Origin of the sequence: Hydrogenophaga sp. (assembly GCF_031426985.1) — a bacterium.
GTDB lineage: Bacteria > Pseudomonadota > Gammaproteobacteria > Burkholderiales > Burkholderiaceae_C > Hydrogenophaga.
Window position 1 is genome coordinate 57672 of the sequence record NZ_JASJOY010000004.1, and the last position, 110463, is coordinate 168134.

At 68.1% G+C, this 110463-nt stretch carries 112 protein-coding genes and 1 pseudogene (2 of these 113 running past the window's edge); 60 read left to right on the forward strand and 53 right to left on the reverse strand.

Features of this window, described 5'->3' with window-relative positions; all coding sequences use genetic code 11:
* Positions 1-171 carry the 3' portion of an adenine phosphoribosyltransferase gene (locus RMP09_RS00390; protein WP_310564024.1) on the forward strand. It extends 375 nt beyond the left edge of the window, so only the last 171 of its 546 coding nucleotides appear in the window; its start codon lies off the left edge, out of view; the stop codon is at positions 169-171.
* A 152-nt stretch (positions 172-323) separates the two neighbouring features.
* Here RMP09_RS00390 and RMP09_RS00395 read toward each other — a convergent pair whose 3' ends face one another.
* The 7 genes from RMP09_RS00395 to rpmH all read right to left on the reverse strand — a co-directional run bounded on the left by RMP09_RS00395 (position 324) and on the right by rpmH (position 5915).
* Positions 324-1013, reverse strand: coding sequence for a hypothetical protein (locus RMP09_RS00395; protein ID WP_310564025.1), 690 nt, complete (start codon positions 1011-1013; stop codon positions 324-326).
* Positions 1014-1124: 111 nt separating this feature from the next.
* Positions 1125-1616 (reverse strand): cyclic nucleotide-binding domain-containing protein, encoded by a 492-nt coding sequence (locus RMP09_RS00400; protein ID WP_310564026.1) that lies wholly within the window; start codon positions 1614-1616, stop codon positions 1125-1127.
* Between the two features lie 107 nt (positions 1617-1723).
* Positions 1724-3145 carry a tRNA uridine-5-carboxymethylaminomethyl(34) synthesis GTPase MnmE gene (mnmE, locus tag RMP09_RS00405; protein ID WP_310564027.1) on the reverse strand — a complete coding sequence of 474 codons (1422 nt, stop codon included), beginning with the start codon at positions 3143-3145 and terminating at the stop codon, positions 1724-1726.
* A gap of 171 nt (positions 3146-3316) precedes the next feature.
* A complete protein-coding gene (gene yidC / locus RMP09_RS00410; RefSeq protein ID WP_310564028.1) occupies positions 3317-5017 on the reverse strand; it encodes a membrane protein insertase YidC in 1701 nt (566 codons plus the stop codon).
* The gene (gene yidD, locus RMP09_RS00415; RefSeq protein WP_310564029.1) at positions 5014-5304 is read right to left on the reverse strand and encodes a membrane protein insertion efficiency factor YidD; all 291 of its coding nucleotides are present in this window, start codon (positions 5302-5304) and stop codon (positions 5014-5016) included. The genes yidC and yidD overlap by 4 nt, the downstream gene beginning before the upstream one ends.
* Positions 5294-5710, reverse strand: coding sequence for a ribonuclease P protein component (locus RMP09_RS00420; RefSeq protein WP_310564030.1), 417 nt, complete (start codon positions 5708-5710; stop codon positions 5294-5296). The genes yidD and RMP09_RS00420 overlap by 11 nt, the downstream gene beginning before the upstream one ends.
* A gap of 70 nt (positions 5711-5780) precedes the next feature.
* Positions 5781-5915: a 50S ribosomal protein L34 gene (gene rpmH / locus RMP09_RS00425; RefSeq protein WP_066096666.1), complete on the reverse strand. Its 135-nt coding sequence runs from the start codon at positions 5913-5915 to the stop codon at positions 5781-5783.
* A gap of 259 nt (positions 5916-6174) precedes the next feature.
* On the opposite strand from rpmH, the gene dnaA reads away from it, so the two are divergent.
* The 3 genes from dnaA (at position 6175) to gyrB (ending at position 11534) form a co-directional block, all read left to right on the forward strand.
* Entirely contained in the window at positions 6175-7581 is a 1407-nt protein-coding gene (gene dnaA / locus RMP09_RS00430; protein ID WP_310564031.1) for a chromosomal replication initiator protein DnaA, read from the forward strand.
* A 136-nt stretch (positions 7582-7717) separates the two neighbouring features.
* A complete protein-coding gene (gene dnaN, locus RMP09_RS00435) occupies positions 7718-8824 on the forward strand; it encodes a DNA polymerase III subunit beta (RefSeq protein WP_310564032.1) in 1107 nt (368 codons plus the stop codon).
* An 82-nt stretch (positions 8825-8906) separates the two neighbouring features.
* Complete coding sequence (gyrB, locus tag RMP09_RS00440) at positions 8907-11534, forward strand: DNA topoisomerase (ATP-hydrolyzing) subunit B (RefSeq protein WP_310564033.1); 2628 nt, start codon at positions 8907-8909, stop codon at positions 11532-11534.
* A 42-nt stretch (positions 11535-11576) separates the two neighbouring features.
* Here gyrB and RMP09_RS00445 read toward each other — a convergent pair whose 3' ends face one another.
* Positions 11577-12380: a PilZ domain-containing protein gene (locus RMP09_RS00445; RefSeq protein WP_310564034.1), complete on the reverse strand. Its 804-nt coding sequence runs from the start codon at positions 12378-12380 to the stop codon at positions 11577-11579.
* A gap of 439 nt (positions 12381-12819) precedes the next feature.
* On the opposite strand from RMP09_RS00445, the gene RMP09_RS00450 reads away from it, so the two are divergent.
* The 5 genes from RMP09_RS00450 to RMP09_RS00470 all read left to right on the forward strand — a co-directional run bounded on the left by RMP09_RS00450 (position 12820) and on the right by RMP09_RS00470 (position 17703).
* Positions 12820-13851: an endonuclease/exonuclease/phosphatase family protein gene (locus RMP09_RS00450; RefSeq protein WP_310564035.1), complete on the forward strand. Its 1032-nt coding sequence runs from the start codon at positions 12820-12822 to the stop codon at positions 13849-13851.
* Positions 13852-14739: 888 nt separating this feature from the next.
* Positions 14740-15096, forward strand: a complete 357-nt coding sequence (locus tag RMP09_RS00455) for an HdeA family protein (protein WP_310564036.1) — start codon at positions 14740-14742, stop codon at positions 15094-15096.
* Positions 15097-15123: 27 nt separating this feature from the next.
* Positions 15124-15711 (forward strand): rhomboid family intramembrane serine protease, encoded by a 588-nt coding sequence (locus RMP09_RS00460; protein ID WP_310564037.1) that lies wholly within the window; start codon positions 15124-15126, stop codon positions 15709-15711.
* A 29-nt stretch (positions 15712-15740) separates the two neighbouring features.
* Positions 15741-16886: a patatin-like phospholipase family protein gene (locus tag RMP09_RS00465; protein ID WP_310564038.1), complete on the forward strand. Its 1146-nt coding sequence runs from the start codon at positions 15741-15743 to the stop codon at positions 16884-16886.
* Positions 16887-16920: 34 nt separating this feature from the next.
* Positions 16921-17703 (forward strand): 3-hydroxybutyrate dehydrogenase, encoded by a 783-nt coding sequence (locus RMP09_RS00470; RefSeq protein ID WP_310564039.1) that lies wholly within the window; start codon positions 16921-16923, stop codon positions 17701-17703.
* Between the two features lie 153 nt (positions 17704-17856).
* On the opposite strand, the gene RMP09_RS00475 is transcribed toward RMP09_RS00470, so the two are convergent.
* The 3 genes from RMP09_RS00475 to RMP09_RS00485 are packed head-to-tail and all read right to left on the reverse strand — an operon-like array spanning position 17857 to position 19394.
* A complete protein-coding gene (locus RMP09_RS00475; protein WP_310564040.1) occupies positions 17857-18153 on the reverse strand; it encodes an acylphosphatase in 297 nt (98 codons plus the stop codon).
* Positions 18150-18935 (reverse strand): hypothetical protein, encoded by a 786-nt coding sequence (locus tag RMP09_RS00480; RefSeq protein WP_310564041.1) that lies wholly within the window; start codon positions 18933-18935, stop codon positions 18150-18152. The genes RMP09_RS00475 and RMP09_RS00480 overlap by 4 nt, the downstream gene beginning before the upstream one ends.
* 39 nt (positions 18936-18974) lie before the next feature.
* On the reverse strand, positions 18975-19394 hold the full coding sequence (locus RMP09_RS00485; protein WP_310564042.1) for a PACE efflux transporter: 420 nt from the start codon (positions 19392-19394) through the stop codon (positions 18975-18977).
* An 88-nt stretch (positions 19395-19482) separates the two neighbouring features.
* Here RMP09_RS00485 and RMP09_RS00490 point away from each other — a divergent pair, with 88 nt between their 5' ends.
* A complete protein-coding gene (locus RMP09_RS00490) occupies positions 19483-19827 on the forward strand; it encodes a thioredoxin family protein (protein ID WP_310564043.1) in 345 nt (114 codons plus the stop codon).
* Between the two features lie 19 nt (positions 19828-19846).
* On the opposite strand, the gene RMP09_RS00495 is transcribed toward RMP09_RS00490, so the two are convergent.
* Positions 19847-20056, reverse strand: a complete 210-nt coding sequence (locus tag RMP09_RS00495) for a heavy metal-associated domain-containing protein (RefSeq protein ID WP_310564044.1) — start codon at positions 20054-20056, stop codon at positions 19847-19849.
* Between the two features lie 18 nt (positions 20057-20074).
* Here RMP09_RS00495 and RMP09_RS00500 point away from each other — a divergent pair, with 18 nt between their 5' ends.
* The 5 genes from RMP09_RS00500 to RMP09_RS00520 all read left to right on the forward strand — a co-directional run bounded on the left by RMP09_RS00500 (position 20075) and on the right by RMP09_RS00520 (position 24862).
* Positions 20075-20299, forward strand: a complete 225-nt coding sequence (locus tag RMP09_RS00500) for an ATP-binding protein (protein ID WP_310564045.1) — start codon at positions 20075-20077, stop codon at positions 20297-20299.
* A gap of 205 nt (positions 20300-20504) precedes the next feature.
* A complete protein-coding gene (locus RMP09_RS00505; RefSeq protein ID WP_310564046.1) occupies positions 20505-21947 on the forward strand; it encodes a cytosine permease in 1443 nt (480 codons plus the stop codon).
* A 62-nt stretch (positions 21948-22009) separates the two neighbouring features.
* Complete coding sequence (locus RMP09_RS00510; RefSeq protein WP_310564047.1) at positions 22010-22750, forward strand: GntR family transcriptional regulator; 741 nt, start codon at positions 22010-22012, stop codon at positions 22748-22750.
* A gap of 182 nt (positions 22751-22932) precedes the next feature.
* On the forward strand, positions 22933-23595 hold the full coding sequence (locus RMP09_RS00515) for an NAD(P)H-dependent oxidoreductase (RefSeq protein ID WP_310564048.1): 663 nt from the start codon (positions 22933-22935) through the stop codon (positions 23593-23595).
* 1 nt (position 23596) lies between these two features.
* Positions 23597-24862 carry an MFS transporter gene (locus RMP09_RS00520; RefSeq protein ID WP_310564049.1) on the forward strand — a complete coding sequence of 422 codons (1266 nt, stop codon included), beginning with the start codon at positions 23597-23599 and terminating at the stop codon, positions 24860-24862.
* On the opposite strand, the gene RMP09_RS00525 is transcribed toward RMP09_RS00520, so the two are convergent.
* Positions 24831-25250, reverse strand: coding sequence for a MarR family transcriptional regulator (locus tag RMP09_RS00525; protein WP_310564050.1), 420 nt, complete (start codon positions 25248-25250; stop codon positions 24831-24833). The genes RMP09_RS00520 and RMP09_RS00525 overlap by 32 nt on opposite strands.
* 156 nt (positions 25251-25406) lie before the next feature.
* On the opposite strand from RMP09_RS00525, the gene RMP09_RS00530 reads away from it, so the two are divergent.
* Positions 25407-27317 (forward strand): FAD-dependent monooxygenase, encoded by a 1911-nt coding sequence (locus tag RMP09_RS00530; protein ID WP_310564051.1) that lies wholly within the window; start codon positions 25407-25409, stop codon positions 27315-27317.
* A 16-nt stretch (positions 27318-27333) separates the two neighbouring features.
* On the opposite strand, the gene pstS is transcribed toward RMP09_RS00530, so the two are convergent.
* A complete protein-coding gene (gene pstS, locus RMP09_RS00535) occupies positions 27334-28365 on the reverse strand; it encodes a phosphate ABC transporter substrate-binding protein PstS (RefSeq protein ID WP_310564052.1) in 1032 nt (343 codons plus the stop codon).
* A gap of 273 nt (positions 28366-28638) precedes the next feature.
* Between pstS and RMP09_RS00540 the strand changes: the two genes are divergently transcribed.
* The 3 genes from RMP09_RS00540 (at position 28639) to add (ending at position 30832) form a co-directional block, all read left to right on the forward strand.
* Entirely contained in the window at positions 28639-28977 is a 339-nt protein-coding gene (locus RMP09_RS00540; RefSeq protein ID WP_310564053.1) for an NIPSNAP family protein, read from the forward strand.
* Between the two features lie 34 nt (positions 28978-29011).
* On the forward strand, positions 29012-29704 hold the full coding sequence (locus tag RMP09_RS00545) for a metalloregulator ArsR/SmtB family transcription factor (protein ID WP_310564054.1): 693 nt from the start codon (positions 29012-29014) through the stop codon (positions 29702-29704).
* Between the two features lie 114 nt (positions 29705-29818).
* Entirely contained in the window at positions 29819-30832 is a 1014-nt protein-coding gene (gene add / locus RMP09_RS00550; protein WP_310564055.1) for an adenosine deaminase, read from the forward strand.
* Positions 30833-31344: 512 nt separating this feature from the next.
* On the opposite strand, the gene RMP09_RS00555 is transcribed toward add, so the two are convergent.
* The 4 genes and pseudogenes from RMP09_RS00555 to RMP09_RS00570 all read right to left on the reverse strand — a co-directional run.
* Positions 31345-31890 carry an ATP-binding protein gene (locus RMP09_RS00555; protein WP_310564056.1) on the reverse strand — a complete coding sequence of 182 codons (546 nt, stop codon included), beginning with the start codon at positions 31888-31890 and terminating at the stop codon, positions 31345-31347.
* Entirely contained in the window at positions 31887-32402 is a 516-nt protein-coding gene (locus RMP09_RS00560) for an ASCH domain-containing protein (RefSeq protein WP_310564057.1), read from the reverse strand. Before RMP09_RS00560 ends, RMP09_RS00555 begins: the two co-directional genes overlap by 4 nt.
* Positions 32314-33786, reverse strand: coding sequence for a GNAT family N-acetyltransferase (locus tag RMP09_RS00565; RefSeq protein WP_310564058.1), 1473 nt, complete (start codon positions 33784-33786; stop codon positions 32314-32316). The genes RMP09_RS00560 and RMP09_RS00565 overlap by 89 nt, the downstream gene beginning before the upstream one ends.
* Positions 33787-33875: 89 nt before the next feature.
* Positions 33876-34212: pseudogene (locus tag RMP09_RS00570) on the reverse strand (transposase); the annotation flags it as partial.
* A gap of 376 nt (positions 34213-34588) precedes the next feature.
* Between RMP09_RS00570 and RMP09_RS00575 the strand changes: the two are divergent.
* The 5 genes from RMP09_RS00575 to RMP09_RS00595 all read left to right on the forward strand — a co-directional run bounded on the left by RMP09_RS00575 (position 34589) and on the right by RMP09_RS00595 (position 38494).
* Positions 34589-35341, forward strand: a complete 753-nt coding sequence (locus tag RMP09_RS00575) for a reverse transcriptase domain-containing protein (protein ID WP_409559663.1) — start codon at positions 34589-34591, stop codon at positions 35339-35341.
* A gap of 305 nt (positions 35342-35646) precedes the next feature.
* The gene (locus tag RMP09_RS00580) at positions 35647-36081 is read left to right on the forward strand and encodes an ankyrin repeat domain-containing protein (RefSeq protein WP_310564060.1); all 435 of its coding nucleotides are present in this window, start codon (positions 35647-35649) and stop codon (positions 36079-36081) included.
* Positions 36082-36136: 55 nt separating this feature from the next.
* Positions 36137-36571 (forward strand): XRE family transcriptional regulator, encoded by a 435-nt coding sequence (locus tag RMP09_RS00585; protein WP_310564061.1) that lies wholly within the window; start codon positions 36137-36139, stop codon positions 36569-36571.
* Positions 36568-37830: a type II toxin-antitoxin system HipA family toxin gene (locus RMP09_RS00590; protein ID WP_310564062.1), complete on the forward strand. Its 1263-nt coding sequence runs from the start codon at positions 36568-36570 to the stop codon at positions 37828-37830. The genes RMP09_RS00585 and RMP09_RS00590 overlap by 4 nt, the downstream gene beginning before the upstream one ends.
* Before the next feature lie 112 nt (positions 37831-37942).
* The gene (locus tag RMP09_RS00595; RefSeq protein ID WP_310564063.1) at positions 37943-38494 is read left to right on the forward strand and encodes a glycine zipper 2TM domain-containing protein; all 552 of its coding nucleotides are present in this window, start codon (positions 37943-37945) and stop codon (positions 38492-38494) included.
* A gap of 4 nt (positions 38495-38498) precedes the next feature.
* On the opposite strand, the gene RMP09_RS00600 is transcribed toward RMP09_RS00595, so the two are convergent.
* On the reverse strand, positions 38499-39206 hold the full coding sequence (locus tag RMP09_RS00600) for an enoyl-CoA hydratase-related protein (protein WP_310564064.1): 708 nt from the start codon (positions 39204-39206) through the stop codon (positions 38499-38501).
* A gap of 59 nt (positions 39207-39265) precedes the next feature.
* Complete coding sequence (locus RMP09_RS00605; protein ID WP_310564065.1) at positions 39266-40219, reverse strand: helix-turn-helix domain-containing protein; 954 nt, start codon at positions 40217-40219, stop codon at positions 39266-39268.
* Between the two features lie 129 nt (positions 40220-40348).
* Between RMP09_RS00605 and tynA the strand changes: the two genes are divergently transcribed.
* From tynA to RMP09_RS00625, 4 genes are all read left to right on the forward strand, one after another.
* Positions 40349-42625 (forward strand): primary-amine oxidase, encoded by a 2277-nt coding sequence (gene tynA, locus RMP09_RS00610; RefSeq protein WP_310564066.1) that lies wholly within the window; start codon positions 40349-40351, stop codon positions 42623-42625.
* 153 nt (positions 42626-42778) lie between these two features.
* Complete coding sequence (locus tag RMP09_RS00615) at positions 42779-43399, forward strand: 3'-5' exonuclease (RefSeq protein WP_310564067.1); 621 nt, start codon at positions 42779-42781, stop codon at positions 43397-43399.
* Positions 43400-43409: 10 nt separating this feature from the next.
* Entirely contained in the window at positions 43410-43883 is a 474-nt protein-coding gene (locus tag RMP09_RS00620) for a C40 family peptidase (RefSeq protein ID WP_310564068.1), read from the forward strand.
* A 157-nt stretch (positions 43884-44040) separates the two neighbouring features.
* Complete coding sequence (locus RMP09_RS00625; RefSeq protein WP_310564069.1) at positions 44041-45150, forward strand: 3-deoxy-7-phosphoheptulonate synthase; 1110 nt, start codon at positions 44041-44043, stop codon at positions 45148-45150.
* Between the two features lie 85 nt (positions 45151-45235).
* Here the strand turns inward: RMP09_RS00625 and infA are convergent, their stop codons facing one another.
* From infA to minC, 8 genes are all read right to left on the reverse strand, one after another.
* Positions 45236-45490, reverse strand: a complete 255-nt coding sequence (gene infA / locus RMP09_RS00630) for a translation initiation factor IF-1 (protein ID WP_204735405.1) — start codon at positions 45488-45490, stop codon at positions 45236-45238.
* A gap of 30 nt (positions 45491-45520) precedes the next feature.
* Positions 45521-45844, reverse strand: coding sequence for a hypothetical protein (locus RMP09_RS00635; protein ID WP_310564070.1), 324 nt, complete (start codon positions 45842-45844; stop codon positions 45521-45523).
* Positions 45845-46207: 363 nt separating this feature from the next.
* Positions 46208-47908, reverse strand: coding sequence for an AarF/UbiB family protein (locus RMP09_RS00640; protein WP_310564071.1), 1701 nt, complete (start codon positions 47906-47908; stop codon positions 46208-46210).
* A 52-nt stretch (positions 47909-47960) separates the two neighbouring features.
* On the reverse strand, positions 47961-49457 hold the full coding sequence (locus tag RMP09_RS00645) for a M48 family metalloprotease (RefSeq protein ID WP_310564072.1): 1497 nt from the start codon (positions 49455-49457) through the stop codon (positions 47961-47963).
* 114 nt (positions 49458-49571) lie between these two features.
* The gene (locus tag RMP09_RS00650) at positions 49572-50012 is read right to left on the reverse strand and encodes a thioesterase family protein (protein ID WP_310564073.1); all 441 of its coding nucleotides are present in this window, start codon (positions 50010-50012) and stop codon (positions 49572-49574) included.
* Positions 50013-50031: 19 nt separating this feature from the next.
* Complete coding sequence (minE, locus tag RMP09_RS00655; RefSeq protein WP_310564074.1) at positions 50032-50292, reverse strand: cell division topological specificity factor MinE; 261 nt, start codon at positions 50290-50292, stop codon at positions 50032-50034.
* A gap of 2 nt (positions 50293-50294) precedes the next feature.
* Entirely contained in the window at positions 50295-51110 is an 816-nt protein-coding gene (gene minD / locus RMP09_RS00660) for a septum site-determining protein MinD (protein ID WP_310564075.1), read from the reverse strand.
* Positions 51111-51130: 20 nt separating this feature from the next.
* A complete protein-coding gene (minC, locus tag RMP09_RS00665; RefSeq protein ID WP_310564076.1) occupies positions 51131-51919 on the reverse strand; it encodes a septum site-determining protein MinC in 789 nt (262 codons plus the stop codon).
* 258 nt (positions 51920-52177) lie between these two features.
* Here minC and RMP09_RS00670 point away from each other — a divergent pair, with 258 nt between their 5' ends.
* Positions 52178-53110, forward strand: a complete 933-nt coding sequence (locus tag RMP09_RS00670) for a prenyltransferase (RefSeq protein ID WP_310564077.1) — start codon at positions 52178-52180, stop codon at positions 53108-53110.
* A 581-nt stretch (positions 53111-53691) separates the two neighbouring features.
* Here RMP09_RS00670 and RMP09_RS00675 read toward each other — a convergent pair.
* The 6 genes from RMP09_RS00675 to RMP09_RS00700 all read right to left on the reverse strand — a co-directional run bounded on the left by RMP09_RS00675 (position 53692) and on the right by RMP09_RS00700 (position 60418).
* Positions 53692-56367 carry a bifunctional acetate--CoA ligase family protein/GNAT family N-acetyltransferase gene (locus RMP09_RS00675; protein WP_310564078.1) on the reverse strand — a complete coding sequence of 892 codons (2676 nt, stop codon included), beginning with the start codon at positions 56365-56367 and terminating at the stop codon, positions 53692-53694.
* A 96-nt stretch (positions 56368-56463) separates the two neighbouring features.
* A complete protein-coding gene (locus RMP09_RS00680; protein ID WP_310564079.1) occupies positions 56464-57390 on the reverse strand; it encodes a histone deacetylase family protein in 927 nt (308 codons plus the stop codon).
* 220 nt (positions 57391-57610) lie between these two features.
* Positions 57611-58813, reverse strand: coding sequence for a 5-demethoxyubiquinol-8 5-hydroxylase UbiM (gene ubiM / locus RMP09_RS00685; protein WP_310564080.1), 1203 nt, complete (start codon positions 58811-58813; stop codon positions 57611-57613).
* A 155-nt stretch (positions 58814-58968) separates the two neighbouring features.
* Positions 58969-59601, reverse strand: a complete 633-nt coding sequence (locus RMP09_RS00690) for a Spy/CpxP family protein refolding chaperone (RefSeq protein WP_310564081.1) — start codon at positions 59599-59601, stop codon at positions 58969-58971.
* Positions 59602-59783: 182 nt separating this feature from the next.
* The gene (gene cueR / locus RMP09_RS00695) at positions 59784-60221 is read right to left on the reverse strand and encodes a Cu(I)-responsive transcriptional regulator (RefSeq protein WP_310564082.1); all 438 of its coding nucleotides are present in this window, start codon (positions 60219-60221) and stop codon (positions 59784-59786) included.
* On the reverse strand, positions 60218-60418 hold the full coding sequence (locus RMP09_RS00700; RefSeq protein WP_310564083.1) for a heavy-metal-associated domain-containing protein: 201 nt from the start codon (positions 60416-60418) through the stop codon (positions 60218-60220). The genes cueR and RMP09_RS00700 overlap by 4 nt, the downstream gene beginning before the upstream one ends.
* Positions 60419-60633: 215 nt before the next feature.
* Between RMP09_RS00700 and RMP09_RS00705 the strand changes: the two genes are divergently transcribed.
* From RMP09_RS00705 to RMP09_RS00715, 3 genes are all read left to right on the forward strand, one after another.
* Positions 60634-62904, forward strand: a complete 2271-nt coding sequence (locus tag RMP09_RS00705; protein WP_310564084.1) for a heavy metal translocating P-type ATPase — start codon at positions 60634-60636, stop codon at positions 62902-62904.
* 124 nt (positions 62905-63028) lie between these two features.
* Positions 63029-63622 (forward strand): hemerythrin domain-containing protein, encoded by a 594-nt coding sequence (locus tag RMP09_RS00710; protein WP_310564085.1) that lies wholly within the window; start codon positions 63029-63031, stop codon positions 63620-63622.
* 309 nt (positions 63623-63931) lie between these two features.
* A complete protein-coding gene (locus RMP09_RS00715) occupies positions 63932-65179 on the forward strand; it encodes a YbfB/YjiJ family MFS transporter (RefSeq protein WP_310564086.1) in 1248 nt (415 codons plus the stop codon).
* Positions 65180-65247: 68 nt separating this feature from the next.
* Here RMP09_RS00715 and RMP09_RS00720 read toward each other — a convergent pair whose 3' ends face one another.
* Positions 65248-66303, reverse strand: a complete 1056-nt coding sequence (locus RMP09_RS00720; protein WP_310564087.1) for a competence protein CoiA family protein — start codon at positions 66301-66303, stop codon at positions 65248-65250.
* A 310-nt stretch (positions 66304-66613) separates the two neighbouring features.
* Positions 66614-67225 (reverse strand): glutathione transferase GstA, encoded by a 612-nt coding sequence (gene gstA / locus RMP09_RS00725; RefSeq protein ID WP_310564088.1) that lies wholly within the window; start codon positions 67223-67225, stop codon positions 66614-66616.
* A gap of 167 nt (positions 67226-67392) precedes the next feature.
* On the opposite strand from gstA, the gene speB reads away from it, so the two are divergent.
* The 5 genes from speB to RMP09_RS00750 all read left to right on the forward strand — a co-directional run bounded on the left by speB (position 67393) and on the right by RMP09_RS00750 (position 73353).
* Positions 67393-68313 carry an agmatinase gene (gene speB / locus RMP09_RS00730; RefSeq protein WP_310564089.1) on the forward strand — a complete coding sequence of 307 codons (921 nt, stop codon included), beginning with the start codon at positions 67393-67395 and terminating at the stop codon, positions 68311-68313.
* Positions 68314-68433: 120 nt separating this feature from the next.
* Positions 68434-69744, forward strand: a complete 1311-nt coding sequence (locus RMP09_RS00735) for an FAD-binding oxidoreductase (protein WP_310564090.1) — start codon at positions 68434-68436, stop codon at positions 69742-69744.
* Positions 69745-69860: 116 nt separating this feature from the next.
* Positions 69861-71225 carry an ATP-binding protein gene (locus tag RMP09_RS00740; RefSeq protein ID WP_310564091.1) on the forward strand — a complete coding sequence of 455 codons (1365 nt, stop codon included), beginning with the start codon at positions 69861-69863 and terminating at the stop codon, positions 71223-71225.
* On the forward strand, positions 71222-72619 hold the full coding sequence (locus RMP09_RS00745) for a sigma-54 dependent transcriptional regulator (RefSeq protein ID WP_310564092.1): 1398 nt from the start codon (positions 71222-71224) through the stop codon (positions 72617-72619). The genes RMP09_RS00740 and RMP09_RS00745 overlap by 4 nt, the downstream gene beginning before the upstream one ends.
* A 224-nt stretch (positions 72620-72843) precedes the next feature.
* Complete coding sequence (locus RMP09_RS00750; RefSeq protein ID WP_310564093.1) at positions 72844-73353, forward strand: hypothetical protein; 510 nt, start codon at positions 72844-72846, stop codon at positions 73351-73353.
* A 28-nt stretch (positions 73354-73381) separates the two neighbouring features.
* Here the strand turns inward: RMP09_RS00750 and RMP09_RS00755 are convergent, their stop codons facing one another.
* A complete protein-coding gene (locus tag RMP09_RS00755) occupies positions 73382-73990 on the reverse strand; it encodes a DJ-1/PfpI family protein (protein ID WP_310564094.1) in 609 nt (202 codons plus the stop codon).
* Positions 73991-74025: 35 nt separating this feature from the next.
* A complete protein-coding gene (locus RMP09_RS00760; RefSeq protein ID WP_310564095.1) occupies positions 74026-75510 on the reverse strand; it encodes a PLP-dependent aminotransferase family protein in 1485 nt (494 codons plus the stop codon).
* A gap of 243 nt (positions 75511-75753) precedes the next feature.
* On the opposite strand from RMP09_RS00760, the gene RMP09_RS00765 reads away from it, so the two are divergent.
* The 10 genes from RMP09_RS00765 (at position 75754) to RMP09_RS00810 (ending at position 88391) form a co-directional block, all read left to right on the forward strand.
* Complete coding sequence (locus tag RMP09_RS00765) at positions 75754-76554, forward strand: gamma-glutamyl-gamma-aminobutyrate hydrolase family protein (protein ID WP_310564096.1); 801 nt, start codon at positions 75754-75756, stop codon at positions 76552-76554.
* Between the two features lie 47 nt (positions 76555-76601).
* Positions 76602-77975 carry a glutamine synthetase family protein gene (locus tag RMP09_RS00770; RefSeq protein WP_310564097.1) on the forward strand — a complete coding sequence of 458 codons (1374 nt, stop codon included), beginning with the start codon at positions 76602-76604 and terminating at the stop codon, positions 77973-77975.
* 142 nt (positions 77976-78117) lie between these two features.
* The gene (locus RMP09_RS00775) at positions 78118-79557 is read left to right on the forward strand and encodes an aspartate aminotransferase family protein (RefSeq protein WP_310564098.1); all 1440 of its coding nucleotides are present in this window, start codon (positions 78118-78120) and stop codon (positions 79555-79557) included.
* Positions 79558-79741: 184 nt separating this feature from the next.
* Positions 79742-80929: an extracellular solute-binding protein gene (locus RMP09_RS00780; RefSeq protein ID WP_310564099.1), complete on the forward strand. Its 1188-nt coding sequence runs from the start codon at positions 79742-79744 to the stop codon at positions 80927-80929.
* Positions 80930-81028: 99 nt separating this feature from the next.
* The gene (locus RMP09_RS00785) at positions 81029-82132 is read left to right on the forward strand and encodes an ABC transporter ATP-binding protein (RefSeq protein WP_310564100.1); all 1104 of its coding nucleotides are present in this window, start codon (positions 81029-81031) and stop codon (positions 82130-82132) included.
* A gap of 18 nt (positions 82133-82150) precedes the next feature.
* Positions 82151-83062 carry an ABC transporter permease gene (locus RMP09_RS00790; RefSeq protein ID WP_310564101.1) on the forward strand — a complete coding sequence of 304 codons (912 nt, stop codon included), beginning with the start codon at positions 82151-82153 and terminating at the stop codon, positions 83060-83062.
* A gap of 12 nt (positions 83063-83074) precedes the next feature.
* Positions 83075-83935: an ABC transporter permease subunit gene (locus RMP09_RS00795; RefSeq protein ID WP_310564102.1), complete on the forward strand. Its 861-nt coding sequence runs from the start codon at positions 83075-83077 to the stop codon at positions 83933-83935.
* Positions 83936-84089: 154 nt separating this feature from the next.
* Positions 84090-85568, forward strand: a complete 1479-nt coding sequence (locus RMP09_RS00800; RefSeq protein WP_310564103.1) for an aldehyde dehydrogenase — start codon at positions 84090-84092, stop codon at positions 85566-85568.
* Between the two features lie 135 nt (positions 85569-85703).
* Positions 85704-86999 carry a 4-aminobutyrate--2-oxoglutarate transaminase gene (gabT, locus tag RMP09_RS00805; RefSeq protein ID WP_310564104.1) on the forward strand — a complete coding sequence of 432 codons (1296 nt, stop codon included), beginning with the start codon at positions 85704-85706 and terminating at the stop codon, positions 86997-86999.
* Between the two features lie 54 nt (positions 87000-87053).
* Positions 87054-88391 carry a type III glutamate--ammonia ligase gene (locus RMP09_RS00810; protein WP_310564105.1) on the forward strand — a complete coding sequence of 446 codons (1338 nt, stop codon included), beginning with the start codon at positions 87054-87056 and terminating at the stop codon, positions 88389-88391.
* 72 nt (positions 88392-88463) lie between these two features.
* On the opposite strand, the gene RMP09_RS00815 is transcribed toward RMP09_RS00810, so the two are convergent.
* Positions 88464-89675: a porin gene (locus RMP09_RS00815; protein WP_310564106.1), complete on the reverse strand. Its 1212-nt coding sequence runs from the start codon at positions 89673-89675 to the stop codon at positions 88464-88466.
* Here RMP09_RS00815 and RMP09_RS00820 point away from each other — a divergent pair.
* Positions 89596-90348: a hypothetical protein gene (locus tag RMP09_RS00820; protein ID WP_310564107.1), complete on the forward strand. Its 753-nt coding sequence runs from the start codon at positions 89596-89598 to the stop codon at positions 90346-90348. The two genes, RMP09_RS00815 and RMP09_RS00820, sit on opposite strands and share 80 nt — an antisense overlap.
* Before the next feature lie 22 nt (positions 90349-90370).
* Here RMP09_RS00820 and RMP09_RS00825 read toward each other — a convergent pair whose 3' ends face one another.
* From RMP09_RS00825 to RMP09_RS00835, 3 genes are all read right to left on the reverse strand, one after another.
* Entirely contained in the window at positions 90371-91144 is a 774-nt protein-coding gene (locus RMP09_RS00825) for a class II aldolase/adducin family protein (protein WP_310564108.1), read from the reverse strand.
* Positions 91145-91346: 202 nt separating this feature from the next.
* Positions 91347-91538, reverse strand: a complete 192-nt coding sequence (locus tag RMP09_RS00830) for a DUF2892 domain-containing protein (protein WP_310564109.1) — start codon at positions 91536-91538, stop codon at positions 91347-91349.
* A 117-nt stretch (positions 91539-91655) separates the two neighbouring features.
* Positions 91656-92303, reverse strand: coding sequence for a Crp/Fnr family transcriptional regulator (locus RMP09_RS00835; RefSeq protein ID WP_310564110.1), 648 nt, complete (start codon positions 92301-92303; stop codon positions 91656-91658).
* 129 nt (positions 92304-92432) lie between these two features.
* On the opposite strand from RMP09_RS00835, the gene RMP09_RS00840 reads away from it, so the two are divergent.
* Genes RMP09_RS00840 through RMP09_RS00850 form a run of 3 tightly spaced genes read left to right on the forward strand, consistent with a single transcriptional unit; the run spans position 92433 to position 94191 of the window.
* Positions 92433-92987 (forward strand): cytochrome b, encoded by a 555-nt coding sequence (locus RMP09_RS00840; protein ID WP_310564111.1) that lies wholly within the window; start codon positions 92433-92435, stop codon positions 92985-92987.
* Positions 92988-93007: 20 nt separating this feature from the next.
* Positions 93008-93571, forward strand: coding sequence for a YceI family protein (locus RMP09_RS00845; RefSeq protein ID WP_310564112.1), 564 nt, complete (start codon positions 93008-93010; stop codon positions 93569-93571).
* Between the two features lie 47 nt (positions 93572-93618).
* Positions 93619-94191: a YceI family protein gene (locus RMP09_RS00850; protein ID WP_310564113.1), complete on the forward strand. Its 573-nt coding sequence runs from the start codon at positions 93619-93621 to the stop codon at positions 94189-94191.
* 184 nt (positions 94192-94375) lie between these two features.
* Here the strand turns inward: RMP09_RS00850 and RMP09_RS00855 are convergent, their stop codons facing one another.
* From RMP09_RS00855 to RMP09_RS00865, 3 genes are read right to left on the reverse strand one after another with little or no spacing between them, the layout of a single operon-like run.
* Entirely contained in the window at positions 94376-94630 is a 255-nt protein-coding gene (locus tag RMP09_RS00855; RefSeq protein ID WP_310564114.1) for a YkgJ family cysteine cluster protein, read from the reverse strand.
* A 5-nt stretch (positions 94631-94635) separates the two neighbouring features.
* On the reverse strand, positions 94636-95226 hold the full coding sequence (locus tag RMP09_RS00860; protein WP_310564115.1) for an NAD(P)H-dependent oxidoreductase: 591 nt from the start codon (positions 95224-95226) through the stop codon (positions 94636-94638).
* Between the two features lie 45 nt (positions 95227-95271).
* Complete coding sequence (locus RMP09_RS00865) at positions 95272-95547, reverse strand: TfoX/Sxy family protein (RefSeq protein WP_310564116.1); 276 nt, start codon at positions 95545-95547, stop codon at positions 95272-95274.
* Positions 95548-95697: 150 nt separating this feature from the next.
* Here RMP09_RS00865 and mnmG point away from each other — a divergent pair, with 150 nt between their 5' ends.
* From mnmG to RMP09_RS00895, 6 genes are all read left to right on the forward strand, one after another.
* Positions 95698-97695, forward strand: coding sequence for a tRNA uridine-5-carboxymethylaminomethyl(34) synthesis enzyme MnmG (mnmG, locus tag RMP09_RS00870; RefSeq protein WP_310564117.1), 1998 nt, complete (start codon positions 95698-95700; stop codon positions 97693-97695).
* The gene (gene rsmG / locus RMP09_RS00875; RefSeq protein ID WP_310564118.1) at positions 97692-98360 is read left to right on the forward strand and encodes a 16S rRNA (guanine(527)-N(7))-methyltransferase RsmG; all 669 of its coding nucleotides are present in this window, start codon (positions 97692-97694) and stop codon (positions 98358-98360) included. Before mnmG ends, rsmG begins: the two co-directional genes overlap by 4 nt.
* Before the next feature lie 250 nt (positions 98361-98610).
* Entirely contained in the window at positions 98611-99225 is a 615-nt protein-coding gene (locus tag RMP09_RS00880) for a LysE family transporter (protein ID WP_310564119.1), read from the forward strand.
* A gap of 18 nt (positions 99226-99243) precedes the next feature.
* Positions 99244-100014: an AAA family ATPase gene (locus RMP09_RS00885; protein WP_310564120.1), complete on the forward strand. Its 771-nt coding sequence runs from the start codon at positions 99244-99246 to the stop codon at positions 100012-100014.
* Positions 100015-100043: 29 nt separating this feature from the next.
* Entirely contained in the window at positions 100044-100592 is a 549-nt protein-coding gene (locus tag RMP09_RS00890) for an alpha/beta hydrolase (protein WP_310564121.1), read from the forward strand.
* A 1-nt stretch (position 100593) separates the two neighbouring features.
* The gene (locus RMP09_RS00895) at positions 100594-101526 is read left to right on the forward strand and encodes a ParB/RepB/Spo0J family partition protein (protein ID WP_310564122.1); all 933 of its coding nucleotides are present in this window, start codon (positions 100594-100596) and stop codon (positions 101524-101526) included.
* Positions 101527-101709: 183 nt separating this feature from the next.
* Here RMP09_RS00895 and RMP09_RS00900 read toward each other — a convergent pair whose 3' ends face one another.
* From RMP09_RS00900 to RMP09_RS00915, 4 genes are all read right to left on the reverse strand, one after another.
* Entirely contained in the window at positions 101710-102537 is an 828-nt protein-coding gene (locus RMP09_RS00900; protein ID WP_310564123.1) for a hypothetical protein, read from the reverse strand.
* A gap of 84 nt (positions 102538-102621) precedes the next feature.
* Positions 102622-103203 (reverse strand): sel1 repeat family protein, encoded by a 582-nt coding sequence (locus RMP09_RS00905; protein ID WP_310564124.1) that lies wholly within the window; start codon positions 103201-103203, stop codon positions 102622-102624.
* 423 nt (positions 103204-103626) lie between these two features.
* The gene (locus RMP09_RS00910) at positions 103627-105051 is read right to left on the reverse strand and encodes an FAD-binding oxidoreductase (RefSeq protein WP_310564125.1); all 1425 of its coding nucleotides are present in this window, start codon (positions 105049-105051) and stop codon (positions 103627-103629) included.
* A gap of 109 nt (positions 105052-105160) precedes the next feature.
* Positions 105161-105457 (reverse strand): EF-hand domain-containing protein, encoded by a 297-nt coding sequence (locus tag RMP09_RS00915; protein WP_310564126.1) that lies wholly within the window; start codon positions 105455-105457, stop codon positions 105161-105163.
* A gap of 182 nt (positions 105458-105639) precedes the next feature.
* Here RMP09_RS00915 and RMP09_RS00920 point away from each other — a divergent pair, with 182 nt between their 5' ends.
* Positions 105640-106206, forward strand: a complete 567-nt coding sequence (locus tag RMP09_RS00920; protein ID WP_310564127.1) for a cob(I)yrinic acid a,c-diamide adenosyltransferase — start codon at positions 105640-105642, stop codon at positions 106204-106206.
* A 2-nt stretch (positions 106207-106208) separates the two neighbouring features.
* The gene (locus RMP09_RS00925; protein ID WP_310564128.1) at positions 106209-106553 is read left to right on the forward strand and encodes a hypothetical protein; all 345 of its coding nucleotides are present in this window, start codon (positions 106209-106211) and stop codon (positions 106551-106553) included.
* Here RMP09_RS00925 and RMP09_RS00930 read toward each other — a convergent pair whose 3' ends face one another.
* Positions 106554-107678 (reverse strand): PilT/PilU family type 4a pilus ATPase, encoded by a 1125-nt coding sequence (locus RMP09_RS00930; protein WP_310564129.1) that lies wholly within the window; start codon positions 107676-107678, stop codon positions 106554-106556.
* 258 nt (positions 107679-107936) lie between these two features.
* Between RMP09_RS00930 and RMP09_RS00935 the strand changes: the two genes are divergently transcribed.
* Positions 107937-108344 (forward strand): DUF6228 family protein, encoded by a 408-nt coding sequence (locus RMP09_RS00935; protein WP_310564130.1) that lies wholly within the window; start codon positions 107937-107939, stop codon positions 108342-108344.
* Between the two features lie 51 nt (positions 108345-108395).
* Here RMP09_RS00935 and RMP09_RS00940 read toward each other — a convergent pair whose 3' ends face one another.
* The 3 genes from RMP09_RS00940 to RMP09_RS00950 all read right to left on the reverse strand — a co-directional run.
* Entirely contained in the window at positions 108396-108821 is a 426-nt protein-coding gene (locus RMP09_RS00940; protein WP_310564131.1) for a hotdog fold thioesterase, read from the reverse strand.
* A 5-nt stretch (positions 108822-108826) separates the two neighbouring features.
* A complete protein-coding gene (locus tag RMP09_RS00945) occupies positions 108827-110116 on the reverse strand; it encodes a solute carrier family 23 protein (protein ID WP_310564132.1) in 1290 nt (429 codons plus the stop codon).
* Positions 110117-110275: 159 nt separating this feature from the next.
* Positions 110276-110463, reverse strand: partial view of a DUF3237 domain-containing protein gene (locus RMP09_RS00950; protein WP_310564133.1) — the 3' portion only. Its footprint extends 301 nt past the window's final position; only the last 188 of its 489 coding nucleotides appear in the window; its start codon lies beyond the right edge, outside the window; its stop codon occupies positions 110276-110278.

The following is a 110463-nucleotide window of genomic DNA, read 5'->3' on the forward strand; positions in this document are numbered from 1 at the left end:
CTGATCGCCACCGGCGGCACCATGATGGCCGGACGCCGCCTGCTGGAAAAGCTGGGGGCCGAGGTGATCGAGGGCGCCGCCATCGTCGACCTGCCCGAACTGGGCGGTTCACAGAAGCTGCGCGAGTCGGGCCTGGCGCTGTTCACCCTGCTCGACTTCGCCGGCCACTGAAGAACGGGGCCCCCACGCTCCGCCGCTGACGCGGGTCGCTGCCCCCCAAGGGGGCGCAAATCCGTCTTGGGGCGGCCCGGCGCCGGATTCCTTGCCCCCACACGCTCCACCGCTGCGCGGGGCGCTGCCCCGCCTGCCGGCCGCCGACGGGGTCAGAGTTTCCCGTACTGCGTGGCGCTCAGCGCGCCGAAGTCGCTGTGCGATTCGGGCTGGGGCAGGTGGCCGAACACGTCGGCTTCGTGCGGGCCCCCGCGCAACGGCGCCTGCACGGACGCCAGCGCGAGACGGAAGGCTTCCAGCTCGTCGCGCCCCACGGGCTGCGCGCGGCCGCTGGAATGCGGCATCTCCGGGCGCGGGATGGCGGTGTCGCTGTTCAGCGGGGCCGGGGCCGATGCGGGCGCTTCGCGCCGGTGCTGCGCCGCCACGGCGGCCTTGAGGGCGATGCCGCGCTGGTCGTGCACCGCCTTGCGGCGCCAGTAGACCGAGCCGACCGTCATGTCGTGGCGCGACTGGGCGCTGGCCTGCACCCAGCGTTCGATTTCCAGCAGGTACTCGTCGGGCATCACCTCGGCCGGCAACGCCAGGTCGATCAGCACCAGAAAACTGTCGCCATTGGCGTCCAGCGTGAGCACCTTGAATTCGTAGCTCGACGAGAGCACGCCGCCGCGGATCATGGATTCGCGCACCACCGAGAACAGCTGTTCGCGGCGCAGGATGCGGCGCCCCCGGCGCGGCGAAATCAGCGGCAGCGTGGTCTGGCCAAAGGACTTGCGCGGGCGCAGCGCAGCGCGTTTGCGCGCGTTGGCGGGGTATTTGGCGTTCAGCCAGTTCAGCAGCAGCATGGTTCGAGCCTCGAAGGCGCCACAGGAGCGTGTCCAGACTATCGGCGCCGCGGCGCGGGAATTGAATGTTCGGGCGCACCCACGGGTGGCCGATGGGTCGCCGATGGCCGATCAGGTGACGGCCACCCGCTTGGGTTTGTTGTACATGCGGCGCGCCAGCACGGCCGACATCGCCACCGTCATGTCCAGCGCCAGCTCGGGGAACCGGGTGCAGAGTTCGCGAAAACGCAGCGGCGTGAGGCACCACAGCCGGCAGGCGCTGCCGGCGTTCACGGTGGCGCTGCGCGGCAGGTGGCTGAAAAAGGCGCCTTCGCCCAGCAGCGAGCCGGCCCCCACCATGGCGATGCGGATGCGGTCCTTGTCGTCCTCGTAATGCACCGTGAGGCTGCCGCTTTCCACGAAGTAGACCGTTCGGTCCTTCACGCCCTGCTCGATCAGCACCTGGCCCTGCTGCAGGCTCACCGGCTGCAGGTAGTCGGCCAGGCTGCGCCACTGGGCGTCCTGCAGGTTCAGGGGCACCGCGTCCAGCGCATTGCTGTGCTTCATCGCCTGGGCCAGGTCCAGGATGTCAAAGCGCACGGAAGAGGGCGACACAGCGTTCATGCGGCGACCATAACCGCCCGTCGCCCCGGCGCGCAAGGCGCTGCTTACGCGTGCTTACACCTGCGTTCCCAGCGGTTCGCTGCAGCGCACCAACGGCGCCGAGCGCCTCATTTACCGATGCAAAAACGCGAAAAAATCTCGCCCAGCAGGTCATCGGCGCTGAATTCGCCGGTGATTTCGCCCAGCGCCTGCTGCGCCAGGCGCAGCTCTTCGGCCAGCAGATCCAGGTGTTCGGCCTGAGCGGCCAGGCATTCGTGCGCCAGGTCCAGGTGCTCGCCCACGCGGCGCAGCGCCTGCAGGTGGCGCTCGCGCGCCATGAACAGGCCGTCGCCCGCGTGCTGCCAGCCAGCGAGTTGCAGCAGGCGCTGGCGCAGCGCCTGCAACCCGTCGCCGTGCTTGGCCGAAATGGCCAGGTCGCCCGCGGCCTGCGCCTGCGCCAGCAGCGGCTGCGCCCCGGGGCTGCACTGGTCCAGCTTGTTCCAGACCGGCAACAGGGTCACGCCCGCCGGCAGGTCGGCGGCGATGGCCGCATCGGCCGCCTGGTAGTCGGCCTGGTCGCAGCGACTGAGGTCGTGCAGGAACAGCACCGCGTCGGCCTTGTGGATCTGCCCCCAGGCGCGTTCGATGCCGATCTGCTCGACCTCGTCCACGTCCGCCCCTTCGCGCAGACCGGCGGTGTCGATCACGTGCAGCGGCACGCCTTCGATCTGGATAGTCTGCTGCACCACGTCGCGCGTGGTGCCGGCAATGGGGGTGACGATGGCCAGCTCGGCACCCGCCAGCGCGTTGAGCAGCGAGCTCTTGCCCGCGTTGGGCTGTCCGGCAATCACCACCTTCAGGCCGTCGCGCAGCAGCGCGCCCTGGCGCGCCTCGTTCAGCACCGCGGCCAGGCCCTGGCGCAGGCGGTCCAGCTGGCCGGTGGCGTCGGCCTTCTGCAGGAAGTCGATCTCTTCTTCGGGGAAGTCCAGCGTCGCCTCGACCAGCATGCGCAGGTTCACCAGCGCGTCGCGCAGCGCGTGGATGCGCTCGGAGAACACCCCCGCCAGCGAGCGGCTGGCGCTGCGCGCCGCGGCCTCGGTGCTGGCGTCGATCAGGTCGGCCACGGCCTCGGCCTGGGCCAGGTCCAGTTTGTCGTTGAGGAAAGCGCGTTCGGTGAACTCACCGGCCCGCGCCGGCCGCAGCCCGCGCAGCAGCGGTTGGCCTTGGGCATCGGCGGCCTGGGCCACCTGCAGGCAGCGCGCCAGCAGCAGCTGCAGCACCACCGGCCCGCCGTGGCCCTGCAGTTCCAGCACGTCTTCGCCGGTGTAGGAATGCGGCCCCGGAAACCACAGCGCCAGGCCGTGGTCGATGGGCTGGCCCGCCGCGTCCGGGAACGGCAGGTAGGTGGCCTCGCGGGCCCTGGGCAGCCGCCCCAGCAAGGCCGTCACGAACGGCGCCAGCCCCTGGCCCGAGACCCGCACGATGCCCACCGCCCCACGACCGGGCGCGGTGGCGATGGCGGCGATGGGGTCACGGGCGGCGGCAAGCATGGTGAGATTCTGCGACAGGGAGTTTCAGAAACAGCGAGGGCCTGCAAAAGCAGGCCCAGCTGGAAGAGAGGCCTCCACCAAGAATGCGGCGGAACCGGCTTTGGCCGGGCCGCTCGCATTGTCCCCCTGGGGGAAGCCGCGCAGCGGCGCAGGGGGTGGCTATCTCTGGGGTTACTTCTTGAACAATTCGAACGGGTTCGTGATCTTCAGCGGCACGCCCATCTTGTGGTTGATGAAGGCCTGCTGCGCGATGGTCAGCACGTTGTTCGTGATCCAGTACAGCACCAGGCCGGCCGGGAAGAAGAAGAACATCACCGAGAACATCAGCGGCATCATCCACATCATCTTGGCCTGCAGCGGGTCCGGCGGCAGCGGGTTCAGGGCCGTCTGCACGATGGTGGTGAGCGTCATGAACGCCGGCAGCACAAAGAACGGGTCCTTGGTGGACAGGTCGGTGATCCAGGCCATCCACGGCGCGTTGCGCATCTCCACGCTGGACAGCAGCACCCAGTACAGCGCGATGAACACGGGGATCTGGATCATGATGGGGAAGCAGCCGCCCAGCGGGTTGACCTTCTCTTCCCGGTAGATCTTCATCATCTCCTGCTGCATGGCCTGCGGATTGCTCTTGAGGCGCTCGCGCATTTCGGTGATGCGGGGGTTGATCGCCTTCATCTTGGCCATGGAGCGGTAGGCGCTGGCGTTGAGCCAGTAGAAGGCCGCCTTGAGCAGCACCACCAGCAGCACGATGGACCAGCCCCAGTTGGCCACGAAACCGTGGATGGTGGACAGCAGCATGTACAGCGGCTTGGCGAGGATGGTCAGCCAGCCGTAATCCTTGACCAGCTCCAGGCCCGGGGCCGTGGCTTCGAGCACGTGCTCGTCCTGCGGGCCGACGAACAGGCGGGCGTCCACCTTCTGGCTCTGGCCCGGGGCCACCGCCGGCAGCGTGGTGATGGAACCCACGGCGTACAGGTTGTTGTCCACCTTGCGCACGAAGTTGTCGCGCGCCGTGCCCTCGGCCAGCAACCAGGCCGAGGCGAAGTAGTGCTGGACCATGGCCACGTAGCCGTCGCTGGTGGTCTTGACGATGTCGACCTTGTTCTCGTCGATCTTCTTGAACTCGACCTTCTGGTACTTCTGCTCGTTGGTGTAGACCGCCGGGCCGGTGAAGGTGGAATAGAACGGGGTTTCGCTGGCGCCGGTGGCGCCGTCGCGCACCAGCTGCACGTACAGCTGAGGGCTGACCGCGGCCGCGCCGGTGTTGGCCACTTCGTGGCTCACGCCGATGACGTAGCTGCCGCGCTTGAGCGTGTAGGTCTTGACCAGCTTGACGCCGCCCACATCGGCCGACTCGAACCGGATCTGCAGTTCGTTCTGGCCGTCGACCAGCGCGGTGGCGCCGGGCACCAGCGTCATGGGCGTCTTGTGGGTGGGGAAAGCCCCGCCGATCAGGCCCGTCTGCGCGATGTAGGTGTGCTCGGGCGTCTGCGTCAGCAGTTCGATCGGGGCGGTGCCCAGCTGCTTGCTGGCGTGCTGGAGCAGCGTGGCGCCGATGAGCGAACCGCCTTCGGTGTTGAAGGTCAGCTTGAACAGGTCGGTGCTGACGTCCACGCGCTGGCCGGCCGGGGCGGGCGCGGGGGCACCCGCTGGCGCGATCCCTGCGGCGGCACCGGCCGGCACGGCGCTGCTGGCCGCGGGCACGGAGCCATCGGTCGCGGGCGCGGCCGGCTTGCCGTCGGCCGGGGCGGTGACCGCCGCGGTCGGGAAGAAGGTCGGCTTCTGCCCGTTGTGGATTTGCCACTTGTCCCAGATCAGGACCATCGAAAAACCAAAAACCACCCACAGGATGGACCGACGGATGTCATTCATGACAGGTTCTGCTTTTCAGGGGAAGAAGAAGGGATCAGCCGCGTGAACAGCCGGGGAGGCGTTGCGGGCACCGGGTCGCAACCGCCCGCGCACCACGGGCCGCAACGGCCGATGCGGTGCAGCATGAGATAAGCCCCCGCCAGCGCGCCGTGGCGCTGCAGGGCGCCGATGGCGTAGACCGAGCAGGTGGGTTCGAAGCGGCAGCTGTTGCCCAGCCAGGGGCTGAGCAGCAGGCGGTAGCCCTTGACCAGACCGATCAGGGCGCGGCGCGGCCATTCAGCCCACATGACCGGTCTCCACAGGGCCGGCCGGCGGCGCCTTGGCCACCTTGCCCAGCAGCTGCTGCAGCTCCGCGCGCACGGCGTGCTTGAGCGGCTCCGACGTGGCGCTGATGAACTGCTTGCGACTGAATTCGCTGCGCAGACGCACCACCCAGGCAGCCTGCGGCAGACCCACCGGCACCGCGCGAGCGGTTTCGTAGATCTGGCGGCGGATGGTGTTGCGCGTGACCGCACGGCGCGCCCAGCGTTTGGGCAGCAGAACACCCAGCCAGGCGTCGGCTACAGCAAAAAGAGGGCGGCCTTCGTGCGCGCCATCCAGGGCGGCACGGTGCAAGGCGAAATGGGCGGTCTTGGCCACAGGCGGGCCCGCCAGGACGGCCTGAAACTGGGCCCGGTTGCGGATGCGCTGCATCAGCCGGCCCCGCAGGAGCGGGAGGTTGAGGGCATCCGACCGGCCAGCATCGGCCAGCGCGTCAATGGCCTCAGACGGCCAGACGCTTGCGGCCCTTGGCGCGGCGCGCGTTGATGACGGCGCGACCACCGCGGGTCTTCATGCGCACGAGGAAACCGTGCGTACGGGCGCGCTTGATTTTGGAAGGCTGGTAGGTGCGTTTCATTGCCATGGCAGTGCGGCCCAGGCAAGGCCAGGGCTTTTCAAGTTAGAGGAAAACCCGCGATTATCGCGCCAAAATCCAAAACAGGGCAAGCACTTAACCGGCAAACCCGGTTTTCTGCGTAAACTCCGCGCCCCTGACCCGCGGCCGGCCCGGGGCCGCGCCCGTGCGCGCCCGCCTTGTGGATAAGTGCCCACGCGCACTACAATGCCGCCTCAGCCCTCTGTCATTTGTCCACAACACTTTTCCCGTTTTTCCCAGCATGATCGAGGGCATTCCCGAAGACCTGACGCCACCCGCGGCCACCGACCTGTGGCAGACCTGCGTGGACCGGCTGGCCCAGGACATCCCCGAGCAGCAGTTCAACACCTGGATCCGGCCGCTGGCCGCCACGGTATCGCCCGACGCCGGCAAGGTCACGCTGCTCGTGGCCAACCGCTTCAAGATGGACTGGATCCGGGCGCAGTACGCGGCCCGCATCACCGCCCTGCTGGAAAGCATCCAGGGCACGCCGGTCTTTCTTGAGTTAGCGCTCGCTCCGCGCGAAGGCCCCATCCGATCGACCCCCGCCACCCGCACGGTGCAGGAACAGGTGCTGTCGGAAATGCCCGATGTCGCCCCGGTCGAGGCCGCGGTGGTGACCGGCCCCCGCAGCCGGCTGAACCCGGCGCTGACCTTTGGCACGCTGGTGGAAGGCTCGGCCAACCGCATGGCGCGCGCCGCAGCCATGCACGTGGCCGGCAGCCTGGGCCAGCTCTACAACCCGCTGTTCATCTACGGCGGCGTCGGCCTGGGCAAGACCCACCTGGTGCACGCCATCGGCAACCACCTGCTGGCGGACCGCCCGCAGGCCAAGGTTTTGTACATCCACGCCGAGCAGTTCGTCTCGGATGTGGTCAAGTCCTACCAGCGCAAGACGTTTGACGAGTTCAAGGAGCGTTACCACTCGCTCGATCTGCTGCTGATCGACGACGTGCAGTTCTTCGCCAACAAGGAACGCACGCAGGAAGAATTTTTCAACGCCTTCGAGGCGCTGCTGGCCCGCAAGAGCCACATCGTGCTGACCAGCGACACCTACCCCAAGGGCCTGGCCGACATCCACGAGCGCCTGGTCTCGCGTTTCGACTCCGGCCTGACGGTGGCCATCGAGCCGCCCGAGCTGGAAATGCGGGTGGCCATCCTGATCAACAAGGCGGCGGTGGAAAACGCCGTCATGCCCGAAGAAGTGGCCTTCTTCGTGGCCAAGAACGTGCGCTCCAACGTGCGCGAGCTCGAAGGCGCGCTGCGCAAGATCCTGGCCTACAGCCGTTTCAACCAGAAGGAAATCTCCATCCAGCTGGCACGCGATGCGCTCAAAGACCTGCTGTCGATCCAGAACCGGCAGATCAGCGTGGAGAACATCCAGAAGACCGTGGCCGACTATTACAAGATCAAGGTCGCGGACATGTACAGCAAGAAGCGCCCGGCCAGCATCGCCCGCCCGCGCCAGATTGCGATGTTCATCGCCAAGGAATTGACCCAGAAGAGCCTGCCCGAGATCGGCGAACTGTTCGGCGGCCGCGACCACACCACGGTGCTGCACGCGGTGCGCAAGATCGCGGCCGAGCGCCAGACCAACACCGAGCTGAACCAGCAGCTGCACGTGCTGGAGCAGACGCTCAAGGGGTGAGGCCCCTGGCCGGACCGGGCTTGGTGAAAACACCCGGTGCCGCCGGCAAAAGTGCCTTGCAAACAGGTGAAAATAGCAAAGTTTTGGCTTAACCAGCGTGCCGGCCGCCAGGCCCCCCGAGACGAAAGACCCTGACATGATCGTTTTGAAATCCACCCAGGACAAAGTGTTGGCTGCGTTGCAGTCGGTGGCGGGCATCGTGGAGCGCCGGCACACCCTGCCGATCCTGGCCAACGTGCTGCTGCGCAAGACCGGCAGCCAGGTGCAGCTGACCACCAGCGACCTGGAAATCCAGATCCGCACCACGGCCGAACTCGGCGGCGACGACGGCTCGTTCGCCACCACCCTGGGCGCGCGCAAGCTGATTGACATCCTGCGCACCATGCCGGGCGACCAGGCGGTGAGCCTGGAACACACCGGCGGCAAGACCATCCTCAAGGGCGGCAAGAGCCGCTTCACGCTGCAAAGCCTGCCGGCCGAGGACTTCCCGCTGGTGCAGGAATCGGCCAGCTTCGGCCCGGTGTTCAGCGTGCCGCAGAAGACGCTCAAGAGCCTGCTGGGCCAGGTTTCGTTTGCCATGGCGGTGCACGACATCCGCTACTACCTCAACGGCATCCTGTTCGTGGCCGAAGGCCAGAAGCTGTCGCTGGTGGCCACCGACGGTCACCGCCTGGCCTTCGCCAGCGCCGAGCTGGACGTGGAAGTGCCCAAGCAGGAAGTGATCCTGCCGCGCAAGACCGTGCTGGAACTGCAGCGCCTGCTGTCCGACAAGGAAGGCGCGATCGAGATGCAGTTCGCATCCAACCAGGCCAAGTTCAGCTTCGACGGCATGGAATTCGTCACCAAGCTGGTCGAGGGCAAGTTCCCCGACTACAACCGCGTCATCCCCAAGAACCACAAGAACATCGTCACGCTGGGCCGCCAGCCGCTGCTGGCCAGCCTGCAGCGTACGGCCATCATGACGAGCGAGAAGTTCAAGGGCGTGCGCCTGAACGTCGAAGCCGGCACGCTGCGCGTCGCGTCGAGCAACGCCGAGCAGGAAGAGGCCGTGGACGAACTCGACATCGACTACGGCGGCGACGCCATCGAGATCGGCTTCAACGTCACCTACCTGATCGACGCGCTGCAGAACATGACGCAGGAGATGGTGCGCATCGAGCTGGCCGACGGCAACAGCTCGGCGCTGATCACCAACCCCGACGACAACGCGTTCAAGTACGTGGTGATGCCGATGCGGATCTGATCCGCAACCACCCCGCAGTCCCCTTGCAGACCAACCCGCTGACCAGCGGGTTTGGCGTTTCTAGAAGTCAGAGAAATCCACCATGTCCGAAGCCAACAAGCCCGCCGAATCCGGAACCGACGCCGTTCACACCGGTGAAGCGGGCGCCGACAGCTCCAACTTCCAGCCCAAGATCGACGCCAACCAGGCCGGCGCGAGCGAGGGGTATGGCGAGGGTGCCATCCAGATCCTGGAGGGCCTGGAAGCCGTGCGCAAGCGCCCCGGCATGTACATCGGCGACACGTCCGACGGCACCGGCCTGCACCACCTGGTGTTCGAGGTGGTCGACAACTCGATCGACGAGGCCCTGGCCGGCCACTGCGACGACATCGTCGTCACCATCCACAGCGACAACTCGATCAGCGTCACCGACAACGGCCGCGGCATCCCCACCGGCGTGAAGATGGACGACAAGCACGAGCCCAAGCGCTCGGCCGCCGAGATCGCGCTGACCGAGCTGCACGCCGGCGGCAAGTTCAACCAGAACAGCTACAAGGTCTCGGGCGGCCTGCACGGCGTGGGCGTGTCCTGCGTGAACGCGCTGTCGATCTGGCTGCGCCTGACGGTGCGCCGCGAAGGCCAGATGCACCAGATCGAGTTCGCGCGCGGCTTCGTGCAGAACCGCATCGTCGAGACGCGCGACGGCGTCGAGATCTCGCCGATGAAGGTGGCCGGCGCGACCGAGAAGCGCGGCACCGAGGTGCACTTCCTGCCCGACACCGAGATCTTCAAAGAGAACAACGACTTCCACTACGAGATCCTGGCCAAGCGCCTGCGTGAGCTCTCGTTCCTGAACAACGGTGTGCGCATCCGCCTCAAGGACGAACGCAGCGGCAAGGAAGACGACTTCTCCGGCGCCGGCGGCGTCAAGGGCTTCGTCGAGTTCATCAACAAGGGCAAGACCGTCCTGCACCCCAACGTGTTCCACGCGCTGGGCGACCGTGCGAGCGACCAGGGCACCAACATCGGCGTTGAAGTCGCCATGCAGTGGAACAGCGGCTACAACGAGCAGGTGCTCTGCTTCACCAACAACATCCCGCAGCGCGACGGCGGCACCCACCTGACCGGCCTGCGCGCCGCGATGACCCGCGTCATCAACAAGTACATCGAAGAAAACGACTTCGCCAAGAAGGCCAAGGTCGAGGTCACCGGTGACGACATGCGCGAAGGCCTGTGCTGCGTGCTGTCGGTCAAGGTGCCCGAACCCAAGTTCAGCAGCCAGACCAAGGACAAGCTGGTGAGCAGCGAAGTGCGCGGCCCGGTGGAAGACGTGGTGGCCCGCCTGCTGACCGACTACCTGCAGGAAAAGCCCAACGACGCCAAGATCATCTGCGGCAAGATCGTCGAAGCCGCCCGCGCCCGCGAAGCCGCCCGCAAGGCGCGCGAAATGACGCGCCGCAAGGGCGTGCTCGACGGCATGGGCCTGCCCGGCAAGCTGGCCGACTGCCAGGAAAAAGACCCCGCCCTGTGCGAGATCTACATCGTCGAGGGCGACTCCGCCGGTGGCTCCGCCAAGCAAGGCCGTGACCGCAAGTTCCAGGCGATCCTGCCGCTGCGCGGCAAGATCCTGAACGTGGAGAAAGCGCGCTACGAGAAGCTGCTGACCTCCAACGAAATCCTGACCCTCATCACCGCCCTGGGCACCGGCATCGGCAAGGCCGGCGGCGAGAGCGCCAACGGTGACGGCAAGGACGACTTCAACGTCGCCAAGCTGCGCTACCACCGCATCATCATCATGACCGACGCCGACGTCGACGGCGCCCACATCCGCACCCTGCTGCTGACCTTCTTCTATCGCCAGATGCCCGAGCTGGTCGAGCGCGGCCACATCTACATCGCGCAGCCGCCGCTCTACAAAGTCAAGAACGGCAAGGAAGAGCTGTACCTCAAGGACGCGCCCGCGCTGGACCAGTTCCTGCTGCGCATCGCCCTGCGCGATGCCAAGGTGCAGACCGGCGGCGCCACCAGCACCACGCTCGAAGGCGACACCCTGGCCGAACTGGCGCGCAAGCACCAGGTGGCCGAGAACGTGATCAAGCGCCTGTCCAACTTCATGGACGCCGAAGCCCTGCGCGCCATGGCCGACGGCGTCAGCGTCAAGCTCGACACCGTGGAAGAAGCCGAAGCCAGCGCTGTGGCCATGCAGGCCAAGCTGGCCGAGCTGTCCACCACCGGCGTGCCGCCCGAAGTGGCCGGCGAATTCGACGTGCGCACCGACAAGCCGGTGCTGCGCATCAGCCGCCGCCACCACGGCAACGTCAAGAGCAGCATCCTCACGCAGGACTTCGTGCACGGCGCCGACTACGCCGCCCTGTCCACCGCGGCCGACACCTTCCGCGGCCTGCTGGGCGACGGCGCCAAGGTGCAGCGCGGCGAAGGCGACAAACAGAAGGAAGAAAAGGTCGGCGACTTCCGCCAGGCCATGCAGTGGCTCATCAGCGAAGCCGAACGCACCACCGCCCGCCAGCGCTACAAAGGCCTGGGCGAAATGAACCCCGAGCAGCTGTGGGAAACCACCATGGACCCGACCGTGCGCCGCCTGCTGCGCGTGCAGATCGACGACGCCATCGAAGCCGACCGCGTGTTCACCATGCTCATGGGCGACGAGGTGGAACCGCGCCGCGACTTCATCGAGACCAACGCCCTGCGCGCCGGCAACATCGACGTCTGACAGAAAGCGCTGCCGCCGGGCTCGGACCGGCGCGCCGGCCCGCTACGACCGTGCGCGAAAGGTCTGCAGCTGCATCAGCAGGCGCCGCAGGCGCTGCATCTCGGGGCCGCTGATGCGGGTGATGCGCAGTCCCAGCTGCCGCTGCCCGTTCTCGTTGCGGACGTTGCACACCACCAGTTCCAACGGTCCGATCGACTCGGAAGGTGTTTCCAGCCGCGCCACCGCCCAGTGATCGCCCGGCCCCACCGGGAGGGTGGTGCCTTCAGGCAGTGCGATGCCGAGGCCCCCTTCGCTGAGGTCGATCACGCGGCACACCAGGGACTTTCCGCCGGTCAGCGGCCGGACCAGCGAGATCCGCCGCGAACCCGGCAGGCAGACCCGGCGCCAGGCGCGTGCCTGTGCCGAGATGGCGATGTCGCTCAGCCATGCGGCGTAGCAAGCCTGGTGACCGCTGCCTGTCGAGCGATCCATTTCCAGACTCAGGAGCAGCGGTTGCCCCTGGCTGCGCAGCATCATGTTGAAGCGCGCCCCTTTTGTCATGGCCGCATCCAGTGTGGCGTCGGCAGGCAGGCGGATGTAGAGCTGCCGACCATCACCTGACATGCCCACGAGCGTGGTGGGCACCCATCGTTCAAGCTCTGGCAGATTCAGACTGACGGGCGCGCGCTCCTGCGCCGCCAGCCGCAGCAGGTCCAGCAGGACCTGACCTGCAACCCGCTCACCGGGCTCACCAGCAACGTTCGCCGTCGCCGTTCCGTCTGCGCTGTCGGCCTGGGTCGCCGGTGATGCGTCCGTCGCCGGCGCTGGCGTGAACCAGCGCGCAAACCAGGGCATGCGGGGGGACAAGGGCGCAGACTTCAATGTGCGGACTCCAGACAGCTGACGTGTGTCCCGCCCTCCGGCGGCCCCGTCACCCAGCGGGCGGACTCCAGGGCCAGGCGCCGTCTCTGCGGCACAAGGACAACGCAGGACAGCGTATCACGCCCCTCCGCACATTGGACAGGACGCCCACGCGCCGCCCGGCGGCGCGGCGCAGGGCGGTGAGGGCGATGAAAGTCGGAGACTTCCACCGGGCATGCAGTGGCCGATCGGCGAAGCCGACCGCGTGTTCACCATGCTCATGGGCGATGAGGTGGAAGCGCGTCGGGATTTCATCGAGACCAACGCCCTGCGCGCCGGCAACATCGACGTCTGATCCGGCCGCCAGCCGGTCATTCCCCTGGCGGCCGCTGCTCCCCATAATGGCCCGATCCCCGCTCCATGCGGGGGATCGAAGGGGGCCGGCATGATCTACTACAGCGGCATCAAGGCCATCAAAGACGCGGCCGAGCGCGCCCGCACCATCGCCGGGCTCAAGGCCCTGCGGCCCGCGCTGGCGGCGCAGATCCCGGCCAAGTCCACCAACGACACCCTGTTGCTGGCCACCTGGAACATCCGCGAACTCGACGCCGGGCGTTACGGCCCGCGCCTGGACGAAAGCTACTTCTACCTCGCCGAAATCCTCAGCCGCTTTGATCTGGTGGCCGTGCAGGAACTGCGCCAGAGCCTGTACCCGCTGCAGCGGCTGCAGCGCATCCTGGGCAGCTGGTGGGACTTCATCGTCACCGACGTCACGCTGGGCACCTCGGGCAACGCCGAGCGCATGGCCTACCTGTACGACCGGCGCAAAGTCTCGTTCACCGGCCTCGCGGCCGAACTGGTGCTGCCCAAGAAGCCCGGCACCACCACCGAACCGCTGCAGTTCGCGCGCTCGCCCTATGTGGCCGGCTTCCGGGCCGGCTGGGCCTACCTCACTCTGTTGACCGCGCACATCTACTACGGCAAAAGCGTGGCGGTGGACCCGCGCCGCCTGCAGGAGATCACCGACTTCGCGCAGACCGTGGCCAAGAACGCCGAGAAGTACAGCACCGCCCCGCAATACGAGCCCGGCCAGGTCAGCGACCCTGGCAACCTCATCATGCTCGGCGACTTCAACATCTTCAGCCGCGAAGACGTCACCCTCCAGGCCATCACCAACGCCGGCTTCGTGGTGCCGGCCGAACTGCAGCAGCTGCCCGGCAGCAACGTGGCGCGCAACAAGCACTACGACCAGATCGCGTACCACCGCCAGCTCTCGAAAATGCGCACCACCGGCCACGCCGGCATCTTCGATTTCTACGAACACGTCTACCGCGACGAAACCGCCTACGCCAGCGCGCGCAACGGGCGCGGCAGCAGCTTCAACGAATGGCGCACCTACCAGATGAGCGACCACCTGCCGATGTGGATCGAGTTCTCGGTGGACGACAGTGCGGCGTATCTCGACGGGTTGGGGTGAGCAACAGTCAGGTATTGATGCGCACTGTTCGACCACGGTGACGGACCATGCGCGCAGCTGAACCGCCGAAGCGCGGTCTCGAACGGAGGCCTTGGAGTCGGTCGGGGTGAGGCACCTCTCATCAGTCCCTGAGCACCAAGTTCCCGCCACAAACGGAATGCCGACTGCGCGCCGAAATGGTTCTGCTCGGGATCAACGCCTGACAAAAATGCCTTGGGGTGTTCCAGCCATGGGAGTGGCGCAATGCGATCGTGACTGGCGTGCCGATCATCCAAAGCGGTGGCGCCGACCAGGTCACCCGCCATCACCTTCTGGGTCAACACGGCGTCGGGCATTCGACGGGCTCTCCACATCGCGTTGCACTGGTCGGCGGCGGCCACAGACGACGCCAGGTCACCACGGCAACGCCAGCAGGCCGGTGGCCCGGCAATGAGCCCGTACAGCGCGGTCTGGTCAGCGTCACGCGGTCTTCCGGCTGGCGTGGTTGATATCTCTTCGGGGCTGTGCTTTGCATCTGCGGACCTTGTCCGGTGCCAGGTGTTGCACTTCAGACTGGCATCTGCCGGGGATGGACGTCGCCTCTGTCTCCATGCACCGTGTCCCGCTGCACTGTGACGCAGCGGCAGCCCGCGCCCTGCACGGGGCCGGCAATGTGCAGAGGGCAGTCACTGGATCGGACGTGGGCAAGTGCATGCGCTCCCTGGCTCTGCATCCGGCTCCAGAAGCGCCGCAGCGGACGCCAGCGGTCTAAGCCCCGCCTAAGTCCTCGCTCGAACAATCAAATCGCCAAGACCGGTCACCCGACCGATTCGCGGCAAGGACCGGCATGAGACGGCCTGACAGGCCGGCACTTCTGTCCGGGTGATTGGATTGAACTGGAGTTGAACCATGAACGCACTGACCCGCATCTGCTCGCTTGCACTCGTCGCCGCCGCCTCCACCGCCGCCATGGCGGAGACGCCGCCCCCTTCCACCGCCCCCGCCAAGCCCATTGTCAAAACCACCTGCGCCGACTACGTGGCCATGAACGAAACGTTCAAACCCAAGTTCATCTACTTCGCCACCGGTCATGGCAAGCACGGCGCCAAAGAAGCCGTGATCGACGAGGTCGGCATTGAGACGATCCAGCCCGAGCTGGACGAGTTCTGCAAGGTCAACCTGAGCAAGTCGGCCTACGACCAGGTCATCGCCAGCAGCATCAAGTCCGAACAGGCCGCCCACAAGGCGCACGCCAAGAAGAAGTGACGCCACGCGGAACAGACCAGGCATCCCATGAACCTCACCGCCTGCCTCATCGCCATCAACGTGCTGGGCTTTGTGCTGCAACAGGCACTGGGTCCGACGGTCAGCGGCTGGTTCGCGCTCTGGCCCATGGACTCCGGTCTGTTCCAGCCGTGGCAGCTGTTCAGCTACGCCTTCCTGCACGGCGGCGTCACGCACCTGGCGTTCAACATGTTCGGTCTCTGGATGTTCGGCAACGAGCTCGAACGCATCTGGGGCCCGAGGCGCCTGGCCGCGTTCTATGGCAGCAGCGTGCTCACCGCGGCGCTCGCGCAACTGGTCGTGACCGGTGCCATCGGCAGCACGGTGCCCACCATCGGCGCATCGGGCGGTCTGTTCGGCTTGCTGATCGGCTTCGCGATGGTGTTCCCCAACCGAACCATCACGCCGCTGTTGCCTCCGATTCCGATGCCGGCCTGGCTGTTCGTCATGCTCTACGGCCTGATCGAGCTGACCCTGGGTGTCACCGACAGCGCCAGCGGCATCGCGCACTTTGCCCACCTCGGTGGCCTGCTGGGCGGCTGGCTGGTCATGCGCTACTGGCGCGGCCAGGCTCCCTTCTTCCGCCTGCGCCGCTGAGCGCAGCCGCACCGCCCCAGGAGCCGATCATGAAACCCACACCCAGCGCCGCCACCCAAGCCCGCGCCAGCACCGTCGCGCTGGTGCTGCAAGGCGGCGGCGCGCTCGGCGCCTACCAGGGCGGCGCCTACGAAGCACTCGCCGACGCGGGCCAGACGCCGAACTGGCTCGCCGGCATCTCCATCGGCGCCATCAACGCCGCGCTGATCGCCGGCAACCCACCCGAACGGCGCGTCGAGCGCCTGCGCAGCTTCTGGCAACGCATCACCCAATACGTGCCGTCCCTGGCCTGGACCGGCGTGCAGGGCCCGATGCGGGCCTGGGCCAACAACGGGTCGGCCGCCTGGGGCGCGGCCTTTGGTCTGCCGGACTTCTTCCTGCCGCGCCAGGTCTTCGCGCCCTGGTTGTGCGACCAGACCCAGCCCAGCCTGTACGACACCGCACCCCTGCACAACACGCTGCTGGAGCTGGTCGATTTCGACCGCATCAACCACGGCGACACCCGCCTCTCGGTGGGCGCGGTCGATGTCGCCAGCGGCAACTTCATCTACTTCGACAGCGCGCACCAGCGCATCGGCCCCGAGCATGTGATGGCCAGCGGCGCGCTGCCGCCCGGCTTTCCGGCGGTGATGATCGACGGCCTCGCCTACTGGGACGGTGGGCTGGTGTCGAACACGCCGCTGCGCCACGTGGTCGAACACCTCGGCGACTGCGACGCCACCATCTTCCAGGTCGATCTGTTCAGCGCCCGCGGCAAGCTGCCGCACACGCTGGCCGAGGTGGCGGACCGCGAAAAGGACATTCGTTACTCCAGCCGCACGCGCGCGCTGACCGACATGCTGCGCGAGCGCCACGCCATGCGGGGCGCCCTGCGCGAGCTCGCCGCCCTGCTGCCGCTCGCACGGCGCACCGACCCGCGCGTGGCCGAACTGCTGACCACCCTGGGCGCCGATGCGCCGGACCCGTCGGTCACGCTGGTGCACCTGATCCACCGCCACCGCAGCACTGAGACGCAAACCCGCGACTTCGAGTTCTCCGCCGCGTCGATGCGCGAACACTGGGCCAACGGCCGGGCCGACATGGCGCACTCGCTGCGCGCCCTCGCCCGCGCCGTCCCCGCCGAGCAGACCGGCGCGTTCCGGGTCTTCGACTACACCGCTCCGGCCAAGGCCTGAGCACGGCCTTCATCCACCCAAACAGGAGACTGTCATGAGACTCGACAAGAAAGTGGCCTTCATCACGGGCGCCGCCAGCGGCATCGGCAAGCGCATCGCCGAGGTCTTCGCCCAGGCGGGCGCCACCGTGGCGGTGGCCGACCTCAATGCGGACGGCGCAGAGGCCACGGCGGCCCGCCTGCGGGCGCTCGGCCACCGTGCGGTGGGCATTGGCGTGGACATCACCCAGGAGGCCGAGGTCGACGCGGCCGTCGCGCGCGCGGTGGCGGAACTCGGCGGTCTCGACATCCTCGTCAGCAACGCCGGCATCCAGACCGTGGCGCCGCTGGTGGAGTTCCGCTTCGAGGACTGGAAGAAAGTGCTCGCCGTGCACCTGGACGGCGCCTTCCTCACCGCCCGTGCCGCGATGCGGCAGATGGTGGCCTCCGGTCACGGGGGCAGCATCCTCTTCATGGGCTCGGTGCACTCCAAGGAGGCTTCGGTCCTCAAGGCGCCCTATGTCACCGCGAAACACGGCCTCGAAGGCCTGGCCAAGGTCATCGCCAAGGAGGGCGCCAGCCACCTCATCCGCGCCAACGTCATCTGCCCCGGCTTCGTGCGCACACCGCTGGTGGACAAGCAGATCCCGGAACAGGCGCGGGCGCTGGGCATCTCGGAAGACGAGGTGGTGCGCAAGGTCATGCTCAAGGACACGGTGGACGGCGAGTTCACCACCGTCGACGACGTGGCCCGGGTGGCGCTGATGTTCGCCGCCTTCCCGACCCAGGCCCTGACCGGGCAATCGCTGGTGGTCAGCCACGGCTGGTTCATGCAATGACGCAGGTGGGCATCTCCCGCGTCGGATGCTCGCGGGTGCCGGCACTGTGAGCGGGTACAGATTGCTGTTCCTGGCCCCGTCCAGGCCGGCGCGGGGTGCTGGCCCGCCCGGGTTGGCGCTCACAACCCGGGCACGGTGTGAGATGCCTGCGGTCTACACCGTCTCCCGCTGCTCAAACGCGGTCAGCTCCTTCGCGGACCCCAGCGCCTCCCGGACCTCGACCGCGTCCACCCGCGCCGTCACCGGTCCGCGCTGTGCCCAGTCGATCAGCGTCTGCACCGCATCGGCCGCTCCGCAAACCAGCGCTTCGACGCTGCCGTCGATCCGGTTGCGCACCCAGCCGCGCAGGCCCAGCGCTTGCGCCTGCTGCGCCATGCTCCAGCGGTAGCCCACGCCTTGCACGCGGCCGGTGATGCGCAGCTGGCGGGTGATGGTGGTGGTGTCGCTCATGGTGCGGTGGCGGGGTTGAGCGCCAGCTGCGCGATGGGCGCGGGCGAGACGAAGGACGGGCTCTGGAACGGGTTGCCCTGCATCAGCACGATGGCGGCGGTGGGCGCGGCGGCCACGGAGAACAGCACGATGGCGGTGGCCGCGGCGCGCAGGTGTTCCACGTGCACGACGGCGATGGAGATGAGCGTGAGCAGGCCGAGGAAGGCCATGCCCATCCACTTGAGCGGGTTGACGTGCATCTGGCTCAGGGCGATGCGCAGGTCGCGGTCGTCGCGCAGGTCGGCCACGGTGCCGAGCATGAGGCTGTGCACGCTGCTGCCGGCGGCCTGCGCCATGGCGGGGCTGGCCACCAGGCTGAGCAGCTGGTCGGCGCTGTGCTGTGCGGCCGGGCTGCTGCTGCGCTGGGCCAGTTGCTGCCATTCGGCGGCGGTGGCGGCGGCGTGTGTGCGCACTGCGGCGCGCAGATCGGCCCGGGGAGCATCGGGCAGGCCGCGGGCCAGGGCGTCGAGGGTGCGCAGGCCGTCGGCTTCGCGGTAGACGGCGTTCATGGCGCGGTCGTGCGCGCTCCAGGTGTCGTTGGCGATGAAGGCGAGCGTGAGGCCGAACAGCACGCCCAGGATGTTGAGGAAGGGCGGCACCACGCCGGCCAGCGAGAGCACCTGCGCACGCCAGCGCGGCGCGGCGATGAGGCGCCAGATGGCGACGGCGGCGAGCGCGGTGCCCAGCAGGGCGACGGCGGCGTAGACGTAGTGGTCGTAGACGGCGAGGCGGGTGGTTTCCATGCGGCCATTGTCGCCCGGCGGTCGGCTCGGCCGGCCGCTTCACTGCGCCGACAGGGGCAGGCCGAACAGCTTGTCGAACGCGAGGTTGAAGGCGAAGGTGTAGACGAGGAAGAAGACGGAAAGGCCCAGGTCCAGCACCAGGGCGTGCCACCAGCCGATGTCGAGCCACCAGGCGAACAGCGGCACCAGCATGAAGATGAAACCGATCTCGAAGCCGATGGCGTGGGCCGCGCGGCGCAGGAAGCCGCGGCCGCGCACGGTCTGGCGCGCTTCCCAGCGTTCGAACAGGGCGTTGTAGACCAGGTTCCAGACCACGGCGATGGCGGACGAGGCGACGGCGGCGACGCTGGCGTGTTGCAGGCCGCTGTCGGAGCCGGCCGAGAGGCCGGTGCTGGTGATGGCGACGGCGATCAGCTCGTAGAGGCCGACGTAGACGACTTTGCGGCGGATGCCTTGCATGGGTGGGATCGGTGACGGAGGAGAAAACATCGGCGCAGGGGGCCGCGGCTATGCTCTGCGGATTGTGCGTGTGTCGGGAGCCGGTGGGATGTTGCGAGTGATCTGTCTGTGTGCCGAGTGGTGCAGTGCCTGCCGGGCCTGGCGCCCGGACTGGGACGCGCTGGCCGCGCGCCACCCGCAACACCACTGGCAGTGGCTGGACATCGAAGACGAGGCGGACCTGATGGACGCGGCGGGGCTGGACATCGAGACCTTTCCCACGGTGCTGGTGGCGCGCGAGGGGCAGGCGCTCTTTCTGGGTGCCGTGCCCCCGCAGCCGGCCTTGGTGGAGCACCTGGTCGAGCGGCTGGGCGACGCGGACGCGGCGCCGGCCGGCGTGACGCCACAGGCCCAGGCGCTGGCCCGCGCGCTGTGGCAACGCACCACGGCCTGAGCGGCGACCGCGGGCCCCCTCAGACCACCGACGCTTCGTAACCGGCTTCGGCCAGCGCGGCGGCGATGTCGTCGGGCGAGATCATGCCGGTGTGGCTGACCCAGGCGGTCTGAGCGCCCAGGTCCACGTCGGCCTGGCCGACGCAGGGCAGGTCCTGCAGTTCGAACATGACGGCGTCGGCATCGGCCTGGGTGCGCAGGGCGGGGATGTGGAAGGTGGTCTCGGGCATGGCCGCGACAATACCGCCATGGCGACCGAGCGCAAGGCACTGCCCGTCATCAACCCCACGCGCTGCACCGGCTGCGGCTGGTGCGTGGGCGTGTGCCCGCCGCATGTGCTGTCGCTGCAGGCCGCGCCGAACTGGCAGAAGAAAAGTACGCTGCACGACGAAGACGGCTGCACCGGCTGCGCGCTGTGCGCGGTGAAGTGCCCGTTCGATGCGATCACGATGCTGCGCACAGCCGGGCGCTGAACCGCCCGCTGCCAACGCCCCCCGGCCGCGCTGGCCTGCGCGCCCCACCCCCGCCCGGCCGGGGCACCGCACCCCAAGGGAAAACCCGCAACCTCTCGCGACCTATCTTGTATACATTGTTGAATACCAACTTGTGTTCCAAGCCGCCGCCAGCCATCCCAAGACCCAGGCCGCGCCCCGACGCCGCCGCACCGGAGACCTCCCCATGGACATACGCAACCCCTCCCCCGCGCTCTACAACGAGGACCTGGCCCCGGCCAGGGAACGCAACTGGGGGCCCTTCAGCATCTTCAACGTCTGGACCTCGGACGTGCACAGCCTCTGGGGCTACTACCTGGCGGCCAGCCTGTTCCTGCTGTGCGGCAGCTTCACCAACTTCCTGATCGCCATCGGCCTGAGCTCGCTGGTCATCTACGCGCTGATGAACCTGATCGGCTACGCCGGTGAAAAAACCGGCGTGCCCTACCCGGTGCTGGCGCGGGCCTCGTTCGGCATCTGGGGCGCCAACCTGGCGGCCCTGGTGCGCGCGGTGGTGGCCTGCTTCTGGTACGGCGCGCAGACCGCCGCCGCCTCGGGCGCGATGGTGGCGCTGCTGATCCGCAACCCGGGCATGCTCGAGTACCACCAGAACGTGCATTTCCTCGGCCATTCGGGGCTGGAGGTGATCTGCTACGTGGTGATCTGGGCGCTGCAGCTGCTGATCATCCAGCGCGGCATGGAGACGGTGCGCAAGTTCCAGGACTGGGCCGGCCCGGCTGTGTGGATCGCGATGCTGATCCTGGCCATCGGCCTGACGGTCAAGGCCGGCGGCTTCTCGTTCGAGCACGGCATCCCGATGGAGGTGCTGCTGGACAAGACCAAGGATGCCGGCGTCAGCGGCGAGCCGGGCTCGTTCTGGGCCCTGATGGCGGTGGGCGCGACCTGGATCACCTACTTCGCGGCGCTGTACCTGAACTTCTGCGACTTCTCGCGCTATGCCAAGAACAAGGACGCTGTGCGCAAGGGCAACCTCTGGGGCCTGCCGGTGAACCTGATCGCCTTCTCGCTGGTCGCCGGCGTCACCACCATCGCGGCCTTCAAGGTCTATGGCGAGGTGCTGCTGCACCCCGAGCAGATTTCCGCCAAGTTCGACAGCTGGGTGCTGGCGCTGATCGCCGCGCTGACCTTTGCCGTCGCCACGCTGGGCATCAACGTGGTGGCCAACTTCGTCTCGGCCGCGTTCGACATCTCCAACGTCTTCCCCAAGTCGATCAGCTTCAAGAAGGGCGGTTTCATCGCCGCCGCCATCGCCCTGGTGCTCTACCCGTTTGCCCCCTGGGAAGGCAACGCCGCCCAGTTCGTCAACGCCATCGGCTCGGTCATGGGGCCACTGCTGGGCATCATCCTGGTCGACTACTACCTGGTGGCCAAGGGCAACATCAACGTGCAGGCGCTGTACGAGGAACACGGCGAGTACCGCTACGAAGGCGGCTGGAACGTCAACGCCCTGATCGCCACCGGCATCGGCGCGCTGTTCTCCACCATCCTGCCGACCTTCACCCAGGTGCTGCCGTCCTGGTGGGGCACCTACGGCTGGTTCTTCGGCGTGCTCATCGGCGGCGCGACCTACCTGGTCATGGCCACGCTGCGCCCACGCCGCGCCGCGTAAGGCGACCAGAGGGCTGGCGTCGCAATAATGTTGGCTGTCCCCCACCGCAGCAGCCCACCGCCATGGACGCCACGCCCGATATCGCCGAACGCATCGTCCAGTCCATCCTGACGCGCAAGATCCAGCCCGGCACGCGCCTGGGCGAACAGGAACTGGCCGATCTGTTCGGCGTCAGCCGCACCCTGGTCCGCGAAGCCCTCATCCAGCTGCGCGCCCGGGGCTTCGTCGAGGTGCGCTCGCGCGTCGGCTGGTACGTGGTCGAGCCCTCGTTCGAAGAAGCCCGCGAGACCTACGCCGCGCGCCGCATCATCGAGTCGGGCATGCTGCGCGACGCCGGCAAGCCGCTGCAATCGGTCATCCGCCGCCTGCGCCAGCACGTGGCCGAAGAAAAGGCCTGCATCGCCAGCGACGACCCGGGGGCCCGCAGCATCGCGCTGGCCGACTTCCACGTCTGCCTGGCCGAAGCCCTGGGCAACCGCTTCATCACCGCCATGATGGTGGACCTGTCGGCCCGCACCACGCTGGTGTCGGCGCTGTACCAGTCCCGCTCCGACGCCGAGGTCAGCAACGACGACCATGCGCAGATCGTCGAGGCGCTGGCCGCCGGCGACAACGCCCGCACCGAACAGCTGATGCGCGAGCACATCGACAAACTGGCCGCGCGGCTGGACGAGCGCTGGTCGCAGGAGGGCAGCACCCGCGAGCGCCTGCACGCCGCCCTCAAGGGCCCGGACGCGCCGGCCCCGTCGCCCGCCGCCCGACCGCGCCGCGCGGCCAGCCCGCGGCCGCCGACCCAGGCCTGACGGGTGTGGCGGCCCAGGGCCGAACGCGTATACCCGATCCGCGGCGTGCGCGCTGGCAGGGCGTGACATGGGCGTTCCGCTCCGGCCATTCCAGGCCCGCGGCACCGCGGCTTGCTGCACTGCGGCAAGATCGCGCCATGTGCCCGCACCGTGCGGGCACTCCTTTTTTTTCGGAGCATTCCATGAGCGATCTTTCGCAACCCCAGGCCCCGGTGCTGCTGGACAAACTGCACTGGCGTTACGCCACCAAGAAGATGGACCCGACCCGCGCCGTGGCGCAGGACAAGGTGGACCGCATCGTCGAGGCCGCGCGCCTGGCGCCCACCTCCAGCGGCCTGCAGCCGTTCGAGATCTTCGTGATCACCAGCAAGGCCGTGCGCGAGCAGATCCAGCCCATCGCCTGGAACCAGGCGCAGATCACCGACGGCTCGCACCTGCTGGTGTTCGCCGCCTGGGACACCTACACCGCCGAGCGCATCAACCACATGTTCGACCTGGTGAACACCGAACGCGGCCTCACCAACGAGGGCTGGGAAAACTACCGCCAGATGCTGCTCAAGAGCTACCCCGCGCGCGATGCGCAGGTCAACTTCGAGCACGCCGCGCGCCAGGCCTACATCGGCATGAGCGCGGCGCTGATCGCCGCCGCCTTTGAAGAGGTGGACGCCACGCCCATGGAAGGTTTCGATCCCGCCAAGCTCGACGAGATCCTGCAGCTGCGCGAGCGCGGCCTGCGCAGCGTGGCCATCGTGCCGCTGGGCTACCGCGCCGACGAAGGCGACTGGCTGGTCAACCTCAAGAAGGTGCGCCGCCCGCTGGAGCAGTTCGTCACCGAGGTGAAGTGATGTGACGGCCCAGGAAGCGCGCCCGGCAGGCCAGCTCGGTGTGGTGCTTCGGCTGGGCACCGCCCAGACCCTGGCCTGGGCCTCGTCCTACTACCTGCCCGCCCTGCTCGCCGCGCCACTGGCCGCGGAGCTGGGCATGCCCGTCACCCAGGTGTTCGGCGCCTTCACGCTGGCGCTGGTGATCTCGGCCCTGATCGGGCCACGCGCCGGCCGCGCCATTGACAGACACGGTGGTCGGGCGGTCTTGCGGGTCACCAATGGGCTGTTTGCCATCGGCCTGGGTGCGCTGGGCCTTGCACAGACCGAGTGGCAGGTCTGGGCCGCGTGGGCCGTGATCGGGCTGGCCATGGGCAGCGGCCTGTACGACGCGGCGTTCGCGGCCCTGGTGCGGCTCTACCCGGTGAGCGCGCGCAACGCCATCACCGGCATCACCCTGATCGCCGGTTTTGCCAGCACGGTCGGCTGGCCGCTGACGCAATGGGGCATCGGCACGCTCGGCTGGCGCGGCACCTGCCTGGGCTGGGCGACGCTGCATCTGGTGATCGGCCTGCCGCTGCACAGCCTGCTGCCGCGTGGGCGGGTGGAAACCGCACCGCCGTTGCAGGCCGCGGCCCCGTCGGACGCTGGCCCGTCAGCCCCCCTATCGGCGTCACACGCCACCGCCGGCAACGGCGTGGCGGTCGTGCTCGCCGCGGTCTTCGCCATCGCCTGGTTCACCAGCACCGCCATGGCCGCGCACCTGCCGCTGCTGCTGCTGCAGGCACAGGGCCTGTCGGCGTCTGCGGCGCTGGGCGTGGCCATGCTGGTCGGCCCGGCACAGGTCGCGGGCCGGCTGCTGGAGTTCGGCTTCCTGCGCCGCGCGCACCCCTTGCTGTCGAGCCGTTTCGCCACCGCGGGGCATCCCATCGGCGTGGCGCTGCTGGCGCTGGGCGGGCCGCTGGGCGGCTGGCTTTTCGCGGTGATGCACGGCATGGGCAACGGCATCCTGACCATCGCCAAGGGCACGCTGCCGCTGGTGGTGTTCGGCGCCGCGGGCTACGGCGAACGCCAGGGCTGGCTGATGGCGCCAGCCCGCGTGTCGCAAGCCTTTGCGCCCGTGCTTTTCGGCCTGGCCATGGCGCACTGGGGCGGGCACGCGCTCTGGCTGACCGCCGGCCTCGGACTGCTGGCGCTGGCCCTGCTGCAGGGGCTGGCGCTGCGGATGGCGCACGACCGACGCGCCGCGTCTGTGGCCGTTACGACCCCACCGCCTGACGCGCCAGTTTGAGAAAACGCGCCTGGTCGGCGTCGCTCAGGGCCGGCAGGATCTCGGCCTGCAGGCCCCGCACCACCGGCACCAGCGCCTGGAAGGTGCGCTGCCCTTCGGGCGTCAGCGACAGTTCGCGTGCGCGGCGGTCGCGCTCGCTCACCACGCGGCGCACCCAGCCCTTCTGCTCCAGCCGTTCGATCACGCCGCCAATGGTGGCGCGGTCGTAGGCGATCCGCTCGGCCACCGTCGCCTGGTCGGCGCCCGGCTGGTGGTGGATCGCGTCCAGCGCCGCGAACTGGATCGGCGTCAGGTCGTAACCCGCGGCCTGGGTGCGCTGCACAAACACCAGCGTGGACTGCTGGTGCAGGCGCCGGATCAGGTGCCCGGCCATGTCGAGTGAATCCATGCTCGCGCTCCGTTTCTAGGGGGTGTGCACACCGGCCCGCTCCCGCGGCACCGTTTTGATAAGTATACGTACCGTCTTGACAGTTATTGATAAGCATAGATATCATTTGCCCACACACCAATCGTTCACGGTGCGCACCCACCCAGGAGACTCCCCATGCAGTTCTACAAAAACGGCTTTCGCGGCGGCAACCCCGACATCAAGCAGGCGGCGCCCAACCGCCGCAACCGTGGCGTCAACGAGCCGCTGCCCGAACAGGTGGACGTGCTGATCGCCGGCACCGGCCCGGCCGGCCTGTGCCTGGCCGCGCAGCTGGCCGCCTTCCCCGAGATCGACACCCTGATCGTCGAACGCATGGCCAGCAACATCGTCAAGGGCAAGGCCGACGGCATCAACACGCGCACCATGGAAATGTTCCAGGCCTTCGGTTTCGCCGACAAGGTCAAGCGCGAGACCTACTGGGTCAACCAGACCAACTTCTGGATGCCCGACCCCGTGAACCCGCAGCACATCCAGCGCGTGGGCCGCGTGCAGGACGTGGCCGACGACAGCTCGGAGATGCCGCACATCCTGATCAACCAGGCGCGGCTGCACGAGCTGTTCCTGGAGGTGATGGCGAACTCGCCCTCGCGCCTGGCGCCCGACTACGGCTGGGAGATCGTGGGCCTGACCATCGATGACACCACCGACGACCACCCGGTGACCGTGACGCTCAGGGACGCGACCGGCATCCACTGGGGCGCCACCCGCACCGTGCGCGCCAACTACGTGGTGGGCTGCGACGGCGCGCATTCGGCCGTGCGCAAGGCCATCGGCGGCACGCTGCACGGCGACGCCGCGCACCAGGCCTGGGGCGTGATGGACATCCTGGCCAACACCGACTTCCCCGACGTGCGCCAGAAGTGCCTGATCTCGTCGGCCAACGAAGGCAATGTGCTGATCCTGCCGCGCGAAGGCGGCTACGTGTTCCGCATGTACGTGGAACTCGACAAGCTGCGCCCCGACGAAAAGGCCGCGAGCAAGAAGTTCACGCAGGACGACATGATCGCGGCGGCCAACCGCATCATCCAGCCCTATTCACTCGACGTGAAAGAGGTCGTCTGGTGGTCGATCTACGACATCGGCCACAGCCTGACCGACAAGTTCGACGACGTGCCCGAAGGCAGCGACCGCGCCCCGCGCGTGTTCACGGCCGGCGACGCCTGCCACACCCATTCGCCCAAGGCCGGCCAGGGCATGAACGTGTCGATGCAGGACACCTTCAACCTCGGCTGGAAGCTGGTGCACGTGCTGCAGGGCCGTGCCGACCCCAGCCTGCTGCGCAGCTACCGCACAGAACGCCTGACCGAAGCCAAGCGCCTGGTCGACACCGACCACGAGTGGTCGCGCATCATGTCCGCGCCCACGACGCAGGCCGAGCGCGACGGCACCGAAGAGCCGCGCATCATCCGCCAGTTCAAAGCCAACCTCGAATTCACCGGCGGCACCGCGGTGAAGTACGACACCTCGACCCTGTTCGCGCCCGGCACCCACCAGGCGCTGGCCACAGGCGAAGCCATCGGCCGCCGCTTCCACTCCGCGCCCGTGGTGCGGTTGTCCGACTCCAAACAGATGCAACTGGGCCACGCGGCCGAGGCCGATGCGCGCTGGCGCCTCTACGCCTTCGCGGGCCAGGCCGACCTCGGCCAGCCCGGCGCGCCGATGGCCCAGCTGGCCGACTGGCTGGAGAACGACCCCAAGTCACCCGTGGTGAAACACACGCGAAAGGGCGAAGACATCGACGCCATCATCGACGTGCGCGCCATCTTCCAGCCCACCTTCGACCAGCTCGCCTACGAGCACATGCCCTCGCTGCTGAAACCCAAGACCGGCCAGCTCGGCCTGCAGGACCACGAGAAGGTCTTCTGCGTGGACCACAAAGGCGCGGGCGACATCTACGACATGCGCGGCATTCACCGCGAACGCGGCTGCCTCATCGTCGTTCGGCCCGACCAGTACGTGGCCCACGTGCTGCCGCTGGACGCGCGCGACGAGCTGTCGGCGTTCTTTGCCGGCGTGCTGAAGTGAGCTGAGGCCCGGGGCGTCAGTTGGAGGCCACGACGGCCCGCGCGCCGAGACCGCCAATCACCTTGACCGACTGGCCGCTCGGCGTCTTGAAGTTCGACAGCAGCCCCACGATGCGGGCCTGTGTGGCGACGGGCAACGGTGCAAAGCCGGTACCAGCCACAGCGCTGTCGCCCTTGAGGAACGACTGGTAGAAGAAATGGAGGGTCCGGGACGCCCGCTCCATCGACGCGGGTTCGCGCGGCACCAGCACGTAGGTCGCCGTCACGATGGGCCAGACCCCGGGGCCCTCCAGGTTCAGCAGCGACGTGGGCTCCAGGCTGTTCTTGAACAACCCGCCCGCCACGATGGCCGCGCGGAAGGCCAGCAGCGACGGCTTGACGAAATCGCCCTGCCGCGGTTTCAGGCTCACACCGCTGAGGTTGTCGCGCAGCGCGTGGTCAGAGGACACATAGCCGATGGCGCCCGGCGTGGCCTTGACCTCCGCCACCACCTTGCCCGAACCGTCAACGGCGACCGTGGTGCCCGGCCATTGGGCCCGGCCGCCATCCGGCACGATGGGCGCGGCCTCGGCGGGTGCGGCCTTGCGCAGGTACTCCACAAACACCGTGGTGGTGCCCGAGCCGTCGCTGCGCACCACACGCTGGATCGACAGACCGGGCAGCGTCGCGCGCGGGTTCAGCGCGCGAATCGCCGGGTCGTTCCATCGCGTGATGCTGCCGGCCCAGATCTTCGCCAGCGTGACGGCATCCAGCCGCAGTTCACCGGGGCCGATCCCGGCGAGGTTGACCACCGGCACGATGCCGCCCACCAGCGTCGGGAACTGAAACAAGCCGCGCTTGTCGAGCTCGGCCGGGGACAGCGGCACGTCCGAGGCACCGAAATCGACGCTGCGGTCCGTGATCGCCTTGACCCCTGCCGACGACCCGGCTGACTTGTAGCTCAGCGGCAGGCCCGTCTGCTTCACGTAGTCCTCGGCCCACTGGGCATAGACCTTGGCCGGAAAGCTCGCCCCCGTCCCCCGGACTTCGTTGTTCTGGGCGAAGGCCACGCTGCTGGTCACCAGGGACAGCGCAAGCGCCATGCACGAAAGGGAGGGGGAAACGGTGTTCATGTGAGCGATCGGTCGGGGAAGTCAGGTCAATCAAACCAGCGGAGCCGCGGATTGTAGAAGTCGGGTCATTCCGCCACAGGGCCATGCGCCGACCGTGCACGGCCTTCTCGTTCCAGGTCACGACCGCCCCCCACACTTCGGCCCACACCGAAGCGTCCCAAGACCTGCCAGCCGCACAGTGGACCGCTTGTTGCCCCCACCTGCTGCCCCATGTCCATCACCTGCTTCATCCGCTACCAGATCGACCCCTTCCAGCGCGAGGCCTTCCGCCGCTACGCCGAGGCCTGGGGCCGCATCATTCCCCGCTGCGGCGGCGAGCTGCTCGGCTACTTCCTGCCGCACGAAGGCAGCAACGACATCGCCTGGGGCCTGATCGGGTTCGACAACCTGGCCGCCTACGAGCGCTACCGCGCCGTGCTGCGCGCCGACCCCGAAGGCCGCGCCAACTTCGAGCGGGCGCAGGCGCAGCGCTTCATCCTGCGCGAGGAACGCAGCTGGCTTGAAGACGTGGCCGGTACCCTTCACCAGCCCCGGCAGGTGGTGCCGTGACCACGGCGACGCACGCTGCGCTACGCTGGGCGCCATGACCCGCAGCACCCCGCACGAACCCCGCCTCGCCCGCGTGGCCGCCATGGTCGCCGACCCGGCGCGCTCGCGCATGCTGGCCTACCTGCTCAGCGGCGAATGCGCAAGCGCCAGCGAACTGGCCCGCGCCGCGTCGGTGACGCCCGCCACCGCCAGCGGCCACCTCGCCCAGCTGCTCGAAGCCCGCTTCGTGGCCTGCGAACCGCGCGGCCGCCACCGCTACTACCGGCTTGCCGACGCCGACGTGGCCCACGCGCTGGAAGCCCTGGCCGTGGTGGCCGAGCGCGGCGAGCACGAAGGGCAATGGGCCTCGCCCGAACGGGCGCGCCTGCGCGAGGCGCGTTGCTGCTACGGGCACCTGGCGGGGCGGCTGGGCATCCGGCTGTTCGACGGCCTGATGGCGGCGCAGGGACTGCAGCCGGTGAGCAGCGGCTACGCGCTCACCGACAGCGGCCGCGCCTGGTGCCAGCGCCTGGGTTTCGAGCCGCCCGAACCGGGCAAGAAAAGGCGCTACGCCTACCCGTGCCTCGACTGGTCCGAGCGGCGCGACCACCTGGCGGGCGAACTGGCCGACCGGCTGTACCTGCACCTGGTGGCGCAGGGCTGGGTGCGCCGGGGGGCGGGGAGGGACGTGGCCGTGACGCCGGTGGGGCAGCGGGTGCTGGTTCCGCTGCTCGCACGAGGAGACTGAACCGAGGGCCGCCGTGCCTGCGGGCTGGACCCGAGCGGCCCATCAGCCGATGTGCATCGCCGGTAGTGCCGCCGCCGTATTCCGCGGGGGCCACGCGCCGAGACAATCCCCGGCATGAACACGACGCTCCAGGCCCACGGGTCCGACCGATTGAAAGCGCTGCCCAAGGCCGAGGTGCACCTGCATCTGGAGGGCTGCTTCGAGGCAGCGACCATCGCGCAATGGGCCCGGGCCGAAGGTGTGGCGCTGCCCAGGCCCCAGGCGGATCTGTTCCGGTTTGCCGGCCTGGCCGACTTTCTGGGTTTTCTGGACCTGGCGTGCGGCCTCGCCTCCACCCCCCGGCGCCTGGAGGCCCTGGCCTACGGCCTGTGCCAGCGGCTGGCCGACAACGGCACGGGTTATGCCGATGTCATCGTCAACCCCACGCACTGGCACGCCTGGCACGGGCGACTGGGCGCCATGCTGGCCGCCATGGATGCGGGCTTCACCGCGGCGGAACAGGATGGCCTGCCCGGCGTCGGCCTGTGCGTGAGCCTGTTGCGCACACAGTCCGCAGACGCAGCCGCCGAACTGGTGGACACGCTGTGTGCCCTGCGCCACCCCAGGGTCGTGGCCCTGTCGGTGGATGGCAACGAGGCCACGGCGGGCCGGACCGGCCCCCGCTTCGCCGACGCCTTTCGGCGCGCCGCCAACCACGGCCTGCGCCGCACCGTCCACGCCGGCGAGTCCAGCGGACCCGAAGGCGTCTGGGACGCGGTGAACCTGCTGGGCGCGGACCGCATCGACCACGGCGTGCGGGCCATCGAAGACGCGGCCCTGGTCGCCATGCTGGCGGACCGACAGATTCCCCTGGGCATCTGCCCCACCTCGAACCTGGTCCTGGGTGTCTACCCGTCCCTGCCGGAGCACCCCATCGACCGGCTGCGTCAGGCGGGTGTGCGGGTCTGTGTCAACACGGACGACCCGGCCTTGCTGGGCGCCAGCCTGGTCGGGGAATACGCCCTGTGCCGCCAGACCTTCGGCTGGACGGATGCCATCACCCGGTCGGTGGCGCACACCTCCATCGACGCCAGCTTCGCGAGCGCGGAGGTCAAAGCGCAACTCCTGGCGGCGCTGAAAGACTGGTAGGTCCGCCGACGGCCGACCAGATCGGGCTGGCACAGGCCGCCATGGGCGACCGTCCGTTGCCGCGGCTTGATGTCATCAGGAAACGACCGCGAACAGCCCGTCAGCCTTGTTGGTGCCAGGGGTTCATGCGCAACCGGCTGAGGCGAATGCCACCAGAGGGTCGGCAAACCGCGTCCGGCCAGGACAGTATGAAGGCCGGCAGGAGAGACGCGGGTGGAGCCAGGAACAGACGGTCATCCCGCTCTCGTGTCAGTTCGTTCTAGGCTGGTTACTGCCGTTAGTGGCATGCCTGACGATCGGCAGCTATTGCGCATTGCGGTCATTGGCGCCCATGCAGGGTTGGTCAAAACGTAGTCTCACAACAGATTGTCAGTCAGTCTTCAGCGCCTACCCGACGAGCCTCGAAGCCATCGAGCGCGGGGCACCTGGCACGATGTGTTCCCTTGACCGTGAGGTCGACGAGTCGGCTTTGCAGAAGAGGCAACGCAGTTCTTCTTTCCTCCGAGACTCGGCTATTGACCAAAGATGCCTGCTCCTTTCGAGAGGCGTGCTAACCAGGTCTCCACCTCCTGAGCGGTTGGCGAATCCAGAGTCTTCAAGGGAATGCCCAACACGCTGGCTACCTCAGCGCTGTGGGCGTCCTCCGCTTTACTGAACTCGGCTAGTTCTGCCTCAGTCCAGCTCGTGTCCAGCCTAGCATGCAGACGCTCAAGCAGGACAGGCACCGGACAACGGATCAACAAGATAGACGAGCACTCTAGCGCCCGGAACACGTTGACAGGCAACCTCTCATGGGTACCTGATGCTCGCCGGAGCACGAAGTGGCCGTCTATGACGAGCTTCGCGCCGCTCTCTCGGATGCGTCTGGCAGCCACGATGAGCGCCGTCTGATTCTGGTCCACGTCTGAAACCATCTTCGCGCTGTCCCACGTGGCCTGCCCGCGCTCTTCTTTGATGAGTTGGCTAGCCGTGGCATGCACCAGCCCCAGCTTTTGACAGGCCGGTTTGGTGGCAAAGGTCTTTCCCGCGCCATGGACTCCTGCGACGAAGATGGTCATTCGGGTTCCTCGACAAGGCCAAACTGCTTGCCGATGCGACGCAGTTCGTTTGAAGTCAAGTAGCGATAGGACTGCGGCGGACGGAAATCCCTGAGCAGCGAGTTCGGCCGAATCGGCTTCTCCGGACGGGTCAGGCTTCCCAGCAACACGCCATAGGCTTGGTCCTTACCTGCGAAGTACTCCATAAGCTCCTTACGCTCAAGACCCGGGCCACGCGTGCGGCATTTCGTCCAGACGGACGCAGGTGACGCGAAAACCGTCCCCTCGATCTCCACGATGCCGACGAGGCGCTGGATCGGCGAGCTGGAGTACACGACGGCCAGACCAACGGGCTCAGCAGCCCATGACCGACGAAACTCCACTGTCTTGGTCCCAGCGAGTATCTGATCGGCAAACCTTGGCTTGACGGAAAGTAGCAAGGCTCTAGGCCCCTGCGGCCGCAAGCACTCTTGAAAACGCGTCATCGGAAATCTTGGAAATAGATTGAATGTTGCCAGCGACCACTCCGTCATCTAGAAGGCGCTTAAGGGAAGCCGGTGCTGGGAAATGCTTTACGAGCCTGAAGAGGATGACCTTCGTTGGGCGAGTGGCCATGCCTTCAATCTCTTTGATGCTGTAAACGGTGCGCCTGCTGACCATTGCGGCGATGCTAGCGGCGTCGCTGAGCACTGCGAACTGATCCACGACGCCGAGCGAGGTGACCGCCTGTTCATCCTCTGATCTGTAGAACAGCAGTATGTCGCCCGGTCTGATCTGCTTTGAAGCCGAATGGCAAAGGTAGGCCAGCTTGATGGCATTGCCCACGCTCCCTTGGGGAGCAAAGAGCTGGGATTGAAGTGCCTGATAGTCGGGGAAGAGGATCCTATGGAAATCCCGCTGGATCGGCACTAGAAACTTCTGGACCTGATCACCATCCCGGTAATGGGGATAGAAGCGTCGGACAAATTCGAGTGCAGAGAACCCCGGAGTGTCTGGAGGGTTGACTGGGTGCTGTTTTACGAAGACCCGGTCCGCCCTATAGGAACCGACATCGTCAAAGCCGAAGTCGACGAGCAGGTCAACGAGGTATGCATGCTTTTCCACGTCGGCGTGGATGAAGATGTGCTCGCATGCATTCTCGGTCCCGAACCGGAATGCAGCCTTCAGGAAGAGCTCGCCAATCTTGCGACCACGGACGTTCTGGCCGACCTTGAATGTGCAGAGCTTAAGTGCTTTGCCGTCTAGGCGTTTGCCCTCATCGGTAACGACCTCGTTCGTCTGAACGTCGTACACGCAGATCGCCCCGAGCACACCGGTCTCATCCCGATAGACCCACGCCTTCCGGTTTTCCCTTGCCTTTCTGCGGAGCCAGTCGTCGAAGCCGGCATAACCTGTGCGCAGGCTATCGAAGAAGGTGTCCGTAAGCTCTGGAGTCAAGCTGTGCAGCGGAACATCGTCGATGTTCGGCAGCACGACATCGAACGGCTGATGTAGCCGCCGTAGCCAGTCTTCGGCGGTTTGGATGTTGTAGGTTCGGTGACCCAGACCGCGTGCTCGAGCCTTCGTCCGAAGCCCTTTATCTTCAGTTACTAGCGCATGTGCTGCATCGCACTCCAGGGCGTACAGAATTTCGTTGTCGCAGGCGTCGTTCGGGCTTGTGGTCGGCGTGTTCCAAGGGCATTTGGCGGGACGCTCTAGAGCCGGGTAACGGCGGACGTGTTCCAAGTTCCTCGCGCGTCGACCCAGGTCGGTGTCCCTTTCGAAGTCTTCGATGCTTGCGGGGTGATAGACCAACTTATGCCCGCCGACAAGCGCTAGCCGATGGAAGTTTGCTAGGTTGTCACCTAGTACGGCATACGAGTCTTGCAGCGGTATCAGGACGTTGGTGTCGAGTAGAAGCGTTAGTTGCTTCGGCACAGATCTCCTCCCTGGAGTCCAGCGGTTATCGGGCTCTACGCGTTGACCCAGATTCACCGCAAAGGATGTCTTACATGTGGATGCCTCAGAGCCATCTTACAAACTAGTTGGTGTTTCGCCATGAAGCCGAACTTCACATCGACTCCTTCGCGAAGTGGGCCGCGGCTTTTTTCAGGATGTCGCGCTCGATCTTGAGCTTGGCAACCTCTTTGCGCAGCCGCGCTATCTCCGCGTCCTGGGCCTTTTGCTTGCCGTTGCCAGGAAATGCCTCCTGGGTTTCTCTCGCAACTCACGAACCCATTTGCGCAGCACGTTCTCTTGAACGTCCAGGTCTTCGGCCGCCTGGGCCACAGCCACGCCACGCTCGGTGACCAGTTTGACCGCCTCGAGCTTGAACTCTCGGCTGAATGTCCCTTCTTCTCTCAATGAACCACCTCCGGTTTCATCTTCCACCTCAACAAGGTGTCTTTGAAACCGGCAGCAGCCCAGTAGGTATGCCCAATACTGAGAAGAAGCCAGTACAATCTTTTCACCCTGGCATTAGGCGGCCTTGCGGCTACCTGACCCTTAGATCTGACCGTCACATTGTGACCTACGTAACTGGCACTTAGCTTTTAGCTATATGCCATGCTGTTAGTTGATAGTCCATGCGCGTTGCGCTAGGTAAGCCAGGGGTGATCTAAGGAGATATCTATGACGAAGTTCAAAAAATATCGCCTAGTTCTCGCGTGCGCAAACGTTTTGGGTGGAGCACTCCGCCTGATCGCCGCACTCGTGAACATGGCTTCTAACTATTTCTGCAATGCACCCGAAATGGACTCACCGGTACGAGCGTAAGCCAGGTAGGTGGGTGTTCCATCCTTCGCCTGAGGCAAAGGAGATGGGTGCCAAGATTAAGACGCAGGTTGAGGGGGTCTGGACTGCACCCGACTACTTCTTCCACCTTCGCGCAGGAGGCCACGTCCGCGCCTTGCAGGTGCACATGGGACAAACGAGCTTCCTTCACTTAGACATCCAGGACTTCTTCGGCTGCGTGAATCGCTCACGCGTCACGCGTTGCCTCTCCCCCCATTTTGGCTACACCAATGCGCGCCAAATGGCAAACGACAGCACGGTCCAGCACCCTGTGGACTTGGGAAAATACATGTTGCCGTATGGGTTTGTGCAGTCGCCGTTGCTTGCGTCGCTTGCCTTTGCCCATAGCAAGCTTGGAAGTTGCCTTTCGAAGCTTAAAGGAGAGGGCTACTGCGTAAGCGTATACGTAGACGACATCATCATTTCTGCTGGAAGTGACAGTGCACTCAATGAGTGCTTGCCTGATATCCAGAGCGCAGCCGAAAGCGCAAAGTTTCCTCTAAACCCGACGAAGAAGCAGGGGCCAGGACCGATGGTCACGGCGTTCAACATTGAACTTTCCCACGGTAGCCTTCGCTTGCGGTCTGGACGCCTCAACGAATTTCAGGGCGCTTATCAGGCTACTAGCAATCCACATGCGAGAAACGGAATATTTGGGTATGTCCAGGCCGTCAATCCCGCTCAGGCTGCCACGTTGTAGATTTGAGAACACTTAGAAGTTATCCATCGACGGGTCTGCGCAACCACACCTGACGATGCGGCTGTGTACGTCGGGCCCGAGTTCCTGTTCGTCGGTTCATCGTCTCGATACTGGAGTGAATCGGACGTTCGACTGAGACCGCCTCTTCGACCGCAATCGCTGCTTTGCCGACCTCAATCGTGTCGAGCTCTGGAGGGCAGTAGAAGGTCAAATCCTGACTTTCTCCGATGGCACAACGATCCGGGTGCCGAGATCCATCTGCATCGCATACCCTCCCGGGCTTCCATCTTTCTCCAAACACCCCCATGACCCCCTGGCAACTCCAGCAAATGATCAAAGCGGCCGGCTGGCCCCTGGCCGCCGAGCATCTCGCGCCCGGCGCCGACTTCAATGCGCGGCTGGACGGTGGGCTGGTGCCGCTGCACTGGGCCTGTGCGGCCGGCAAGCAGGGCCTGGTGCAGCACATGCTGGACCACGGCGCCAATGTGCTGGACGCGACGGCCGACGGGCAGACGCCGCTGACGATGGCGCTGGACTCGGGCAGCTTCCAGGTGGTGATGCTGGTGATCGCGCGGCTCAAGGCGGTGGGCGCGCCGCCGCCGGACGAGGCGTTTCGCCGCCGGCTGGCCGAGACCTTTGGCCAGAGCCACACCGACGCGAAGAACCGCCTGCTGCAGACGCTGCGCGACTGGGACCGGCTCGCCAAGCGGGCGGACAAACCGCTTGGTAAAACCGGCTGAGGCGGCGAAAATATTCATAGAAGTTTGTTTTTTGAGTTTTTACCGAGTTCTATGAATGCCTGCCCAGAACATCAGCCCTGTTGACCACCCCCAGGCCGTGCGGCAGGAGATCGCGCGGCTGGCGCAGCACATCGTGGTGGCGCGCAAGCGGCGCGGCGAGACGCAGGCGCAGTGGGCGCGCAAGCTGGGGGTGTCGCAGCCGACCATGGCGCGCATCGAGCGGGGCGACCCTTCGGTGGCCATGGCCTCGTATGTGATGTGCCTGTGGCTGATCAACCCGGCGCTGGGGCTGGCCGACCTGGTGGCGCCCGAGAACGACCACGCAGCGCTGGAGCGCGAGGTGGCGCGGGTGCGCCAGCCGCGCCAACCCCGCGGGGCCACCGCACCCATGGCGCCCACGGCGCCCGGGCCGCAGGCCACCGGCACCGGCCAGCCGGTGGCGGCCGGGCTGGCGGCACTGCGGGCTGCGCCCGGCAAGGGGGTGGCATGAGCGCGGCCCTGCCCATCACGGCCGCGGCTTATGTGCCGCAGGACACGCTGTACCTGTGGGCCCTGGTCAACCCGGCGGCCCCCACGCTGGTGGGCGAGTTGCGGCTGTCGGCACTGGTGCCGGACTGCGCGACCTTCGCCTACGACGCGGCGTGGTGGCAGTTGCCGCTGAGCGAGGACTTGCCACTGGTGCCGGGGCAATGGTTTTCGGCCGACGAGAAAGGCAGCGCGCCGGGCGCCATTGACGATGCGCGACCGGACCGCTGGGGGGAACGCATCATCCGGCAGGTGGAACGGCCGGCGCGGCTGTCGGTGCTGGAGATGCTGCTGTTCGCGGGCGACGACCGTTTTGGTGCGCTGGGCGTGTCGGTGTCGGCGGCGCAGTACCTGCCGCGCCGCTTCGGGCCGTACCCGGTGCTGGCCGATCTGGCGCAGCTGAGCGCCGCCGTGGAAGACGTGCAGACGCAGGCGCCGATCGCGCCCAATGTGCAGCGCCTGATCCAGCCCGGCATGAGCCTGGGCGGCGCGCGGCCCAAGGCATTGCTGCAGACCGGTGCCGGCGCCTGCGTGGTGAAGTTCGCCGAGCTGGACGATGCGGTGGACACGCCACTGGTGGAACACGCCACCCTGACGCTGGCGGCGCGGGCGGGCATCACCGTGGCGACCACCGGCGTACTGCCCCTGCCACCGCGCCATGGCCGGGCGCGCCATGCGCTGACGGTGGAACGCTTCGACCGGGTGGATGGGTACCGGCTGCACTGCCAGTCGGCCCGCACGCTGCTGCGCGCCGCGCGCCTGCCCGAGAGCTACGGCGCGCTGGCCACGGTGCTGCTGCGGCTGGCCCACCCAGACCGGCAGACCGCGATGCGCGAGGAGCTGTTCCGGCGCATGGTGTTCAACATCCTGATGGACAACACCGACGACCACGAACGCAACCACAGCGTGCGGCTGATGTTCGACGGTTACCAAGAACTGACCCCGGCCTACGACGTGGTGCCCTCGCTGCAGAACCTGGGCTACCAGGCCATGGGGGTGGGACGGGAGGGCGCTGTGTCCAGCCTGGAGAACGCGCTGACGGAGCTGAGCGAGTTCGGCCTGAAGCGGGCGCGGGCGACCGAGCTGGTGCGGCAGGTGGCGCGGGTGGTGAATGGATGGGAAGCGCACTTTGCGCAGCTGGGCGTGAGCGCGGCCGACCGGGACCTGCTGAAGGCCAGCATCGACCGCGACGCCCTGCGGTTGCAACGGCTGGCGTACTGCTGAACGGACCGCCGAGGTTCTGGGCCATCGGATGGGCCATTGACACCATTTGTCACGACGGCGCGGCCACGCCGCACCAGACTGCGCGCTCTGTACTGCAAAGGAGCACCAGCGAATGGACAAGTCGATGATCAAAGGTGTGGCCGTGGGTGGCCTGGCGATGGTGGTGCTGGGCGCCAGCGGCGTCACCGGCTACCGGACGCTGACGCAGCCCACGGTGGCCGAGGTGGTGGCGGTGCACGAGGTGATGCAGACCGTGCGCACGCCTCAGGTGCGCTGCGAGAACGTGCAGGTGCGCCACCAGGCCCCGGTGAAGGACCAGCACCGCGTCGCGGGCACGGTGATCGGCGGGGTGGCCGGCGGCCTGGTGGGCAGCACCATCGGGCGCGGCAACGGCAACACCCTGGCCACGGTGGCGGGGGCGGTGGCCGGGGGTTACGCCGGTAACCAGGTGCAAAAGAACCTGCAGCAGCAGGACGTGACCACGCGCACCGAACAGCGCTGCAAGACGGTGCAGGTGAAGTCGCAACAGCTGGCGGGGTATGACGTGCGTTACCGCCTCAATGGGCAGGAGGCCACGGCGCGCACCAGCTTCAAGCCCGGGGCCACGCTGCCGGTGAAGAACGGTCAGGTGCAGCTGACGCCGGCGCCGGACGCGCGGTCCTGATCGATCAGGCGCGGCGGCCGAGGCTGCGCTGGACCTGCGATTCGGCTTCGATGGCGCGGTCGAAGCCGTCCAGCCCGATCTGGTTGAGCACGCGCTTGAAGGCGGTGGCCACCTCGGGCTGAAGGTCCGCGATCTGCCGGGCCGCGGCGAACGACACGGCGTCGAGTTCGTCCACCGGCACGCAGCGGTAGACCAGCCCCCAGGCCAGCGCCTGCTGCGCGTCGAAGGCCTCGCCCAGCAGGGTCAGCGCCTTGGCGCGCATGGGGCCAATGGCCGCCGGCAGGGTGGCCACCAGGCCGCCGGTGACGAAGACGCCCAGCGACGCTTCCGGCAGCTTGAACCGGGTGTCTGCCGCGGCGTGGACGATGTCGGCGTTCATCATCCATTCGAAGCCGGCGCCGACCGTCCAGCCGTGCACGGCGGCGATGACCGGGCAGCGGTGCGCCACGATGGCGCGGGAGACGGCCTGCACCCCTTCCAGGTCTTTGTCGGTGGGGGCGGCGCTGACGTCGCGGCCAGCGCAGAACGCGCGGCCTGTGCCGCGCAGGCGGATGGCGCGCACCCCGGGGTCGGTGGCGGCCGCGGCCAGCGCGTCGAGCAGGGCCTGGGCCAGCGGGTTGTCAATGGCGTTGAGTTTGTCGGGGCGGTTCAGCGTCAGGGTCAGGACGCCGGCGTCGCGTTCGAGCAGGAGTGTGGGTGTGAGCGTGGGCATGTGGCGCAGGCTAGCAGGTGTGCGGCGCGCTGCGGCGGCCTGACAACGCCCGCCCTGCCTCAGGCCGCGCGCAGGCCGGCCGCGCGGGTGGCCGAAGGCGCTTCGCCGAACAGGGCCTTGTAGTCGCTGGCAAAGCGCGAGGGGTGCCAGAAGCCCCAGCGCGCGGCGACGTCGCCCACGGTGGCGGCGGAGCGCTGGCGCAGTTCGCTGCGCACGCGGTTCAGGCGCATGGTGCGCAGGTAGGTGACGGGGCTGATCTGCATGACTTCTTCGAACGCGTACTGCAGCGCGCGGCGCGAGGTGCCGATGGCCTGGCAGAGGTCGGGCACGGCGATGACTTCGTGCGCGTGGTCCTGCATGTATTGGCGCGCCCGCGCCACGATGCGCCGGCGGCTGGCGGCGCTGGCGGGCAGCGCGGTGGTGGCCGCGCCGGTGCCGAGGCAGCCGAGCATCGCGTCGCACAGCGAGAGCACCAGCATGCGGCGCGCGGCGGTGTGGGTGCAGCCGGCGGCGCCGTCCTGCGCCAGCGACAGCGCGGTGCCCAGCAGGCCGCGCAGCTGGTCCCGCGCGGCCGGCGGCGGGTTCAGCACCGTGGGCACGTCGGGCACCGGCGTGTCGGCGCCGTCGAGCTGGGCCGCGAGCGTGCGCAGGGCCGGGGTGTCCACCGACAGCGCCAGGATCTGCATGCCGGCGCTGGCGACCAGGTCGAAGTCGCCCTGGGCCGGGATGCCGATGAGGTGTTCACCGCTGAGCCGGTGGCCGCAGTACCAGCCGGAGGCGCCGGCCGCGCGCACCAGCGCGATGGACAGGCGGTCGCGGCGGAGGTGGCCGGCCTGCACCACGGCCTGGTTGGCGCATTCGGCGAAGACCTGCACCGGGCCCACACGCAGTTCGTCCACCACGCCGTCGAAGCGGCCGGCCGAGAGCTGTTCGTAGCGCTGGTCCCAGTCGCGCACGCTGGCGGCCTGTTCGTCGGCGTCGCGCGTGCGTTTGTGGGCGTGATCGAAGTTCATGCCAGCCCCCATGCAAGTTGTGCGCCATTGTTGGGGCTGGCGCAGTTTTGCCAAATGCGGATAACCCGATGCCGCGCGGGCGGCCTAAGGTGCGGAGCCTGTCCGCCCCCACCCACGAGGAACCCCACCATGAACACCCGCCCCCTTCCCCTGACACTGAGTGCCGTTGCCCTGGCCACCGCCGCGCTGTGGGCGCCCCTGGCCCTGGCCCACGGCGGCGGCGCCCAGATGGTGCCGCTGAAAAAGGCCGCGCAAGACGCCAACGCCACCGTGCACTGGGACAGCTTTGCCCAGCTGTTCACCGTTTCGCGCAACAGCACGCTGGTGCGCGTCAAGCCGGGTGCCAGCACGGCCCAGGTCAATGGCGCACCGCTGCGCCTTTCTGTGCCGGTGGTGATGCGCCGGGGCCAGCCTTATGTGTCGCACGACTTCTTTCAACAGGTGCTGCAGTCGGGTCTGGACAAGACCTTCGTGGTGGAGCGCCAGCCCAACCCGCTGAACCCGCTGACGGCGGCCGAGATCAAGACCACGCTGGAGGTGCTGAAGGCCTCGGGCCAGTTCAAGCCCGGCCACCGCTTCACCGAAATGGTGCTCAAGGCACCGCCGAAGGACCAGGTCTGGGCGCACGCGCTGGAAGGCCAGCCGGTGCAGGCGCCGCGCCAGGCGGCGTTCGTCATCCTGGATGGGCGCCACCTGATCGAAGGCACGGTGGACCTGGCGAGCAAAAAAGTGGTGCAGTGGCAGCCGGTGCCGGGCGCGCACGGCATGGTGCTGATCGACGACTTCGCCACGGTGCAGGCCGCCATCGAGGCCAGCGCGGACTACGCCAAGGCGCTCCAGCTGCGCGGCATCAACGATGTGAAGAAGGTGGTGGCGACACCGCTGACCGTGGGCTACTTCGACGGCAAGGACGGCCTCAAGCAGGAGCAGCGCCTGCTCAAGGTGGTGAGCTACCTGGACGTGGGCGACAACAACTACTGGGCGCACCCGATCGAGAACCTGGTGGCGGTGGTGGACCTGGAGAAGAAGCAGGTCATCAAGATCGAGGACGCGGGCGTGGTCCCGGTGCCGATGAAGGCCACACCCTACGACGGCAGCGCGGGCAAGGGCAGCGCGCCGCGCAAGCCGCTGCTCATCACCGAACCCGAGGGCAAGAACTACACCATCACCGGCAACACGCTGCACTGGCGCAACTGGGACTTCCACATCGGCCTGAACTCGCGCACCGGCCTGACGCTCTCGACCGTGACCTACAACGACAAGGGCATCAAGCGCAAGGTGATGTACGAGGGCACGATGGGCGGCATGATCGTGCCCTACGGCGACCCGGACGTGGGCTGGTACTTCAAGGCCTACCTGGACTCGGGCGAGTACGGCATGGGCACGCTGACCTCGCCCATCGAACCGGGCAAGGACGCGCCGCAGAACGCGGTGTTCCTGGACGCCACCATCGCCGACTTCACCGGCGCGCCGATGACGATCCCGAACGCGATCGCGGTGTTCGAGCGCTACGCCGGCCCCGAGTACAAGCACCAGGAAATGGGCAAGCCCAACGTGAGCGTGGAGCGCCGCGAGCTGGTGGTGCGCTGGATCAGCACGGTGGGCAACTACGACTACATGTTCGACTGGGTGTTCGCCGAGAACGGCACCATCGGCATCAACGCCGGGGCCACGGGCATCGAGGCGGTCAAGGGCGTGAAGGCGCGCACCATGCAGGACGCGAGCGCCAAAGACGACACGAAGTACGGCACGCTGATCGACCACAACATCGTGGGCACCACGCACCAGCACATCTACAACTTCCGCCTCGACCTGGATGTGGACGGTGAAGCCAACGCGCTGACCGAGATCGACAACGTGGTGACCCCCAACACCGCGGGCGGCCCGCGCACCAGCACCATGCAGACCACGCAGCGCACGGTGGCCAGCGAGAAGCCGGCGGCACAGAAGTTCGACCCGGCCCACATCCGCCTGCTGAGCAACCCGGGCAAGACCAACAAGGTGGGCAACCCGGTGTCGTACCAGCTGATCCCCTACGCCGGCGGCACGCACCCGGTGGCCAAGGGCGCCAACTTCGGCCAGGACGAGTGGATCTACAACCGCCTGAACTTCATGGACAAGCAGATCTGGGTGACGCGCTACAACACGGACGAGCGCTTCCCAGAAGGCCGCTTCCCCAACCGCTCAAACAAGGACACCGGCCTGGGCCAGTTCAGCGCCGACGACCAACCCATCGTGAACACCGACAACGTGGTCTGGCTGACCACCGGCACCACGCACGTGGCACGCGCCGAGGAGTGGCCCATCATGCCGACCGAGTGGGTGAACGTGCTGCTCAAGCCCTGGAACTTCTTCAACGAGACGCCGACGCTGGGCCTGATGCCGGCGCCGAAGAAGACGAAGTAAGGACGAGGTGAACCCGCGGTTCGGGCCGGCGGCAGACCGGTCCGGACCGCAGCGCAAAGTCCAGCAACGCCGCATGCCGGGTCTTCCCGCGGCGCGGAGCCTGCTCGTGGGGCTGGGGAAGGGGAGCGCCGCGCACTCCCCTAAGATCGGAGCATGAGCCGCATCGCCATCATCGACTTTGAAACCACCGGCACCTCACCCGGCATGGGCGACCGCGCGACCGAGGTGGCCATCGTCATGACCGAAGGCGGGCGCATCGTGGACCGCTACCAGAGCCTGATGAACGCGGGTGTGCGCATCCCGGCCTTCATCACGCAGCTGACCGGCATCACCAACGCCATGGTGCAGGCCGCCCCACCGGCCGCGCAGGTGATGGCCGAAGCCGCGCGCTTCGTGGGCGACGCGCCCATGGTGGCGCACAACGCCAGCTTCGACCGGCGCTACTGGCAGGCCGAGCTGGCCCTGTGCGGCCTGCCCGCCCCGCAGCCCTATGCCTGCACGGTGCTGCTCTCGCGCCGGCTCTACCCCGAAGCGCCCAGCCACAAGCTCGGGTCGCTGGTGGACTGGTTCGGGCTGCCGCGCACCGGCGCCGCGCACCGGGCGCTGGCCGACGCGGAAATGGCGACCGAACTGCTGGGCCGCATCCGCCACGACCTGATGCTGCGGCACGGGGTGGCCCAGCCCGACCACGCGTTTTTGCGCGCGCTGCAGGCCTGCACCAAGGCGGCGCTGCCGAAGTTTTTTGCCCGGCAGGCCGCGGCGGCGGTGGCCTGAACGTTCCGCCATGCACCGCGTCCTGCATTGCCTGTTGCTGCTGTTGGCCCTGGGGCTGGCCGGGTGCGGCAGCGCGCCGCCGGCCCACCGGCCGCCGGAGCCGACCACGCCGTCCAGCGAGCTGGGCCGCGACATCGCCATCCACGCCATGGGCCTGGCGGGCACGCCCTACCGCTGGGGCGGCAACACGCCCGACAGCGGCTTCGACTGCAGCGGGCTGATCGGCTACGTCTACAAAAACCGCGCCGGCGTGGCGCCGCCGCGCACCGTGGCACAGCTGGCGGGTTTTGGCCAGTCGGTGGACGCGGGCGATCTGCGCACCGGCGACCTGGTGATCTTCGGCGCCGACCCGGCCTGGCACGCTGGCATCTACGTGGGTGAGGGCCGCTTCGTGCACGCGCCGTCCACCGGCGGCACGGTGCGGCTGGACCGCCTGGACAACCGCTACTGGGCGCGCCAGCCGGTGCGCTACCGTCGGCCCTGAACGGGCCGCGCGTCAGACCGGGGACCGCCCCGGGTGCCGCAGACGGACGGTTCGGACCGGATCGCTTTTTTCAGTTGTCGCAGAATCCGCTGGTTTGTTTGCACATGATCCGGGCGCGCAGCGCCCACCACCGCGCCGCCCTGTGCGCCCCACGCCCATGCCCCACCACGTCCACACCGCCGCCCCGCTGTCCACCCACGACACCACCCGCATCGACGACCTGCGCATCGGCGCGGTGCGCCCGCTGATCACGCCCGCGTTGTTGCAGGAATGGCTGCCCACGCCGCCGGCCGCGCAGGCGCTGGTCGAGTCCAGCCGGGCGGCGCTCTCGCGCGTGCTGCACGGGCAGGACGACCGCCTGATCGTTGTCGTCGGCCCCTGCTCCATCCACGACCACGACCAGGCCATGGACTACGCGCGCCGCCTGAAGGAACAGGCCGACGCCCTGAAAGACGATCTGCTGGTGGTGATGCGCGTGTATTTCGAGAAACCACGCACCACGGTGGGCTGGAAGGGCTACATCAACGACCCACACCTGGACGGCAGTTTTGCCATCAACGAAGGCCTGGAACTGGCGCGCCAGCTGCTGCTGGACGTGCTGGCCGTCGGCCTGCCGGTGGGCACCGAGTTTCTGGACCTGCTGAGCCCGCAGTTCATTTCGGACCTGGTGAGCTGGGGCGCCATCGGCGCGCGCACGACCGAGAGCCAGAGCCACCGCCAGCTGGCCAGCGGCCTGAGCTGCCCGGTGGGCTTCAAGAACGGCACCGACGGCGGCATCAAGGTGGCGAGCGACGCGATCCAGGCGGCGCAGGCCCCGCACGCCTTCATGGGCATGACCAAGATGGGCCAGGCCGCGATCTTCGAGACCCGCGGCAACGCCGACTGCCACGTCATCCTGCGCGGCGGCAAGGCGCCCAACTACAGCGCGGCCGACGTGGACGCGGCCTGCGCCCTGCTCAAGGCCGCCGGCCTGCGCGAGCAGGTGATGGTGGACGTGTCACACGCCAACAGCAGCAAACAGCACCGCAAGCAGATCGAGGTGGCGGCGGCGGTGGGCGAGCAGATCGCCGCGGGCGATGCGCGCATCACCGGCCTGATGATCGAGAGCCACCTCGAAGAAGGCCGGCAGGACATCACCCTCGGCCAGCCGCTGCAACGCGGCGTGAGCGTGACCGACGCCTGCATCAGCTTCGAGCAGACCGTGCCGGTGCTGCAAGGGCTGGCGGCGGCGGTGCGGGCGCGGCGGGCCGCAGCGCCCCAGGGCTGATGACGCCACAAGCCCGGCGGGCAGACAAGACAAAGCGCCGCCGGCCTGGAAGCCGGCGGCGCTTTTGTTCAGGCGAGCAGCGCGTTCAGCGCGGCTTGCGCGGCGTCATCGGGCCGCGGCCTTCGATGTGGCGGAAGTTGATCCGGCCCTTGGTCAGGTCGTAGGGCGAGAGTTCGAGCGAAACGCGATCACCCGCGAGGATGCGGATGTGGTTCTTCTTCATCTTGCCGGCGGAGTAGGCAATCAGCTGGTGACCGTTGTCCAGCGTCACGCGAAAGCGCGTGTCGGGCAGCACCTCGTTGACGATGCCCATCATGTCGATCAGTTCTTCCTTGGCCATGGAAAGCTCCTTCTATTGCTTGCGTGGATGTCAGATGAGGATGGCCTGCGCGGGCTGCCGGGGCAGCGGCGGGGCCGGTCGGTCGGTGGCCACGGGCTGGCGCTCGGCCGCCCAGGTCAGGCCCTCGGCCTGTGCGTAGCGGGTGGCGTCCTCATGGGTGGCGAAGTCGTCCACAAAGCGCATGAGGCAGGCCGTGCTGGCGCTGCCTTGGCCGCTGGCGATGGCGACCTGGGCGGCAAAACGGCCGCTCGGCAAAGCCACTGGACGGGCCGCAATGCGGTAGCGGCCCAGTGTGAGTGAGGCGGGCAGCGGTGCGCCCGGAAAAACAGTGTGTTCGTTGGAAACGTGAATCATCAAATCAGAACCAGGGGTGCGGACGCGCGGCATGGCCGCAACAGGTGCACCCGAAAAACCATTGGCAGCCCCAGGCGCCGGGGTGCCCGACTGCCAGACCCGCACGGTGCTGCGAGCACCAGGTGAGCGGGACACGATCCCCGGCAGGGGTATCGTCAACAGCAGGGAAAGAAAAAATCGTGCGCGGTGAGAACGCGCCCGAATCGCCCAGGAGGGGCCGGACCAGCCTTCCCCTCTGCCGGGGCGTCTCATCCGCAGGTGTACGGTCTGCGGGCGGCTGATCGCCAAAGGCGAACGCCGAAATATACCACCATGTGGGAAAACGTGCTCGCCCACGTGCGACCCATGGCCGGCGGTGGCGCCTCACTCGTCCCCCACGTCCCGCCCCTTGCTGCTGCGCCAGATGGCGCGCACCAGCCACAGGCCGCCGACAAACGCGCTGGCGAAACCGATGAAGCCGAAGGCCGGCAGGCCGAACAGGGTGGGACCGCCCTGCACGGTCATGACGATGGACGAGCCGATGATGAGCGCCGCGATGACCAGGGCCATGGTCAGGCGGTTGGCGGCGCGGTCGATCTGGTCGCCCACACGCTTGAGGTGGGCCACGTCGATGCCCACGTGCACCCGCCCGCGGCGGGCGTTGCGCAGCAGGCGGCTGACGTCGTGCGGCAGCTGTTCGGCCACCGCCAGCGTGCGGCGCAGGGTCTGCCAGGCGCGCAGGGCCACCACCTTGGGCCGGTAGCGCCCGCGCACCACCTGGCGCAGCAGGGGCAGGGCTTCGGTGGTCATGTGGAAGCTCGGGTCCAGGCCGCGGCCCATGCCTTCGAGGGTGATGAAGGCCTTGATGAGCAGGGCCAGGTCCGAGGGCAGGCCCAGGTGGTGTTCGCGCAGGATGGCGGTGACGTCGCCCAGCATCTGGCCCAGGTTGAGTTCGGCCAGCGGCGCGCCGTGGTACTGGTCGACGAAGGTTTCGATCTCGGTTTCCAGCGTGCTGAGGTTGACGCCGTGGTCGTCGCCGGTCCAGTCCAGCAGCACGTCGGCCACGGTCTGCGGGTTGCGCTCGACCAGGCCCAGCAGCAGCTGCAGCAGTTCCTCGCGCCGGCGCACCGAGAGGCGGCCGACCATGCCGAAGTCGATGAAGGCGATGCGGTTGCCCGGCAGGTAGAACACGTTGCCCGGGTGCGGGTCGGCGTGGAATAGACCGTCCTGCACGATCTGCTTGAGCACCGCCCGGGCGCCGCGCTGCGCGAGCTGGCGGCGGTCCAGGCCCTCGGCGTCCAGCCGGGCGAGTTCGTGACCGGGGATGCCGGCCACGAAGTCCTGCACGTTGACGCGTTCCTTGGTGAAGTCCCAGTGCACCTTGGGCACCACGATCCAGGGCAGGTCGGCCATGTGGGCGGCGATGCGTTCGGCGCTGCGGCATTCGCTGGCCAGGTCCAGTTCGCGCTGCAACGATCGCGCGAGTTCGTGCACCAGCTGCTGCGGGCGGTAGGGTTTGAGCGCGGGCAGCTCGGCCTCGGCGATGGCGGCCAGGCGGCCGAGCAGGCGCAGGTCGGCGGCGATGGTCTCGCTGATGCCGGGGCGCCGGATCTTGACCACGACCTCGGTGCCGTCTTTGAGCTGGGCGCGGTGCACCTGGGCGATGGAGGCGGCCGCCAGCGGCTCCACGTCGAAGCGGGCGAACACGTCTTCGGGTTCGCCGCCCAGGTCTTCGCGCAGCTGCGGGCGCAGCTGGTCCAGCGGCAGGGCGGGCACGCGGCTGTGGAGTTTTTCGAACTCGGCGATCCAGTCGGGGCCGAAGAGGTCGGCGCGGCCGGCCAGGATCTGGCCGAACTTGACGAAGGTGGGACCGAGTTCTTCGATGGCCAGGCGCACCTGCACCGGCGGTTCATGCCGCGCGAGATCGGCCGCGTGGTCCCATTTGAGCGCGTGGCCGGCGCGTTCGAGCCGATCGGCCAGCCCGAGGCGGCGCACGCTGTCGCCGAAACCGTGGCGGATGAAGACGCCCAGAATCTGGTTCAGGCGCCCCATGTCGCGGGCCGCGCCCAGGGTTTCGATCAGCATGGGACCATGATAGACCGGCTGCTTCGTCAAGCGGCGCGGAGGTCCGTCCGGGTCACTGCGCCACGACGGTCTTGACCGTCTGGCCCAGCGGCGGGTCGGCTCGGCCGTAGCTGCCGTTGATCAGCTGCAGCTGCCTGGCCGGCACCGCCGACTGGCGCGCCAGTTCGGCGTAGCCGCCGCGCGGGAACGGCAGCAGCCGGATCTGCCACGGCCGCGCGGCCTGGGCATCGGCCGCGGTCAGGGGGCGGAACGACTTTTCGGTGGCCATGAGCCCAGCCATGGCCCGCTGCCGGGCGGTGGCGTTGGCGGCCAGGTAGAGCATCGCGTAGGTGGTCTGCTTCGGACCGGTGATCAGCGTGAACTCGGCCGCCTGCGCCTGGCCTTTCGCGCCCTGGACCGTGCCGTTGAAGTGGGTGGCGGCGAAGCCGTTGACCGTGCCCCGCGTGACCTGGCCCTGGCCGACCTTGAAGGCCTTGCGCAAGACCTCGTCGTGCGTGCCGCCCGCCTGGGGCGGCACCGTCATCAGCCGCAGCGCGGCGTCGCCTTCGGGGTGCACGATGTCCAGGGCCTCGGCGTTGTTCTGGATGCGCCAGCCCGCCGGTGCGGTCAGGGCGAAGCCCATGGACGGGTGGTAGAAGTCCGGGCCGCGCGTCAGGCCCTGTTCGGGGCTTTCGCCAAAGCGCATGCCTGCGATGGCCTGTTGAAAGCGGCGTGTGCCGTCGTCGGCGTAACGCCCCTGGTAACGCGCGGCGTTGTTGCTGATGGCCTGCAGGCGCTGGTCGTTGCTGGGGTGGGAAGAGAGCCAGTTGTCCCGCTCGGGCGCGCTGCGGCCCGCGGCGCGGGCTTCGTCCTGCGCGTACGACTCCTGCAGCTTGAGCACCCGGATCACGTCGATCATGTTGCGCGGGTCGTACTGGCTGCGGGCCAGGTATTCGGCGCCCAGCTGATCGGCCTGCAGTTCCTGCTCGCGCCCGTACTTGGCCACATAACCGGCCGCCACGCCCTGCGCCATCTGGCCCAGCATCTCGGTGCTGCCCGAGACGCCGGCCTGGCTTTCCAGCACCGCGCCCAGCACGGTCGCGGCCAGCACGCCCAGGCCCGCGTTCTGCTGGCGGGTGGCGCGCTGCGCGCCATGGCGTGCGGTGACGTGGCCGATCTCGTGGCCGATGACGCCGGCCATGTCGGCCTCGCTCTCCATGTAGGCCAGGATGCCGCGCGTGATGTAGACGTAGCCGCCGGGCAGCGCGAAGGCGTTGATCTCCGGGCTGTCCAGCACGGTGAAGGTCCAGGGGATGCTGGCGCGGTGCGACTGCGAGGCCAGCTTCTGGCCGACGCTGTTCACGTAGGCCTGCAGCTTCTGGTCGGGATAGACGCCGTATTCCTTGAGCACCTCGGCATGGGCCTTTTTGCCTTCGGCCAGTTCGGCGCGTTCGTCCATGACGCTGCGCTCGGCCTTGCCGGAGACGGGGTTGACCATCTGGGTGCCGCAGCCCGACAAGAGCGCGGCCACCAGGGCCCAGACGGGCAAGAGGGAAGGGATGGCGCGCATGGGAGGTCTCCGGTCGGTGGCTTGCCCGGATGATAGACAAGCCTTCGGGCGAAGCACACCCCCGGGGCAGGGGACACCCGCTGCCGGTTCCGGGGCAAGTGCCCCGGCAAGGGCTCAGGCCAGGATGGGCAGCGCGTCCAGCTGGGCGATGAAAGCGGGCGGCACCGGGGCCGGCTTGCGCGCCGCGCGGTCGATGAAGACGATGCCGATCTTGCCGCGCGCGACTTCGCGGCCGGTGTCCACGCAGTCCATGCAGTAGGCGAGGTCGAAGCCGCAGCGGTTGAAGTCCTGCGGGACCATGCGCACCCGCATGGTTTCGCCGTGGAAGCCTTCGGATTTGTACTGCGCCACCAGATCGCCCACCACGACGGGGCAGCCGGCGACGTCGGACTCGCGGTGGCCCAGCGACTTGAAGAAGCGCACCCGCGCTTCGGACACCAGGGTCAGCAACTGGGCGTTGTCCAGGTGGCCGCCCTGGTTGACGTGGCTGATGTAGATCTGGATCTGCGTCGAAAAGACGAAGCGCTCCGGCAGCGCGAACTGGATGCGGCTCATGGCGCGGCCTGGCTCCCGTTCACTTGCGGTCGGGCAGCTCGATCTTGACTTCCAGCACTTCCAGGTCGTCCTGGCGTTCGAGCTGGACCTTGATGTCGTCCAGGTTGATCTTGATGTACTTGCTGATCACCGCCACCAGCTCGCGCTGCAGTGCGGGCAGGTAGTCGGGCTCGGCGGCGTTGCGACCGCTGCGCTCGTGCGCCAGGATGATCTGCAGCCGTTCCTTGGCGACGCTGGCGGTCTTCTTTTTTTCGCCGAGAAAGAAGGAAAAGAAGGACATGCTCACTTGCTCCCGAACAGGCGCTTGAAGAAGCCGGGCTTCTCGGCGTCGATGAAGCGCAGGGGCTTCTCGGCGCCCAGGAAACGGTCGATCACGTCGCTGTAGGCCTCGGCCACGTCGGTGCCCTTGAGGTGGATGGCCGGCGTGCCCTGGTTGGACGCGGTCAGCACGTTCTCGCTCTCGGGGATCACGCCAATGAGCTTGATGCGCAGAATGTCCTGGATGTCTTCCAGGCTGAGCATCTGGCCGTCGGCCACACGGCTGGGGTTGTAGCGGGTGATCAGCAGGTGTTCCTTGATGGGTTCCTTGCCGTCGATGGCGCGCTGCGTCTTGCTGCCCAGCATGCCCAGGATGCGGTCGGAATCGCGCACCGAGGACACCTCGGGGTTGGTCACCACCAGCGCCTCGTCGGCGTAGTGCATGGCCATGAGGGCACCGGTCTCGATGCCGGCGGGCGAGTCGCAGACGATGTATTCGAAGCCCATCTCGGACAGGTCGGTCAGCACCTTGTGCACGCCGTCCTGGGTCAGCGCGTCTTTGTCGCGCGTCTGGCTGGCCGCCAGCACGAACAGGTTGTCGCAGGCCTTGTCCTTGATGAGGGCCTGGTTGAGGTTGGCCTCGCCATGGATGACGTTGATCAGGTCGTAGACCACGCGGCGCTCGCAACCCATGATCAGGTCGAGGTTGCGCAGGCCGACGTCGAAGTCAATGACCGCGGTCTTGTGGCCGCGCAGCGCGAGGCCCGATGCGAAGCTGGCGCTGGTCGTGGTCTTGCCCACGCCGCCTTTGCCGGAAGTGACGACAACGATTTTGGTCATGGTGAGGGGTCCTCGGGGGTTCAGGGATTCAGGGGTTCGATGACGAGTTTTTCGCCATCCGGGCCGGGCACCAGGCGCACCTGGGCGGCTTTGCCCTGCACGCTGGCGGGCAGGGGCGTGTCGCTGGTGCGGTAAATGCCAGCGATGGAAATCAGTTCCGGGTCCATGCCCAGGGCGAAAATGCGCGCGTCGGCGTTGCCGCGCGCACCGGCGATGGCTTTGCCGCGCAAGGGCGCATAGACGTGGATGTGGCCGTCGGCGATGACCTCGGCACCCGGGTTGACCATGGCCATGACCACCAGGTCGCGGCCGCGGGCGTAGACCTGCTGGCCCGAGCGCAGTGGTTTGTCGACGACCAGGGCGCCGGGGGCGGGGGTCGGTGCCACCGGCGTAGCCTGGGTTTCGACCACGGGGGCCGCCGCCGCTGTCGCGGGTGCAGGGGCGGGTGCGCTGCTGCCGCGCTGCACCGTGGCGTCGTTGGCCTGGATCAGCCCGGCCAGCAGGGCCGCGGCGGTCTGGGCCTCGTTGCCGCCGCGCACCGCCAGGGGTTGCAGGCGGTACTGGCGCAGCAGGGCGCCCAGGGCCACGAAGTCCACCGGGCTGTCGGCCTGCCCGCCCGCCTGCAGCGGCGTCAGGTCGATCACCAGCGGATCGTGGTCGAAGAAGTCGGGCATGTCGCCGAAACGCTGGGCGAATTCGGCGGCCAGCTGGGCCAGGTCGGCGGACTTGAGCAGCAGGGCCACCAGGGGCAGCTGGGCGCTCTTGATCTCGAAGGTGGCGGGCGCGTTGGCGGCGAGGGCGACGGACATGGAGGGCGCGCGGAACGCAGAGGGCAAAGGGGGGGTGGACCCACCATGCAAGCATCGCGCCGGGCGACCGGCGCTGCACACGGCTCAGGCGCTGCGCATCTTACCAGCCGGGGTGCCCCGCCGCCCCGGCCCACCGGCCCCGCCGCCGGGGGGTTTGTGAGCCGATGTAAGGGCTTGCGCACCCGGGCTTTTTGAACGCCGCCCGCCCTTGCGGGATGACAAAGCACGGAACCCGCCCGCTCGACATACTGGTCGACCATGAGCGCACCCCACCCCGCCCCTGGCCCGCTGTTGCTGCTGCGCATGACGCGCCCGGCCTTTCTGCTGCTCACCGTGGTGGCCTGCGGGCTGGGCACGGCCACGGCGGCCGCCTGCGGTTGCGGGCTGGACTGGCCCCTGGCCCTGGGCGCCACTGTGCTGGCGGTGCTGGCCCACGCCGCGGGCAATGTGCTCAACGACCTGCACGACGCCCGAAACGGTGCCGACGCCGCCAACGGCCAGGGCATCTTCCCGTTCACCGGCGGGTCGCGGCTGATCCAGAACGGCGCGGTCAGCGAACAGCAGACCGCCGATCTGGTCAAAGCGTTGCTGCTGTTCCTGCTGCCCGCCGGCCTGCTGCTGGCGGTGAAGGCGGGTGGTGGCGTCATCGCACTGGGCGCGGCCGGCCTGCTGCTGGCCTGGGCCTATTCGGCGCCCCCGCTCCGGCTGATGTCGCGCGGCCTGGGCGAACCCACGGTGGCCCTGGTCTGGTTCCTGGTGGTGGTGGGGGCGGACTACGTGCAGCGCCGGCAGTTTTTCATCATCCCCGCCAGCGCCGCGGCGGGTTTTGCGCTCATGGTCGCCGCGCTGCTGCTGATCAACGGCTTCCCGGACGCCGAGGCCGACGCCCGTGTGGGCAAGCGCACCCTGGTGGTGCGGCTGGGCGCCACGCCGGCCGCGCTGCTCTACGCCGGCCTGGTGCTCAGCGCCCACGCCTGGCTGGCACTGAGCGTATGGTGGCTGATCCCGCCCCTGCCCGCGCTCTGGGGACTGGTGTCGCTGCCGTGCTCGCTGGCCGCCCTGGGCTGGCTGTGGGCCCACCGCCACCGGCCCGAACACCTCAGGCCCGCGCTGGCCCTGACGGTGGTGGCCACCCTGCTGCACGGCCTGGGCATGGCCTGGGGCTTTGCGCAGGTGGCGCGGCTCCACTGAAACCCTCCGACCGGAAAGAAGCGGAAACAAGAAGCGACAGCGCCAGGGATCCAGGCGTTCAGAAATTGAAATCTGACCCCCATTGGCTGCTGACGTCCCGACCGGAAGCAAGAAGCGGCAGTGCCCAGGAACGCCGGCGTCCGGAAATTGGAATCTGACCCCGATTGGCGTTGGCATGAGCCTGATGGGCCGCGATAGGCAGATGCGGATGGGTTTTGGGGCTGGTTTTTCCGGCCGATCGGGCCGGATCTGCACAAAGCTGTGGATAAATTTCTGGCAACCTCATATTTATCCACAGGCCAGTGGACAAACCCGAAGTTGTCCCCGTTCGGGGTGCACCGGGATCCGCCCCCCCTGCACAGGCTTGTCGGTGATGCAAGTGTTTGATCTGTAAAGCCAAAAGCCGCTTGTCCACACCCGAAGGCGCCCTCTACTACTACGACTAATTTAATAAAGTAGAAACATAAGAGATAGCAAGGCACAAGTTTTCGGCGTCTGAAGCGCCCAAACGGACGAAAAAAAAGCCACCCGTCGGGGTGGCTGGGGTCTGAACAGGGTTCAGAGAAACGGTCGGAACACGCTCAGAGCGTGTGCGTGACCAGTTTGAAGTCCGGATCGTCCGGAAAAGGTTTGATGTGGAAGCCCAGGCCCTTCATGAGCTTGAGCATGCCGGGGTTGTTGGCCAGCACCAGGCCCTCGATCTCGTCCAGGCCCTTGTCGCGCGCCTCTTCCATGATGCTGAGCATCAGGCGCGAGCCCAGGCCCTTGCCGTTGAAATCGTCGGCCACCACCAGCGAGAACTCGCAGCTGGCCTTGTCGGGGTTGGTGATGTAGCGCGAAACGCCCACGATGCGCTCGGTCTCCACCGGTTCGCCGTCCTCGCCCATCTGGCGCGTGCGGTGGATGGCCACCAGCGCCATTTCGCGGTCGTAGTCGATCAGGGTCAGCCGCGAGAGCATGGCCGGCGGCAGCTCGGTCATGCTGGAGACGAAGCGGTAGTAGCGGCTTTCGGCCGACAGGCCGTGCACCAGATCCTGCAGCATCTGCGCATCGTCCGGGTGGATGGGGCGGATGGTGTATTCCCCGCCGCCGCGCAGCGGCCAGATCTGCTCGTAACGCGCCGGGTAGGGCAGGATGGCCAGGTGGGCGTAGTTGCGCGCCGTGGCCGGCGCGCTTTCGATCACGATGCGGGCGTCCACCGCCACCGCACCCGATTCGTCCACGATGATGGGGTTGATGTCCATCTCGCGCAGCTGGGGCAACTCGCAGACCATTTCGCTCACGCGCAGCAGCACGTGTTCCAGCGCGTCGCGGTCCACCGCGCTGGCGCCGCGCCAGTCGCCCAGGGTTTCGCTCACGCGCGAGCGTTCGATCAGCCGGCGCGCCAGGAACTGGTTGAGCGGCGGCAGCTCCATGGCACGGTCGTTGATCAGTTCGATCATGGTGCCGCCGGCGCCAAACGCGATCACCGGGCCGAAGGGGTCGTCGGTCTTGAGGCCGATGTAGAGCTCGCGCCCGCGCTTGGCGTTGGCCATCTTCTGGATCGTCACGCCGTTGATGCGCGCACCCGGCTGCAGGCGGCCCACGGTCTCGATCATGTTGTTGAACACGTCGCGCACCGCGGTGGCGTTCATCACGTTCAGCGCCACGCCGTTCACGTCGCTCTTGTGGCTGATGTCGGGCGAGTCGATCTTCAGCGCCACCGGGTAACCCAGCTGGGTGGCGATCATCATGGCCTCGTTGGACGTGCGCGCCAGGATGGTCTGCGTGACCGGGATGTGAAAGGCCGAGAGCAGGGCCTTGGATTCCATCTCGGTCAGGACCTTGCGGCGCTCGGTCAGCACGTGCTCGATCAGCAGGCGTGCGCCCTCGATGTCGGGCTTGCCCAGGGTCGAGAGCGGCGGCGGCGTCTGCTGCAGCAGCTGCTGGTTCTGATAAAAGCTGGCGATGTTGCCGAAGGCGCCCACGGCGGCTTCGGGCGTGCGAAAGCTCGGGATGTTGGCCTTGGCCAGCACGGCGCGCGCCGGGCCCACCGAGGCGTCGCCCATCCAGCAGCACAGCAGGGGCTTGCCCAGCCGGCCCTTGAGCTCGGCCATGGCGGTGGCGACGTCGGCGGCGTCGATGCCCGCCTTGGGCGAATGCACCACCAGCACACCGTCCACCGCCTTGTCGCGGCCGGCGGCGTCGATGGCGGCGCGGTAGTGCTCGGCCGTGGCTTCTTCCGACAGGTCGATCAGGTCGGTCAGCGAGGCCAGGCTGGGCAGCTTGGCCTGGAGCTCGGCCGCGGTCTCGGGCGAGAGCTGGCCCAGTTCGAGCTCGATCTCGCTGACCCAGTCGGCCGCCAGCACACCGGGGCCGCCGCCGTTGGTGACGATGGCCAGGCGCTTGCCCACCGGGCGGTAGCGCGAGGCCAGGCATTTGGAGGCCGAGAACAGTTCGACAAAAGACCGCACCCGCACCGCGCCGGCGCGGCGCAGGGCGGCGTCGAACACGTCGTCGCTGCCCACGATGGCGCCGCTGTGCGTCTGCGCAGCCTTGTTGCCGGCGGTCTTGCGGCCGGCCTTGAGCACGATCACCGGCTTGGCATTGGCCGCCGCGCGCAGGGCGCTCATGAAGCGGCGCGCGCTGGAGATGCCTTCAAGATAGACGACGATGCTGTGCGTTTGCGCATCGGCGGCCAGAAAATCCAGCACCTGGGCGATGTCGACGCTGGTGTTGGGGCCGAGCGAGACCACGTTGGAAAAGCCCACCGAATTCTGGCTCGCCCAGTCGAGGATGGAGGCCGTGAGCGCCCCCGACTGCGACACCAGGGCCAGCGGACCGGGCGCCGCCAGCGGGCCGACCACGCTGGCGTTCAGGCCCGTGCGCGGGCGCTGGAAACCCAGGCTGTTCGGGCCCAGCAGGTGCATGCCGTGGCGCTTGGCCACGCGGTGCATGTCGGCGGCGTCGGCCGCCGGGATGCCGCTGCCCACCACCAGCGCCGCCCGGCACTTGATGCGGCCGGCCACCTCCAGCGCGGCGATGGCTTCGCCCGCGGGCAGGCAGATGATGGCCAGGTCGGCCCGCGTCTGGGCCAGGTCGCCCAGGGTGCCGGTGGTCTGGATGTCCAGGAACACCAGCTGGCCGGTGAAGCGCTGCGCCGTCAGCGACTCGATCAGCGCGATGGCCTGCGGCGTCTGCCGCTCGGGTGTGTCCTTGCCGGCGAAGACGGCGATGGTGGCGGGTTCGAAGAGGGGGGAGAGGTAGTGTTTGTCCATAAATCGTTCAGGTTTTGCCGCCGGGCCGCCCCCAGGCGAAACACGCCACCCTGGGGGGCAGCGACCCGTGAAACGGTGGAGCGTGGGGGCCCATGTTCAATCCGCGCCGATCAGCACGCGCACATGCGCGGCCACGCTGCGCGCCAGCGAGCTGAGCACGTAGCCGCCCTCCAGGCACGAAATCACGCGGCCCTTGCAATGCTTGTCGGCCACTTTCATCAATTCTTGTGTCACCCAGCCGTAATCGGCCTCGACCAGGCCCAGGTTGCCCATGTCGTCCTCGCGGTGGGCGTCGAAACCGGCCGAGATGTAGATCAGCTCGGGCCGGAAGGCGTCCAGCGCCGGGATCCAGTGTTCGGTGACCGCGGCGCGGAAGGCCTCGCTGCCCGAACGCGTGGGCAGGCCGACGTTGACCATGTTCGGGCCGGTCGCCTGCTCGCCGTTGAAGGGGTACAGGCCTTTTTCGAAGATCGAGCACATCAGCACCCGCTCGTCGCCGCGCAGGATGTCTTCGCTGCCGTTGCCATGGTGCACATCGAAGTCGATCAGCGCCACGCGCTGCAGGCCGTGCGCGTCCAGTGCGTGGCGCATGCCCACGGCCACGTTGTTGAAGAAACAAAAGCCCATGGCGGCCGCGCGTTCGGCGTGGTGGCCGGGCGGGCGCACGCTGCAGAACGCGGTGGACGCCTTGCCCGCCAGCACCAGCTCGGTCGCCTCGATGGCGGCGCCGGCGGCGCGCAGGGCGGCCGGCAGGGTCCAGGGGTTCATGCTGGTGTCCGGGTCCACCTGGTGCGTGCCCTCCTTGGGCGCCATGGCCATCAGCTCGCGCACGTACAGCGAGGTGTGGGCCCGGCCCAGCTGTTCCTCGGTCGCCAGCGGCGCGTCGTAGGGAATCATGTAGTCCAGCAGGCCCTTGACCAGCAGGTGGTCGTTGATGGCGGACAGGCGCTCCGGGCACTCGGGGTGGTGCGCGCCCATGTCGTGGCGGGCGCAGTCGGGGTGGGTGATGTAGGCGGACAGCATGGTTCTCGGGTCTCCTCGGGTCGCACGGATGCACGCGGGCTGGAAGCGCCCGTTGGCTCGAAAGACCCAATCTAGACCCGGTTCCTGACGCGTGCCTTGATGCAGCGCAACAAGGGCCGGCTGAGAGCGTTTCCGCCATCCAGGATGCGGTGGAACCGGCTTGGCCGGGCCACTCGCATCGCCCCCTGAGGGGGTGACGCCGCAGGCGGCGCGGGGGGAATCAGTGAATTCCGGTCAGGCTGGCCGCCACCGCGCGCTTGAACGGTGTGAAGCGTTCGCCGATTCCGACCATGGCCTGGCGCAGCAGGCGGGCCGGGGTTTCTTCGCGGGTGTAGAGCGTGGCCAGGGCGTGGGTGGCCAGGTACAGGCCGCGGCTGGCGGCCTGGTGGGTGCGCTGGTAGCGATGCAGCAGGGCAGGGTTGGCGATGTCCTGTCCCTGCTGGCGGGCCTGTCGGATCAGGTGCGCGAGGGTGTCGATGCTGCGCAGCCCGAGGTTGAAGCCGTGCGCGGTGACCGGGTGCATGCCCACGGCGGCGTCGCCCACCACGGCAAAGCGCTGCGCCACCAGGCGGCGCGCCCACACGCCCACCAGCGGGTAGGCGTGGCGGGTGCTGCGGAGCGCCATGGCGCCCAGTTGCGCGCTGAAGCGGCGCGTCATCTCGTCGTTGAACGCCTGCTCCGGCAGGTCCATCAGCGGCTGCAGCTGCTGACTGGGCAGGGTCAGCACGACGGACGAGCGCGGCAGACCGGTCTGCGGGTCGGGGTTCATGGGCAGCAGGGCCAGCGTCTGGCCGTGGTCGAACCATTCCCAGGCGGTCTCGTGGTGCGGCTGCTGGTGCGTCATGTTGCACACCAGCATGGTGCGGCCGTAGTCGTGCAGGTCCGCCGGGATGCCCATGGCGCGGCGGGTGCTGCTGTGGCGGCTGTCGGCGGCCACCACCAGCGGCGCGCTCAGGCGTTCGCCGCTGGCCAGCCGCAGGTGGGCGGCGTGTTCGTCGCTGTGGATGTGGGTGACCTGCTGGCCACAGCGCAGCTCGGGCGCGTCGCCGGCCTCCATCGCGGCCTCGAAGGCGGCGCGGCGGATGTGGTGGTTGGCGACCAGAAAGCCCAGCTCGGGCTGGGGGCTGAGCGTGTGGCTGATGAGCATGCGCTGCTGGCCGCGGCCGGCGCCGCCGTCGAGCACCAGCGCGTCCTTGAGCGGCGCGATGTGGGCGTCGCCCAGGCGCGGCCAGATGCCGAGCCCGCGCAGCCGCTCGGCGCTGTGCTGGGTGAGGGCGATTTCGCGGCCGTCGAAGGCGGGGTGCTGCAGCGCCGCCAGCGGCTGCTGTTCGAGCAGGCACAGGCGCAGGCCGCTGCCGCGCAGGGCGCGGGCCAGGCACAGGCCGGCCGGCCCCGCACCGATGAGGATGAGGTCAAAGTCCATGGCGCGGCAGCTTAAGCGTCGGCTCCCGGCCGGGGGTTGACTCAGGTCAAGCAGGCCCGGGGCGGCGCCGGGCCACACGGGACGAAAAAACGCCCCGGCGAAGCGGGGCGAAGGAGGAGTTCATGTGCCGGTGTTGTCCACCGGTGCAGCCGCGATCAGCTGCGCGGGCCGGAGCCACCCATGGGGCTCTGGGGCATGGGGCCGCCTTCGCAGCCCATGCCGCCACCCATGCCTTGCTGGCCCTTGCCACCGTGGCGGCTGTGGCCGTCTTGCCCGCCCATGCGGTGTTCACCCTTCATGCCGGCGTGGCGCAAGCCGCCGCCCTGCGCGTCAAAGGTCTTTTGCTGATCGGGTGTGAGCTGGGCGTAGAAGCTCTTGGTGGCGTCGATGCGCTTGGCCATCTCGGCGTTGCGTTCGGTGTGCAGGGCCTGCATCTTTTCCAGGCGCTGCGGCGTGGTCAGCTTGGACCAGTCTTCGACCGCGCCGGCGGGCTGGCGTGGTGTGTGGGCGGTGCGGGCGACGTAGGCGTTCCAGGCCGGTTCCTGCGTGGTGGTGATCTTGAGTTCGGCCTTCAGGCGCTCCATGCGCTGGGCGTGGCGCTCGGCCATTTTTTGCTGCATCTCGGCCATGCGGGCCGGGTCCATCGGGCCGCCGACGCGTTGGGCCATGTGCTGGGCGTGCAGGTCGCCAGGCACGGTGGCGTTCTGGGCGATGGCGGTGATGGAGAGGCCGGCGAACGCGGCGGCCAGCACGGTGGCGATGACGGCTTTGGTGGTGTTGGGTTTCATGTGTCGCTCCTTGGGGGTGGGAAGAACCGGGCCAGCGAGGGGTTCCCGTCTGGCATGGATTCAGTGTCGGAGCGGCGTGTAAAGCGGCATCGGAGCCTGTGCGTCTGTTTGGTAAAGATTTGTTCCACTGATCGGCGCCGCAGGCCGCGCCCGGCCCGCCCGGGGCCGCGCAACCCACCGCCTCAGACCTTGCCGAGGTCGTCCAGGATGGGGCAGTCCGGCCGGTCGTTGCCCGGGCAGTGGCACAGCAGGGCGTCCAGGCTGCGCTGCATGGCCTGCAGCGCGGCGATGCGCTGGGCCAGGTCGTCGTGGTGCTTTTGCGCGATGCGCTTGACGCTGGCGCTGCTGCGGCGCCGGTTGTGCCACAGGCCCACGAGTTCGCTCACCGCGTCCAGGCTGAAGCCCATGTCGCGCGCGCGGCGGATGAAGCGCAGCGTGTGCACGTCGGCCTGGCTGTACTGGCGGTAGTTGCTGTCGGTGCGCGCGACCGCGCCCAGCAGGCCCTGGGCTTCGTAGTGGCGCAGCATCTTGGACGAGATGCCCGAGAGCTGCGCCGCGGTGCCGATGTTGACCGGCCAGTGCGCCACGCCGTGCAGTGGCGCATCGGTGTCGGGGGTCATGCCGCGACCGCGTAGCCCTCTTCCCGGATGGCGGCGGCCACCGCTTCGCGCGGCTGCGTGGTGTTCACTTCCACCAGGTTCTGCGCGCGGTCGATGCGCACCTCGGCCTGCGGGTCCAGGGTCTTGATGGCCGTCTGCACGGCGCGTTCGCAGTGGCCGCAGGTCATGCCCTGCACGGTGAAGGTTTGTGGGTTCATGGGGTGCTCCTGAAAAATGGAGTCTGGATGATGCACCTTGACACGGTGTCAAGGTCAAGCGCGGGTCGGATACACCTTGTGGCTTGACCTTCCCATGATGGGAAAGCATATAACCTGGGCTTCGCCCTTCACCGCTGTGCGTGTGCCCGCCTCCCATGGGGACCACACCAGCGGCCTGGCACCGCCAGGTTCCCCGGCACACCGCGACCAGATCCATGAACACCACCATCGCCCCGGACCTCTCCCCCGACCTCTGCCAGATCGACCTGGGCATTGGCGGCATGACCTGCGCGTCCTGCGTGACGCGGGTGGAAAAAGCGCTCAAGAAGCAGCCCGGCGTGAGCGGCGCCACGGTCAACCTGGCGACCGAGTCGGCGCGCGTCACGCTGGCCGGTCCAGACGACACGCAAACCCTGGCGCGGCTCAAGCGCGCCGTGCGCGACGCGGGCTACGAGCCGCGCGCCATGGACGCGCCCGACGAGCTCTCGCCCGCCGGGTGGCTGGGCGTGCCCCAGGACTTGTGGCCGGTGCTCGCGGGCGTGCTGCTGTCGGCCCCGCTGGCCCTGCCCATGGTGGGCGACCTGTTTGGCAAACACTGGATGCTGTCCGCCTGGCTGCAGTTCGCGCTCGCCACGCCGGTGCAGTTCTGGCTGGGCGCGCGTTTTTACAAGGCCGGCTGGCACGCGCTCAAGGCGCTGACCGGCAACATGGAACTGCTGGTGGCCATCGGCACCACGGCGGGCTGGGCGCTGTCCACCTGGCTGTGGTGGCGGGCCGAGCCCGACGAAATGGTGCACCTGTACTACGAAGGCTCGGCAGTCGTCATCACCCTGGTGCTGCTGGGCAAGTGGCTGGAGGCGCGCGCCAAGCGCCAGACCACCAGCGCCATCCGCGCGCTGCAGGCGCTGCGGCCCGAGAACGCGCACCTGGTGCCCGACGGCGTCAAGCGCACCGAGATGACCGACGTGCCGGTGGACGAGCTGCTGCCGGGCGATGTCATCCGCGTGCTGCCGGGTGAGCGTTTCGCGGCCGACGGCGAGCTGCTGCTGGGCCACACGCAGGCCGACGAATCGATGCTGACCGGCGAGGCCATGCCGGTGCCCAAACAGCCCGGCGATGCGGTGACCGGCGGCTCGCTCAACGGCGAAGGTTCGGTGGAGGTGAAGGTGCGCGCGGTGGGGGCGCAGAGCGTGCTGGCCCACATCATTGCCCTGGTGCAGGACGCCCAGGCCGGCAAGGCGCCGGTGCAGCGCCTGGTGGACCAGGTGGCCGCGGTGTTCGTGCCGGTGGTGCTGGTGATCGCGGCCGTCACGCTGGGGGGCTGGCTGTGGGCCGGCGCGCCGGTGGAAGAGGCGCTGCTGTACGCGGTGGCGGTGCTGGTGATCGCCTGCCCCTGTGCGCTGGGGCTGGCCACGCCGGCGGCCATCATGGCCGGCACCGGGGTGGCGGCGCAGCACGGCATCCTCATCAAAGACGCGCAGGCGCTGGAAATTGCGCACCGGGTGGACACGGTGGCCTTCGACAAGACCGGCACGCTGACCGAAGGGCACCCGCGCTTGCTGCGCATCGAAGGCGTGGCCGGGGTGGACGAGGTGGCCGTGCTGCAGGCCGCCGCCGCGCTGCAGGCGCAGAGCGCGCACCCGCTGGCCCGCGCGGTGCTGGACGCGGCGCGCGAACGCGGCGTGACCGCCGGCGCGGCCGAGGACGTGCAGGCCGTGGCCGGGCGCGGCAGCCAGGGCACGGTGCAGGGCGCGCGGCTGGCGCTGGGCAGCCAGCGCTGGATGGCGGAACTGGGCGTGGCCCTGGAGCCCGTGGCCGCGGCGGTGCAGACCGCGCAGGCCGAGGGCGCCACCGTGTCGCTGCTGGCCAGCCAGGGCGCCGATGGCCGCTGGAGCCCGCTGGCCCTGCTGGCCTTTGGCGACGAACCCAAGGCCGGCGCGGCCGAGGCCATCGCCACCCTGCGCGCGCAGGGGCTGCGGCTGTTCATGGTCTCGGGCGACAACGCGGCCGCCGCGCGTGCCATGGCGGCGCGCCTGGGCCTGAAGGACGACGCCGGCGAGGTGATCGCCGAGGTGCTGCCGGGCGACAAGGCGGCGGTGATCGCGCGCCTGAAGCAAGGCGGCCACGTGGTCTCGATGATCGGGGATGGCGTGAACGACGCGCCGGCGCTGGCCGCGGCCGACGTCGGCATGGCCATGAGCCACGCGCAGGGCGGCAGCTCCGACGTGGCCATGCACGCGGCCGGCATCACGCTCATGCGCGGCGACCCGGCCCTGGTGGCGGCGGCGCTGGACATTTCGCGCCGCACGGTGCGCAAGATCCGCCAGAACCTGTTCTGGGCCTTCGCCTACAACGCGGCCGGCATCCCGCTGGCGGCGCTGGGCTACCTCAGCCCGGTGCTGGCGGGCGCGGCCATGGCGCTGAGTTCGGTCAGCGTGGTGAGCAACGCGCTGCTGCTCAAGCGCTGGCAGCCGCCGGCGCGCTGAAAGTCGGCGGCCGCGTCCCGGGCGCTTGACATGGGTCAAGCGCCGGCGCGGTGGGCTGCCGCATAGTCTTGTTTCGAATTCACCGACCGCTCGGTCGGTTTTGAATCGATCACAGGAGACACCGATGACACACGAATCGCTGCGCGTCATTCGCGAGGAGCATTCCACGCTGGCCGCGATGCTGCAGTCGCTGATGCAACTGGTGCGCCGGGGCCCGGCGGCCGACGGCCAGGACGATTCGGCGCGCTTTTTCGACGTGCTGCGCGCGATGTTGTTCTACATCGACGAATTCCCCGAGAAGCACCACCACCCCAAGGAGTCGGACCTGCTGTTCCCGCGCGTGGCGCGCGTGGCGCCGCACGCCATGGCCACCATCGACCAGCTCGAACGCGACCACCTGCAGGGCGAGACGCGGGTGCGCGAGCTGATGCACCTGCTGATGGCCTGGGAGCTGCTGGGCGACGGCCGCAAGGCCGCGTTCATCGAGGAGGTCACCCGCTACGTGGACTTCTACCTGGAGCACATGCGGCTGGAGGAGTCGGTGATCCTGCCGGAGGCCGAACGCCTGCTGACCGAGGCCGACTGGCACGCACTCAACGCGGCCTTTGCGACCAACCAGAACCCGCTGAGTGGCCGCATCCCGCGCGACCCGGCGTTCGACCGCCTGTTCACGCAGATCGTGATGAAGGCGCCGGCGCCGGTCGGGCTCGGGTCATAAAGCGAAACACCCCCCGCGCCGCTTCGCGTCACCCCTCTCTCTCGCCTTCGGCGGGAGGGGGACGGCACTGGCCATCCGGCCTGAACTTGTCGAAGGGCGGCCAGGCGGTGCTTCTGGACGGCACCGTTTCAGGTGGTGAGGGTGGCGCTCAGGCGGCGTGAAAACCGATACACAGTGGTTTTCGAAAGCATCAAAATCCGTTCGCACCGAGCCTGTCGAAGTGCTGGTACCGCCCCAGGTTTTCCTCCATGGGCGGCCGCCCGAACGGGCGTGGGTGGCTACCCCCACGAGTAGCGCCACAATGGGCGCATGGCCCGCAGCACCCAGCCCGCCGACCTGAAGGTCGCGCTTCCGCCCCCGGACACCACGCCCTATCTGCGGCTGGCGCTCGCGTTGTCGCTGGGCGCCGCCGTGTCGCTGGGCATCACGCGGTTCGCCTACGGCCTGCTGCTGCCGCCCATGCGCGCCGATCTGGGCTGGAGCTACACCCTGGCCGGCGCCATGAACACCGCCAACGCGCTGGGCTACCTGCTGGGCGCGCTGGCCACGCCGACGCTGATGCGGCGCGCCGGCCCCGCGGCGCTGCTGCTGTGGGGTTCGGCGCTGGCCTCGCTGTTCATGGCGGCCAGCGGCTTTTTCACCGACGCCACCGCGCTGATGCTGCAGCGCCTGCTGGCGGGGGTGGCCAGCGCCTTCGTGTTCATCGCCGGTGGCCTGCTGGCCGCCCGCCTGGGGGCGCGCCAGCCGCAGCGCAGCGGCCTGCTGCTGGGCCTGTACTACGGTGGCACGGGGGTGGGCATCGTGCTGTCGGCCCTGGGCGTGCCGCTGGCGCTGCGGGCGGCGGCCGGGCAGGCGCACGGCTGGGCCTGGGCCTGGTGGGGGCTGGCCGGGCTGTGCGTGCTGGCCACGGCGCTGCTGCGCTGGCCGGCGCAGGCGCTGGTGGCGCTGGAGGCCGGGCCCGCCGCCGCGGCCCCGGCCGGTCACGCCCCCGTGTGTGCGACCCGGCCGTTCCGCGTGCGCGATTTCGCTTTCGGCCTGCTGGGCTACATGGGCTTTGGCGTGGGCTACATCGGCTACATGACCTTCGTCATCGCGCTGCTGCGCGAGCAGGGCGCAGCGCCGGCGGCGGTGACCACCTTCTACGCGCTGCTGGGGCTGGCGGTGGTGGCGTCCTCGCGCATCTGGGCCGGCCTGCTGGACCGGCACCGCGACGGCCAGGCGCTGGCCCGGCTGAACGCGCTGCTGGGCGTGGCCGCCATCGTGCCGGCGCTCACCAGCGCCTGGCCGCTGCTGCTGGCCTCGGGCCTGCTGTTCGGGGCGGTGTTCCTGTCGGTGGTGGCCAGCACCACGGCCCTGGTGCGGCACAACCTGCCGCCCACGCAATGGGCGGCGGGCATCAGCGCCTTCACCACCGTGTTCGCGGCCGGCCAGATCGTCGGCCCCACGGTGGTGGGCTTCATCGCCGACGGGCCGGGCGGACTGGCGCGTGGCCTGGTGTTTTCGGCCTGCGCGCTGTGGGTGGGGGCGGTGCTGGCGCTGCGCCAGCGGGCGCTGTGATCGGGGCGCCGCCAGCGTGACCGGTAGGTTGCTCGATAACGCTCAAGGAGCCCTGTAACGCGTACCGCTCATGAGGCAGCGTGGGTAAGCGACTCGCGCAGCATCCAAACGCCACCGCCCTCGACTTCTCTAGGGATGACCGCGATACCGAATCTTGGCGGCTCATCTTCCTCTTGCTGCGCGGGAAGGTCGGGCCCGCCGAGCTCCCAATCGTCGTTCGGACTCGCCGCCTGCCGCATGCTCTCGAAGATGCGCTTGGACAGGTGAAAGTTGTTTTGTGGCGCTCGGCAATGCACGCACAGGTTACAAAAGGGGAACCGGGTTGGCTTGCCGTTGATAACGTCTTTGCGTCCGACCAGGTTCAAGCCTTGTGCCGCAAGCTCCTCGTTGGAAATGTCAGCCTGAAGCGATTCCAGTCGGTTTGAGATGCTTGGCACCGTATTGGCTGAGAGGTTCCAGCGGCCCTCATAGAAGTCGTCCGGCGTCAGCGCCGCGCCTGCGGCAGCGCCGTTTCCGTGCATGTGCTCCAGGACCTGCTTCACGGGCGCCTTGCATGCCCAGCACACGTCTTCAATGAACTCGACGAGATGTGGCCTGCTGTAGCGAGGAATGGTCCAGGTCAGCCGCTTCTGGAGCATGGCGGTGACGAACAGGGGAAGGCTCACGTCAAACCGTTCGACGATGGGCGGCTCTCCGACAACGATGGCCGACAGCTTGAACGCTGGCGTGTCCTTGTCAAAAGGAATAGTCCCCGGGCGTGCTCGTTCGCCAAAGAACCAGGCGGCTCGAACGCCTGAAGCCTTGTAGCGCATCTGCCGGCGGACGGTCTCTTCTGGGGTTTGAGGCGACAACTGAACCTCAAGCGCGAGCTTGGCGTTCCCCTTCTCGCAGAAAACGTCCGCAACCCATTCTTCGCCGGTAGGGGATACGCCTGGCCGCTCCGTCGTGACGGTCCAGCCTGCTTCGAGCGCAGCTCTGGCGATGAGCGTCTTGCAGTAGATGTGCTCGGAGCTCTCGGGGGCGGTGGTGCACTCGCCGCGGCGGGCGTGCGCGAAAAAGTAGTTTCCGCGGGTGCTGGTCTTCGGAATGGCTCCGACACCACAGCAAGGCATGTGTAGATTCAAGCCTCGGTAGGTGCGCTTGACCTCTGCCCACTGCTCAGCATTCAGCGCGAATGCGTGAATGTCTCCTTGGTCGCTCGCAGCTCGTATCGGCACCGTGCCTTGCCCGTCCCTGATGGTCTTGCCCAGCGCTCCCGTAGCGCCCTGCGACCGTCATTTTGCCGCGCCATCCTGCTGGAAAAATTTCCAGCAGAAAGACGCCCTCTGAAACGTCAAGTCTCAGAGGGCGAATCAGGTGCCGAGCGGGCCGGCGTCAACACTAAGTCAGCGCCTAGTCCTCGGAGCCCCTGTTGTCGGTCGTCGAAACCAGGCCTTATTTGGCCAGGCCCTCGGCCTTGAGCGCCGCCTGCACCGCCGGGCGGGCGCCGACGCGGGCGCGGTAGGTGTTCAGGTTCGCCAGGCCGCTGATGTCCACACCCACGAACGCCGCCCAGTTGGTGACGGTGAACAGGTAGGCGTCGGCCACGCTGAAGGCATCGCCCAGCAGGTACTGTTTGCCTGCCAGTTCGCCGTCGACCCAGGTCAGTCGCTGGACCAGGCGGTCCTTGGCCAGTTGCTTGGCTTCCTCGGGCATGGCGGGGTTGAACAGGGGCGAGAAGCCCTTGTGCACCTCGGTGCCGATGAAGGTCAGCCACTCCATCAGGCGGTAGCGGCCCAGGGTGCCGTAGGCCGGGGCGAGGGCCTTGTCGGGCGCCTGGTCGGCGATGTACTGCACGATGGCCGGGCCTTCGCGCAGCTTCTGGCCGTCCTGCATCACCAGCAGGGGCACGTAGCCCAGCGGGTTGATGGTGTAGTAGTCGGTGCCGTCGGGCAGCTGGTGGGTCTTGGTGGGGGCCGGGATGGCCTCGAACGGCAGGCCTGACTCGTGCAGCACGATGTGGGGCGAGAGCGAGCAGGCGCCGGGGGAGTAGTAGAGCTTGAGCATGGGGTCTCCTGGTGGTGGGCAATGGGTGGCGGCGATGCTAGCCGGCCCGGGGTTTTCTTGCAGGGCAGGGCCCATGGCCCGCTGGTGGTCGTGGCAATTGGACCGACCGATTGCCTGGTTTCGAGGTATCTTGAGGTTCCAATTACCCACCGATCCGCAGCACGCCCATGGCCACCGGTCACTTCGCTTTCGCCAGCAACACCAACCGTTTCCTCGCCTGCGAACCGCTGGCGAACCAGCCCTTCGCCATCGCCGGCGTGCCCTACGACGGCGTGGTCACCAACCGGCCCGGCGCGCGTTTCGGTCCGCAGGCCATCCGCGCCGCCAGCCTGATGCTGTGCGACGGCATCCACCCGTTCTTCGACGTGTCGCCGGTGGAGCAGCTGGGCGACGCGCTGGACATGCGCCTGCCCAACGCCTCGCCGCTGGCGGACGTGCGCGCACAGATCGAGGCGCAGGCCGCGGCCTTGATGGCGAAACACCACTGCGTGTTCCTGGGTGGCGACCACTCGGTCACGCTGTCGCTGCTGCGCGCAGCCAAGGCGCGCCACGGCCAGGCGCTGGCCTGCGTGCATTTCGACGCCCATTGCGACACCTGGAGCGACCACTTCGGCGAACCGTCGGGCCACGGCACCTGGACCTATGAAGCGATCCAGGAGGGGCTGATCAGCGCCGAGCACACAGTGCAGATCGGCATCCGCTCCAGCGGCGAACGCGCTGCGCGCGAGTACGTGGCCGACCAGGGCGGGCAGATCTTCACGGCGCGCGCGCTGCGCGGGCTGGACGGCGCGGCGCTGGGCCCCGTGCTGGCCGCGATCCGGCAGCGCATCGGCAACCGGCCGTGTTACCTGACGCTGGACATCGACGTGCTGGACCCGGCCTTTGCGCCCGGCACCGGCACGCCCGAACCGGGCGGCCTGACCAGCGCCCAGGTGCTGACCTTCGTGGAAGAGCTGGCCGACCTGAACTGGGTCGGCATGGACTGCGTGGAGGTGGCCCCGGCCTACGACCACGCCGAGCTGACCAGCAACGCGGCCGCCACCTTCGTGTGGACCTATCTGTGCGGCCAGGTCGCCAAAAAGAAGTGAACACCCCCCTGCGCCACTGCGCGTCTTCCCCCCTCTCCTGCGAGAGGGTGGACGCACCCTGTGGCCCGGCAACGCCGGCGCCACGGATGCCCTGATCCTCCCGACCGAGGCACACCGACCATGTTCAACCGCTCCCTGCTGAACTCCGACACCCAGCTCAACCAGCAAAGCTATTACGAGGCCAGTGTCACGCGGCCCGAGGCGGCGTCGCCGCTGCAGGGCGCGGTGCAGGCCGATGTGGTGGTGGTCGGTGGCGGCTTCGCCGGCCTGTCGGCCGCGCTGGAACTGGCGCAGCGGGGCCTGTCGGTGGTGCTGCTCGAAGCCGATCGCATCGGCTCCGGCGCCAGCGGGCGCAACGGCGGCCAGGCCATCGTGGGCTACGCCAGCGGGCAGGGGCCGTTTGAAGCGCAGCTGGGCGCCGCCGACGCGCAGCGCGCCTGGGACCTGTCGGTGCAGGCGGTGGACCTGATCGAACAGCGCATCGCCCGCCACGGCATCGATTGCGACTGGCAGCGCGGCTACACCTACGTGGCCGATTCGGCGAAGAAGGCGCGCGCCCTGCGCGACGAGTTTGACGACCATAGCCGCCGCGGCGTGGTGGGTGCATGGGCCGAGGGCGCGGACGTGGCGCGCTTCATCGGCAGCCCGCGTTACGTGGCGGCGTTCCGCGAAAACACCTCGGGCCACCTGCACCCGCTGAAGTACGCGCTGGGCCTGGCGCGCGCGGCGCAGGCGGCGGGGGTGCGCATCCATGAACATTCGCCGGTCACCGGCCTGCAGCGCGGCAGCACCCTGGTGGCACGCACAGCGCAGGGCCAGGTGACGGCGCGCTTTGGCGTGCTGGCCGGCAACTGCATGCTGCCGGAGTTCGGGCCGCGGGTGGCGCCCGAGATCGCGCCGCGCGTCATGCCGGTGGGCACCTACATCGTGGGCACCGAGCCGCTGGACGCCGCGCTGTGCGAGCGCCTGATCCCCGGCAACGCCGCGGTGTGCGACAACAACTTCGTCCTCGACTACTTCCGCTTCAGCGCCGACCGGCGCATGCTGTTCGGCGGCCGCGTGAGCTACACCACCATGACGCCGCCCGACCTGAAGGGCGTGATGGCACGGCGCATGGGCGAGGTGTTCCCCGAGCTGCGCGGGGTGGATGTGCCCTATGTGTGGGGCGGCTTTGTGGACATCAGCATGAACCGCGCGCCCGACTTCGGCCGCCTGGGCGACAACTTGTATTACCTGCAAGGCTTCAGCGGCCACGGCGTGGCGCTCACGGGCCTGGCCGGCCAGCTGGTGGCCGAGGCGGTGGCCGGGCAGGCCGGGCGCTTCGATGTGTTCGCGCGGCTCAAGCACCACCCCTTCCCCGGGGGCGCGCTGCTGCGCACGCCCAGCCTGGCGCTGGGCATGCTGTGGTACCGGCTCAAGGACGCACTCTGACACGGGCCGCGCCGGCCCCACCCTGACCGCCCTGCCCAACGGCCGCGGGGCGCGGCCAGCGCGTCCCTAGAATGCGGAGGCCGCCTGTGCACACCTTGTCCAGACCGGACCGCCCCATGGCCCTGCCCGACCTCCGTCAGCTGTTCCGCCGCCCCGCCCTGTTCTGGACGCGGCGTTTTGCGGTCCTGAGCCTGCTGTGCGTGGTGGTCACCGCGTCGGTCAGCGCCACGCTGCTCTCGCGCAACGTGTCCGAGCGCATGCTCTGGCGCACCGCAGAACTGGCGCAGGAATTCCTGGACAGCCTGGTGCGCATGCAGCACGGCGACGCGCTGTTCACCCGACCGACCGAGCCCCGGGCCTTCGAGGCCCTGTTCGGTGAACTCGCGCGCATGCCGGGCCTGGTGCACACCCATGTGTACGACACGCAGCGGCGCCTGGTGTGGTCCACCAACCCGGCCGCCATCGGCCGCGACCCCGGCGCCAACCACGAGCTGGACGAGGCCCTTGGCGGCCGGCTGGCGCTGGAGAGCGCGCTGCTGGAGGCGGCCAACTTCATCAAGCCCGAACACGCCTTCATCCCCGACCAGGCGCGCGACGCGATCGAGGTCTACATCCCCGTGCACGACGCGCAGCAGCGCGTGGTGGGCGTGGCCGAGCTCTACATGCAGCCGCAGCGGCTGGTGCAGTCGGTGCACGAGATGACGCGCTTCGTCTGGCTGGCCTGCGCGGCCAGCGGCCTGCTGATTTACCTGGCGCTGGTGGGTCTGGTGATGATGGCCGACCGCCAGATCGCGCGCCAGCAGCGCACCATCGTGGCCAACGAATCGCTGGTGGCGGTGGGCGACATGGCCTCGGCCGTGGCGCACGGGCTGCGCAACCCGCTGGGTTCGATCCGCTCCAGCGCCGAGCTGATGGCGCAGGGCCCCGAGGCCGCCGCGGCGCGGGACATCATGGCCGAGGTCGACCGCCTGCAGACCTGGATCTACAAGCTGCTGGCCTATGCGCAGCAGGGCGGGCGCCAGCTCGCGCCGGTGGACCTGGCCGGGCTGTGCGACGCCGTGCTGCACAGCCATGGCGCGCGCCTGGCCCGCCAGGGCGTGGCGGTGGTGCGCCAGTGGGCGCCCGACCTGCCGCCGGTGATGGCCGATGCGCCCGCGCTGGAACAGGCGCTGGACAACCTGGTGGCCAATGCCATCGACGCCATGCCCCAGGGCGGCGAGCTGCGCCTGGGCATCAGCGAACGCAAGGGCCGGCTGGAGCTGCAGCTGGCCGACACCGGCGTGGGCATCGCCCCGGCCGACCTGGAACGCGTGTTCCAGCCCTTTCACACCACCAAACGCACCGGCGTCGGCGTGGGCCTGCCGCTGGCGCGCCGCACCATCGAACGCCTGGGCGGCAGCCTGCGCCTGTTCAGCTGGCAAGGCGAGGGCACACAGGCCGTGCTCACGCTGCCCACCGCCCCTTCCCGAACCACCGCATGAACTACAACGTCCTGATCGTCGAAGACGAGCCCGTGCTGGCCCGCAACATGCACCTCTACCTGGAGCGCCAGGGCCTGAGCTGCCAGACCGCCGGCAGCGGCGAAGCAGGGCTGGCGCTGCTGGACGAGCAACGCCCCGACGTGGTGGTGCTGGACCACAACCTGCCGGGCCAGGACGGGCTGAGCGTGCTCAAGCGCATGCGCGAACGCGAGCCGCAGCTGCCCATCGTCATGGCCACCGGCCACGGCAGCGAACAGGTGGCGGTGGACGCCATGAAGAACGGCGCCTTCGATTACCTGATCAAACCCGTGTCGCTGCACCAGCTCAAGCAGGTGCTGGACCGGGCGGTGCAGGCCCAGCGCCAGACGCAGGAGCTGCAGCACCTGCGTCGTGGGGTCGAAGGCGCACCGGCCAGCGGCCAGGGGCTGGCCGCGCTGGTGGGCGAATCGCCGGCGATGCAGAAGCTGGTGGGCCGGCTGCGCCAGATCGTCGACGCCGACACGCGCCTGACCGAGGGGGCGGCACCGGCGGTGCTGGTCCACGGCGAGACCGGCACCGGCAAAGAACTCGTGGCGCGCGCGCTGCACTTTGAAGGCCCGCGCCGCGCCGGCCCGTTTGTCGAAATCAACTGCGCCAGCCTGCCGGCGCACCTGGTCGAGAGCGAGCTGTTCGGCCACGAGCGCGGCGCCTTCACCGACGCGCGCGAACGCCGCATCGGCCTGGTGGAAGCGGCGCACGGCGGCACCCTGTTCCTGGACGAGGTGGGCGAGCTGGAACTGGCCACGCAGGCCAAGCTGCTCAAGCTGCTGGAAGACCACGAGGTGCGCCGCCTGGGCAGCGTGCGCCAGCAGAAGGTGGATGTGCGCGTGCTCGCCGCCACCAACCGCCCGCTCGAAGCCATGGTGCAGGCGGGCACGTTCCGCAGCGACCTGTTCTTCCGCCTGGGCGCGCTGCGCGTGAACCTGCCGCCGCTGCGCGAGCGCGCGGGCGACGTGCTGCTGCTGGCCCGGCTGTTCCTGGTGCGTTCTGCGCGCCGCTACGGCAAGAGCGGGTTGCGCTTTTCAGACGACGCCCTGGCGCGCCTGCAGGCCCACCACTGGCCGGGCAATGTGCGCGAGCTGGCCAACGTGGTCGAGCAGTGCGTGATGCTGGCGGTGGACCCGGTGATCGAAGCCGACGACCTGGCCCTGCCGGTGCCGCTGGATTCGGGCTTTGCCGGGCTGGAGCCGCTGAGCGCCGAGGCCCTGCCGGCCAGCCTGCCCGAGACCGAGCGGCGCCTGCTGCTCAATGCGCTGGAACGCAACCGCTGGAACGTGACCCAGGCGGCGCGGGCGCTGGGCATCTCGCGCGACACGCTGCGCTACCGCATCGACAAGTTCGGCCTGCGGCCCTGACCCTCGAACGGTCCTGGTGGGTGGGGCAAATCCCCCGTCCCACCCCATCAAATGGGCGTTTTGCCCATCTTTTTGGCCGCCCGTCCCCGACGCATGTGCAAAAAGCCCATGCAAATCAAGGCTCTGTGCGGGCGGCACGGACTGGCACGTCCGCTGCACAAGAAGACCCGTGTGGCGCAGTCCGGCGCCCACATCCACCTCTTCCTTTCCATCGGGAGTCCATCATGAAGACCTTGTTGTCCACCCTGGCGCTCGGCGTCGTTCTCAGCACCTTCGGCAGCGCCGCCCTGGCCGCCGCACCCGCCGCGGGCAGCCGCGATCTGTTCCCGTCCACCGATGCCGTGGCGGCGACCCCCGGCGATGCCGTTATCCAGCTGGCCCGCCAGGGCCGCGGCCGTGGCGGTGACAGCGGTGGCGACTCGGGCCGCGGCCGTGGGCGTGGCGGTGACGACAGCCGATCCAGTTCCAGTTCCAGCAGCAGTTCCAGCAGCGGCGATGCCGGCCGTGGCCGCGGCACCGACGACGTTCCGGGCGACGACCGCGGTGGCCGTGGGACCGATGACCCGGCAGGCGATGACCGCGGCCGCGGTCGGGGCACGGATGACGGCCCCAACCACACGCAGGCACCGGCGGACGACGCCACCCAGATGGCCCGCCGTGGCCGGGGTGCCGATGATGGGGCTGATCACCAGCGCCGTGGTCGCGGCCAGGACGACGGCCCGAACCACACCTGAGCGCGACGGGGCGGGCCGTCCGGCCCGCTCAGCGGGGCAGGTAGGGCGTGATGCAGCCCATCGCCCGTTCGACGTAGGCTTGCTTCTCGCCCACCGGCGCCACGTAGTGCAGCGCCGAGCGGGCGGCCTCCACGCCCTCGGTGCGGGCGATGACCCAGGCCGCCAGGTAGGGCGAGGCCAGGCAGCCGCCCGACGTGGCCACGTTGCCGGCCGCAAAGAACGGCTGGTCCAGCACCGCGACGCCGGCGGCCTGCACCCAGGGCTTGGTGGTGAGGTCGGTGCAGGCGGGCACGGCGCCCAGCAGCCCGAGTTGGGCCAGCACCAGGGTGCCCGAACACTGCGCGCCGATGAGCTGGCGCGCCGGGTCCAGGGCCTGGCGCAGGGTCGCCATGGTCTGCGGGTCGGCCACCACGTCGCGCGTCTGCAGGCCGCTGCCCACCAGCACGGCGTCGGCCGTGGCGGCTTCGGCCAGGGTGGACTGCGCGTGCACCACCACACCGTTCATGGAGGTCACGGTCGGTGCCGGGCAGCACAGCGTGACGCGCCAGCCGGGGCGCTTGACGCGGTTGAGCACGCCGAGGGCGACGAAGGAATCGAGCTCGTTGAAGCCCTGGAAGGTGAGGATGGCGATGTGCATGGGTGCGGCTCGGTTGGGGCAGAAAGGTGGCGCGTTCAGCGCGGGCTGCCCAAGGCCTGCACCGCCGCCGCCAGCACCGGCCCGCAGCGCTGGATTTCTTTCAGCGGCGCGTAGCCGTAGCCGATGACCAGGCCGCGCAGGTCGTTGCGGGCCAGGCAGTAGGCCGAGAGCGGGCGCACCGTCAGGCCTTGCTGGGCGATGCGCTGGGCCAGGAGCCGGTCGTCCACGTGCTGGGGCAGGCGCAGGCACAGGTGCAGGCCTTGTTCGGCACCGCTGATGAAGGTGTCGCCGCCCAGCACGGGCTTGAGCGCTTCGAGCAGCGCGGCGCGGCGCTCGGCGTAGCTCTGGCGGGCGCGGCGCAGCGCGCTGCTGAAGTGACCCATTTCGATGAACTCGGCCAGCGCGGCCTGCAGTGGCATCTGGCCCGGGCGGTTGAGGTCGTAGTGGGCCTGTTTGAAGGCGGCCACCAGCGGCCTGGGCACGATCAGGTAACCGAGCTTGATGCCGGGGTAGAGCACCTTGGAGAAGGTGCCCATGTAGAGCACGCGGCCGTCCACGTCCAGGCCTTCGAGGCTGGAAATCGGCGGGCCGGAAAAGCGGTATTCGCTGTCGTAGTCGTCTTCCAGCACCCAGGCGCCGTGCGCGCGCGCGGTGGACAGCAGCTGGTGGCGCCGCGCCAGCGACATGACGGCGCCGGTGGGGTACTGGTGCGAGGGCGTGACGTAGATCAGCTGCGGGCGCCGCGCCTCGTGGGCCGCGCCGGGGTGGATGCCTTCGTCGTCCACGGCCACCGGGTGCAGCGCCAGGCCGTTGGCCATGAAGGCCTTGGCCGCGCCCCAGTAGGCCGGGTCTTCCACCCACACGGTGTCGCCGTGGTCGGCCAGCAGGCGGGCGCACAGTTCCAGCGACTGCTGCGTGCCGGTGGTGACGATGACCTGGTCGGCCTCCAGCTGCACGCTGCGGAACACGCGCAGGTAGTCGGCGATGGCCCGGCGCAGCGGCGCGTAGCCACCCGAGTCGTTGTAGTCCAGCATGTCCGGGTAGGTCATGCGCCAGTGTTTGTTTTGCAGCCGCTGCCAGAGCGTGAGCGGGAAGGCGCTGAAGTCGGCGATGCCGGGGGTGAAGGGCTGGACTTCCAGTTCGGTGGCGCGAAAGCGCGCCGTCAGGGCCAGGCCGCGCTGCGACAGGCCGCCCGCCGCCGACCCGGGGGCCCCGCGCGGGGCCGGGCGGGCCGCCCCGCCGGGGCCGACACGCGGCACGTTGTCGTTGACGTAGGTGCCGCTGCCCACGCGGCTTTCGAGGTAGCCCTCGACGCTGAGCTGGTTGATGGCGGCCACCACCGTGTTGCGCGAGAGGTTGAGGTCCTGCGCCAGGTCGCGGCTGGAGGGCAGGCGCTCGCCCGGGCCGAGCTTGCCGTCCAGCATGGCGCGGCGCAGCGCCTCGTAGAGCTGGCGGTGCAGCGGCAGGGCGTCTTGCGCCCCCAGGCGGGTCATTTCAGCCAGCAGGAATTCGGACAGCATGGTGGCGGGGCGGTGGGGCAGGGTTCAACAAAGGGTCCGCAGCGCCATGCCCGATCCAACCGCACCGTGGAACCGCCCTTCGACAAGCGCAGGACGGGCCCCCTGTGCGGTCCCCCTTGCAATGGGGGAAGCCGCGCCAGCGGCGCAGGGGGTTGGCTCAAGTGGCACCATGGAGTGGCTTCAACTGGCTCCGATTGTGATCCAATTGACCGGTCAGAATCAATCCACGTGTTTGGAGATTCCATGAACAAGCCGACACCCTGCATGGTCTGGCTGCCCGCCGACCACCGCCTGCTGGGCGACCACGGCCACCAGATGCCCTTTCTGCTGCTGGGCGACAAGTACGCCCGCGCGGTCAAGGTGGGCGCCGACTGCCAGCCGGTGATGTTTCCGCTGGCCGACGCCGGACAGATCCCCGACCTGCTGCCCCTGGTGGACGGGGTGATGCTGACCGGCTCGCCGTCCAACGTGCACCCGGCCCACTTCGACGAAGACGTGGCCGACCCCAGCCTGCCGCTGGACCCGGTGCGCGACGAGCTCACCCTGGCGCTGATCAAGGCCTGCGTGCACGAAGGCGTGCCGCTGCTGGGCATCTGCCGGGGTTTTCAGGAAATCAACGTGGCCCTGGGCGGCACGCTGCACCAGCGGGTGCACGAGGTGCCCGGCCGCATGGACCACCGCGAGCCCAAGGGCGCGCCCTACGACGAGCAGTACGCACCGCGCCACGCCATCCGGCTGGCGCCGGGCAGCGTGTTCGAGGCCTGGGCCGGCGGCCCGGAGGTGATGGTCAATTCCCTGCACGGCCAGGGCATCAACCGCCTGGCGCCGGGGCTCGACGCGATGGCCCACGCCCCCGACGGCCAGGTGGAGGCGGTGGCGGTGCAGGGCGCCCGCACCTTCGCCTACGCGGTGCAGTTCCACCCCGAATGGCGCTGCTGGGAAACGCCGTTCTACAACGCCATCTTCGACGCCTTCGGCAAGGCCTGCCGCCAGCGCCGCAGCCTGCGCCTGCAGGCGGCCGACCTGGCGCGCGCGGGCACCTGACGCCCGCCCCCCCCCCGACAACCACAACGACAGACAAGGACCGGCACATGACAGCCCCCACCAAGACGAACATGAGCTTCAACGACCTCGAGAACTGGCTCAACCAGCGCCGCGTGACCGAAGTGGAATGCCTGGTGCCCGACCTGACCGGGGTGGCCCGCGGCAAGATCCTGCCGCGCGAGAAGTTCACCGAAGACCGCGGCATGCGCCTGCCGCAGGCCATTGTGGGCATGGGGGTGACGGGCGAGTTTCCCGAGAGCGGGCCGTACTACGACGTGGTCGACCCGACCGACAAGGACATGCAGCTGCGGCCGGACCCGAGCACGGTGCGCATCGTGCCCTGGGCCACCGACCCGACGGCGCAGGTGATCCACGACTGTTTCGACCACGAGGGCAAGCTGGTTCCCTTTGCGCCACGCAGCGTGTTGCGCAAGATCTGCGACCTGTATGAAGCCGAGGGCTGGGACCCGGTGGTGGCGCCCGAGCTGGAGTTCTACCTGACGGCGCGCAACACCGACCCGAACACGCTGCTCAAGCCGCCGATCGGCCGCAGCGGCCGGGCCGAAACCTCGCGCCAGGCGTACAGCATCGACGCGGTCAACGAGTTCGACCCGCTGTTCGAAGAGATCTACGACTACTGCGAAAAGATGGAGCTCAACGTGGACACGCTGATCCACGAAGTGGGCGCGGGCCAGATGGAGATCAACTTCTTCCACGCCCACCCGCTGGGCCTGGCCGACGAGGTGTTCTTCTTCAAGCGCACGGTGCGCGAGGCCGCGCTGCGCCACGACATGTACGCCACCTTCATGGCCAAGCCCATCGCGGGCGAGCCGGGCAGCGCCATGCACGTGCACCAGAGCATCGTGGACAAGGTGACGGGCCAGAACATCTTCAGCAACCCGGACGGCACGCCGTCCGAGGCCTTCTACCACTACATCGGCGGCCTGCAGCGCTACATCCCGGCGGCCATGGTGCTGGTGGCGCCGTACGTGAACAGCTACCGCCGCCTGAGTCGCCACACGGCCGCGCCGATCAACATCGAGTGGGGCCACGACAACCGCACGGTGGGCATCCGCTCGCCGATCTCCAGCCCGGCCGCGCGCCGGGTGGAAAACCGCGTGATCGGCGCCGACGCCAACCCCTATGTGGCGATGGCCATGACCCTGGCCTGCGGCTACCTGGGCATGAAGAACAAGATCAAACCCAAGCCCGAGATGAAGGGCGACGCCTACCTGGCGCCGTACTCGCTGCCGCGCAGCCTGGGTGAGGCGCTGGACTGGCTGCGCCGCGAACCCGACCTGCACGAGGTGCTGGGCAAGGAGTTCATCACCATCTACACCGAGATCAAGGAACTGGAGTTCGACGAGTTCATGAAGGTGATCTCGCCGTGGGAGCGCGAGCACCTTCTTCTGCACGTCTGATTTCCCCCCGCGCCGCAGGCTATGACCCACCCCCGCGCCGCACCTGCGGTGCGTCACCCCCTCAAGGGGGCAACGCTGGCGGCCCGGCCAAGCCGGTTCCGCGGCGTTCTTGATGAATGCACCGCAAGAAAGTGAGACCTTTATGAGCACCTCGACCCTCATTGCACCGCCCGCCCTGGTCCGCCGCGCCGAGCAGCAGGACACCAAGGCCATCCAGGCGCTGGACAGCGCGCACTACATCCACCCTTTCACCGACCACGGCGACCTGGCCACGCGCGGCTCGCGCGTGATGACGCGGGCCGAGGACATCTACGTCTGGGACTCCGAGGGCAAGAAGGTGCTGGACGCGATGAGCGGCCTGTGGTGCGTCAACGCCGGCTACGGCCGCAAGGAACTGGCGGACGCGGCCTACCAGCAGATGATGACGCTGCCCTTCTACAACAGCTTCTTCCAGACCACCAACGTGCCCGCGGTGCAGCTGGCCACCAAGCTGGCGGCGCTGGCGCCCCAGGTGGGCGACCGCACGTTCAACCACGTGTTCTTCTCCAGCAGCGGATCGGAGAGCAACGACACCAACGTGCGCATGGCGCGCCGCTACTGGGACCTGCTGGGCCAGCCCGAGCGCAAGGTCATCATCAGCCGCAACAACGCCTACCACGGCAGCACCATGGCGGGCGCCTCGCTGGGCGGCATGAGCGGCATGCACGCGCAGGGCGACCTGCCGATTCCCAACATCACCCACATCGAGCAGCCGCATTACTGGGAGAACGCCCAGCCCGGCGAAAGCAAGGCCGACTTCGGCCTGCGTGCCGCGCGCTGGCTGGAAGAGAAGATCCTCGCAGTCGGCCCCGACAAGGTGGCCGCCTTCATCGGCGAGCCGGTGCAGGGTGCGGGTGGCGTGATCATCCCGCCCGAGACCTACTGGCCCGAGATCCAGCGCATCGTCGACAAGTACGGCATCCTGCTGATCTGCGACGAGGTGATCTGCGCCTTCGGCCGCCTGGGCCACTGGTTCGCGTACGAGAAGTTCGGCATCAAGCCCGACCTGGTGACCTTCGCCAAGGGCGTGACCAGCGGCTACATCCCGCTGGGCGGCGTGATGGTGGGCAACCGCGTGGCCGAGGTGCTGATCGAGCAGGGCGGCGAGTTCAACCACGGCTACACCTACAGCGGCCACCCGGTGGCCTGCGCGGTGGCGCTGGCCAACCTGGAGCTGATGGAGCGCGAGAACCTGCCCGGCCGGGTGAAGAACGACGTCGGCCCCTACCTGGCCGAGCGCTTTGAGGAACTGAAACACCACCCGCTGGTGGGCGACGCCGAGACCTGCGGCTTCGTCGCCGGCCTGGTGCTGGTGCGGAACAAGGCCACGCGCGAGATGTTCGACCCGGACCTGGGAGTGGGCATGGTGTGCCGCCGCCACTGTTTTGCCAACGGGCTGATCATGCGCGCCGTGGGCGACCGCATGATCATCGCGCCGCCGCTGACCATGACGCACGCGCAGATCGACGAGATGATGGGACTGATCCGCCTGTGCCTGGACGCCACCGTCGACGAACTGCGTGGCAAGGGTTTGCTGGCATGAACACGGGCCACGGCGCTGCGGGTTGCCGCCATGAGCGCGGTTCCGATTCTTTGTTACAGTCCCGCGATGCCCCGTTTCGGGGATATTCTTGGTCTGCAAATTGCTAGCTTGAACCTCAGCAACGCAGCCGGTTTCAGCGTGTCATCCCACCGGTTCCATCCCTTTCACAGGAGTGTTCACCATCATGTTGAAGAAGTCCGTCCTGGCCCTGGCCATCTCGTCCGCCATCGTTCTGGCCGCCTGCGGCAAGAAGGAAGAACCGGCCCCTGCGCCGGCCGCCCCGGTGGCCGCCGCGCCCGCCCCCGCCGCTGAACCCGCCAAGCCCGCCGGCCCGGTGTTCGACGACGAGAAGGTGCTGAACATCTACAACTGGCCCGACTACATCCCCGAAGGCATGGTCGCCGCCTTCGAGAAGGAAACCGGCATCAAGGTCAACTACGACACCTTCGAGACCAACGAGGCCCTGCACGCCAAACTGGTGGCCGGCAACACCGGTTACGACATCGTGGTGCCCGGCACCGTGTTCGCCAAGGGCCAGATCGAAGGTGGCCTGCTGCAGCCGCTGAAGAAGGACCAGATCCCCAACCTGGCCAACATGGACCCGGCCATCATGCAGGTGCTGACCAAGGCCGATCCGGACAACGCGCACCTGGTGCCGTGGGCCTGGGGCTTCACGACGGTGGGCATCAACAAGACCAAGGCCGAGAAGGCCCTGGGCGGCATGGCCATGCCCGAGAACGCCTGGGACCTGGTGTTCAAGCCCGAGTACACCAGCAAGCTCAAGAAGTGCGGCATCGCCTACCTGGATTCGCCGACCGAGATCGTCCCGGTGGCGCTGCACTACATCGGCAAGGACGCCTACTCCAACGACCCGGCCGATTACAAGGCCGCCAACGAGATGCTGGCCAAGGTGCGCAAGGACATCCGCCTGTTCAGCTCGACCATGATCGACGACATCGCCGGCGGCAAGGCCTGCGTGGCGATCGGCTGGTCCGGCGACATCAACCAGGCCGCCGCCCGCGCCAAGGAAAACGGTTCCAAGGACGTGATCGAAGCCCTGCTGCCCAGCACCGGCGCGCTGATCTTCTTTGACACCATGGCCGTGGCCAAGGACGCCAAGCACCCGAACAACGCCGCTGCGTTCATCGACTTCTACCTGCGCCCGGAAAACGCCGCCGCCATGGCCAACGACATGGGCTACCCCACCGGCAACAAGGCCGGCATGGACAAGGTCAACCCCGAGATCGCGGGCAACAAGACCATCTTCGTCGAGGCCGACTACATGACCAAGATGATCCCGCCCAGCAGCTTCACCAACGAAGCGCGTGAAGCGATGTCCAACGCTTACAACAGCTTCAAGAAGGGCAAGTAAGCACCGGCCGCTTTCGAGCGACGCCTGAACCGGGCTGTTCGTACCCTGCGTATGAACAGCCCTTTTTGTATCTGAATCTCCAACAACAAGGGGTCTCCCATGGCAGCAGCCGGCACGCAAGAAGGCTATCTGGTCACGGAAAAACTGGTCAAGCGATTCGACGAGGCGGTGGCCGTGGACGAGGTGTCGCTGTCCATCGGCAAGGGCGAGATCTTCGCGCTGCTGGGCAGCTCGGGCTGCGGCAAGTCCACGTTGCTGCGCATGCTGGCCGGCTTCGAGACCCCGACCAAGGGCCGCATCCTGCTCGGTGGCCAGGACGTGGCCAACATGCCGCCCTACGAGCGTCCGGTGAACATGATGTTCCAGAGCTATGCGCTGTTCCCGCACCTGAACATCTGGGAGAACGTGGCCTTTGGCTTGAAGCGCGAAGGCCTGTCCAAGGCCGAGGTGCAGCAGCGCACCGACGAGATGCTGGGCCTGGTGCAGCTCACGCCGTATGCCAAGCGCAAGCCGCACCAGCTCTCGGGCGGGCAGCAGCAGCGCGTGGCGCTGGCGCGCAGCCTGGCCAAGAAACCCAAGCTGCTGCTGCTGGACGAGCCGCTGGGCGCGCTGGACAAGAAGCTGCGCGAGCAGACCCAGTTCGAGCTGGTCAACATCATCGAGAAGGTGGGCGTGACGGTGGTGATGGTGACGCACGACCAGGAAGAGGCCATGACCATGGCCAGCCGCATCGCCGTCATGAGCAAGGGGCGCGTGCTGCAGGTGGGCACGCCGCAGCAGATTTACGAATACCCGGCCAACCGCTTCGTGGCCGACTTCATCGGCAACGTCAACCTGTTCGAAGGCAAGCTGACGGTGGACGAACCCGACCGCTGCGCGGTGAGCACGCCGATCGGCGAGGTCCACGTGGGCCACGGCATCAGCGGCGCGCTGGACATGCCGGTGGCGGTGGCCGTGCGGCCCGAGAAGATCGACATCGCCAAGGAACGGCCGGCCAATGTGGACCACAACCTGTTCGCAGGGCGGGTCAAGGAGATCGGCTACTTCGGTTCGTACAACACCTACATCGTGGTCACGCCGCAGGGCAGCAAGATCAAGATCACCGAGCCCAACGGCTCGCGCCACGAGGCGCTGGACATCACCTGGGAGGACGACGTGTTCTTCTGGTGGGACGACTTGGACGCTGTGGTCCTGCGCGACTGAACCCGAAGGAGCACCACCATGGCTTCACCCCTACCGGTTCCAGGCAAGCGCTTCGTCATCGGCCTGCCCTATGGCTGGCTGACCGTCTTCTTTCTGCTGCCCTTTCTGATCCTGCTGTACATCAGCTTCGTGGACCAGGGCGAGAGCATCAACCCGTTCAAGCCGATCTGGGACCCGGAGACGGGCATCCTCGCGCTCAAGTACGAGAACTACTGGACCATCTTCCGCGATGGTGATCTGGGCGAGCTGTTCCAGACCATCTACATCGAGGCCTACCTGCGCTCGATCTGGTACGCGCTGCTCACCGCCTTGCTGTGCCTGGCCTTCGGCTACCCGTTCGCCTACTTCATCGCGCGCTCGGCGCCCGCGGTGCGACCGGCGCTGCTGATGATGGTGATGCTGCCGTTCTGGACGTCGTTCCTGCTGCGCGTCTACGCGTGGAAAGGCATCCTGGCCGACCAGGGCGTGATCAACACGCTGCTGATGGGGCTGGGCCTCATCGACGAGCCCATCCTCATGCTCTACACCAACGTCTCGATGCTGGTGGGCATGACCTATGTGTACCTGCCCTTCATGGTGCTGCCGCTGTACGCCAACCTGGTGAAGATGGACTTCCGCCTGCTCGAAGCCGCCTACGACCTGGGCACCACGCCCTTCAAGGCCTTCTGGCTGGTGACGGTGCCACTGTCCAAGGCCGGCATCATCGCCGGCTTCATGCTGGTGTTCATCCCGGCGCTGGGCGAGTTCGTGATCCCCTCGCTGCTGGGCGGGCCGGAGAACATCATGATCGGCCGCGTGGTCTGGGACGAGATGTTCACCAGCAACAACTGGCCGCGCGCCTCGGCGCTGGCGGTGGTGATGATCCTGCTCATCATCGTGCCGCTGGCGATCTACTACCACTACACCGGCGAACAGGCCGAACAGCGCTGAACGGAGGACACCATGCGATTCCTCGAAAAACACTTCGGCAAGCTGTGGATGGCGGCGGTCTACGTGTTCCTGTACCTGCCGCTGTTCTTCATGATCGTGTTCAGCTTCAACAGCACCCGGCAGGACGCGAATTTCACCGGCTTTTCGCTGCGCTGGTACGAGGCGCTCACGCGCGACACCAAGATCGTCGAGGGCTTCTGGCTGTCGGTGAAGGTGGCCGCGGTCACCGGCGTGCTGTCGGCCATCCTGGGCACCTTCGCCGCCTTCGTGCTGGTGCGCTACCGCAAGTTCCTGGGCCGCACCGTCTTCTCGGGCATGGTCAACGCGCCCCTGGTGATGCCCGAGGTGGTGATCGGCCTGTCGCTGCTGCTGCTGATGGTGGGCGCGCAGAACGCCTTCGGCTGGCCCGAGCGCGGCATGCTGACCATCATCCTGGGCCACACCCTGCTGGGCATGGCCTACGGCATGGTGGTGATCCAGAGTCGGCTGATGGAGATGGACCGCCGCATCGAAGAGGCCGCCATGGACCTGGGTGCGCGCCCGCACCAGGTGTTCTTCCTGATCACGCTGCCCAACATCTTCCAGGCCATCCTGGCGGCTTTCCTGCTGAGCTTCACGCTGAGCTTCGACGACGTGGTGATCTCCGAATTCCTCTCCGGCCCGGGCGTGTCCACGCTGCCGCAGGTGATCTTCGGCTACGCGCGCCGCGGCATCAACCCGACCATCTACGCCGCGGCCACGCTGCTCATCACCACCGTGACCATCGTCATCGTGGGCTACAGCGTCTGGGTGGCGCGGCAGACGCGTCAGCGCGAACGCGAGATCGCGGCGGCGACCCGGGCCGAACTCGCCGCCCTGTCCACCGTGAAGTGAGCATCGCGCGACCGGAACGCCAAGCAGGCCTGCGGGCCTGCTTTTTTGTGCTCGGCTCAGGCCACTGGATGCGCGGCCGGACGGCAAAGTGGATTGCATGATGGCATGGAATCCGGCGTAGCATGGGGCCAATTCATTGTGGAGATCCGTGCCCATGTCCGACACTTCGACCCCCAGTTTCGACGGCCGTGCCGTCATCAATGGTGAACGCGTCGCCGCGCGCGACGGCCAGACCTTCGACTGCATTTCCCCGGTCGACGGCCGCCTGCTGACCCAGGTGGCGCGCTGCGGCCAGAGCGACATCGACGCCGCCGTGGCCGCCGCCCGCGCCGCGTTTGAAGACCGCCGCTGGGCCGGCAAGGCGCCCGCCGCCCGCAAGCGCACCATGATCAAGTTCGCCGAGCTGATCCAGGCCAACGGCGATCTGCTGGCGTTGACCGAGGCGCTGGACATGGGCAAGCCGGTGAAATACGCCAAGGGCGTGGACGTGAACAGTGCGGCCAACTGCGTGCGCTGGTACGGCGAGGCGGTGGACAAGGTCTACGACGAGATCGCGCCCACGCCCGACACCGCGCTGGCCCTGATCACCCGCGAGCCGGTGGGCGTGGTCGGCGTCATCGTGCCCTGGAACTACCCCATGATCATGGCCGCGTGGAAGATCGCGCCGGCGCTGGCTGCGGGCAACTCGGTGGTGCTCAAGCCGTCGGAAAAGAGCCCGCTGACCGCGCTCAAGCTGGCCGAGCTGGCGCTGGAGGCCGGCATTCCGGCCGGCGTGTTCAACGTGGTGCCCGGCTACGGCCCCGAGGCCGGCAGCCCGCTGGCGCTGCACATGGATGTGGACTGCATTGCGTTCACAGGCAGCACCCGCGTGGGCAAGCAGATCCATGTGATGGCCGGGCAGAGCAACCTCAAACGCGCCTGGACCGAGCTGGGCGGCAAGTCGCCCAACATCGTGTTCGCCGACTGCCCGGATCTGGACAAGGCGGTCGAGGCCTCGGTGGGCAGCATCTTCTTCAACCAGGGCGAGAGCTGCAACGCGCCCTCGCGCCTGTTCGTCGAGGCGAGCATCAAGGACGCCTTCCTGGAGAAGGCGCTCAAGCTGGTGCCGCAGTACCAGCCGGGCAATCCGCTGGACAAGAACACCGTCATGGGCGCCATCGTCGACCAGATCCAGCTGGACAACGTGATGCGCTACATCGGTCTGGGCCAGAGCGAGGGCGCGAAGCTGCTGGCCGGTGGCGAACGCGTCGCCCCCGTGGCCGGTGGCTGCTATGTGCAGCCCACCATCTTCGACGGTGTGACCAACAGCATGACGATTGCGCGCGAAGAGATCTTTGGCCCGGTGCTGTCGGTGCTGTCGTTCACCGACGCGGCCGACGTGGTGAAGCAGGCCAACGCCAACATCTACGGCCTGCAGGCCGCCGTGTGGACGCGCGACATCAACAAGGCGCACGGCGTGGCGCGCGCACTGCGCGCGGGCACGGTACACGTCAACTCCTACGACGAGGACGACATCACCGTGCCCTTCGGCGGCTTCAAGCAGAGCGGGGTGGGGCGCGACAAGTCGCTGCACGCGTTCGACAAGTACACCGAGACGAAAACCACCTGGATAAGGATTGATTCCCCGCTGTAAGCGGGGCATCGGAAGACCCCCTGCGCCGCTGCGCGGCTTCCCACCTGAAAAGGGGGGGCCACGCTTGCGGCCCGGCAAAGCCGGTTCCGCGCGTGCTGGACCAAACCCTTCTCGCCCACTTTTCTGGAGAATTCGATGAACGCCATCAACGACCTCAAGACCGAGCACACCAACGCCGCCTGGCACGCGCGCCGGCAGGCGGCCACGCCGCGCGGCGTGGGCGTGATGGGCGACTTTTTCATCGAGCGCGCTAGGAACGCCGAGTTCTGGGACATCGAGGGCCGGCGCTTCATCGACTTCGCGGGCGGCATCGCGGTGCTCAACACCGGCCATGTGCACCCCAAGGTGCAGGCGGCGATCGCGGCGCAGCTGCAGCGCTTCACCCACAGCTGCTACCAGGTGGTGCCCTACACCGAGTACGTGGCGCTGGCCGAGCGCATCAACGCCATCGTGCCCATCGAAGGCCCGGCCAAGACGGCCTTCTTCTCGACCGGCGCCGAGGCGGTGGAGAACGCGATCAAGATCGCGCGCTCGTCCACCGGTCGCAGTGGGGTGATCGCCTTCGGCGCCGCCTTCCATGGCCGCAGCCTGTTTGCGGTGGCGCTGACCGGCAAGGTCCAGCCCTACAAGGCCGGCTTCGGCCCCTTCCCGCCCGAGATCTACCACGTGCCCTTCCCCTGCCACTGCAGTTCGCTGGCCGACACGAAGAAGGCGATGGAGCACGTGTTCAAGTGCGACATCGAGCCCAGCCGCGTGGCGGCCATCGTCTTCGAGCCGGTGCAGGGCGAGGGCGGCTTCAACCCGATCCAGCAAGAGGCGGTGCTCTGGCTGCGTCAGCTGTGCGACCAGCACGGCATCCTGCTGATCGCCGACGAGGTGCAGACCGGCTTCGCGCGCACCGGCAAGATGTTTGCGATGGAGCACTACGGCGCCAAACCGGACCTGATCACCATGGCCAAGAGCATGGCCGGCGGCACGACCCTTTCGGCGGTCTCGGGCCGGCAGGCGGTGATGGACGGCCCGGCGCCCGGCGGCCTGGGCGGCACCTACGCCGGCAACCCGCTGGCCATAGCCGCGTCGCACGCGGTGCTGGACGTGATGCAGGAGGAACGTCTGCCCGAGCGCGCGCAAATTCTCGGAGACCGGCTGGTCGCGCATCTGAAGGTGCACCAGGCGAAGCAACCACGCATCGCCGACGTGCGCGGCCTGGGCGCCATGGTGGCGGCCGAGTTCGTGGATGCGGCCGGCGCACCCGATGCCGACCTGACCAAGCGCATCCAGGCCGCGGCCTTGAAGCGTGGCCTGCTGCTGCTGACCTGCGGTGTCTACGGCAACGTGATCCGTTTCCTGTTCCCGCTGACCATCGAGGACAACATCTTTGCCGAGGCGCTGGGCGTGTTCGACGCCGCGCTGGCCGAGGCCCTGGCCTGAGGCCTTCTTCTCCTCCGGCCGGGCTTGCCCGGCTTTTTTGTGCCTGGAATCCGCATGACCCTGCCCAGCCTCGACCAACGCATCCACACCCTGCGCGAGCAGGGCGTCCACACGGTGATGGCCACCTTCACCGACCTGCACGGCGTGCCCAAGGGCAAGCTGCTGCCGCTGGAGGCCCTGCCCGACGCGGTGGCGGTGGGCGCGGGCTTCGCGGGGCCGAGCATCTGGGGCACCGGCCTGCCGCGCATGGGCGCGCGCAGCGAGTACTTTGGCCGCGTGGTCCCCGAGAGCCTGCGGCCGCTGCCCTGGCTGCCGGGCGTGGCCCACGCGGTCTGCGACGGCTTTGCGGGCGGCGAACCGCTGGAAACCTGCTCGCGGCAATTGCTCAAGCGCCAGCTGGGCCGGCTGCGCGAACGCGGCTGGACCTTCCATGTGGGCATCGAGCCCGAGTTCTTTCTGCTGCGCCGTGGGGAGGACGGTCGCTGGGGCGTGGCCGACGGCGAGGACCGGCTGGGCAAACCGTCCTACGACCTCCAGGCCATCGTGCGCAACCACGGCTTTCTGGACGACATGCGGCGCCACTTGGGCGCGCTCGGGTTCGAGCTGCAGCAGATGGACCACGAGGACGCGACGGGCCAGTACGAGATCAACTACCGCTTCGACGAGGCCCTGGCCGCAGCCGACCGCTACCAGCTGTTCAAGCTCACCGCGCACGCGGTGGCGCAGCAGCACGGCCAGGTGTTTTCGTGCATGCCCAAGCCGCTGGCGGGCGCGCCGGGCAGCGGCCTGCATTTCCACCTGAGCCTGACCGACGAGCAGGGGGCGGCGCCGATGGCCGACGCCGACGGACCCATGGGGCTGAGCGTGACCGGGCAGCGGTTTGCGGCCGGCCTGCTGGAGCACGGCGACGCGCTGGCCGCGCTGTGCGCGCCCACGGTCAACAGCTACAAACGGCTGGCGGTGAGCGAGAGCGCCTCGGGCACCACCTGGTCGCCGGTGTGGAAGGCGGCGGGCGACAACAACCGCACCTGCCTCGTGCGCACGGTGGCCGGCCGCATCGAATGGCGCCTGCCCGACCCGTCGTGCAATGTGTACGCGGCGCTGGCGGCCACGCTGGCCGCGGGGCTGGACGGCATCGATCGCGAGCTGCCCGCGCCCGAGGCCTGCGACCAGGACCTGTACCAGCGCCACGCCGCTGGGGAACCGATGCCCCTGCGTCTGCCGCGCGACCTGCACGACGCCCTGGTCGCGCTGCGGGCCGACGCGATCCTGTGCGACGACGTGGGCCCGGCGTTCTGTGAACAGTTCCTGCAGCTCAAGCGCGCCGAGTGGGACGCCTACGCGCAGCAGGTGAGCGATTGGGAGCTGGTGCGTTACGCCAATGCCGGTTGAGCGCCGACATGAAAAAAGCCACTGCATGCAGTGGCTTTTGGGTGTCCTGAAAGCGGCCAAGGCCGCTGAGGATCAGAACGTGTGCTTGATGCCAGCGCCCACGCGGCTTTCGTCTTTTGCACCCTCGACGTTGCGCAGACCACCGTACACCGTGGTGCGCTTGGACAGCGAGTAGGCGGCGCCGACGGCCACACCGTAGTTGCGCTGGGCACCGTCTGCCTTGGACGAGGCGTAGCCAGCCGACAGCACCAGGTTGGCGGACAGGGGCACGTCAGCGCCGATGGACCAGTCGGTGCTATCGGCTGCAACGGTTTCATTGGTCTTGCCGTAGCCAGCCAGCAGCTTGAACGAACCGAAGTCGTAGGAACCGTTCAAACGGGTGAACTTGGCGGTGGCCACTTCGGTGTCGTCCTGGTAGCCAAAGCCAACGTAGATCGGGCCGCCTTCGTACTTGACGTGCACGGAGGTCACAGCATTCTTGGAGCCGTCCAGCGAGTAGCTGACCGCGCCGCTCACGCCACCGAAGGAGGGCGATGCGTAGTAGATGTTGCTGCCGGGGTTGCTGATGTAGTCAGCGCTTTTCCAGACGGAGGTCGGCGCCAGCTTCGAGTCGAACACCGGGTTGGTGGCGCCGGAGATGTCGTCGTAGGCGGTGTACACGTTGCCGAACTTGACTTCACCGAAACCACCGCCCAGGCCGACGTAGGCTTGGCGGTTGAAACCGGCTGCGGCACCACTGGTCAGGTCAATACCTTCTTCCAGCAGGAAGTTGGCCTTCAGACCGCCGCCGAGGTCTTCGGTGCCCTTGAAGCCCAGACGGCTGCCGCTCACGCCGCCGTTGGTCATCTTGGTGGGCTTGCTGGGTTCGCCACGCACGTCGTCCTTGTGGATGATCACATCGGCAACGCCGTACACGTTGAGGCTCGATTGCGCGGAGGCGGCGGACATGGCGGCAAGGGCGGCGACAGCAATGAGAGATTTCTTCATGATTTCTTTCGTGTTCAGGTTGAATGGGTGGCGTCCTTGGACGCACGGGCTAACTATAGTGGGCCAAGGGGAAACCCGTAACCCTAAACGGAGCGGAAAACGTGGATGACGGGGCGCGGCTGATACATTTGCGCAACATTCGACCCGTTCGTCGTGCATTTCGCCGCCTGGCCTGTGACGTTCGGTGCAGCCAGGATTGCTTTCACATTTCGTGGCCTTGACCGCCTCCAACCCCCCCAAAACCTGGACCAAAAGCGCCGACCGGCCCTTGCGCAGCCTGCGCAAGTCGCTGGGCATTTGGCTTTTTGCGCATTTTGTCGGGGTCCCAGTGCCGTGGGCCGCGGCGCGCCAGACCGATGGTCGGATCTTGCTGGCCTACGAGCACGAGCGCCTGCTGGCCCTGGCGGCGGCGGGTGAGCGGGTGCCGCCCGTGCTGGCTTTCGACGGCGACAGCCTGGTGTCGGGCGACATCGGGACCACGTTGGACCACTGTTTGCACCGTTCGCCCGAAGTCGAGCGCTTGCCGCTGATGTGTGCGGCGGCGGCCGATCTGGCCAGCTTCCACGCGCGTGGTCAGTGGCATGGTGGGGCGCAGACCCGCAACATCACCTGGGACGGCCAGCACTTCGCGCGCCTGGATTTTGAAGAATGCCTGCAGCCGGGCATGCCGCTGGCCACGGTGCAGATCTACGACGCGCTGCAGCTGGTGCTGTCGCTGGCTCGGTACCTGCTGCCGCTGGGGCCGCAGGCGGTGCAGGCCGTGCTCAGCGCGTACGCCGACACGCCGGCCACGCGGGCGCAGGTGCCCGACCTGCGCGCCTTCCTGCGCCGCTTGTTGCCGCGGCTGCACCGCGTGTCGAGGCTGGCGGCCTGGTCGGCGCGGCTGGACCGTTCGCGCGAGCTGGAGCGGCTGCGCACGGTGCTCGATGGCATGGCCGCGTTCGTGCAGGACCTGCCGCCGCGCGCCTGATCGCGCGGCGGGCGGGGCGGCCTCAGGTCCGGTAACCCGGGTCCAGCCGTTCGACCTTGCGCAGCAGCGCGGGCCAGGCGATTTGGGCGCCTTGCCCCGCGGTGGCGATCTTCATCACCTCGCACATGCCGGCCAGGATGGCCGGGTTCACCGCCGTCAGTTCGCCACCACCGGCCAGCGCGTCGATCTGGATGCGGCAGGTGTTCTCGAAGGTGTACATCGACAAAAAGGCGTCGGCGATGCTCCTGCCCACCGTCAGCAGGCCGTGGTTGCGCAGCACCAGGAAGTTGGCCATGCCAAGGTCGGCCTGCAGGCGCGGCTTCTCGTCCGGACGGAAGGCCACGCCTTCGTAGCCGTGGTAGGCCAGCGAGGCCAGCACGAAGGTGCTCTGCTGGCTGATGGGCAGGATGCCGGCCTTTTGCGCGCTCACGGCCACGCCGGCGCGCGTGTGGGTGTGCAGCACGCACTGCACCTCGGGCCGCGCTTCGTGCACCGCGCTGTGGATCACGAAGCCGGCCGGATTCACCGGGAAGGGCGAGTCGATCAGCTTGTTGCAGGCCATGTCGACCTTGACCAGGCTGGACGCCGTGATCTCGTCGAACATCAGGCCGTAGGGGTTGATCAGGAACTGGTGGTCTCCGCCGGTGACGCTGTCGGGCAGCTTGGCGCTGATGTGGGTGAACACCAGGTCGGACCAGCCGTAGGCCGCGACCAGCCGGTAGCAGGCTGCGAGGTCGCAGCGCAATTGCCATTCCTCGGCGCTGACCGAGTCCTGGAGGGAGGGGATGTTGAGCATGCCGTGTCTCCTGCGCCGCGTCGGGATGCGCGGCTGGAGCGACATGGTCGTGCGCAGTGGGCGGCTGCGCTGTCTCACGCCAGACAACCTTGCCGGCGCGAATGGCTTTTTCGCCAAGGCCCCGTGGAACCGGCTTCGCCGGGCCACAGGGGCCGTCCCCCTGCGCAGCAGGGGGGGGAAGCCGCGCAGCGGCGCAGGGGGGTTACTTCTTCATGCTGCAGGTGTTGAAGCCCAGGAGGGCGTAAGGCGGGCACCAGCCCATCAGGCCGGTGAGCAGGGGCACGACGCCGATGTAGCCCCAGACACCGATGGTGCCCGTGGCGGCGGCGGCGATGAGGGCGAGGCCGACGGCGATGCGGAGGATGCGGTCAACGCCGCCAACGTTCTTGGTCATGGAAATCTCCTGATGAGGGTTGGAACACATGTCCGCCAGGCGGAACATGGGACGTATTGAAGCGGCATCGCCCGGTGCTGTATGTGACCCTGGTCACACAGACGGGTTCCCGGGGTGTCAGCCGCCCGAGGCCACCGCGCGCAGGCCGGCGCTGTCGCGGATGGTGATGCTCTCGCGCGAGAGCTCGACCAGGCCGTCGCGTTCGAAACGGTGCAGCAGGCGGCTGACAATCTCGCGCACCGTGCCCAGCTCGTCGGCCAGGGCCTGGTGGGTGGTCTTGAGCGTGGTCCCGTGGCCGAGCAGGGCGGCGGCCAGGCGGCTGTCGAGCTTCTGGAAGGCGATGGCCTCGATCAGCCCGGTCAGATCGGCCATGCGGGCGGCGAACAGGCCCAGCACATAGTGGCGAAAGCCCGCCTCGGCCAGCGCGGCCTGGAACTGGGGCGGCGCCAGCAGGCACAGCGTGGTGTCGCTGGTGGCCACGCCGCGCGCCGACAGCGGCTGCCCGGCAAACAGGCTGGCCGACGACACCAGGCACATTTCGCCCGGCGCCACCCGGTACAGTTCGAGTTCGCGCCCGTTGGCCGCGCTGCGCGAGACCTTGACCTCGCCGCGCAGCACCAGCGGGAAGCCCTGGCAGGCATCGGCTTCGCGGAACAGCTGGGTGCCCGCCGGCACCGAGACCGGCGCCAGCGTGGGCAGCAGCGCCGGCAAGGCGCCCAGGGCGGGGTACAGCGCCAGCAGTTCGGGCGGGACGGTGTCGGTCATGCGGCGATTGTAGGAGTCGCTGGATGTGAGCGAGATCCGAACGACGGGGCTAAGTTCGTTCGAATCATTTGAATGCAAACTTCAAGCGGCTTCACCCTGTCGTCGCCGGCGCCTGCCTAAACTGCCGGCATGACTTCCACCGCCGTCACCCGCTATCACCCCCTGGCCCGCACCCTGCACTGGTTGCTGGCACTGGGCATCGTTGGCAACTTCGCGCTGGGCCTTTACATGTCCGACCTGCCGTTCTCGCCGGCCCGGCTGCAGTACTTCAGCTGGCACAAGTGGGCGGGTGTGGGGGTGCTGGCGTTCTCGGCCATGCGCCTGCTGACGCGGCTGATGTCGCCGCCGCCCGCCTTGCCGCAGGCCATTGAAGTGGCCATGCCCGGCTGGCAGAAGCGGGCCCACCACGCCACACACGTGGCGCTGTACGCCCTGTTCTTCGCCGTGCCGCTGACCGGCTGGGCTTACAGCTCGGCCGCCGGTTTCCCGATCGTGCTGTTTGGCCTGCTGCCGCTGCCCGACTTTGTGCCCGTGAGCGAGGCGCTGGCCGACGTGCTCAAGGAAACCCACGAGCTCACCGCTTTCGCCATGGCCGCTCTGGTGCTGCTGCACGTGGCCGGGGCGCTCAAACACCAGGTCATCGACCGTGACGGGCTGCTGTCCCGCATGGGTTTTGGCCGCTGAACCGTTACTGGAGTCTTTTGATGAACACCCGTCTGCTTTCCCTGGCGCTGGTCGCCGCAAGTCTGTCCCCGCTGGCCGCCCTGGCCCAGCAGGCCATCGTCCCCGCGCAGAGCGAAGTGAGCTTCACCAGCCGCCAGATGGGCGTGCCGGTGGACGGCAAGTTCAAGACGTTCAGCGCCCAGGTGGCGTTTGATCCGGCCAAGCTGGCCACCAGCAAGATCGCCTTCACCGTGGACACCGGCAGCGCCGACATCGGCCGCGAGGCCAATGCCGAAGTGGTCAAGCCTTTGTGGTTCAACGTCGCCGCCTTCCCCAAGGCCACGTTCACCTCCAGCAGCATCAAGCGCATCGATGCCACCAAGTACGAAGTGGCCGGCAAACTGGCCATCAAGGGTGTGAGCAGCGACGTGGTCGTGCCCGTGACGCTGGCCCAAAGCGGTGCCACCACCGTGGCCAGCGGCGCCTTCCCGATCAAGCGCCTGACCTTCCGCGTGGGCGAGAAGGAGTGGGCCGACACCTCGATGGTGGCCGACGAGGTGCAGGTGAAATTCAAGATCGCCCTCACGGGTGTTCCGAAGCTTTGATACCCCTTTCTCTTTTCCCGTTTCAACCTCAATCCAGGAGTTCATCCATGCGCAAGTCCCTGTCCCTGCTGGCCGCTGCGGCCGTGCTGTCCACCGCCGGCATCGCCCAGGCCGCCGATTACGCGATCGACCCGACCCACACCTTCGCCACCTTCGAGATCGGTCACTTCGGCACCACGACCAACCGCGCCCGCTTCGACAAGAAGGACGGCAAGATCTCCTTCGACAAGGCCGCCAAGAGCGGCAAGGTCGACATCAGCATCGACACCGCTTCGGTGAACTCCGGCACCGCCATGTTCGACAAGCACCTGCAAAGCGCCGAAATCCTGAACGCCGAGAAGTTTCCCAAGGCCCAGTTCGTGTCCAGCCAGTTCGTCTTCAACGGTGACAAGGTCGCTGCGGTCGAAGGCAACCTGACCATCGCCGGCAAGACCCAGCCCGTGACCCTGAAGGCCAACCAGTTCGCCTGCTACGACAGCCCCATGCTCAAGCGTGAAGTGTGCGGTGGCGACTTCGAAGCCACCATCGACCGCACCGCCTTTGGCGTGAACTACGGCGTGGACTGGGGCTTCCCGAAGAACGTGCGCCTGGTGCTGCAGGTCGAAGCGGTGAAGCAGTAACAGGACACCCCCCTGCGCCGCTGCGCGGCTTCCCCCCGCTCTGGCGCGCCTGCGGCGCTGGGCGGGGGGACCACACCTGCGGCCGGGCAAAGCCCGTTCCGCGGTGTGCCTGGCATCAGGCGCTGCGAACCGGATCCTGTTCTTGTGCTTCTCCATGACAAAGGCCCGCTCGTGCGGGCCTTTGTCATGGACGGGTGGCGTGTTCCAGGTGCGCCAGAAACAGCAGCGCGTGCTCGCGCGTCTCGCCACACATCTCCGGGCTTGGCGGCAGCGAGCCGCACACCGCCGGGCGCTCTGGCAATCCGAAAAGCCGGCAGCGCAGGGTTTCGTCCAGGTGCGGGCAGGCAACCCCTGCGGGCTTGCCGCCCGGCAAACCGGGCAGGGGGCTGCTGATCGACGGCGCGATGCAGCAGGCCGCGCAGCCGGGGCGGCAGTCCACCGCGTTCAGCCCTGGAAACGGCGCGCCGCCCAGAGCACCTGCTCGACCACGCCACGCACGTTCTCGCGCGCCGGTTCGGCGGCCAGCTGGCCGTCGGGCGTGAAGGCTTCGCCTGCCTTGGACAGGGCGAACTGCTTTGGCGACACCCAGCACTGCAGGTTCAGCAGCAGCGGCGCCAGGTGGCTCAGGCTGCGCAGGCCGCCAAGCGCGCCGGGCGAGGCGGACAGCATGCCCACCACCTTGCCGGCAAACGGCTTGCTGCCGCTGGACCAGGTGGGGTCGCCCTTGATGGGGCTGGAGACCCAGTCGATGGTGTTCTTCATCAGCGCCGTGTAGCTGCCGTTGTACTCGGGCGAGACCACGACCCAGGCCGGGTGGGCGAAGAAGAGTTCTTTGAGGCGCACCACGTCGCGCGGCGTGCCCTTGGCTTCGAGGTCGGCGTTGTACAGCGGCACGTCGAAATCGGCCAGTTCGATGTGGGTCACGGCGGCACCCGCGTCGCGCGCGAGCCCGGCGGCGACGGTGGCCAGCTTGCGGTTGAAGGACTGGGCGCGCGTGCTGCCCGCGAAAACGAGGAGGGGGGTGGGGGAGGTCATGCGGCCGATTGTGTCAGCCAGGGGGCGCAGGATTCCTGCGTGGGGCTATCCCGGGTCGGGCCGGCGCGCCGCGTCCAGGGCCAGCAGCAGGCGCGTGCGCTCCTCGCGGGCGACCACCCGCCAGTCCTGCCCCGTCAGTGCGCCCTCCATCGCCCAGAGCAGGTTGAGGCTGGCGTTCTGCCTGGCGGCTTTGACGCGCAGATAGGCCTGCACCGCCCCGACCCGCTCCAGATCGGCGCGGCTGTGGAGGCCGGCGGCGGCGAGCATGGCCAGGGACTTGGGGCCGAGGCCGGGCAGATCAGGCGGTGTGGACGTTGGCATGGGCAAGCGGTGCGGGGGCGCAGGGCCAGGCGCTATCTAGGACAATAGCGGGTTCGCGCGGGCCGGGGCAGGCCTGCAGCCACTGTTTCACGTGAAACAGCCCTTGCATTGTCAGGCCGGCCGGGATGGCGACGGCCCTGGAGCACCCTCATGTTGTACCCCCAAGAGTTTGATGTCATCGTCGTCGGCGGTGGCCACGCCGGCACCGAGGCCGCGCTGGCCGCTGCACGCATGGGCTGCGCTACGCTGCTGCTCACCCACAACATCGAGACGCTGGGGCAGATGAGCTGCAACCCCAGCATCGGCGGCATCGGCAAGGGTCACTTGGTGAAAGAGGTGGACGCGCTGGGCGGCGCGATGGCACTGGCCACGGACGAGGGCGGCATCCAGTTCCGCATCCTCAACAGCAGCAAGGGCCCTGCCGTGCGCGCCACCCGTGCCCAGGCCGATCGCATCCTGTACAAGGCGGCCATCCGCCGCATGCTCGAGAACCAGCCCAACCTGTGGCTGTTCCAGCAGGCGGTGGACGACCTGATGGTGGAGGGCAACCGCGTGGTGGGTGCCGTCACGCAGGTCGGCATCCGCTTCCGCAGCCGCACCGTGGTGCTGACGGCGGGCACCTTCCTGGACGGCAAGATCCATGTGGGCCTGAACAACTACGCCGCCGGCCGCGCAGGCGATCCGCCGGCCGTGTCGCTCAGTGCGCGGCTGAAAGAGCTGAAGCTGCCGCAGGCGCGCCTGAAAACCGGCACGCCGCCACGGCTGGACGGCCGGACCATCGACTATTCCAAGTGCCAGGAGCAGCCCGGCGACGGTGTGCCCGGTGGCATGAACGCCGACCAGCCGGTGCCGGTGTTCAGCTTCATGGGTTCGACGGCGATGCACCCGAAGCAGGTGCCATGCTGGATCACCCACACCAACCTGCGCACGCACGACATCATCCGCTCCGGTTTCGACCGCAGCCCCATGTTCACCGGCAAGATCGAGGGCGTCGGCCCGCGCTACTGCCCGAGCGTGGAAGACAAGATCAACCGCTTCGCCGACAAGGACAGCCACCAGATCTTCCTGGAGCCCGAGGGCCTGACCACGCACGAGGTCTACCCCAACGGCATCAGCACCAGCCTGCCGTTCGACATCCAGTACGCGCTGGTGCGCAGTATGCCGGGGCTGGAAAACGCCCACATCCTGCGCCCGGGTTACGCCATCGAATACGACTACTTCGACCCACGCTCGCTCAAGAACAGCTTCGAGACCAAGCAGATCCAGGGCCTGTTCTTCGCCGGTCAGATCAACGGCACCACCGGCTACGAAGAGGCGGCGGCCCAGGGCCTGTTTGCCGGCCTCAACGCCGCGCTGCAGTGCCAGGACAAGGACGCCTGGCTGCCGCGCCGCGACGAAGCCTATCTCGGGGTGCTGGTGGACGACCTGGTGACCCAGGGCGTGACCGAGCCCTACCGCATGTTCACCAGCCGGGCCGAGTTCCGCCTGCAATTGCGCGAGGACAACGCCGACATGCGCCTGACCGAACAGGGCCGGGTCATGGGGCTGGTGGACGACGCCCGCTGGGATGCTTTCAGCCGCAAGCGCGACGCGGTTTCACGTGAAACAGAGCGTTTGAAGTCGACCTGGGTGAATCCGCGCAACCTGCCGGCGGCCGAGAGCGAGCGGGTGCTGGGCAAAGCCATCGAGCACGAACACAACCTGTTCGATCTGCTGCGTCGGCCGGGCGTGGGCTACGCCGATTTGCTGGGCATGGATGGCGGCAAGTACCGGCCGACACCCAAGGCCGACGATGCCGACGGCCGCCCCGTGGTTTCACGTGAAACACTGGGCGAGTTGCACGACCCCGTGGTGGAACAGGTGGAGATCGCGGCCAAGTATTCGGGCTACATCGACCGGCAGAAGGACGAGGTGGAGCGCGCCGCGCACTACGAACACCTGAAGCTGCCGCCCAATCTGGACTACGCGCAGGTCACGGCCCTGTCCTTCGAGGCGCGGCAGAAGCTGGCCAAACATCGGCCCGAGACGCTGGGCCAGGCTGCGCGCATCTCGGGCATCACGCCGGCCAGCATCTCCCTGTTGATGGTCCACCTGAAAAAGGGCGGCTTCAAAGGCTTTGCCCGCACCACGGAAGAGCAGGGCGCATGAGCGCGGCGGCTCTGAAGCCGGCCCTGGAGGCTGGGCTGAATCAACTCGGGCTGGCGCTGTCGGCCGCACAGATCGATCAGCTGCTGGCCTACCAGGACCTGATCGCCAAGTGGAACAAGGTCTACAACCTGACGGCCGTGCGCGATCCGCAGGAAATGCTGACGCACCACCTGCTGGACAGCCTGGCCGCCATTCCGCCGCTGCTGCGCCATACCGGCGGGCAGTCGGTGAAATTGCTGGACGTGGGCTCGGGTGGCGGACTGCCGGGCGTGGTGATCGCGATCACCTGCCCGCAGATTCAGGTGCATTGCGTGGACACGGTGCTCAAGAAGGCGACCTTCATCCAGCAGGTGGCGGCCTCGCTCAAGCTGCCCAGCCTGCGTGGCATCCACGCGCGGGTCGAGTCGCTGAAGGCGGAAGAGGGCAGTGGCTACGACGTGGTCTGCTCGCGCGCCTTTGCCTCGCTGGTGGACTTCACCACCTGGTCACGCTCGGCTCTGAAACCGGGGGCGGTGTGGATGGCGATGAAGGGCAAGCACCCCGCGGATGAGCTGTCTGCGCTGCCGGCCGATGTGTCGGTGTTTCACGTGGAACAGTTGACGGTGCCGGGCCTGGAGGCCGAGCGATGCATCGTGTGGCTTCGGCCTGCTGCCTCGCCGGTCTGAGTTCTGTTTCGGGCTGAGGCCTCGCGCCACGGCCCGTGAGCGGGGTCATGTTGGCGCGCCACCGTTTCGTGGAGGGGGCTGTGGCGTGTGGATGGGCGGCGGGACGATTCGCGGTGGTCACACGGGAACAGAACCACCCGCCCAAGAAGCGATGTTTCAGCAAAACACACTGCACACCAACCACAAAGCCCGCCGACGCAAAACAGCGCTCACGTAAACTCACCCGTCCCACCCGCAGAGAAAGCCCCGCATGTTCGGCATCGCAGACTACGGCGCATTCGTCGCCGCCATCATCCTGTTTCTCGCCATCCCCGGCCCGGGCAACCTCGCCCTCATCACCTCCACCAGCAAAGGCGGCATCCGGGGCGGCCTGGGCGCCACCTTTGGCGTCATCGCGGGCGACCAGGTCCTGATGTGGGCCGCGGTGGCTGGTGTGGCGGCGCTGCTCTCCGCCTATCCCGCCGCTTTCCACGCCGTCCAGTGGCTGGGTGCGGCCTACCTCGCGTGGCTCGGTTTCAAGATGCTCACGGCAAAGCCGGGCGGGGCACCCGTGCTGAACATCCGCCCGCGGCAGTACTTCCAGCAGGCCTTCACCATCACCCTGCTCAACCCCAAGGCCATCGTGTTCTACATGGCCTTCTTCCCGCTGTTCGTGGACCCGGCCAAACACCAGGGCCTGCTCACCTTCGGCGCCATGGCCGTCACCGTCGCCTGCCTGACCTTTCTCTACGGCCTGACGGCCGTGCTGCTGACCCACTTCCTGGCCGAGCGCATGCGCGCCAACCCGAAGATCGGCCAGACCCTGGAAAAGCTCGCGGGGGTGTTCCTGATCGGCTTCGGCGTCAAGCTGGCGCTCTCCAAATAAGCAACCGGGTTCGACCACATGGCCAAGATTTTTTGCGTCGCCAACCAGAAGGGCGGCGTCGGCAAGACCACCACCACCGTCAACCTCGCCGCCGGCCTGGCCAAGGTCGGGCAGCGTGTGCTGATGGTCGACCTCGACCCGCAGGGCAACGCCACCATGGGCTCGGGCGTGGACAAGCGCAGCATGGAACTCTCGGTTTACGACGTGCTGCTGGAATCGGCTTCGGTGGCCGAGGCGGCGATCCGGTCCGAGAAATGCGGCTACCACGTGCTCGGCGCCAACCGCGAACTCGCCGGTGCCGAGGTTGAACTGGTCGAGCTGGAGCGCCGCGACCAGCGCCTGAAGACCGCGCTGGCCGCCGTGGCGTCCGACTATGACTTCGTGCTGATCGATTGCCCCCCGTCCCTGAGCATGCTCACGCTCAACGGCCTGTGCGCGGCGAACGGCGTGATCGTGCCCATGCAGTGCGAGTACTTCGCGCTCGAAGGCCTGACCGATCTGGTCAACACCATCAAGCAGGTGCACGCCAACCTCAACAAGGACCTGCAGATCATCGGCCTGCTGCGCGTCATGTTCGACCCGCGCATCACGCTGCAGCAGCAGGTCAGCGACCAGCTCAAGGGCCACTTCGGCGACAAGGTGTTCAACACCGTGATCCCGCGCAACGTGCGCCTGGCCGAAGCGCCCAGCTACGGCCTGCCCGGCGTGGTGTTCGACCCGTCGGCGCGCGGCAGCCAGGCCTTTGTGGCGTTTGCATCAGAAATGGTCCAGCGCATCCAGACGATGTGATGTGAGCGCCGGCTTCTTTTGAAATGCCCATGAAACCAGAGAACGTTCTCATCCTGCCGGGCTGGCAGAACAGCGGCCCTGCGCACTGGCAAAGCCGCTGGGAAGCGCTGCACGGGTACCAACGGGTGGACCAGCACGACTGGATGACGCCCCGACGTGGCGACTGGATCGCCCGGCTGGAAGACGTGATCCTGGGCACCGACGGCCCGGTGCTGCTGGTCGCGCACAGCCTCGGCTGCATCCTCACCGCCGCCTGGGCCGAAGTTTCGCGCAGCACCGCCCGGGTGCAGGGCGCGCTGCTGGTGGCACCCGGCGACCCGGAACGCGACGAACTGCGCGGCCTGCTGCCCAGCTGGGCGCCCATCGCTCGCCAGCGCCTGCCGTTCCCGAGCACCCTGGTGGGCAGCCGCAACGACCCGTACTGCGGCTTCGACGAGGCCCAAAGCCTGGCCGACAGCTGGGGCGCGCGCTTCATCGACCTCGGCGAGCGCGGCCACATCAATGCGGAATCGGGGCTGGGCGACTGGCCGGAAGGGCGGGCGCTGCTCCAAGAACTCACCGACAAGAAAGACACCTGAGATGGCCACCAAAAAACCCAAGGGCCTCGGCCGCGGACTCGAAGCCCTGCTGGGCCCCAAGGTCGCCGAAGCCGCGTCGCCCGACGCCCAGGAAGCCGGCCGCGCCGCCGGTGCGCCCAGCACCCTGCCGCTGACCGAACTGGTCGCGGGCGTCTACCAGCCGCGCACGCGCATGGACGAGGGCGCGCTCTACGAGCTGGCCGAGTCGATCAAGGCGCAGGGCATCATGCAGCCGATCCTGGTGCGCAAGCTCGCCGATGGGCCGAACGCCGGCAAGTACGAAATCATCGCCGGCGAGCGGCGCTTCCGTGCTTCCCGGCTGGCGGGTCTGGACAGCGTGCCGGTGCTGGTGCGCGATGTGCCCAACGAGGCCGCCGCGGCCATGGCGCTGATCGAGAACATCCAGCGCGAAGACCTCAACCCGCTGGAAGAGGCCCAGGGCCTGCAGCGCCTGGTCAAGGAATTTGGCCTGACGCACGAACAGGCCGCCCAGGCCGTGGGCCGTTCGCGCTCGGCGGCGTCCAACCTGCTGCGCCTGCTGCAACTGGCCGAGCCGGTGCAGACCATGCTGATGGCCGGCGACATCGACATGGGCCACGCGCGCGCGCTGCTGTCGCTGGAGAAGGTGGCGCAGATCACGGCCGGCAACCAGATCGCGGCCAAGAAGATGTCGGTGCGCGAGGCCGAGAGCCTGGTCAAGAAGCTGGGCGCCGAGTTCAACCTGGTGCAGCAAAAGCCCAAGAAGGAAAAGTCGCGCGACATCAAGCGCGTGGAGGAAGAGCTGGCCGACCTGCTGACCGCCGAGGTCGAGGTGCGCATCAAGAAGCGCGTCAAGCGCCACGGCCGCGTGGAAGAGATGGGCGAACTCGCGATCCAGTTTGGTTCGCTGGACGAACTCAACGGGCTGATCGACAAGCTGCGTAACGAGCGCTGAGAACGGACCGAAAAGCAAAAGAAAAAGGCCTCCAAGTGGAGGCCTTTTTTTCAGGCGTCGCGCCAGCGTCCAGCAAACGCCGTGGAACCGGCTCTGCCGGGCCACAGGTGTTGTCCCCCTGCCCAGCGCCGCAGGCGCGCCAGAGCGGGGGGAAGCCGCGTCAGCGGCGCAGGGGGGTGACCCTCAATTGCCTACCTTGAGCACGCCACCCTTGCCCAGACCACCCTTGACCTCTTGCGCCTTGTAGTTCTTGAGCGAGATCACCATGTTGTTGTAGGCGTCCATGAAGGCGGCCACGGTGGCCTTGCCCTCGGGCGTGCGCGAAAAGCCGCTCAGGCCCGCCGCGGCACCGCCGCCGAAGGCGCCCAGGGCGGCGCCGAAGTTGGTGGCGGTGGCGTTGCCTTCCGAAATCGCGATCTGCACCCCCGAGCGGATGTCGAACATGGTCAGCGTCACGACCGAGGCCTTGGACTCCATCGAGCCAGCGAGGGTGCCGAAGCCGCCCCCGATCAGGCCGCCGAGCGCGGCGCCGAGCTTCCCGGTGGAGTCGTTGTCGATGATGATGGCCGGCTCCAGGTAGTAGTCGGCGGCCACGCGCTGGCCCTTTTGCTGCTTGGACCCGGCGCGGAACTCGCCCGAATTGCGCTGTTTGTCGGTGATGGTGGACAGCTTGCTCTCGGTGCGGTTGTTGCCCACCGAGGTGATCACGAAGCAGTTGGACTGCTGCACCGCCAGGCGCAGCAGGGGCTCGATGCTGGTGACCTTGGTGGCCTGGCCGAAGCTGGCGTACCACTCCTTGCCGCGGCCGTCGTCCACCGCCAGCGTGCCCAGCGGCGCGCTGCAGCGCTGCAGGTTGCTGTCAGCGCCCACGCTGGTGCCGCCGGCCGCGCCGCCTTTGGACGCGGTGGCGCTGGTGCCGGTGGACACGGTGCCGCCGGGGGTGACGCAGCCGGCCAGGGCCAGGGTGGTGGCCAGGGCGGCCCAGCGCAGGGAAATGGAGGAGGTGTTCATGGGTTCAGACTTTCTCTTGGACAACAAACGGGGGAAGGACGCGATCGGGGTGGCCGATCGCTCGTGTCGGTGGTGGGGCGGGGCTCAGCGGTGGTACCAGCCGGCCGCGCCCCAATACCAGTGGTACGGGTAGCCACTGGCCCACCAGCCGAGCCAGTTCTGGCGGTGGAACTGGCGCCACTGGTAGCGCTCCTGCTCGGTTTTCTTGGCGCTGCGGGCTTCGGCCAGCAGTTTCTCGGCTTCCTTGTCGCCGCGGGCGGCTGCCAGTGCGAGCCACTTCTCGGCCTCGGCCGGGTCGGCGCCCATTTCTTCCACCCCGCTCAGGTAGAAGCGGCCCAGGGCCAGCTGGGCTTCGGGCACGCCGCGGTCGCCGGCCTCGCGCATCCACTGGATGGCCTGGTAACTGTCGCGCCGCACGCCGTCGCCGCGGTAGTAGCGCAGCGCCAGGTCGTAGGCGGCGCGCGGGTCCTGGCGGGCGATGTCGGCCAGCGCGGCCAGGCGCCGGGTTTCTTCGGGGTGGTCGTCGTGGGCGGGGTCGAAGCTCGCGCTGTCGCGCGGCCGGTCGGCGCATCCACTGGCGTCGCAGATGCGGATGGTGGCGTCGCCACTCTGGGCGCAGGCCGCACCCGCGAGCAGCAGGCCGGACAGCAGTAGTCGGTTTTTCATATGGGCTCCCTGGATTGGGCTTCTTTGGCAAACAAAAGCACTCGTGTGCCATTGTGCCTTGTCGCCGCAGGGGGGACCGCGCGCGGATGGGGCCGCCCAGCCGGGGTCACCCCCAAGGGGTGGAGGCGGGCGCCCCTGCGACGGTCAGCGGGCCAGCCGTTACGCGCGCTGACCGGTGGTGCTGTCTGGTCGTCATGGGGCCGATGTGGAACCGCCCCAGGCCGCAGCGCGCGTGGGCCGCGCCCCGGCGCTGACATCCCGCGTGCAGGGGCCCGAAAGGCATCGCGGGGCCCGCCGCCCTGCGCACGGGCGGTCGGGCAGACGGGCGGGGTGACCCTGCCCCGGTTCAGCGCCCCGTCTTCTTCTTCGGCCAGCCCCCGCGCGGCGGGGCCGGGCCAAACACCCTCCGCCCCTGGCCGCCCGTCAGAGCGCGAAGATCTTGCCCGGGTTGAGGATGTTGTCCGGGTCCAGCGCGCGCTTGACGGCGCGCATCATGTCCACCGCGCCGTCGCCGGCCTCGGTGCGCAGAAAGTCCATCTTGTGCAGGCCCACGCCGTGTTCGCCGGTGCAGGTGCCGCCCAGCGCCAGCGCGCGCGCCACCAGCGTGTGGTTCAGCGCTTCGGAAATGCGGTGCTCTTCGGGCTTGGCCGGGTCGATCAGGTAGCCGAAGTGGAAGTTGCCGTCGCCCACGTGGCCGACCAGGAAGTAGGGGATGCCACTGGCGTCGGCCTCGGCCACCGAGTCGAGCAGGCAGTCGGCCAGCTTGCTGATGGGCACGCAGGTGTCGGTGCTGATGGCGCGGCAGCCGGGCTTGCTCTGGATGGCCGCGAAGTACGCGTTGTGCCGCGCCGTCCACAGGCGGGTGCGTTCCTCGGGCGTGGTCGCCCACTGGAAGGCGTTGCCGCCGAACTCGGCCGCGATCTCCTGCACCGTCTCGGCCTGTTCCTTCACGCTCGCGGGCGAGCCGTGGAACTCCATCAGCAGCATGTGTTCCTCGCGCAGGCCGAGCTTGCTGTGCGCGTTGACCATGCGCACGGTGTTGGCGTCGATCAGCTCGCAGCGCGCGATCGGCACGCCCAGCTGGATCACCTGGATCACGGTGCGCACCGCGGCTTCGATGGTGGGGAAGGAGCAGGTCGCGGCCGAGATCGCCTCGGGCAGCGGGTAGAGCTTGAGCGTGACCTCGGTGATCACGCCCAGCGTGCCTTCGCTGCCCACCATCAGGCGCGTGAGGTCGTAGCCGGCGCTGCTTTTCTTGGCGCGCGTGCCGGTGCGGATCACTTCGCCGCTGGCGGTGACCACTTCGAGCGCCAGCACGTTCTCGCGCATGGTGCCGTAGCGCACGGCGTTGGTGCCGCTGGCGCGGGTGGCGGTCATGCCGCCGATGGACGCGTCCGCGCCCGGGTCGATGGGGAAGAACAGGCCTTCGCTTTTCACCGCGTTGTTCACGCCCATGCGCGTCACGCCGGGCTGCACCGTCACCGTCAGGTCTTCGGCGTTGATGGCCAGCACCTGGTCCATGCGGCTGACGTCGATGCTGATGCCGCCTTGTACGGCCAGCAAATGGCCTTCGAGAGAGGAGCCGACGCCGAACGGGATGACCGGCACCTTGTATTGAGCGGCGAGTTTCACCGCATCGGCCACGTCCTGCGTGCTCTGCGCGAACACCACGGCCGAGGGCGGCGGCACGTTGAAGATGGACTCGTCGCGCCCGTGCTGCTCGCGCACCACCAGCGCGGTGGAGCACTGCGCGCCGAAGCGCTGCTGCAGCGCCTCGATCAGCGCCGCGGGCACCTCGCGCAGCTGCAATTGAGGGGCCAGGTGGGCGTTGTCGGTGGGGGCGTTCATGGGGTCTCCTGCACGGGTCGGACGCCGCCGGGGCGGTGGCGATCCGGCAGTTTAGTGCCTGCCCCTGCTGACAGGGGTGCCGGGCGGCACACCCCCACCGCGGCCCGGGTCAGCCCTTGCTGCCCTGTGCAAACTCCTCGGCGTTCAGACTGCCGTTGCGGTCGGTGTCCAGCCGGTCGAAAGCCGCCTCCAGCTCCGGCACGGTGGCGGCCTCGCTGCGGCTGATCTGGCCGTCGCCATTCCGGTCGACCTGGTGGAACTGCGTGCTCACTGGTTTGCCATTGCGCACCGGCGCGGGGGGCGGCACGTTCTGCGCCATGGCGGCACCGGCCAGCGTCCAGCCGGCGATCAGCGCAACGCTGCGGGCTTCGAAATTGGCGACAAGTTGGTGGCGTTTCACGGTCATGGACATCTCCTGAACAGTTGAAAGGACCGCCATTGCACCGGCTGCCGCGGCCCAAGGCCAGTGCTTTTGCCCACCGTTGCCTCGTTCACCAAAGCTTTGCCCGGGGACACATTTCTTCGTCCCCTGTTACCGGAGGCCTTTCCCGCACAATCGCGTTTCAAACACACGAGACAAGGAACGCCATGGGCAACCGACTCACACAGATCGCCACCCGCACCGGCGACGCCGGCACCACCGGCCTGGGCGACAACGCGCGCGTGTCCAAAAACAGCCTGCGCGTGCACGCCATGGGTGACGTGGACGAACTCAACTCCCACATCGGTCTGCTGCTGTGCGAAGACCTGCCCGCCGACGTGCGCACGCTGCTGGTCGAGATCCAGCACCAGCTGTTCAACCTCGGCGGTGAACTCTCCATCCCCGGCTACGAACTGCTCAAAGCCGAAGCCGTGCTCGCGCTCGACGACGCCCTGGCCACCCACAACGCCCAGCTGCCGCGCCTGCAGGAATTCATCCTGCCCGCCGGTAACCGCGCCGCCGCGCAGGCCCATGTGTGCCGCACCGTCGCGCGCCGGGCCGAACGCCAGCTGGTGGCCCTGGGCAACGAAGAAGCCATCCAGGACGCGCCGCGCCAATACCTCAACCGCCTGTCCGACCTGATGTTCGTGCTCGCGCGCGTGCTCAACCGCATGAACGGCGGCGACGACGTGTACTGGAAGAGCGAGCGCCTGGCCACGCAAGGCGAAGGCTGAACATGGGATGGCGGGGTCCGGTGGCGGCCGCGCTGGGTCTGGTGGCCTGCGGCACCGCGACGGCGGCCCCGCCCCCCGCCACCACGCAGGTGGATCTGCTGTGCGACGCCGTCTACCTGCCCGCGCGCAGCAGCTGGGTGCGCACGGTGCGCATCCGCTTCGACGACCAGCGCGTGCGCGCCGTTGAAATCGACGGCCAGCCGGTCTACAGCTTCAACGTGCAGGGCAGCACCATCCTCACCGCGCTCGACAACGAACGCATCCGTATCGACACCGCCGCACTGGCCTGGAGCAGCGACTTCCGCGGCCAGGCCACGTCGCAGGGGCGCTGCGAGCGGCAGGACTGATCAGGCCACCCGCAACCCCGCCGTGCTCGGCCGCTGACCGTGGTGCAGGCGGATGCGCAGCGACAGGTCGGTGCGCGAATCGGCGAACTCCAGCGCCTGCTCGGCCGTCAGCTCGCCGGCTTCGTACAGCGCGTACAGGCTCTGGTCAAAGGTGCACATGCCCAGCTCGCTGCTCTTGGCGATCACGTCTTTGATCTCGTCCGTCTGCCCCTTCTGGATCAGCTCGCTGATGTAGGGCGAGAGCAGCATCACCTCCACCGCCGGCACCAGCTTGTCGTGCGCACCGCGGATCAGCCGCTGCCCCACCACCCCCTTGAGGTTGAGCGACAGGTCCATCAGCACCTGCTTGTGCGCCGTTTCGGGGAAGAAGTTGAGCACCCGCTGGATCGCCTGGTTCGCGTTGTTCGCGTGCAGGGTCGACACGCACAGGTGCCCGGTCTCGGCGTAGGCCATGGCGTGCTGCATGGTCTCGCGGTCGCGGATCTCTCCGATCATGATCACGTCCGGCGCCTCGCGCATCGCGTGGCGCAGCGCCTCGTCAAAACTCTGCGTGTCCAGCCCCACCTCGCGCTGGTCCACGATGCAGGTGCCGTGCGCGTGCTCGAACTCCATCGGGTCCTCCACCGTCAGGATGTGCCCGGCCGCGTTGTGGTTGCGGTGGTCCAGCAGGGCCGCCAGCGTGGTCGATTTGCCCGACCCGGCCGCCCCCACCACCAGCAACAGCCCGCGCTTGAGCTGCGCCAGCTTGCGCAGCACCGGCGGCAGCTTCAGCTGCTCCAGTGACGGAATCTTGGCGTTGATGTGCCGCACCACCACCGCCACGTCGCCGCGCTGGCGGTACACGTTCACGCGGAAGCGTCCCAGGCCCGGCAGCGCAATCGCCAGGTCGCATTCCAGCGTGGACTCGAACTCGCGGATCTGCGCCTCGCGCATCACCGAATAGGCCAGCCGCTGCGTGTGCGTCGCGTCCAGCGCGCCCTCGGTCAGGCGGCGCACCACCCCCTGGATCTTCAGCGCCGCGGCGCTGCCGCTGGAGAGAAACAGGTCCGACGCCCCGTGCGTCACCATCAGTTGCAGGTAGTGGCCGAGATCGTCGTTGGGGGCGGTGGGGAGGGAGGTGTCCATGGCGCGGCGTTGAAACAGAAAACGGGGCTTGTCTGTTTATCGGCCGGTGGGGGAGGGGCTTGAATGGGATTGACCCCGGGCGTGCTGCGGAGTCTGAATACCCAGGTGGGGGCTTCGTAGAATCGCGTCAACCTGCGCAAAACCACGGTCCGTGGCGGCAACTGCTCGTCGCCGCGGGCCTTTTTCAGCTTTCTTCGGTCACGTCATCCGGCAACTCGACTGGCATATTCGGTGATCGGTCGGACACATCAAGGTTAAATGGCTCAGGAATATCCCCTGCTCAGTCTTTGCTCTTCGAACTCCAGTCGTGTCCTTCAGATCACGGCGCGGGGAGAGTCGTTCCTCATCGCCACTTTGGCAGGGCCGACGCTTTCGGGGGCTGTAGAGGTGTGGGTTGAGACGGGCGACGTTGCGGGGCTTGCGAACTTCTTCGTTGAGTTGGCAGCGCTGGATGCGCCCTGGAAGGGCTCTCGTACTTGGTCTTCGCTTGAAGGTGATTTGGTGGTGTCTGCTTCGTGCACGAAGCTCGGTGCGGTGACGTTTCAAGTCAGCATGAGCGGCATGTCAGGGGCGCCCGAAGAGTGGCGGCTACAAGCTGGGTTGGAAACGGAGTTCGGGCAACTTGGGAAGCTTGCTGCAGACGCAATGGAATTAGTTACTCGATAAAACGCGATTAAACAGTCTGCTGCGCGTTAACGTTAGCGGCCCCAAAGCCACTCACCTCGGCGCCAGCACCGCCATCGTGATCCGCGACACGCAGGTCAGCTCTCCCACGTCGTTCTTCAGGTCGATCTGCCAGACCTGGGTGGTGCGGCCGATGTGCACCGGCCGCGTGGTGCCGGTGACCCAGCCGCTGGTCGCGCCCTTGAGGTGGTTGGCGTTGATGTCCAGGCCCACGGCGCGGTGGCCGGGCGGGCAGCTGAAGGCGGCGCCGCAGCTGCCCAGCGTCTCGGCCAGCACCACGCTCACGCCGCCGTGCAGCAGGCCATACGGCTGCTTGGTGCGGGCGTCCACCGGCACGCGGGCGGTGATGAAGTCGTCGCCGACCTCCAGGAACTCCATGCCCAGGTGTTGCACGGCGGTGCCGACGTGGATGTCCGTCAGCACCTGCACCGAGATGTCCTGTGTCCAGACGCGTGCCATGGTGTTCAGCCCTTCTTGCGTCCGATCAGCGCCCACAGCAGGATGGCGCCAAAGGTCGCGGTACCGATGCCGCCGAGCGCGAAGTCGCCGAACTTGAGCGTGTAGTCACCGGTGCCCAGCACCAGGGTGATGGCGGCGACCAGCAGGTTCTTGTTGTCCGAGAAATTCACCTTGTTGTCGACCCAGATCTTGGCGCCGGCCACGGCGATCAGGCCGAAGACGACGATGGACACACCGCCCATGACGGCCAGCGGAATCGCCTGGATCAGCGCGCCGAACTTGGGGCTGAAGCCCAGCAGCACGGCCATGATGCCGGCCACCAGGAACACGGCGGTCGAGTAGATCTTGGTCGCGGCCATGACGCCGATGTTTTCGGCATAGGTGGTCACGCCGGTGCCGCCCGCGCTGCCGGCCACGATGGTGGCGATGCCGTCGCCGATGAAGGCGCGGCCCATGTACGGGTCGAGGTTCTTGCCAGTCATGGCGGTCACGGCCTTGATGTGGCCCAGGTTCTCGGCCACCAGGATGATGGCGACGGGCGCGATCAGCAGCATGGCGTTGGCGCTGAACACCGGCGCGCTGAAGTTCGGCAGGCCGAACCAGGCGGCGTTGGCGATGCCCGACAGGTCCAGCGGCTTGCCCAGGCCCATGCCGTTGGTGAGCACGGCGTAGACGATGCTGGCCAAGATGAGGCCGACCAGGATCAGCAGGCGCTGCACCATGCCGCTGCTGAACACGGCCACCAGCGCGACGCAGACGAAGGTGATGCCCTGCATCCACTTGTCGAAATCGGTCGGCGCCATGTTCTTGATCGGGATGCCGGCCAGGTTCAGGCCGATCACCGCCACCACCGCGCCGGTGACCACCGGGGGCATGAAACGCTCGATCCAGCCGGTGCCGATGGCCTGCACGATGACGCCGATGGCGGTGTAGACCACGCCGCAGGCGATGATGCCGCCCAGCGCCACGCCGATGTTGGCGTTGGGGCCTGAACCGGCGTAGCCGCTGGCCGCGATGACGACGCCGATGAAGGCGAAGCTGGACCCCAGGTAGCTGGGCACCTTGCCACCGGTGATGAGGAAGAAGATCAGCGTGCCGATGCCGCTCATGAGGATGGCGACGTTCGGATCGAAGCCCATGAGGATGGGGGCGAGCACGGTGGCGCCGAACATGGCGATCAGGTGCTGCACGCCCATCACGCCGGTCTGTGCCCAGGGCAGGCGTTCATCGGGGCCGATGACGCCGCCGTTGGCGAGGGTGGAGGGGGATTTTTGTGTCCAGCTCAAAAGGCCCATGGGGACTCCTGTGGTTGTTTGAGGTGGCGGCGATTGTGCTCCGCCCCCGTGGCGGCGCGCAGCTTGCGCTGCAGCAGCGCGCGGCCCTGCGGGACGCGGGCGCGACAAGCGCGCCGCGCGACCATGCGGCTGCTGCAGGGCCAGGGGTGTTGACCGGCGTCAGCCGACGCGGAAGAAACGCATCTCGACCCGGTCGGGGAAGCGCGCGCCGGTGCCGATGAACAGGCTCTCGGTCATCCAGGCCAGCGCGGGGTGCGAGACCTCGAAGGTGGGCGCGCAGCGGAAGTAGATGGCGGCCGGGTCCACCGGCTCGCCGCGCACCAGGCGGGCCGTGTCTTCGGCGCTGG

Coding starts and splice junctions, on each gene's coding strand:
- RMP09_RS00395 (WP_310564025.1), bottom strand. CDS start 1,013: ATGCTGCTGCTGAACTGGCTGAACGCCAAATACCCCGCCAACGCGCGC.
- RMP09_RS00400 (WP_310564026.1), bottom strand. CDS start 1,616: ATGAACGCTGTGTCGCCCTCTTCCGTGCGCTTTGACATCCTGGACCTG.
- mnmE (WP_310564027.1), bottom strand. CDS start 3,145: ATGCTTGCCGCCGCCCGTGACCCCATCGCCGCCATCGCCACCGCGCCC.
- yidC (WP_310564028.1), bottom strand. CDS start 5,017: ATGAATGACATCCGTCGGTCCATCCTGTGGGTGGTTTTTGGTTTTTCG.
- yidD (WP_310564029.1), bottom strand. CDS start 5,304: ATGTGGGCTGAATGGCCGCGCCGCGCCCTGATCGGTCTGGTCAAGGGC.
- RMP09_RS00420 (WP_310564030.1), bottom strand. CDS start 5,710: ATGCAGCGCATCCGCAACCGGGCCCAGTTTCAGGCCGTCCTGGCGGGC.
- rpmH (WP_066096666.1), bottom strand. CDS start 5,915: ATGAAACGCACCTACCAGCCTTCCAAAATCAAGCGCGCCCGTACGCAC.
- dnaA (WP_310564031.1), top strand. CDS start 6,175: ATGATCGAGGGCATTCCCGAAGACCTGACGCCACCCGCGGCCACCGAC.
- dnaN (WP_310564032.1), top strand. CDS start 7,718: ATGATCGTTTTGAAATCCACCCAGGACAAAGTGTTGGCTGCGTTGCAG.
- gyrB (WP_310564033.1), top strand. CDS start 8,907: ATGTCCGAAGCCAACAAGCCCGCCGAATCCGGAACCGACGCCGTTCAC.
- RMP09_RS00450 (WP_310564035.1), top strand. CDS start 12,820: ATGATCTACTACAGCGGCATCAAGGCCATCAAAGACGCGGCCGAGCGC.
- RMP09_RS00455 (WP_310564036.1), top strand. CDS start 14,740: ATGAACGCACTGACCCGCATCTGCTCGCTTGCACTCGTCGCCGCCGCC.
- RMP09_RS00460 (WP_310564037.1), top strand. CDS start 15,124: ATGAACCTCACCGCCTGCCTCATCGCCATCAACGTGCTGGGCTTTGTG.
- RMP09_RS00465 (WP_310564038.1), top strand. CDS start 15,741: ATGAAACCCACACCCAGCGCCGCCACCCAAGCCCGCGCCAGCACCGTC.
- RMP09_RS00470 (WP_310564039.1), top strand. CDS start 16,921: ATGAGACTCGACAAGAAAGTGGCCTTCATCACGGGCGCCGCCAGCGGC.
- RMP09_RS00475 (WP_310564040.1), bottom strand. CDS start 18,153: ATGAGCGACACCACCACCATCACCCGCCAGCTGCGCATCACCGGCCGC.
- RMP09_RS00480 (WP_310564041.1), bottom strand. CDS start 18,935: ATGGAAACCACCCGCCTCGCCGTCTACGACCACTACGTCTACGCCGCC.
- RMP09_RS00485 (WP_310564042.1), bottom strand. CDS start 19,394: ATGCAAGGCATCCGCCGCAAAGTCGTCTACGTCGGCCTCTACGAGCTG.
- RMP09_RS00490 (WP_310564043.1), top strand. CDS start 19,483: ATGTTGCGAGTGATCTGTCTGTGTGCCGAGTGGTGCAGTGCCTGCCGG.
- RMP09_RS00495 (WP_310564044.1), bottom strand. CDS start 20,056: ATGCCCGAGACCACCTTCCACATCCCCGCCCTGCGCACCCAGGCCGAT.
- RMP09_RS00500 (WP_310564045.1), top strand. CDS start 20,075: ATGGCGACCGAGCGCAAGGCACTGCCCGTCATCAACCCCACGCGCTGC.
- RMP09_RS00505 (WP_310564046.1), top strand. CDS start 20,505: ATGGACATACGCAACCCCTCCCCCGCGCTCTACAACGAGGACCTGGCC.
- RMP09_RS00510 (WP_310564047.1), top strand. CDS start 22,010: ATGGACGCCACGCCCGATATCGCCGAACGCATCGTCCAGTCCATCCTG.
- RMP09_RS00515 (WP_310564048.1), top strand. CDS start 22,933: ATGAGCGATCTTTCGCAACCCCAGGCCCCGGTGCTGCTGGACAAACTG.
- RMP09_RS00525 (WP_310564050.1), bottom strand. CDS start 25,250: ATGGATTCACTCGACATGGCCGGGCACCTGATCCGGCGCCTGCACCAG.
- RMP09_RS00530 (WP_310564051.1), top strand. CDS start 25,407: ATGCAGTTCTACAAAAACGGCTTTCGCGGCGGCAACCCCGACATCAAG.
- RMP09_RS00540 (WP_310564053.1), top strand. CDS start 28,639: ATGTCCATCACCTGCTTCATCCGCTACCAGATCGACCCCTTCCAGCGC.
- RMP09_RS00545 (WP_310564054.1), top strand. CDS start 29,012: ATGACCCGCAGCACCCCGCACGAACCCCGCCTCGCCCGCGTGGCCGCC.
- add (WP_310564055.1), top strand. CDS start 29,819: ATGAACACGACGCTCCAGGCCCACGGGTCCGACCGATTGAAAGCGCTG.
- RMP09_RS00555 (WP_310564056.1), bottom strand. CDS start 31,890: ATGACCATCTTCGTCGCAGGAGTCCATGGCGCGGGAAAGACCTTTGCC.
- RMP09_RS00560 (WP_310564057.1), bottom strand. CDS start 32,402: ATGACGGAGTGGTCGCTGGCAACATTCAATCTATTTCCAAGATTTCCG.
- RMP09_RS00575 (WP_409559663.1), top strand. CDS start 34,589: ATGCACCCGAAATGGACTCACCGGTACGAGCGTAAGCCAGGTAGGTGG.
- RMP09_RS00580 (WP_310564060.1), top strand. CDS start 35,647: ATGACCCCCTGGCAACTCCAGCAAATGATCAAAGCGGCCGGCTGGCCC.
- RMP09_RS00585 (WP_310564061.1), top strand. CDS start 36,137: ATGCCTGCCCAGAACATCAGCCCTGTTGACCACCCCCAGGCCGTGCGG.
- RMP09_RS00590 (WP_310564062.1), top strand. CDS start 36,568: ATGAGCGCGGCCCTGCCCATCACGGCCGCGGCTTATGTGCCGCAGGAC.
- RMP09_RS00595 (WP_310564063.1), top strand. CDS start 37,943: ATGGACAAGTCGATGATCAAAGGTGTGGCCGTGGGTGGCCTGGCGATG.
- RMP09_RS00600 (WP_310564064.1), bottom strand. CDS start 39,206: ATGCCCACGCTCACACCCACACTCCTGCTCGAACGCGACGCCGGCGTC.
- RMP09_RS00605 (WP_310564065.1), bottom strand. CDS start 40,219: ATGAACTTCGATCACGCCCACAAACGCACGCGCGACGCCGACGAACAG.
- tynA (WP_310564066.1), top strand. CDS start 40,349: ATGAACACCCGCCCCCTTCCCCTGACACTGAGTGCCGTTGCCCTGGCC.
- RMP09_RS00615 (WP_310564067.1), top strand. CDS start 42,779: ATGAGCCGCATCGCCATCATCGACTTTGAAACCACCGGCACCTCACCC.
- RMP09_RS00620 (WP_310564068.1), top strand. CDS start 43,410: ATGCACCGCGTCCTGCATTGCCTGTTGCTGCTGTTGGCCCTGGGGCTG.
- RMP09_RS00625 (WP_310564069.1), top strand. CDS start 44,041: ATGCCCCACCACGTCCACACCGCCGCCCCGCTGTCCACCCACGACACC.
- infA (WP_204735405.1), bottom strand. CDS start 45,490: ATGGCCAAGGAAGAACTGATCGACATGATGGGCATCGTCAACGAGGTG.
- RMP09_RS00635 (WP_310564070.1), bottom strand. CDS start 45,844: ATGATTCACGTTTCCAACGAACACACTGTTTTTCCGGGCGCACCGCTG.
- RMP09_RS00640 (WP_310564071.1), bottom strand. CDS start 47,908: ATGCTGATCGAAACCCTGGGCGCGGCCCGCGACATGGGGCGCCTGAAC.
- RMP09_RS00645 (WP_310564072.1), bottom strand. CDS start 49,457: ATGCGCGCCATCCCTTCCCTCTTGCCCGTCTGGGCCCTGGTGGCCGCG.
- RMP09_RS00650 (WP_310564073.1), bottom strand. CDS start 50,012: ATGAGCCGCATCCAGTTCGCGCTGCCGGAGCGCTTCGTCTTTTCGACG.
- minE (WP_310564074.1), bottom strand. CDS start 50,292: ATGTCCTTCTTTTCCTTCTTTCTCGGCGAAAAAAAGAAGACCGCCAGC.
- minD (WP_310564075.1), bottom strand. CDS start 51,110: ATGACCAAAATCGTTGTCGTCACTTCCGGCAAAGGCGGCGTGGGCAAG.
- minC (WP_310564076.1), bottom strand. CDS start 51,919: ATGTCCGTCGCCCTCGCCGCCAACGCGCCCGCCACCTTCGAGATCAAG.
- RMP09_RS00670 (WP_310564077.1), top strand. CDS start 52,178: ATGAGCGCACCCCACCCCGCCCCTGGCCCGCTGTTGCTGCTGCGCATG.
- RMP09_RS00675 (WP_310564078.1), bottom strand. CDS start 56,367: ATGGACAAACACTACCTCTCCCCCCTCTTCGAACCCGCCACCATCGCC.
- RMP09_RS00680 (WP_310564079.1), bottom strand. CDS start 57,390: ATGCTGTCCGCCTACATCACCCACCCCGACTGCGCCCGCCACGACATG.
- ubiM (WP_310564080.1), bottom strand. CDS start 58,813: ATGGACTTTGACCTCATCCTCATCGGTGCGGGGCCGGCCGGCCTGTGC.
- RMP09_RS00690 (WP_310564081.1), bottom strand. CDS start 59,601: ATGAAACCCAACACCACCAAAGCCGTCATCGCCACCGTGCTGGCCGCC.
- cueR (WP_310564082.1), bottom strand. CDS start 60,221: ATGACCCCCGACACCGATGCGCCACTGCACGGCGTGGCGCACTGGCCG.
- RMP09_RS00700 (WP_310564083.1), bottom strand. CDS start 60,418: ATGAACCCACAAACCTTCACCGTGCAGGGCATGACCTGCGGCCACTGC.
- RMP09_RS00705 (WP_310564084.1), top strand. CDS start 60,634: ATGAACACCACCATCGCCCCGGACCTCTCCCCCGACCTCTGCCAGATC.
- RMP09_RS00710 (WP_310564085.1), top strand. CDS start 63,029: ATGACACACGAATCGCTGCGCGTCATTCGCGAGGAGCATTCCACGCTG.
- RMP09_RS00715 (WP_310564086.1), top strand. CDS start 63,932: ATGGCCCGCAGCACCCAGCCCGCCGACCTGAAGGTCGCGCTTCCGCCC.
- gstA (WP_310564088.1), bottom strand. CDS start 67,225: ATGCTCAAGCTCTACTACTCCCCCGGCGCCTGCTCGCTCTCGCCCCAC.
- speB (WP_310564089.1), top strand. CDS start 67,393: ATGGCCACCGGTCACTTCGCTTTCGCCAGCAACACCAACCGTTTCCTC.
- RMP09_RS00735 (WP_310564090.1), top strand. CDS start 68,434: ATGTTCAACCGCTCCCTGCTGAACTCCGACACCCAGCTCAACCAGCAA.
- RMP09_RS00740 (WP_310564091.1), top strand. CDS start 69,861: ATGGCCCTGCCCGACCTCCGTCAGCTGTTCCGCCGCCCCGCCCTGTTC.
- RMP09_RS00745 (WP_310564092.1), top strand. CDS start 71,222: ATGAACTACAACGTCCTGATCGTCGAAGACGAGCCCGTGCTGGCCCGC.
- RMP09_RS00750 (WP_310564093.1), top strand. CDS start 72,844: ATGAAGACCTTGTTGTCCACCCTGGCGCTCGGCGTCGTTCTCAGCACC.
- RMP09_RS00755 (WP_310564094.1), bottom strand. CDS start 73,990: ATGCACATCGCCATCCTCACCTTCCAGGGCTTCAACGAGCTCGATTCC.
- RMP09_RS00760 (WP_310564095.1), bottom strand. CDS start 75,510: ATGCTGTCCGAATTCCTGCTGGCTGAAATGACCCGCCTGGGGGCGCAA.
- RMP09_RS00765 (WP_310564096.1), top strand. CDS start 75,754: ATGAACAAGCCGACACCCTGCATGGTCTGGCTGCCCGCCGACCACCGC.
- RMP09_RS00770 (WP_310564097.1), top strand. CDS start 76,602: ATGACAGCCCCCACCAAGACGAACATGAGCTTCAACGACCTCGAGAAC.
- RMP09_RS00775 (WP_310564098.1), top strand. CDS start 78,118: ATGAGCACCTCGACCCTCATTGCACCGCCCGCCCTGGTCCGCCGCGCC.
- RMP09_RS00780 (WP_310564099.1), top strand. CDS start 79,742: ATGTTGAAGAAGTCCGTCCTGGCCCTGGCCATCTCGTCCGCCATCGTT.
- RMP09_RS00785 (WP_310564100.1), top strand. CDS start 81,029: ATGGCAGCAGCCGGCACGCAAGAAGGCTATCTGGTCACGGAAAAACTG.
- RMP09_RS00790 (WP_310564101.1), top strand. CDS start 82,151: ATGGCTTCACCCCTACCGGTTCCAGGCAAGCGCTTCGTCATCGGCCTG.
- RMP09_RS00795 (WP_310564102.1), top strand. CDS start 83,075: ATGCGATTCCTCGAAAAACACTTCGGCAAGCTGTGGATGGCGGCGGTC.
- RMP09_RS00800 (WP_310564103.1), top strand. CDS start 84,090: ATGTCCGACACTTCGACCCCCAGTTTCGACGGCCGTGCCGTCATCAAT.
- gabT (WP_310564104.1), top strand. CDS start 85,704: ATGAACGCCATCAACGACCTCAAGACCGAGCACACCAACGCCGCCTGG.
- RMP09_RS00810 (WP_310564105.1), top strand. CDS start 87,054: ATGACCCTGCCCAGCCTCGACCAACGCATCCACACCCTGCGCGAGCAG.
- RMP09_RS00815 (WP_310564106.1), bottom strand. CDS start 89,675: ATGCCCAGCGACTTGCGCAGGCTGCGCAAGGGCCGGTCGGCGCTTTTG.
- RMP09_RS00825 (WP_310564108.1), bottom strand. CDS start 91,144: ATGCTCAACATCCCCTCCCTCCAGGACTCGGTCAGCGCCGAGGAATGG.
- RMP09_RS00830 (WP_310564109.1), bottom strand. CDS start 91,538: ATGACCAAGAACGTTGGCGGCGTTGACCGCATCCTCCGCATCGCCGTC.
- RMP09_RS00835 (WP_310564110.1), bottom strand. CDS start 92,303: ATGACCGACACCGTCCCGCCCGAACTGCTGGCGCTGTACCCCGCCCTG.
- RMP09_RS00840 (WP_310564111.1), top strand. CDS start 92,433: ATGACTTCCACCGCCGTCACCCGCTATCACCCCCTGGCCCGCACCCTG.
- RMP09_RS00845 (WP_310564112.1), top strand. CDS start 93,008: ATGAACACCCGTCTGCTTTCCCTGGCGCTGGTCGCCGCAAGTCTGTCC.
- RMP09_RS00850 (WP_310564113.1), top strand. CDS start 93,619: ATGCGCAAGTCCCTGTCCCTGCTGGCCGCTGCGGCCGTGCTGTCCACC.
- RMP09_RS00860 (WP_310564115.1), bottom strand. CDS start 95,226: ATGACCTCCCCCACCCCCCTCCTCGTTTTCGCGGGCAGCACGCGCGCC.
- RMP09_RS00865 (WP_310564116.1), bottom strand. CDS start 95,547: ATGCCAACGTCCACACCGCCTGATCTGCCCGGCCTCGGCCCCAAGTCC.
- mnmG (WP_310564117.1), top strand. CDS start 95,698: ATGTTGTACCCCCAAGAGTTTGATGTCATCGTCGTCGGCGGTGGCCAC.
- rsmG (WP_310564118.1), top strand. CDS start 97,692: ATGAGCGCGGCGGCTCTGAAGCCGGCCCTGGAGGCTGGGCTGAATCAA.
- RMP09_RS00880 (WP_310564119.1), top strand. CDS start 98,611: ATGTTCGGCATCGCAGACTACGGCGCATTCGTCGCCGCCATCATCCTG.
- RMP09_RS00885 (WP_310564120.1), top strand. CDS start 99,244: ATGGCCAAGATTTTTTGCGTCGCCAACCAGAAGGGCGGCGTCGGCAAG.
- RMP09_RS00890 (WP_310564121.1), top strand. CDS start 100,044: ATGAAACCAGAGAACGTTCTCATCCTGCCGGGCTGGCAGAACAGCGGC.
- RMP09_RS00895 (WP_310564122.1), top strand. CDS start 100,594: ATGGCCACCAAAAAACCCAAGGGCCTCGGCCGCGGACTCGAAGCCCTG.
- RMP09_RS00900 (WP_310564123.1), bottom strand. CDS start 102,537: ATGAACACCTCCTCCATTTCCCTGCGCTGGGCCGCCCTGGCCACCACC.
- RMP09_RS00905 (WP_310564124.1), bottom strand. CDS start 103,203: ATGAAAAACCGACTACTGCTGTCCGGCCTGCTGCTCGCGGGTGCGGCC.
- RMP09_RS00910 (WP_310564125.1), bottom strand. CDS start 105,051: ATGAACGCCCCCACCGACAACGCCCACCTGGCCCCTCAATTGCAGCTG.
- RMP09_RS00915 (WP_310564126.1), bottom strand. CDS start 105,457: ATGACCGTGAAACGCCACCAACTTGTCGCCAATTTCGAAGCCCGCAGC.
- RMP09_RS00920 (WP_310564127.1), top strand. CDS start 105,640: ATGGGCAACCGACTCACACAGATCGCCACCCGCACCGGCGACGCCGGC.
- RMP09_RS00925 (WP_310564128.1), top strand. CDS start 106,209: ATGGGATGGCGGGGTCCGGTGGCGGCCGCGCTGGGTCTGGTGGCCTGC.
- RMP09_RS00930 (WP_310564129.1), bottom strand. CDS start 107,678: ATGGACACCTCCCTCCCCACCGCCCCCAACGACGATCTCGGCCACTAC.
- RMP09_RS00935 (WP_310564130.1), top strand. CDS start 107,937: ATGGCTCAGGAATATCCCCTGCTCAGTCTTTGCTCTTCGAACTCCAGT.
- RMP09_RS00940 (WP_310564131.1), bottom strand. CDS start 108,821: ATGGCACGCGTCTGGACACAGGACATCTCGGTGCAGGTGCTGACGGAC.
- RMP09_RS00945 (WP_310564132.1), bottom strand. CDS start 110,116: ATGGGCCTTTTGAGCTGGACACAAAAATCCCCCTCCACCCTCGCCAAC.